This is a genomic window from Novosphingobium sp. PY1 (assembly GCF_017312445.1).
Lineage (GTDB): Bacteria > Pseudomonadota > Alphaproteobacteria > Sphingomonadales > Sphingomonadaceae > Novosphingobium.
Window position 1 is genome coordinate 627,171 of the sequence record NZ_BLTI01000008.1, and the last position, 112,017, is coordinate 739,187.

Below are 112,017 nucleotides of genomic sequence, written 5' to 3' on the forward strand. Positions count from 1 at the left end.
CTCCTGCTGGCAATCTTTATCCTGCCCGCCCTGTTCCTGGGCGCCAGCCTCGTGCAGGAGGCGACGTCGCTCTATGACCGGATCAGCAGTGGCCAGATCGACCTTGGCGCCATGCTGCAACGGCTCCGCACCGCCCTGCCTGACCAGATCGGCGACACGGTGGCACGTTACACATCCACCGATTTCGAGACGCTACGGCGCGAATTCGGCTCGGGCATCGCCAGCGGCCTGCAGGACATCGCCTCGCGCCTCCTCATCGTCGGCCAGGGGGCACTCAGCTTCATCGCCGCGCTGGGCGTGATGCTCTACCTCACCTTCTTCCTGCTGCGCGACGGCGAACGCTACGGCGAACTCGTGCGCACCGCGATCCCGCTGCGGCCGCACCTGCGCGATGCGCTGCTCGATCATTTCATGCTGGTCGTGCGCGCCACCATGAAGGGCACCGTTGTCGTGGCAGTGATGCAGGGTCTCGTCGGCGGCCTGATCTTCTCGGCCATCGGCATCGAAGGTGCGCTCCTGTGGGGCGTGCTGATGGGGTTCTTCTCGCTGCTGCCCGCCGTAGGCACCGGCATCGTGTGGGTTCCCGTCGCGGGCTACCTGTTGGCGACCGGCAACTATGTCGAAGGCGGCGTGATGATCTTCTGCGGCGTGTTCATCATCGGCATGATCGACAACCTGCTGCGCCCGATCCTCGTCGGCCGCGATACCCGCATGCCCGACTTCGTGGTCCTGATTGCCACCCTGTCCGGCCTCGAACTGTTCGGTCTCAACGGCTTCATCGTCGGCCCGGTCATCGCCGCGCTGTTCATTGCTGTGTGGAACCTCGTTTCCGAGGCGAAGGGAGCAGGCAGCCTGACCAATATCAAGGGCACCGAGGCGGCCAGGCGCGCCCAGGCCGCGCAAGCCGAGGGCGAGGCGGACGCGGCCGCCGAATCGGAAGCAGAGGCGCACCCCGGCTAAGCCAGCCGAATGCGCCTGCCGCTCCCGCGGGCCTCGGTCAGTCTTTCTTGAAGGGGTTCTTCGGGCTGCGCAGCGTCATGCGGATCGGCACGGCCTCGAAACCGAGTTCACGCCGCAGGCCGTTGATCAGATAACGCCGATAGCTCTCGGGCAGCATGTCGAGACGCGTGCCGAACAGCACGAAGCCCGGCGGGCGCGTCTTGGCCTGGGTGATGTAGCGCAGCTTGATTCGCTTGCCGCCCGGCGCCGGGGGCGGATTCGCCGAAAGCGCATCGTCGAACCAGCGGTTGAGCGCGGCGGTCGGCACGCGGCGGCTCCAAGCCTCGCGGATAGAGAAGGCCGCAGCGATCATCTCGTCAAGGCCCTTGCCCGTGCGCGCAGAGACCGCGAGCAGCGGCACGCCGCGTACTTGCGCAAGACCGTCATCGAGCGCGGCGCGAATGCCATTGAACAGCTTCGAGGCGTCTTCGGCCACGTCCCACTTGTTGATCGCGATCATCAGCGCGCGGCCTTCCTCGAGGACTTTCGAGGCGATCTTGAGGTCCTGGTGCTCCAGCCCCTTGGTCGCATCGAGCAGGAGGACGACGACTTCGGCAAAGTCGATTGCGTGGCGCGCATCGGCCACCGCCATGCGTTCCAGCTTTTCGACCACGCGGGCCTTCTTGCGCATGCCTGCGGTGTCGATCAGACGCACCTCGCGCGCGTCGCCGGTCTTGGGATCGGTCCAGAGCCAGTCGATCGCGATCGAATCGCGGGTGATCCCTGCCTCCGGCCCGGTCAGCAGCCGGTCTTCCCCCAGGAAGCGATTGATCAGCGTCGATTTTCCGGCGTTCGGGCGGCCGACGATAGCCAGCTTCAGCGGCGCCTTGAGCAGCGCCTCCTCATCGTATTCCTGGTCTTCTTCCTCGACCGGCTGCAGCGGTTCGAGGTGCGGCAACAGGACCTCGAACAGGTCGCCCATGCCTTCGCCATGCTCTGCCGAGATCGCCACCGGATCGCCTAGGCCGAGCGAGTAGGCCTCGAGCAGACCGCCCTCGCCCGCGCGCCCTTCGGCCTTGTTGGCCAGCACGATGACCGGCACCGGAGAGGCCCGCAGCCAGTTTCCGATTTCCTCGTCCAGGGGTGTCAGTCCGGCGCGCGCGTCCACAACGAAGAGCGCAACGTCGGCAGTCGCCAGCGAAGCCTCGGTCTGCTTGCGCATGCGCCCGGGCAGGGTTTCCGCCTCGTCGTCTTCCCAACCGGCAGTATCGACGATCTGGAATTTCAGCCCGAGCAGTTCGGCATCGCCGAAGCGCCGGTCGCGCGTGACGCCGGGCTGATCGTCGACAAGCGCGAGCTTCTTGCCGACCAGACGGTTGAACAGGGTGGATTTGCCGACGTTGGGCCGGCCGATGATGATGACTTGCGGGAGCATGATGGCGACTCGCTTGGGGATTTCCGAAGGCTTTGGCAAGCACCCGGCAAACATCCGGCAAATTCTTGCCGGTCCGTTAACCCAATTTTGCAGGCAAACGATAACCGTGCCTAGGTGATCGTGCAGGCATGAAGGGTTACTGCACAGCAATCATTTTCGCTCTGAGCGCGGCCGTAATCTCTCCGGCCAGTGCCCGCAGCGCCATCGACGCGATCGTGTCCAACGACGATTCCGGCAGCGCGGGCAGCCGCCCTCTTTCATCGGGCTCGTCCGGCGCAGCGGGCAATTCCGACTACCTGGAATGCGTGCCCTTTGCGCGGCAACTTTCCGGCCTGCAGATCTATGGCGATGCCCATACCTGGTGGAATCAAGCCAAGGGCCGCTACGCCCGGGGGTTCGAACCGCGCGTCGGCGCCGTCCTGGCGATCAAGCCGCATGGCAATTCCACGCTCGGCCATGTCGCAACCGTCACGCAGATCGTCGATTCCCGCACGATCCTGGTAAGCCACGCCAACTGGTCGATCCCCGGCAAGATCGAGCGCAACGTCAGCGTGCTCGACGTCTCGCCGGAAAACGACTGGAGCGAAGTGCGCGTCTGGTACGGCCCGGCCCACAACCTGGGCGCATCGCACTGGCCGGTCGCGGGCTTCATCTACAACGCGCAGCCCGGATCGCTCCCGGACGCCGGATCGAGCCGCATTGCCTCACAGGCCGAATCTGCGCCGCCCCTGAGTGAGGGCAAGAAAAAGGGCCGCCACAGCGACCCCATCGGCGCCATCATCGCCGGAAACTACTGAGTTTACCCGAAAGGGGCCGGTCCTGTGCGGGATCGCGGGACCGGCCCCGAAACTCTGCCTAGCGAAGAGCGCCTACTTGGCGACCGGCGCGTCTTCGCCGAGATCCTCGTACCATGCTTCGACCGGGCCATTCAGCTTGATCGTCAGCGGATTGCCGCGACGGTCGAGCGTCCTGCCTGCCTGCACGCGCACCCAGCCTTCGGAAATGCAGTATTCCTCGACATTGTTGCGCACGGTGCCCTTGAAGCGGATGCCGATGCCGCGGCGCAGCTTTTCGGCATCGAAGAACTCGCTCTTCGGGTTGATGGCAATGTGATCGGGCGGCACGTCAGGGCCGGAATTGGTCTCTTCGGTCATGCTCCGCGCTTTAGTCGGCAATGGACGCTTGTCAATTCGCGCGGAGTTGTCTAGGGGCGCGCTTCCGCAACTGGAAGCGGGCGCGTAGCTCAGCGGTAGAGCACACCCTTCACACGGGTGGGGTCACAGGTTCAATCCCTGTCGCGCCCACCATCCTCTGGATGGTTTCTCGGACAGATCCCGAAATTCCGCGATTGATCGCAATCAATGCGCCGCATGCACGAACCGGCGCATGGCTCCTTCATCGAAGGAGGGAATTGCCATGTTCAAGACAAACGTCGGTACGCTGGACCGATTGGGACGTATCGTTCTGGGAATCGTCCTCATTGCCCTCGTCTTCGTCGGACCGAAGACGCCGTGGGGCTGGATCGGCCTCGTCCCGTTGATGACGGGGCTGCTGCGCACCTGCCCGCTTTATTCACTGCTGGGAATTCGCACCTGCAAGGCTGAGTGACGCAGGCCATCTCGCGCTTGCGCCGGACTCGCCGAGACGGCATAGCCCGGCGCCATGCATGATATCCGCCTGATCCGTGACAACCCGGCCGCTTTCGACGCCGGTCTCGCCCGCCGCGGGGTCGAACCCGCTTCCGCCCAGATCCTCGCGCTCGACGAGCAGCGCCGCGCGGTCGCGACGCGCATGCAGGAAGGCCAGAACCGCCGCAACGAGGCGTCCAAGGCGATCGGCAAGGCGATGGGCCAGGGCGACAAGGAAACCGCCGAGGCGCTGAAGGCCGAAGTCGCGCAGCTCAAGGAATCCCTCCCCGCGCTCGAGGCGCAGGAGAAGGAACTGAGCGCCAGGCTGCAGGACGAACTGGCGCGCCTGCCCAACATCCCGGTCGACGAGGTTCCCGATGGCGAGGACGAGACGCAGAACGTCGAAGTCGCGAAGTGGGGCACCCCGCGCGAATTCGCCTTCACGCCCAAGGAACACGCGGATCTCGGCCCGGCCCTCGGCCTCGACTTCGAGACCGGCGCCCTGCTATCGGGCGCGCGCTTCACGTTCCTGAAGGGCCAGATGGCGCGTCTGCACCGTGCCCTTGCCCAGTTCATGCTCGACACGCAGACCGCCGACAACGGCTACATGGAATGCAATGTCCCGCTGCTGGTCAAGGACGATGCAGCCTTCGGCACCGGTCAGCTTCCCAAGTTCTCCGAGGATCTGTTCCAGACAACCGATGGGCGCTGGCTGATCCCTACCGCCGAAGTCAGCCTGACCAACGCGGTGCGCGAACAGATCGTCGATGCCGAGGCCCTGCCCCTGCGCATGACCGCGCTGACCCCCTGCTTCCGTTCCGAAGCGGGGGCGGCGGGCCGCGACACGCGCGGCTTCATCCGCCAGCACCAGTTCGAGAAGGTCGAACTCGTCACCGTCTGCAAGCCGGAAGAGAGCGAGGCAGAGCACGAGCGCATGGTCGCGGCGGCCGAAGGCATCCTGCAGGCGCTGGAGCTTCCCTATCGCAAGGTCCTGCTCTGCGCCGGCGACATGGGCGCCACCGCGCGCAAGGCCTTCGACCTCGAAGTCTGGCTACCCGGGCAGAGCGCCTACCGCGAGATCAGCTCGATCTCCAACTGTGGCGACTTCCAGGCGCGGCGCATGAACGCACGCTACAAGCCCGAAGGCTCCAAGAAGACCGAGTTCCTGCACACGCTGAACGGCTCGGGCCTTGCGGTCGGCCGCACTCTCGTGGCCGTACTGGAGAACTACCAGCAGGAAGACGGTTCGGTCGTGGTGCCCGAAAGGCTCAAGCCCTGGATGGGCGGGATCGAGAAGCTGGAACCGCTCGCCTGAACGACGCGCCGGCGGGCAATCGCCGGCAAACAGCCCGACAATCGGCTCCGCAGGCAATTCGGGGCCACGAAGGAATTTGATCGATGCGCATTCTTCTCACCAACGACGACGGCATCAACGCGCCGGGCCTCTACGTTCTCGAGAAGATCGCGGCGCAGCTCTCGGACGACATCTGGATCTGTGCGCCGAGCGAGGAGCAATCGGGCGCCGGTCACTCGTTGACGCTGACGCGCCCGGTGCGCCTGCGCGAACACGCGCCGCGGCGCTTCTCGGTCTCGGGAACGCCGACCGATTCAGTGACGATGGCGCTGCGCAAGGTGCTGCCCGGCGCGCCCGACCTGATCCTGTCGGGCGTGAACCGCGGCGCGAACCTGGGCGATGACATCACCTATTCGGGTACGGTCTCGGCCGCCATGGAGGGCGCGCTGGCCGGCATACCCTCGATCGCGCTGAGCCAGGTCTATTCCAAGGAAGGCGTGGGCAACAACGTCGACTTCTCCGCTGCCGAGGCATGGGGCGCCAAGGCGCTGCGGCCGCTGATCGACGCCCCCTTCGCACCGCGCACGCTGATCAACGTCAACTTTCCGGCGCTACCTGCAGACAAGGTTAACGGCATCCGCGTCGTGAGGCAGGGATTCCATGACTACGCCCGCGGATCGGTTGTAGAAGGCATTGATCCTAGAGGTTTTCCTTATTTCTGGTTTGGTTTACACGGTATTGAGCATACCCCCGGTCACAACACCGACCTGGAAGCCATCGCGGAAGGATTTGTCTCGGTGACGCCATTGCAGCTCGACCTGACGCACGATGCGTCAATGTCCAACCTGATGGATCGCTACAAGGCATGAAGCCGCCTCTCCTGCTTGCCGCCGCAGCCGTGCTGCCGGGACTGGTGCCAACGCCCTCCCACGCTAGCGCCGCCAATGCCGCTCAGGAAACCGTCCATGTGGTGGAGCCGGGCGAAACCCTGAACGGGATCGCCAACCGGGCCGGCGTGGATGCAGCCGCCATTGTCCGGGCGAATAACCTGGAAGCGCCGTTCATCGTTCGCGCCGGTCAGGAACTGGAGATCCCGCGCGGCGGCGCAGGCGTCAGTGCAGGCACAGGCGTCAGCACACGCAGCGGCACCTACGAGGTCACCTTCGGCGAAACCCTGTTCGGCGTTGCCTATCGCACCGGCACATCTGCCAGCGCGATAGCCAGCGCCAACGGTCTCGAGCCGCCTTATGTGCTGCGTATCGGCCAGAAGCTGACCATTCCCGGCAAGTCGCAGGACGCCGCTGCCGTCAGGACCGCATCGCGGGTGATCCCCGCGCGCGGCGATACGGCCTCAGCAACCGCTCCCGAGGAAGAGACAGTCCATCTCGTCACTCCCGGGGAGACGCTCGGCGGGATAGCCCAGCGCGCCAAGGTCGCCCGTATCCTGATCGCCGAAGCCAATGGGCTGGAGCCGCCCTACGTGGTCAAGGTCGGCCAGAAGCTGCAGATCCCGCGAACCCGGCGCCACACCGTGCAGACTGGCGATACCGGCTTTGCGATTTCCTACAAGTACGCGGTTCCCTGGGACCAGATCGCCACCGCCAACGGCCTCGATCCGGACGCACCGGTCAAACCGGGGCAGAACCTGCTGATCCCGACCCTGCTCAATCCGCAGAAAGGCGCGGTCCCGCAACCAGCCACACCGGCGGCCGCGACCCCCGCCACGCCTGCAGCGAGCAAGTCGCGCTTCCTCTGGCCGGTCTCCGGACCGATCCGGCGCGATTTCAGCAGCGGCGCGAACTACCACGACGGCCTCGACATTACGGCGGCCAAGGGCACCATGGTGCGGGCAGCGGCAGCGGGCACGGTGAAGTTCGCGGGCAAGGAGAAAGAGCAGTTCGGCAATCTCGTCGTGATCGACCACGGCGATGGCTGGTTCACCGCCTACGGCTTCCTCAGCCGCATCACGGTGAAGGACGGCGCCAGGGTCGCCGCGGGCGAGCGAATCGGCCTCGTGGGGGACACCGGTTTAGCCAAGGGCGACGAGCTGCACTTCGAAGTACGCCGCGACGGCAAGCCGGTAGACCCGCTGGACGAACTGCCCAAGTCACCCTAAGCCTCGGTTATGTCGAAGAAGCGGCCCAACCCGGCACTGTTCAAGCCGCTGCGTCGCGCTATCGGCGTCCCGGTCTGGGCCGATGTCGCCATTCGCCTCGGCCTTGCACTCGGGCTGATCTTCCTTGTCGTCATGGTCCACTGGCTGGACCGCGATGGCCTGAAGGATACGCACGACGGCACGGTCAGCTTCCTCGACGTCGTCTATTTCACGATGATCTCGATCACCACGACCGGCTTTGGCGACATTGCCCCGGTCAGCGACAAGTCGCGCCTGATCGAAGCGGTCATCGTCACGCCGATCCGCCTGGCAGTGATCTACATCTTCGTCGGCACGGCCTATAATTTCATCATCAAGCGCAGCTGGGAGACTTGGCGCATGAAGCGCATCCAGGAACGGCTCGAAGACCACATCGTCGTACTCGGCTACGGCGTCAGCGGGTCCGAAGCAGTGCAGGAGCTGATCGCGCGCGGCACCGATCCCTCGTGCATCGTCGTGATCGACCCCAGTTCGGCAAGGCTGGCGCTGGCGGAAAGCGCGGGCTGCAACGTCATGGAGGGCGACGCCACCCGCGACGAGACGCTGGAGGCCGTGCGCATCGGCAAGGCCCGCTCGATCCTCGTGTCGGCAGGCCGCGACGATACCACGATCCTGATCATCCTGACCGCCCGCCACGTCGCCCCCAAGGTGCCGATCACGGCGGTGGTTCGCGCCGATGACAACGAGCTGCTTGCCCGCCAGGCTGGTGCCGACAACGTGATCAACCCGGTGCGCTTCACCGGCCTGCTGCTTGCCGGCTCGGCGGAAGGCCAGCATATCTCGGAATACCTGTCGGACCTTGCCTCGGTCACGGGCCGCGTCCAGCTTGTCGAACGCAAGGTCAAGCCTGACGAGATCGGCAAGCCGCTGGAAAAGATCGCGACCGGCAAGGGACTGCGGATCTACCGCGGATCGCGCGTGATCGGTTTCTGGGAACCGGACGCCCACGTGCTGGAAGCGGACGACCTGATCGTCGAGATTTCCTACGCCAGTTGCGACCCGGCCTGAAGGCGCCGGATCAACCCAGCACCCAGAACACCAGGCCCATGGCAAGGTAGGCCACGAGCCAGAACGCGCAATCGATCACCCGGCGCATCGGCTCGGTGCGATTGCGCAATTCGACCAGCCATACTGCGGGAATGACGAAGGCAATGGCGATCCCGCCGGTCTGCATGAAGTATAGCCAGGGTTTCGCCTGCAGCGTTTCAGCGCCGATGCGGGCAAAGTTGTGCCCGAACATCGCCGCGCTCACCAGCATCAGCACGCCGACGAGGATGTAGTTGCTGCGCGTTTCCGTCTTGGCGGGAATCAGTTGGCCGCTTTTGCGGGTAAAGGTACCGAACCACGCAATGCTGATGCCAAGGGCCAGTGCCGCGGCGATCACCACCGCCACCCAGTTTACCGGACCCATGACGTAACTCCTTCCCGTTTACGGCCATATCCCATTGAAAAAGCCGTGTTAGCGCCAGTCTCGCAGCCTTCGGTAACGGGTGCAAGGGCGCGATTGCGCAGCATGTCAAAAGCCGCACGTCATTCAATTCGTGACTCATCGGCTCAATCGGCGTATCGGGCGCGCCATCCCATGGCCATAGAACTCCCCTCCCCGCCGAAGGTCGGCATGGTCAGCCTTGGCTGCCCCAAGGCGCTTGTCGACTCCGAACGTATCCTCACCCGCCTGCGTGCAGACGGCTACACGATGAGCCCGGACTACGCCGGCGCCGACGTCGTGCTGGTCAACACCTGCGGCTTCCTCGATTCCGCTAAGGAAGAGAGCCTGGCAGCGATCGGTGAAGCCATTGCCGAGAACGGCCGTGTCATCGTGACAGGCTGCATGGGCAATGAAGCCGAGACGATCCGCGCCCGCTTCCCGGACGTGCTCGCCGTGACCGGTGCGCACCAGTACGAAGCCGTCGTCGAAGCCGTTCACGAAGCCGCGCCGCCGGATCTCAGCCCCTACCTCGACCTGATCCCGCAGGCTTACGACGAGGCCGGGGTCAAGCTGACGCCGCGCCACTACAGCTATCTGAAGATTTCGGAAGGCTGCAACCACGCTTGCGCGTTCTGCATCATCCCGCAGCTGCGCGGAAAGCTCGCCAGTCGCCGCATCGACGCAGTGCTGCGCGAAGCGGAAAAGCTGGTTCAGGCCGGCACCCGCGAACTGCTGGTGATCAGCCAGGATACGTCGGCCTATGGCGTCGATGTGCGCCACGAGGAGCGTTCGTGGAAGGACCATGCAGTCCGGACCCACATGACCGACCTCGCCCGCGAACTGGGCCAGCTCAAGGACGCACAGGGCCGCGCGCCGTGGGTGCGCCTGCACTACGTCTATCCCTATCCGCATGTCGACGCGGTGATCCCGCTGATGGCGGAAGGGTTGCTGACGCCCTACCTCGACATTCCCTTCCAGCACGCAGCGCCTTCGGTGCTCAAGGCGATGAAGCGTCCGGCCAATGAAGCCAAGGTGCTCGAACGCCTGCGCTCCTGGCGTGAAATCTGCCCGGACATCGCGATCCGTTCCAGCTTCGTCGTCGGCTTCCCCGGCGAGACGGAAGCCGATTTCGAGTATCTGCTCGACTGGCTCGAGGAAGCGCAGCTCGACCGCGTCGGCGCCTTCCGTTTCGAACCGGTTGCAGGCGCTGCAGCCAACGACTTGCCCGGCGCCGTGCCCGAAGAGGTCAAGGAAGAGCGCTACGCCCGAATCATGGAAAAGACCGCGGCGATCAGCGCGGCCAAGCTTCAGTCCAAAATCGGTCGAATCCTGCCCGTCATCATCGACGAAATCGGTGAACCGGATGAAGATGGCGACATTGGCGCAACCGGACGCTCGCAGGCCGATGCCCCGGAAATCGACGGCAATGTCTTCCTTCGCAATGTAGGGAATGACCTGCAAGTCGGTGATATCGTTGACGTTCTCGTCGAAGACGCAGATGAGCACGACTTGTTCGGAGCACGCAGCGACAGCTGAGGCCTATCGTCAGCACGATACCTGTGTTGCAAAATACGCAATACTAAGGAAGGTTTTCGCATTTGCGGCATGGCCCGATCACGAGCATATAGGGAGGGCCTTTCAGGCATCCTCTCCCAAAAAACTTCCAAGGGCTGGTCTTCGGACCGGCCCATTTTTTTTGGCCGCTTTCCATGCGCTTGCGCCTCAGCGAGATCATGCGCCGAGAGTCATGGTTGCAAAATGTGCAGCACCGGAAAATCTTTTCGCATTTGCGGCGAATCGGCTCCGACGGCATATGGAACAGGCCTTTCAGGCATCCTCTCCCAAAAAACTTTCATGGGCCGGTCTTCGGATCGGCCCTTTTTTTGTCCGATTCGGGCTTTTCCCGTGATTCGAGGCATCACGGCGGTATGAGGATGTGGTGAGCACCGAAAGCGACCCCCTCGACATCCTCATCGTCGGTGCCGGCATTTCCGGGATCGGCATGGCTGCACACCTGCGGCGCAACCTGCCTGGCAAGCGCATGGCCATCCTCGACAGGCGCAAGGATTTCGGCGGAACCTGGGACCTGTTCCGCTATCCCGGCATACGCTCGGACAGCGACATGTACACGTTGGGTTTCGCTTTCGCGCCCTGGTCGGGAGATAGGTCGGTGGCGCGCGGGGAGGAAATCCTGTCCTATCTGGGCAAAGTGGCAGCCCAGCACGACCTCAACCGCCACATGCATTTCTCGCACCAAGTCACCCACGCCGACTGGGACAGCGACCACGCGCTCTGGCGCGTGCACGCTAAGACGGGCCAGGGCTCCGCCGATTTCATGACGCGGTTCCTGATCCTCGGCTCAGGGTACTACGACTACGACATGCCCCACGATCCGCAGATCGATGGCCTGAAGGACTTTGCAGGACCGGTCCTGCATCCGCAATTCTGGCCGCAAGGCTTCGATCCTGCAGGAAAGCGCATTGCCGTGATCGGTTCGGGCGCGACTGCGGTAACGCTGGTTCCCGCCCTTGCCGATGCCGGCGCCCGCGTGACGATGGTCCAGCGCACGCCAAGCTGGTTCCTCGCCCAGCCTGCCCGCGACCTGTTTGCGAACGCCGCCGAAAAAGTCCTGCCGCGCCGCTGGGCTTACGGCCTTACCCGGCTGCGCAACAATGCCCTGCAATACTGGTTCTTCAACAAGTCGCGCCGCGAACCCGAGCAGGTGGGCGCCTGGCTCAAGCAACGCATCCGCGATCAGCTGGCCGAGCACTATGATGAAAGGGCCTTTTCCCCGCCCTATGGCCCCTGGATGCAGCGCATGTGCTTCGTGCCTGACGGGGATTTCTTCAAGGCGATCCGCGAAGGCCACGCCGCTCTCGCCACTGGCGCTATCCGGCGCGTCGCGGGCGATGCCATAGAGCTGGAAGGCGGGGAACGGGTCGAAGCCGATGCCATTGTCACGGCAACCGGCCTGCGACTGGCTACCCTGGGCAAGATCGCGGTTACCCTCGACGGCAAACCCGTGAACTTCGGAGAGCATTGGTACTATCGCAATTGCATGTTTTCGAACGTGCCCAATCTCGCCGCCGTTTTCGGTTATCTAAATGCGTCATGGACGAACAGGGTCGACATGGTGGGCGAATGGCTCTGCCGGCTCCTTGGCCAGATGGATGCCTGGAGAGCCGACACGGCCGTGCCGTTCCTGCCTGCAAACCATGACCTCGAAGCGGACGATCCGTTGGCCGGCTATTCCTCCGGCTATCTCCAGCGAGGCCGCCACCTTGTTCCCAAGAGCGCAAAGTCCGGCCCGTGGCGGCTCAGCCACGACCTCATGCGCGACCGCCGCGAATTGCGGGAATTGCCGATCGATGACGGGCACTTGCAGTTCAGTCGCGCAGGTCGGCATTTATAGCTCACCCCGGCTAGCGGTGCGCGCGCATTTGTCCTAGCCATGCGGCCATGGCCGAATCCTCGCGAATCTACACCGCCGCCCTCGTCGTCATCGGCGACGAGATTCTCTCCGGACGCACCCACGACAAGAACATCGCCCAGGTGGCGAGCTGGCTGCAGATCCAGGGGATCCGCCTCGCCGAAGTGCGCGTGGTGGCGGATGACACGCCGGCCATCGTCGAGGCGGTCAACACCCTGCGGGCCCGCAACGACTATCTCTTCACCACCGGTGGCATCGGCCCGACGCATGACGACATCACTGTCGATGCGATCTCCGAGGCTCTCGGCGTTGACGTGATCGTCCACCCGGAGGCCCGCGCGATCCTCGAGAAATACTACGAGACGCGCGGCGGCCTGACCGATGCGCGCCTGCGCATGGCCCGCACGCCCGACGGGGCCGACCTGATCCCCAATCGCTACACCGGCGCCCCCGGCATTCGGCACGGCAACATCTTCATCATGGCCGGCGTGCCCAGCATCACAGCCGGCATGCTCGATGCCCTTTCCGGCCAGCTCGAAGGCGGCGCGCCACTGCTATCGGAAACGATCGGCTGCTGGGTCGGCGAAAGCGACGTCGCGGACCTGCTGCGCGAAACGGAGAAGACGTTCGAGACCTGCCAGATCGGCTCCTACCCGTTCTGGCGCGAAGGCCGCACCGGCGCCAATTTCGTTATCCGGTCGATCAGCGCCGATGACCTGGCGGCCTGTACCCGCGCACTCATCCGGGGCCTGGAAGCCATGGACCGCCCCGCCGTTGCCGGTGGAATCTAGGGCCGCCATAGCGGCCCTGCTGGTCTCGCTTCTCCTCGACGGCTGCGCCGACACCTCACTTGATCGATTCGAGCGGACGCTGGCTGCGCGGGACAGCGCAACCCTGGCACTGAAGGACTGGTGCACGGCAAAGGGAATCGGCGATCCTGCGCACATCAGTGCAAACCCGGTCCGCAATGATGATGCGCCCCTGCCTTCGGACGCACTCGATCTGCTGCGCGTGGATGACGCGGCGAATCTGAATTACCGCCATGTCCGGCTCGACTGCGGCGGGGTAACGCTTTCGCAGGCACACAACTGGTTCGTGCCGGCGAGACTGACGCCGCAAATGAATACGGCCCTGCACCAGACCGACACGCCCTTCGGCAAGGTTGTCGCCCCGCTTCGCTTCACCCGCCAGCGTCTCGCCGCATTGCGCGGCCGGGCGGAAGGTTGCCCGCAAGGGACGATCCTGTCCCACCGCGCCATCCTTTACCTGCCTGACGGCAGCCCCATCAGTCTCGTCGTCGAATGTTATCAGGCCGCTGCGCTGGACATTCCGACCGACGCAGGTCGCAGGTAAACGAAGCGGAAGTCCCCTCGCTCAACGTCTGCGAGGGTGTGCTGAGAAAAATGCAAGAGCCCGTCCAGGCCATGCTGAAAGACGCGCGTTCCACCTTCGCGCGCCAGCACGCTCTGGTCTTCCCATCCGTCAAGGAACAACTGACTGTTCGCCTTCAGCCAATCGACCAGTTGCTGCACGCGTGGGTCGCCGACCGACTTCGCAAAATCCCGGCGAAACTCCGCAAGAATGCGCCGCGCGCGCATGTCATGATCGGGCAGGAGATCGCGCGCCGCCGGGTGGGTGAAGACATAGACGAGGAGGTTTGGGGCCACGTCACCTTCGTCGAAAAGCCCGGTAAAGAGGCGCCGCGCTGCGCCATTGGCCGCGCAGACGGTCCAGGCAGGGTCTAACGCATAGGCAGGCCAAGGCAGGGCATCCACGAGATGAGCCAGTGCATCGGGGGCGGAGGACATCGCCTGCGCCGACGGTGGCCGCGACGGATCGTGGCGCTGGGCCAGTTCGAACAGATAGCTGCGCTCGGCCGCCGACAGATTCAGCCCACCGGCGAGGCGCGACAGTGTCTCTGCCGAAGGCCTGACGTCCCGGCCCTGCTCGATCCACGCGATCCAGGTCGTACCGATGGCAGCGCGCGCTGCAAGTTCCTCGCGCCTCAAACCCGGGGTACGGCGGCGGCGACCATGACCTTCAGGAGCAAGGCTTTGCCTTCTGGCACGGACGAAGGCTCCGAGCAGCGCGCGTTGGTCAGAGGATGGCATGATGCTATTTATAACAGGATAATGATGTCCATTGTAACAGGCTAATGAAGCGATGAAGGCGGTCTGACAAGGAGACTTTCCATGCCAACCGACCATTTCGACCTGATCGACCGCCAATTTGGCTTAAATGCGCAATCATACGTCACCAGTATGGTTCACGCTCAGGGCAAGGACCTCGCTCGAATTGCCGCAATCGCCCAGACTTACAGGCCCACTCGCGCGCTGGACCTGGGGGCGGGAGGCGGCCATGTGAGTTACGCCGTTGCACCCCACGCGCGGGAAGTCGTCGCCTGCGACCTGTCCGCGCAAATGATCGAGCAGATCACCCGCGAGGCGGAGCAACGGAACCTGCCAACGATCCGTACGCAAGTGGCAGCGGCCGAAGACCTGCCCTTCGCCGATGACTCATTCGATTTTCTGGCCTGCCGCTTTTCAACCCATCATTGGCACGACGCCGTGCAGGGCATTCGCGAAGCCCGGCGCGTCCTTTCCCCGGGCGCGGCAGCGGTTTTCAGTGATGTCGTCGCCCCTGCCCTGCCCCTCGCCGACACCTTCCTGCAAGCCGTGGAACTGCTTCGCGACCTGTCGCACGTGCGCGACTACACGGCCCTGCAGTGGACTGCGATGCTGGAAGGCGCCGGATTTCGGGTCCGCACCGTGACGACGGGGCGCTTGCGGATGGACTTTGCCGACTGGACGGGCCGCATGCGCACGCCCCCGCAGCGATGCGCCGCGATCCGCACCCTGCAGGCCGCTGCCTGCCGCGAAGTTGCGCAGCACTTCAAGATCGAGGCGGACGGCTCGTTCACCATCGACACCTTGCTGATCGAAGCGGACTGAGGCCGGAAGGCTTCAGGCAAAGAAAAGGGCCGGCAAGGTTTCCCTCGCCGGCCCGTTCCTAACCGTTTGTCCGGTCCTGAAGGAATCAGGCGCCGGCAACCTCGGTCGTGTCGATCTTGAGGCCGGGGCCCATCGACGAGGACAGCGAGATCTTGCGAACGTACTTGCCCTTGGCGCCCGAGGGCTTGGCCTTGACGATCGCGTCGACGAACGCGTCGAAGTTCTTCTGCAGGTCGGCGTCCGAGAACGACATCTTGCCGATGCCGGCGTGGATGATGCCCTGCTTCTCGACGCGGAACTCGATCTGGCCGCCCTTGGCGTCCTTCACGGCCTGCTCCACGTTCGGGGTGACGGTGCCCAGCTTCGGGTTCGGCATCAGGCCCTTGGGGCCCAGCAGCTTACCCAGACGACCGACGACGCCCATCATGTCCGGGGTGGCAATGACGCGGTCGTAGTCGAGGTTGCCGGCCTGCATGTCTTCCATGAGGTCCTCGGCACCCACCTTGTCGGCGCCGGCAGCCAGAGCGGCCTCGGCCTTGTCGCCCTTGGCGAACACGGCGACCTTGACGGTCTTGCCGGTACCGGCCGGGAGCGAAACCATGCCACGGACCATCTGGTCGGCGTGGCGCGGGTCGACGCCCAGGTTCATCGCGACTTCGACGGTCTCGTCGAACTTGGTGGTCTTGAGTTCGCGCAGCAGCGTCAGAGCCTCACCGACGGGGTAGTGCTTCTGGTTGTCGCCCAGCTTTTCGGTGAGCGTCTTCTGCTTCTTGTTCAGCTTTGCCATGGAATCAGCCCTCCACCACTTCGAGGCCCATCGCGCGGGCCGAGCCTTCGATGATGCGGGTAGCCGCTTCGATATCGTTGGCGTTGAGGTCCTTCATCTTGATCTCGGCGATCTCGGACAGCTTCGAGCGCGCGATCTTTCCGGCCGAAACCTTGCCGGGCTCCTTCGAGCCGGACTTGAGGTTGGCGGCCTTCTTGATGAGGAAGGTGGCAGGCGGGGTCTTCGTGACGAACGTGAAGCTGCGATCCGCATAGACCGTGATGATGGTCGGGATCGGCATGCCCTTTTCCATCTCCTGCGTGGCGGCATTGAACGCCTTGCAGAATTCCATGATGTTCACGCCGCGCTGACCCAGGGCAGGGCCGATCGGCGGAGAGGGATTTGCGGCGCCGGCAGGCACCTGCAGCTTGATGTAACCTTCGATCTTCTTGGCCATGAGGCCGCTCCTTTCACACTTTCGCGCCAGACCCCGCGCAAATCCGCGAGATCGGGCACTCATGTTTAGCGGTATGACGGATGCGCCAAGCATCCTCCCGCCGGGAATCGCACCGGCAAGGCCGATCCGAAGGGCGCGCCCCTAAACGATATCGGGAGAAAAGGAAAGCATCAGTTGCATGGTCCGACGGCGCTCGCCGGACCGCCCGATCAGACAGGACTGGCCATACCTGCGCCGATGTTCCGCCTGCGGCGCAGCCAAGCGAGCCGGATCGCGCGGCGGCTCGGCTGCTCGACCATGCGATAGCACAGGTCCGCGAGGATGAGGACCGTGCCTGCAAATGCGGCGATCACGACGAGTTGCGTCGTTCCTTTTCCAGGCAATTCACCGAGCCGTGACTGGAACAGTTGCAGGACCGGCATGTGGATCAGATAGATCCCGTAGCTGCGGTCTCCCAACCACTGCATGGGTGCACTGCCCATGAAAGGCGCGCGCAAGCTCAGCAGCAGGACGGCGGGCCAGGCATAAAGCGTAAGCGGCAGCAGCGAACTGCGCGCACCCATGTCGAGAGCAAGCCCGAAGGCCAGCATGCAGACCAGCAATGCGCCGGAAGTCTGCGACAGTCGCGCGCGGCAATGCCACATGACTTGCCCAAGAAAGAAGCCGAGGAGCCCGCGCGGCAGACCGTCACCGACCCACGGACCGCCAGCCCGCCCCTGCAGCACGAAATGCGCGAGGGCTCCTACGATAGCAAACGCCGTCACCAGTCGTAATGTCCTGCGGCCACCCGCCGCGCCCAGGGCGAAGAGCACGTAGCAAATCACCTCAACCGAAATCGACCAACTCGGCCCGTTGAAAGTATGGGCAACGGGCTGAACGAAAGCCTGCAGCATCATCAGATGCGCCCCGAAGGCGATTGCGGTATTGCCCGGCGCCGTGAAGAACAGGGCAGCGCAGACCAGCAGCGTCAGCAGATGCAGGGGATAGAGCCGGGCAAAGCGTGCGACGGCGAAATCCAGCAACCCGCCGCGGGTCAGGGGTTGACCGCCCTCTTCCGCGTTCTCTCCCAGATAGACATGCGCGAAGATATAGCCGGAAATGAGGAAGAACAGATCGACGAGAGTCCAGCCCCAGTCGTGAAACCAGTCATAGAGACGCGGCTCGTTTCCATGCATCCCCGGGAGGAACAGCTGCTGCGCGTGGTAGAGAAATGCGACACCGCAGGCGGCCAGCCCGCGCAATCCGTCGAGACGTATCAGCCTCCCGACATCGCGCCCTGGCCCATCTGCCGCCCGATCCATTTCAACTCCTCATTGACTGGCGGCTCTTAGCCCCTGCTCGGTAACGCCCGGGTTAAGCCGACATCGCGCATATCGATGCGGCCGCGCACAAGTCGCCGGGTCGGCACCTCGGCAAGCAGATAGAGAAGTTCGGACGCGATCAGGACGGCCAGCCCGTAAAGCAGGGTCGCGCCGAGCATGAACCAGCCGCTGCCTTCCTGCCTGCCGATGATCCGCACGATCAAATCGAGCAGGGGCACATGGACCAGAAAAATCGCGTAGCTGCGATCGCCCAGCCAGAGCAGGACGCGGCTTTCCAGCAGCGGAATGCGCAGGGCCAGCAGCAGCAGGGACGGCCAGGCAAGGAGACTGAGCGGCAGGAGCGGGCTGACGTTGCCCATATCCAGCGCAATCGCGAGCACGAAGATGACCGAAAGCACGAGCGGGGAGGACTTGCGAAGCTCAACCCGTCGCCGCCACAGGATCTGGCCGATGAAGAAGCCAAGAATGCCGCGCATCAGCAGGTCCTGGTTCCACGGCCCTCCCGGCAGACCGAAAGCGAGGACGAAGACCGTACCTACGAAAATGGCAGCGACCGAAAACTTGAGCAGCGTCGGTCGTCCGGCATGAAGCGCCAGCCCGAAGAAGCCGCAGCAGATCGCCTCGACCGATAGGAGCCACGCGGCAGGGTTGAAGGACTGCACTGCCGGCTGCACCAGTCCCTGCAACATAAGCAGGTGGGTCAACAGCGCGGCCTCGCCATTCTGCGGAGCGCCCCAATAGAGCGCGGCGCACAATATCAGCAGTAAGAGATGCAGGGGATAGAGCCGCGCCACGCGGCCGAAGGTGAACGACACCAGTTCATCGCGACTGCCGAGCCCTCGCCCCCCGACGTAGATGTGCGCGAAGATGAAGCCGGAGATGACGAAGAACAGGTCGACGATGCTCCAGCCCCAGGCATGAAGCCAGCCGATCACCGGTCCCGCATGGTCGAACGAGCCTGCCGCGAAGAGAGCCTGCGCCTGGTAGCCAAGGACAATGACCAGAACGGCAATGCCGCGAAGGCCGTCGAGTTGCCCCAATCGGACCACGCCCCCTCCAAACGCGTCGTGCGTTTGTCGCATCTTCGATTCCCCCGAATGTTCCGAACAGGGTAGCGATCGATTAGTTAATATCGCGCTAAGCGATATATAAATCTATGATAAATGTAGAATTTTTCTGTCATTGCCTGCGTTATTCAATGCAAAGAGGGCAATTGCGGATCATTGCATACCGAGATATATAGCATGGTATGAAAAGTGATGATGCCAAGGCTGAAGACTTGATTGCCGAGCTTGGGTTCCTGTGTCTGGGAAGCCGATTTCGCCGACTTGGCGAACGTTTGCAGACAGGCGTGTCCGAACTGGCAGGGCTGGAAGGCATCACCCTGCAACCCGCCCAGTTTCCCATCATTGTCGCCCTGGAACACGGACCGATGACTGTCGGCGCGCTGGCCCGGCGCCTTGACCTGAGCCAGCCCGGCATCACCCGCGGCATCGGCAAGCTGCTGGCCGAGGGGCTGATCGAGCCGGTATTGAACGATGGCGACCAGCGCCTGCGTGCCTTTGCCCTGAGCGAAGCCGGGCGCACACTTCTCTCCCGCGTTCAGCTCCATGTATTCCCGCTTGTGCAGCGCGCCGTGGCCGACTTGTGCGAAGGCCCTCCGGACGACCTGCTGGGCCACCTCGCTCGCCTCGACCAAGCCCTGGAAAGGAGCCCGTTCGAACAGCGCCTGCGCGCCATGCGCAATCAAGGGATCGGAGCATGAGCGAGCATGTCCTCGACCGTCTCATCTGGAATGCCCTGACCGGCGAGCAGGCAGGATATGCCATCGGATCGGGCAAGGCCCGGCGCTACCGTCCGGACATCGGTCCGCTCGCGGCAACGCAGGACCGTTCGCCAGAAAGCCAGGCGGATCTTTCCGCTCTCATCCGGAAGCACGGCGCCCTATTCATCGTCGAAATGGAACAAGAGGCCGGGCAAGCGATGGAGCCCGAAGGAACGCGCGTGACCAAGCGCCGCCAGGGAATCCAGCTCGTCTTAACGGGGAACCGCCCTGCCCTCGACGATACCGCCATGGTAAAGCTGACCCGCAGCCACTACCCGCAGATGCTGGCATTGGCACGGCTGACCGAACCCGGCCCGTTTGCAGACAGTACCGCAGACCTCGGACAGTTCTGGGGAATATTCGAAGACGGCAGGCTCGTCGCCATGGCCGGGCAACGCATGCGGGTTCCCGGCTTCGTCGAAGTCAGCGGCGTCTGCGCCCTGCCTCAAGTGCGCGGCCGCGGCATTGCCTCGCGGCTGATGCGCAAGGTTATCGCCGATATCCTGGAAGAAGACCGCGTGCCGTTCCTGCACAGCTATGCGGACAATGAAAGCGCGCTGGCGCTTTATGGGCACCTCGGCTTTGCCGAACGCGCCCGCGTCTGGATGACGCTGTATGACGCCGCACCCTGACAGGCGCGGCGCCGGAACAGATTACTTGCTGAGTTCGACGTGCTCGAAGTCGAGCTCGACCGGCGTGGCGCGGCCGAAGATCGACACCGAAACCTTGACGCGGTTCTTGTCGAAATCGAGTTCTTCGACGATACCGTTGAAGCTGGCAAACGGACCGTCGAGGACCTTCACCGAATCGCCGATCTCGTAATCGATGTTGATCTGCTTGCGCGGCTCTGCAGCAGCGGCCTCGGCGGCACCGAAGTAGCGCGCGGCCTCGCTCTCGCTGATTGCCTGCGGCTTGCCGCTGGATCCCAGGAAGCCGGTGACCTTCGGGGTGTTCTTCACGAGGTGATAGACGTCATCGTTGAGCGTCAGCTTGGCGAGGACGTAGCCGGGCATGGTCTTGCGCTCGACCTGCACCTTCTTGCCACGCTTCACTTCGGTGACGTTCTCGTGCGGGACCTGCACTTCCTCGACGAGCTGCGACAGCCCCATCCGCTCCGCCTCGGCCAGGATCGCTTCCTTAACCTTGTTCTCGAAGCCGGAGTAGGCGTGGATGATATACCAACGGGCCATGGTTCTCTCTTCTTCCGGTTTTCAGGCGATCACAGCAGCGACAGAAGCGAGCTGACGACCCAGCCGAACAGCGCGTCGATTCCAAGAAAGAACGTGGCGAGCAGCACCGTCATGATGCCGACGAAGATCGCCGTCGTCACAGTTTCCTGGCGCGAGGGCCAGTGAATCTTGGAGGCTTCTGCGCGCACCTGCCGGATGAATTCGCCGGGAGTGGTCTTGGCCATGTCAGTTGCTCTCGTGTCTCTTGCCTGATGCCTGAGAAAAAACTCTCATCTCTTCCGGCTAGGGGACATCGCCGCCCCGGCCGGGGCCGGGAGGGGCAAATGTTATCCGCTTGTCGGAAGGAAGATGCGACTTAGCTTCCGTCCACCGGATTTGCAAGGTCTGCCGGTATGGCAAGTCGTGCAAGGAACGAGTTGGACGTGCTGTAGAGGATCCGGGCCCCGTCCGGCAGCGCCACCGGCTTAGCCCTGCCGATGTACCACAGGTACTCGGCATGGAGCGCGGGACGGAACTTGCGCAGGTCTATCCGCTGGTTCGAGGAGTAGAGGATGCGCTGCGTCGGATCGGCAAAGCGGAAAGCGGTCTCGCGCATTGTCAGCATGTGCACGTCGGGCAAGGCGAAGTTGGAATTTTCCATCGCGCTGCGCCGGACGACGGCATAGCTGCCGAAATGCTCGAAGGGACCGAACAGCCACTGGCTGCGCGGGATCGCCACGGCCGTCGCCACTTTCGCGCCCTCGGGCATGTAGTCGAGCGCGGCGATCATCTGGCGCGCCGTCTGCGCGTCCTGGTACCAGACCACCGACGTGATCGCGAGGCGGCTCGTGAACAGGAGGCCTGAAAGCGCCAGTCCCCAGCGCGGCGCAGGCCAGTTGATGGCAAGGCACGCGACGAGCAGCGCCGTCGTGCTAAGGCGATAGTCGGCATAGTCGCCGCCGAAGATCTGCCGCGGCACCACCAGCGTCAGGCCGAAGAGGATAAGCGCCGCCCAACCCATGCGCCCGTCGATCCGGCGGGTAACGAAGGCCACGAACAGGACCAGCGCCAGCACGGCCACGCTGGTCACGTCCAGCAGGTAGTCGTAGCTGCGCATCGCCTTGTAGAGGATGCCCCATTTGTAATCGAGCACACCGCCGCCGTAGGACACCTTGGAATTGGCGCCCATGCCAAGGAGCATCGGGACAAGCGGGAAGATCAGCGGCCAGGGCTTCAGGAACGGGCGCCAGTCCAGCCAACCGCGCCGCTTGGTCCATTCATAGCCGAAGACCATGACGCCCAGCACGCCCCAACCCGAAACATGGCAGAGCCACACGACGAAGCCCACCGGGATGAACAGCAGGCGCCGCGTCCAGGGACGCTCGTCAAGCTGCGCCCAGACCGCAAACGCGAACAGCGCAAGCGCGACCGAGAGCGAGTAGTTGAGGAACCCCATCAAGAGCGAGGGCGACCAGATCGTCGCGAAGGCCAGGATGGCGCCTACGCCGACGCGGCGGCGAAGCGTCCAACTGACCGAAATGATCGAAAGCCCGGTGAGAATCGGGATCAGCGCGACGATGATGCGACCCGCCAGTTCGATCCCGAACAGCGGCGCCATCGGCACCATCAGCAGTTCCACACCGAGGTTGCCGGTCCATTCCCACTTGAACTGGAAATACTTGGTCAGGAACGGGTCGCGCCCGTGATCGACCATGATCTGGTAGCCGGCGAGATGCGAAGGATAGTCGGTCATCTGCGGCGTCCACGCCAGCAGGGCCGGCAGGGCTGCAAGGAATGACAGGAAAATGCCAAGCCAGAGCGCTTCGTCGCGTTTCAGTCCACCTGACGCGCTTGTCTCGACCGTATTGTGCCGCGCGGTTCCGTGCATCTGCGACTGAATCTTCCCCGATACGCCACCAAGAACGTGAGCCCCGGATGGACCATACGGTCCGAGTCGCAGGACGCGGCCCTCCTAATCGTCACAAGGCGATTGGCAAGCCTGCCAGCGATACAGCCGATTTCCGCTCGCCGCAAATTCCCATCGCATGAGCGCGTGGCGAATCATCGCCCCATGACGGGAAAGCTTCGAACTCAACGATTTTCGGGAAATTTGGCAGGAGTGGCAGGATTCGAACCCGCGGCCCTCGGTTTTGGAGACCGATGCTCTACCAACTGAGCTACACTCCTGCGGGCGCCGTGGCCTCTAGATGGAGCCGCGACGGATTACAAGAGTGTCCTTACAAGATATTCGACGCCACAACGATTTGCTAAGATCCCGCAAGGCAATACCGCCAGGAACAAGGCCTCGGAAACCACCGTGCACGCACCGCGAACCGCGAACATGATCGAGCCCGAATTGCTCATGCTCGCTTACCGCAGCGGGATTTTCCCGATGGCGGACAGCCGCGACGATCCGGAAATTTTCTGGATCGAACCGCGCCAGCGGGCGATTCTGCCCCTCGACGGCTTCCACCTGTCGAAGTCGCTGGCACGCACGCTGCGGCGCGGCCGCTTCACCGTGACCTGCAACGAGGCGTTCTCGGACGTGATGGAAGCCTGCGCCGCCCCGCGCGCCGTGCGGGAGGATGACGACGAAGGCGGCAGCTGGATCAGCCACCGGATCCAGGACAGCTACGAGAACCTGCACTTCCTGGGCCATGCCCATTCGATCGAATGCTGGCAGGAATCGGCAGACGGCAGCGGGCGGCAACTTGTCGGGGGGCTCTACGGCGTCGGGTTCGACCGGGTGTTCTGCGGCGAATCGATGTTTTCGCGCGTGCCCGATTCGTCGAAGGTCGCCCTCGCCTGGCTAGTTGCGGCACTGCGCCGCGCAAGTGCCATCCTGCTCGATTGCCAGTTCATCACGGCGCACCTCGCCTCCCTCGGCGCGGTGGAAATGCCGCAGAAGCGCTATCTGACGTTGCTAAAAGCCGCTCAGTTCGCGCTGGAATCCGATGCGGAAGCAGTCGGGCTCGGGGACGGCGCAGGGGCCGGAGTCGGCGCGGGGCTGGGCGCAGGATTGGGCTCAGGCGTGCTTTCGCTGCCGGAAGGCTTCGCCGCATTGCTGGAGGATGCAGCCGAAGCGGGACTGGCGTCCTGCCCCGGGAAGCTCATCGCGCAGGACTTGACCCAGACATCGTAAACCGGGTGCTCGACCACGTTGAGGCCCGGCGAATTCTTGAACAGCCAGCCTGAGAACACCTTTTGCCAGACAAGCTTTTCCTTCGAGGTCCTGCGGTCTTCCACGAAGACCTGGACGAAGGCGCCCTCTTCTTGCGGCTTTTCCCAGGGCAGCGTCTTTTCGCAGGTCGCGACCTTGACCACGAGGTTACCGATGCGCCGGGTTTCGCCCGGCTTCATATCGAGATCCTGGGTCAGGTTATTGCGCTTGTTGAGCACGCCGAGAGTGACGACACGATCCTTGTTGGGCGTACCGATCCGCTGGCCCTGAACGGCCTGGGCAGGTCCTGCCTGCATGCCGGCCAGCGCCTCGGGGACGCTGGTGTCTTCGGCTTCGGGTTCAGGTTCGCCCCCGCACCCGGCAAGAGCCAGAAAGCAGGCAGTCAACGCCAGCGCGGAGATTCGTGAGCCGCGGGCCCGCATCACTAGGCTTCAGGCGTCCGGCGACCAGGCTTCATAATCGCCGGTGGCAGCCGCACGCCTGCCGCCACGCTCCAGCGCGCCCTGCGGCAGGTAGGCCTGCGCCGTGCCGGTGGCGTTCGGCGTATAGTCGACTTCCCAGATCCGCGGCGGCGGCAGGTGGCTTTCGGGGACACCGTCATAGGAGTGATGCAGCCAGCCATGCCATTCGGCCGGCACGCGGCTTGCATCGTTGGCGCCGGCGTAGATGACCCAGCGGCGCTCATAGCCTTCGGTGGTCTTCGTCTTGTCGCCCTTCGAGCGATAGTACTTGTTGCCCTGCGCGTCGGTTCCGACGTGCTCGCCGTGACGCGAGCTCCAGAGCGAGGTTCCGATGGTCGCACCATCCCACCAGGTGAAGATCTTCGACAGGATTCCCATGAGCCGCGCGTTAGCGCCCTTCGCCCGCGATGCCAAGCACGTTGAAGCGCTTTGCCCACCGGGCAGCGAGAAAATTCGCGGCCAGGCGAGGGCATAAGAGCCGGATCGACGGACCCGGCGCCCTGCATGGCTGCGCCCTGACCCCGCTTCACCGCAGCGCGACCACCACTCGCCGCTGATTTTCCGTCATTTGCAGCCGTTCATCTGGCGTTGTGGATCGTGACACGATGGAGCGCGTTCCATTCGCGAAACACGCAGAGCAACGGAGGTGATCCACCATGCGTAAAGCCATCATCGCCGCCACCATGGCGGCTCTCACTGTCCCCACCGCCGTCGTGACCGCGACCCCGGCCCTCGCGAAGCAGCGGCATTATCACAGGACCGACAACGGCATCCGCTACTGGCGGGGCGATAATGGCCGCTACTATTGCAAGAAGTCGGACGGAACGACCGGACTGCTCATTGGCGGCGTTGCCGGTGCCCTCATCGGACGCGCCGTCGATGGCGGCCGCGACAAGACGGTCGGCACGATCATCGGCGCCGGCGCCGGTGCCCTCCTCGGCCGCGAGATCGACCGCAATTCGAGCCGCCCGGCCCGCTGCCGCTAAGACCTGATCCGCAAGGAAGTCATCCGACGGACAAACAAAAGGCGCCCTGGCCGAAACCCCGGGGCGCCATTTTGTGATCCTTGCCTGATCTCCGACACCTAAAGATGCATGCCGCCACTGGCCTCGATCACCTGACCGCTGACCCAACCTCCTGCCGGTCCGCACAGGAAGGAAATGACGCGGGCGATGTCCTCGGGCTGTCCCACCCGCTTGAGCGCCGCGGCTTCTGCAAGGACCTGGACGGTATCCGGGTCATTGAACAGGCCCGGTGCGAAGTCGGTCATCGTCGCGCCCGGAGCAACGGCATTCACGGTAATGCCGCGCGCACCCAACTCCTGCGCCAGCGAACGGGTGAAGTGGTCCACCGCCGCCTTGCTCATCGCGTAGGCAATGCATGAGGCATAGGCCGTGCGCGCCACCATCGATGACAGGTTCACGATCCGCCCCCCGTTCCGCATGCGCCTGAGCGCTTCCTGCGTCACGAAGAACGGCCCCTTGGCGTTGACCCGCATGGTCAGGTCGAACAGCGACTCCCCCGTCTCTTCGATCGAGGCCATTTCCCCGATCCCCGCGTTGTTGACCAGAATGTCGAGGCCATCGGCCATACCGTCGAATTGTGCGAACATCGCATGGATCGCGTCGAGCGAACCGACGTCACCCTGGACGGCAAAGGCTTGCCCGCCCCTATCCGCGATCGTGGCAACGACTTCATCGGCGGCAGCGGCGTTGCTACGGTAATTGATGCAGACCTCGGCGCCCTCGGCCGCCAGGGCGAGAGCGACTTCCCGGCCGATGCCGCGCGATCCACCCGTAACCAGGGCGATCCTGCCCGCCAGCTTGCTCATTCGATTCTCCCGAAAGTTTGACACGCCAGACATTGGCGCGCATTCGGGATCGCATGCTAGGTTGCAGGCACGAGCCTGACACCTCGCCTATTGCGCAGAAGATGCGGGGCCGCGGCGCTTCACCACTCGACCTTGTCGCCCGGCTCGATCCCCAACTCGGCCGCCCGGCCGCCATTCAGCTCGAGCACGCCGCTTGCCATGCCGACAGCCGGCAGCGGCGTTTCGTCGTAGGGCACGGCGTTGGCCGCGATGTTCAGAATGCGGTGATCGGTGCCGATGAAGATGATGTCGAGGGGGATGACCGTGTTGCGCATCCAGAAGGCCGGCCGGCGTGGCGGATCTTCGGGGAAGATCATCCCTTCATCCGGCCCCATCTCGGTTCGGAACATGAGACCCTTGGCCTGCTCTTCCTCGGTCTTCGCCACTTCAACGCTGAACTTGTGGACCTTGCCGTGCGACTTGACGATCAGCGGCACGACTTCGAGCCCCGATATGGGATGAACCGCAGGCGCGGCCGACTTGGCGACGGCCTCCTGCCCGCCCTGGGAACACCCCCCGACGATCATCAGGAACGTGGCGGCAGCGGCAGTGAAAGCTTTGTTCAGGCGCAAGAATCTTCTCCGGAAACCGACTCGACCCAGTCCTCGACCGCGTCGGGATCGTCGGCATCAACGATCTGCCGGGCGATGTCGAGCCTGTGTCCGGCCCGCATCATCGCGGCAATCTGCTTTTCCCGCTTCGCCATGTCCGGAACCTGAATGGCAAACGGCCCGAAACGCCTGCGCCGTGCCAGTACCAGCGCGGCCCGGCGCTGTTCCAGCTCACCCGGCCGGAAGTCCCCGGCGATATCGTCATCCACTCCGGCGACCTGCAGCGCCTCGCCCACGCGGCGCGCGCCGTAGCCCCGGCGCAGCAGACTGCCCGCCTTCATGCGCGCCCAGCTTGCATCGTCGACATAGCCTCGCTGCGCGTATCGACCGACCAGGTCATCGAGTTCGGGAGCGCCATCGTCTTCCCATCCACGCTCGCGCAGCTTGCGCTGAAGATAACTGCGCAGTTTTGCTTGCGTCGTTGCAAAGCGCGCGACATAGGCCAGCGCCAATTCCTCGAGGCGGGCTTTCGTCAACGGTTGTGGATTGCGACGCTTGGAAGACATGTTGCCCTATTCGTGCCACAGTCGGCTCAGAATGGGGAGAGCGCGCGGAATTTGGTCGTTGAAGGCAGCTATCTAAGGTTCAGGTTAAACCGGCTAGAAGCTCCCAGTTCCGCAAGGAAAACGGTATAACAACAACGGGTTATGAAGATATGAGCGACACCATCTCCGTGGTGCCGAATGCGGCTAAGGACCTTGTCCGCACTCCCAATGAGGACGCGCTCCCCCGTCGATTTGCCGACTTCGACACCTTTTGTGATGCATTGGATTATGCCGCGCAAGGTTCGCGCGGCTTCAATTTCCACGATCCGCGCGGCACGCTGACGCGCGTCTATCCTTTCAGCGAACTGCGCGAAGATGCACGGGCAGTGGCCTATGCGCTGGTGGCGCGCGGCGTGAAGCCGGGTGACCGCATTGCCCTGATTGCCGAGACCGGCACCGATTTCGCGGCCCTGTTCTGCGCCACCGTCTATGCCGGTGCGTGGCCGGTGCCGCTGCCCCTGCCCACCAGCTTCGGCGGCAAGGACAACTACATCGAGCAACTTGCCGTCCAGCTTTCCAGTTCGGACCCGGCCATGCTGATCGGTCCGGACGAAATCGCGCACCTGACCTCTGCCGCGGCAGAGCGGCAGGGCTGCGGCCATGCAACGTGGTCCGAATTCGCGGCGAAGGACGCGCCCGAAGTCGAACTGCCAAGGGCACTGCCCGACGATATCTGCTACCTGCAGTACTCCAGCGGCTCGACCCGTTTCCCGCACGGCGTTGCCGTCACCCACCGTTCGCTGATGTCGAACCTCGCCGCGCACAGTCACGGCATGCAGCTTACCGAGACCGACCGCTGCATTTCCTGGCTGCCCTGGTACCATGACATGGGCCTCGTCGGCTGCTTCCTCTCGCTGATCGCGAATCAGGTCTCGGGCGATTACCTCAAGACCGAGGACTTCGCCCGCCGCCCGCTGGCATGGCTGGACCTCATCACCCGCAACCGGGGCACCTCGATCTCGTACTCGCCGACGTTCGGCTACGACATCTGCGCGCGCCGCATTTCCAGTCAGAGCCCGGTCTCGGACCGCTTCGACCTGTCGCGCTGGCGCCTTGCCGGCAACGGCGCGGACATGATCCGTCCCGACGTCATGCAGAACTTCGTCAACGCCTTCGCCGATGCAGGCTTCAAGGCTTCCGCGTTCCTGCCCAGCTATGGCCTTGCCGAGGCGACGCTGGCCGTCACCATCATGCCCCCGGGCGAAGGCATCCGCGTCGAGCTGGTCGAGGAAGAACGCCTTTCAGGCTCCCCGCGCGACCTCAGCCGCCCGGCCCGCTACCGCGCCATCGTCAATTGCGGCAAGCCCGTGCTCGACATGGAAGTCGTGATCCGCGGCGAAAACGGCCAGACCCTGGGCGATCACAAGATCGGCAAGGTCTGGTGCCGCGGTACCAGCGTGATGCATTCCTACTTCCGCGATCCGGAAGCGACCGAGGCCTGCCTCGTCGACGGATGGCTGGACACCGGCGACATGGGCTACATGACCGAGGGCTACCTCTTCATCGTCGGCCGCGCCAAGGACATGATCATCATCAACGGCAAGAACCACTGGCCGCAGGACATCGAGTGGGCCGTCGAACAGTTGCCCGGCTTCAACCACGGCGACATCGCCGCCTTCTCTGTCGAGATGGAGAACGGCGAGGAAGCCCCGGCCGTGCTGGTCCACTGCCGCGTGTCCGATCCGGTCAAGCGGCTTGAGCTGCACGAGATGATCCGCGACAAGGTTCGCTCTATCACCGGCATGAACTGCGTGGTGGAACTGGTTCCGCCCAAGAGCCTGCCGCGTACCAGCTCGGGCAAGCTCAGCCGCGCCAAGGCCAAGAAGCTTTACCTGTCGGGCGAGATCGAGCCGTTCAGGCTGGCGGCCTGATCCGCCGCGCCGACAGGCCATCCAGGATCCAGCAGCCCGGAGCCGCGTCAAGCCGCTCCGGGCTGTTTCCGTTTCAGGGCCATTACGCCTGTTCCGGAGGGCTCAACCAACAATCTGATAATCCACGGTCAGCCCGGTGACGGCAAGCAGTCACCTTGCCCGTAGCTGTCCGTCGAGCCGCTCCGCCAGCCTGAGCGCCAGCGCCACAAGGGTGAAGGTCGGATTGGCCCAGCCCGCCGTTGCGAAGACCGAGCTGCCCGCAAGGTGCAGGTTCGCCACGCCGTGAACCTTGCAGTGGGCATCGACGACGCCGCTCGCCGGATCGTCGCTCATGCGCGTGCCGCCCATGTGATGATAGCCGGCGATGGGGTGGTTGCCGACGGTGGGATCGACCGGCCAGTCATTGCCTGCCTCGCTGATCCACTCGCTCGGCGTCACCGAGCCCCGGCCCATGCGCTCAAGCTCCTCACCGAAAACACGGGCGAACACGCGCGCCGTGTGCTTGTCGAGCGGATCGAGCTGCCAGTTGAGGTCGGCCTGCCGTTCCCCCAGGGCATTGCGGGTCTGCGACAGGACGATGCGGCTGTCCGGATTGGGCGCCTGCTCGCCGCGAACGATCATGTAGAGACCGGTCATGCCGGTATTGGCCATGGCCGCCTCCACCCGTTCGCGCACGACGCGGTGGAACCATGCCCGCAGCCCCCGGTAGATATGATCGAGCTTGCGCCCGGTTCGGTCCGGATTGAGCGAGTGCTTGATCGTGCCGTAGAGCTTGTTGCCCAGCGCCACGCCCTTTTCCGGCGGGCGCTGCAACTTGAAGGTGACGATCGAGTTCATCGCACCTTCGGCTTCCTGCAGGCCGTCGGCCAGACGCAGTACCGGGGCCAGCGGCGGTCCGGACTTCATGAAGCGCTTCTGGTAGGCGGCCCAGAGATCGAAGGGCCTGTCGGTCTCGACCTTCCCGATGCGCCCCGTCGGATGCTCCATGAAGAAGCGGCCGAGCTGGTCGCGGCCATTGCCGATACCGCCGGCGCAGACGTCGTCCGAGGCCAGCATGAGCCGCACGTTCTCGATCGCACCGCAGGCCAGCACATAGTGCTTCGCCTTGAGCCTGGCCGACTGACCGCCCAATGTGCGCACTTCGACATGCTCGATCTCGGCCCCGTTCGCGCTGGCCTGCAGGTTCACGACATTGGCGTGGAGCAGGATCGTCAGGTTGGGCGCGTCGATCAGGTCCCTTGCGCGGCCCTGTGCAAAGCGTTCGGTCGCCTCGTCGAAGCGCCACAGGTCAGTCGCCAGCGTCTCGGGGCTGAAACCCTGATCAGGAATGCCGCAGAGCCGGTACGCGTCGTCCCATTCGAACGGTCCGATCTCGAAGATGTCCTGCGCCTGGCGGTAATACGGCATGACGTCATCGCGGCTGATCGGCCAGCCCGAGTGCGGAACCCACGCACGCTTGGCAAAGTCAATTTCGTCGAGCAACGCGCATCGGCCGCCCCAGATCGATACCGTCCCGCCGAAGAAACGCAGGCGCGATTCTTCCAGGTCGTAGTACTCGTGGCCAATGTTCTCGCCCTTGTAGAGGGCCTGCGTCTTCTCCTCGAAGTCCATGCCGCCGCTTTCGGCCAGGCACACCTGATGACCCGCCCGCATCAGTTCGCGCGCGATGGTCACGCCGGCGGCGCCGGCGCCGATCACGCAGACGTCGAACTGGCGGTCGGCAGCTTCGGGGTTCTTGGCAAGGTCAACGAGCATCGAAAGTCTGGTCCCACCAGCAGGAGAACATGGCGATCGCGTAGAGGATGCGACCGTGATTGGCGAGGCCCGCGGCATGCTCGGCAAACAGCTTCTCGACCGCGTCCTGCCGCAAGTAGCCGCTGCGCGAGGCCCCGCTCGACATCCAGGCCTCCTGCGCGAAGCTGGCGAAGCCGCCGCTGAACCACTCGGCGAAGGGCAGTTGGAAACCCAGCTTGCGTTCATCGAGCGCACCCGGGAACAGCCAGGGTTCCGCTGCTTTTCTAAGGGCATACTTGCCGACCTTGCCGCGCAGCTTCATGTGGCGCGGCATCGTCAGCGCCCAGTCGACCAGCTTGTGGCTGAGGAACGGCACGCGCGCCTCGAGCGAATGGGCCATCGATCCGCGATCCGTGCGGTTGAGCAGCGAGGACGGCATGTGGACGGTCAGGTCCGCCAGCATGAACTGCGCCAGAGGATCGAGATCGCGCGCGCCGGGCCAGCCGAAATACTCTCGCTCAAGGTCGGCAAAGGGATGATCGCTTTCCTGCCGCGCGTGAAAGCCCTCTTCGTAAAGGTCCTCGCGCACCCACGGGGTAGAAATCTGCGTGCCCTGGAAGAAGCGCTGGTAATTGCTTTCCAGCATGGCCGACTGCCGGAACCGGCGCGCGTTCTGCCGCAGGTAGTTGAGCCGCTTGCCTCCCATGCCAGGCACATGGTCCACCGCCGCCAGGACCGGCTCGAGCATGCGCAGGAAAGGTGCCGTGCGCGCGGCGGCAAGGGCAGTGCGCTGACGCTTGTAACCAGCGAAGATCTCATCCGATCCTTCCCCGCACAGCACGACCTTCACATGTTCGGCCGCCAGTTTCGAAAGGTGCCAAACCGGAACCGCCGCCGTCGCCGCGCAGGGTTCGTCATGGCTGCGCTGCACTTGCGGCAGCATGACACCGGCATCCTGCGGTTCGAGCGGCAAGGTGATGTGCTCGCAGCCCAGGTGCCCGGCGATGCGTCCTGCCGCCTCGGTCTCGTCGATCGAGGTGCCGGGAAAGCCCATGGTGAAGGCCTTGACCGGCGCCGTCGCATGGCGGGCCATCGCCGCGACGATTGCGCTGGAGTCGACCCCTCCGGACAGAAATGCCCCGACCGTGACGTCGGCTAGCATGTGCCGCTTCGTGGTCTCGGAGACCCAGCGCTGCGTCTCCTCAATCCAATCCGCTTCGGAAAGCCCGGCGCGCTCGCTGAACTGCGGGCGCCAGAACTGGCGAATCTCGGGATCGCCCTCCGGGGCGATGTGCAGGACATGGCCGGGCGGCAGCGTCTTGACCTCGCGCCAGATCGAGCGCGGCTTCTGGACGTGCCCGAACATGAAGAAGTCATGGACGCCGCGCTCATCGATCGAGAAATCGAGCGAGCCGCCGTCAGGGGAGGTCATCGCCCGCAGCGTGCGGATCTCCGAACCGAAGGCAATGCCCCCCTGTTGCAGGGTGTAGTAAACCGGCTTGATACCCAGGGGATCGCGGGCAAGGACGAGGCGGCGTTCCTTGGCGTCCCAGATGGCCAGACCGAACATGCCTTCCAGCATCGGCCAGACATCGTCGCCCCAACGCACGTAGGCGGCCAGCACCGTCTCGGTGTCGCTATGCGTCGAGAAGGTCCAGCCCCAGGCCTCCAGCTCGTCGCGCAACTCCGGGAAGTTGTAGACCTCGCCGTTGAAGACGATGGCCCAGCGCCCGTCTGCCGAATAGATCGGCTGATGCCCGCCTTCGAGATCGACGATGGAAAGGCGGCGGTGTCCGAGGCCGATATCGCCGTCGAGGTGGATGCCCCAGTCGTCAGGGCCGCGATGGACGATCGTATTGCAGGCCCGCACGATCGCATCGCGCGGCACCGGCCTGCCGCCGCGCCTGTACCAGCCGGTAATACCGCACATTTTCGCCCTGCCTATGCCGCCAAGCCTGTGACAGCCGCGTTACAGCGGGTGGCCCCTCAGGGAAAGGCCCCCGCGCATCGCAGGCTTTCGGATCGTGGAAAAGGCCCTGCCCCCGCTGACCGGAAATGCAGGCTCAGATCTCGCGGTCGAGTTCCAGGTAATCGCGCGGGATGCGCAGCGCCTCGGCTGCAACCTGCGTCTCGCGCAGGAACAGGATCAGCGCGTAGAGCAGAAGCACCACCGAGACCAGAAAGGTCGCTGCGGCAAGGACATGCAGGTCGAAGCTCGCAAGTCCTTCGAGAAGCAGGACGGCGACCGTCGAACCGATGGCAAGGCCCGAGAGCACCATGATGCGGATGGCCTGGGTGATGATCGTGATGCGCTTGTCGATGATGCGGATTTCCCGGACCACCAAGTCGTGGTCGGTGCCCTCGGTCTTCTCGTGCATCGTCTGCAGGATGCGCGCCCGGTCGACGACCCGGCCGAGCCGGGTCGAGAGGATGTTGAGGATATTGCCGATGGCAACGAGGACGAAGACCGGCGTCAATGCCAACTGGATGGTTTGGACGATCATGCCCGTACTTATTGCATCGAGACGTCAGTCTGCACAGCCGCGTGCAAGAAGACAGACGCTATCCTGTGCAAATCCGATAGCATCGAAAGTGGGCGCAAGCGCGCATTCGCCCGGCGATACGGGCTGGCCCGAAACCGTGACCGTGCCTTCACGCGGGATGACCAGCAAGGCGCCGGAATAGCGATCCGCCATGGCGTCATCGGGCCGGCCTGCGACCTGATCGAGCAGGAACAGCGGCCCGTCGACAAGCACCTGCGACCTGTCGGGAGCGACCTTGCGGCTCCACTTCATCGCGTAGGGTTCGCCGCGCGCAACGGCCATGCCCTCTTCCAGGTGAAGTTCGCGCGGCCGGCCGTAATCGAACAGACGATAGGTGATGTCGCTGTTCTGCTGCACCTCGATCAGGCTGACCCCCGCGCCTATGGCGTGGACCGTATTCGCGGGAATGTAGAAGAAATCGCCCGGCGCAACCTCATGCCAGACCATCAGGTCCTCGATAGAGCCGTCCAGCGCGGCTGTGCGCAGTTCGTCCTCGCTCAGGTCTTCATGAAAGCCGATGCCAAGGGTCGCACCCGGCTCCGTGGCCAGGATCAGCCAGCACTCTTCCTTACCCTGCCGACCGATCCCTTTCGCGAGAGTCTGCGCATCGCTCGGGTGGACCTGCACGGAGAGCTTCTCGCTGGTGAAGATGTACTTGACCAGAAGTGCGGGCAATTCGGCGGGCGGCTCGAACCAGATTTCGCCGATGCGCTGGCCGTCCGGCGCAATGAACGGTGCGGGAAGTTCGTCCCGACCCCAGGGCTTTTCCACCTGACGGATCGGCAAGGTCCCGCTCATGCCTGCGCTCCACGGTTCGGGGTAGCAAAGCTGCCTCCGCACACGCGCAAACCGCTTTCGAGGATCGAGATAACTCCTGCGGACATGAAATTGAACCTAGGCCATTTTTGTGGAAAAGAACGTGGAAATTCAGGAGGTACGCCCGAATTCCCGCGGGGTTACACCAGAGTCGCGATAAAACCAACGCTGCCTCCAGCCATAGACGGACTCGACCGGACGCCCGGAGGCATCCTGTGCCGGGCGAAAGCGAAAGCGCTCGGCCGCTAGGCGGCAGGTAATTTGGCCTGCGCTCGGGTCCGGACTCTGCTTGACCACACGGCAGCCCTTCACCCGGCCGTCGGTGCCGACCGTCAGGGCAACGATGACTTCGCTTCCGATGCGCAGATCGCGGCTGCCGCGCGGGTAATCTTTGGCTGAGTTGATATCGCCCCTGATCTTGACCGGCGGGGTGACGGCGCCGCCCCCCTGACCCGCCCCGCCGTTACCCGAGCCGGTCCCGTGCCCTTCGCCCGACGCGCCCGTGCCCTCGCCTTCGTCGCGGGCGCCCGAGGCGTTTTCGTCGCCTTTGCCCGCCACGGGCGGCGCCTGTGTCGGCTTGATCGCAATGGGGGCCTTGGGGGCCGCCGTTTCGCGCGGCCTGGCTTTCTTGCCCGGCGGCGCAGCAGCGCCTTCCTCTTCGGGCGGAACAGGTTCGAGAGGCGGCGTCTCGATCGGCTCAGGCGCCGGCGCCGGCTTGACCGTCACCGTGAATGCCTGGGTCATGCCGTCCAGCACGCTGGCCGCGAACTGCGGCGTGAAGGCGCGAACGAGCGCGGCAATCACCACGAGGTGCAGGAGGGCGACGATGGCGACAACGCCCAGCCGCGTCTTGCGCTCCGGCTTGAGATCGGCCTTGCTCATCCTTGCCCTTGTAGCCTCAGCTTTCGGCGAAGGAATAGGGCTGCGCCGCGCGGCGATAATCGTCGGCCAGGATGTCCCTGCCAATGGGCGGAACCGCCCGCGCCACGCATTCGGCGCGGTGGCACAGGCGGCAGGTCACCCCGATGGGCGTTCCCGGCGCCTCATTCGGGTCGACGCCGGCAGCATAAACGAGCCGTCCAGCCTCTTCCGCAGCGCACGCCAGCGCAACCGCGCGCATGACCTGCGGACGGCCGTAGCGCCCCCTTCCCGATGTGACCGTGCGCGCGATCGAGAAGAAGCGCTGGCCGTCGGGTAGCTCCAGCCACTGGGTCTGGATCTCGCCCGGACGCCGGAAAACCTGGTGCACGTTCCACAAGGGGCACCCGCCCCCGTGCGCTGCGAAGGGAAAGCCCGCTCCATCGAGCCGCTTGGAGACATTGCCCGCTTCATCGACGCGAATGAAGAAGAACGGCACCCGTTCCTCTCCGGGCCGGTGCATGGTGGTGAGGCGGTGCGCCACCTGCTCGAAGCTGGCGCCGAACAGGCCGCCGAGCGCCGCAATGTCGTACTTGCGTGCTTCCACCGCCCGCGCGAACTTGCGGTAGGGCATGACCATCGCCGCCGCGCCATATCCCGCCAGCGCCCGGCGCACGAGCGTCGCGGTCGTGTTGCTGGCGAATTCCTGCTCTCGCACGAGCTGCATGATCGTGCTGCGCATGGCCGTATGCGCGATGTGGGTGGCCAGCTGGAAGGTCCGGCTCGCCGCGTCGAGCGAATCGTCGATCAGCAATTGCTGGTTGTGGCGGTCGAAGCGGCGCATCGCATCCATCAGCACGTCGGACGGCATGAAACGCACGCGTACACCCTTGGTGCCGAGCCACTTTTCCATCCCGCCTGCCTTGTCGATCTCCGCGGCAAGCTCTTCGGCCTGGGTGTCGAGCCCATGATAGTAGTTGCGCGAATGGGCGAAGAAGCGCTGCGCCTCGCGCACCGGATCGCTGTCCTGCCGGCCCGGCCCTGCATCGCGCTGTTCGGCCAGGGCCTGCTGCTCGCGCGTGTAGGCGCTGTGAAGCCGCAGAAGGGCTTCGGCCACGCCCGGAAAGCTCATCGCCAGGTCCGACACCTCGAGCGACGGCAAGTCTATGTCGTCGAACACCGGATCGCGCAGCACATCGCCCAGCCGCCGGGCATAGTCGGCGCCGTCCTCGCTTGCGAGATCGCCGATCTCCAGCCGATATGTACGAGCCAGGCGCAGCAGCATGTCCGCCGTGACCGGTCGCTGGCTGCGCTCAAGCAGCGCGACATAGCTGGGCGAGATCTCCAGATCGTCGGCCATCGCCTGCTGTGTCAAACCCAGCTCGCGGCGCAGGCGGCGCAGCCTTGGCCCAAGGTATAAGGGACGGTTTTCAGCCATATCCGAAAGTATTGTCAGACCTGCACAACTTTACAATGAAAATCTGTAAAGTTTGACAACGACACTTCGCGGGCCATTTCCCGCGGCGCAATTCCTGCCTAGCTCAGACCCATCGAACGGCAACACCAGTGCTTACGGGAAAAGCGAATCATGACCTACCAGCAGAAGATCATCGAGGCGGGCCGCACCATCGGCACCGAACCCAACTGGACCGGGATCGAGCCCGAATCGGTTGCGCGCATGCGCCTGCAGAACCGCTTCAACACCGGCCTCGACATCGCCCGCTACACCGCGCGCATCATGCGTGAGGACATGGCCGCCTATGACGCAGATCCCGCGAACTACACCCAGTCGCTGGGCTGCTGGCACGGCTTCATCGGTCAGCAGAAGATGATTTCCATCAAGAAGCACTTCGGCTCGACCAAGCGCCGCTACCTCTATCTCTCGGGCTGGATGGTTGCCGCCCTGCGCAGCGAGTTCGGCCCGCTGCCCGACCAGTCGATGCACGAGAAGACTTCCGTCCCGGCCCTCATCGAGGAACTCTACACCTTCCTCAAGCAGGCCGACGCACGCGAACTGGGCATGATGTTCCGCGAACTCGACAAGGCCCGCGACGCCGGCGACGAAATGGAAGCCAGGCGCCTCGAAGCCGCGATCGACAACTACGAAACGCACGTCGTTCCGATCATCGCCGACATCGATGCCGGCTTCGGCAATGCTGAGGCCACGTACCTCCTCGCCAAGAAGTTCATCGAGGCGGGCGCCTGCTGCATCCAGATCGAAAACCAGGTCTCGGACGAAAAGCAGTGCGGCCACCAGGACGGCAAGGTCACGGTTCCGCACGAGGACTTCATCGCGAAGATCCGCGCGGTTCGCTACGCCTTCATGGAACTGGGCGTTGACGACGGCGTCATCGTTGCCCGCACCGACTCGCTCGGCGCCGGACTGACCAAGCAGATCGCCTTCGTTCGTGAAGCCGGCGATATCGGCGACCAGTACAACGCTTTCCTCGATTGCGACGAAGTCGATGCCGCGAAGCTCGGCCACGGCGATGTCCTGATCAGCCGCGACGGCAAGCTGATGCGCCCCAAGCGCCTGGCGAGCAACCTCTATCAGTTCCGCCCCGGAACCGGCGAGGACCGTTGCGTGCTGGACTGCATCCAGTCGCTGCAGAACGGTGCCGACCTGCTCTGGATCGAGACCGAGAAGCCCCACATCGGCCAGATCGGCGGCATGGTCTCGCGCATCCGCGAAGTCATTCCGAATGCCAAGCTGGTCTACAACAATTCGCCGAGCTTCAACTGGACTCTGAACTTCCGCCAGCAGGTCTTCGACGCCTGGAGTGCGGCAGGACGCGACGTCTCGGCCTATGACCGGGCGAAGCTGATGAGCGTCGACTACGACGGCACCGATCTGGCGGCAGAGGCCGACGAGCGCATCCGCACCTTCCAGAAGGACGCAGCGCGCGAGGCGGGCATCTTCCACCACCTGATCACCCTGCCGACGTACCACACCGCGGCCCTGTCGACCGACAACCTGGCCAAGGAATACTTCGGCGAGGCGGGCATGCTCGGTTACGTCAAGGGCGTGCAGCGCCAGGAAATCCGCCAGGGCATCGCCTGCGTCAAGCACCAGAACATGGCCGGCTCGGACATCGGCGACGACCACAAGGAATACTTCGCCGGTGAGGCGGCCCTCAAGGCCGGCGGCGAGCACAACACGATGAATCAGTTCGCCGCCTGAGGCGAACGCCCCGATCTCCCTTGTGGCCGGAGAAGCCTCCTCTCCGGTCACAAGGGACCCAGGTTCGCTGCACAGGGCAGTGAAGCAACGAGTTCGCGGGCCCATCCGCACCCACGAGCGACATGAAAGGAGTACAGTGATGACTACTACCACCACTTGCGAACCGGCTCGCTCGCGCGCCGTGCTTTCGACCCAGGACTTCCAGCTGCTTCAGGAAGCGGTCCTGTTCTACCTTCGGGCGCATGAGGACGATCCGATCTCCTCGAAGTACTCGAACCTCTATCACCGTCTGAGCAGCGCAGCCCGCCGCTGAGACGCAGCAAAGGTGCGGCGCGCACAAGTGCCGGCCGAATCACCGTTTTGTTTTCCTGGGGAGGAAAGCTTGGCCCGTCGCCTCTTGCGCGACGGGCCATTTCTTTTGTCTTGAGGGACTTGCGCACAAATGACGTGGCAATTCCTCAAGTCCGGCACAATTGCGCTGCAAGACTGCGGACCGGGCCGACGAAATCCTGCCTTCCTCTTGTTATGATGAGAAAATTAACCTCTGCCAGATAGCATTCCCGGCACTGGGGTCGTGCAAGGGACTGTGGGGGTTTACCAAGTGCAAAGCGGCGCGCCTGCCAATGAGCAGGCACAGTCTTCGCTGGAGCATGCGCTGCAGGCGGCTTCGCTTGCGGAACGACGGCTGCGTGAAGCGATCGAGGTCTTGCCGGAGGGGATCGTCTTCCTCGACGCGGAAGGCCGTTACGTCCTGTGGAATCGCCAGTACGCCGAGATCTATTCGCGCTCTGCGGATCTGCTCGAGCCTGGCGTGAAGCTGGAGGACACCTTGCGCATCGGCGTCGAGCGCGGGGACTATCCCGAGGCTGCCGGGCGCGAGGAGGAATGGCTCGCACATCGCCTTTCGCTGATGCACAAGCCCGGCATTCGTCACGAACAGCGTCTCTCCAACGGCCGCTGCATCATGATCGAGGAGCGCAAGACCGGCGATGGCGGAACCATCGGCATCCGCGTCGACATCACCGATCTCAAGCAGAAGGAAGAAACCTTCCGCCTGCTTTTCGAACGCAACCCCATCGCCACCCTGGTTTGCGACGTGAACCGGGGCGAGATCCGCTCGGCGAACGAAGCCGCCTGCGCCTTCTTCGGCTATGAAACCAGCGAAATGGCAGGAATGCCGATAGCCGCCCTGTTTCCGCCCGCCACGCGCTCCGAGGCCGAGGCCATGTTGGCCGCCGAATGCCCGGACACCAACGAGTGCTGGCAGATGGTCCGCCGCGACGGCGACGCCGTGGAAGCGGTCATTTCGACCCGCCTTTCGCAGATGGAAGGCTATGCAGCCACGATCGTCTCGATCTTCGACGTCACCGAACGACGCCGCATCGAACAGCGCATGGCGCACATGGCCCGTCACGACGAGTTGACCGGACTTGCCAACCGCGCCCACTGCCGTGAGCACTTGCGCGACGCCCTCCACCGCGCGCGCCGCGGCGAAACGGTAACGATCGCGCTCGTCGACCTCGATCACTTCAAGGCCGTAAACGATACCTATGGCCACCAGTTTGGCGACCTGCTGCTGACCGAGGCGGCGATGCGCATGCGCGAACTGATCCCTCCCGATGCACTGCTGTGCCGAATCGGAGGGGACGAATTCGCGGTAATCTTCCGCCGCTCCAGCCAGACGCAGACAGAACTGGTCGGCCGCGCGATCATCACCGCCCTGTCCGAACCCTTCTACGTGAAGGGCAACATGATCCACATCGGCGCCACTGTCGGCTTCGCGAGTTCGCCAAACGACAGCAGCGATCCTGAAACGCTACTGCGCTTTGCCGACCTGGCGCTCTACGCGGCCAAGGGAGACAGACGCGGGAGCTGCCGCAGCTTCGAAGCGCGGATGGACCATGCCGCGCAGGAAAAGAACAAGCTGGAGAAGGACTTCCGCAAAGCCGTGCGCAACGGCGAACTGGACGTCTTCTACCAGCCGCTGGTCAATCTCGAAAGCGGCGCGATCGAATGCTACGAAGCGCTGGCCCGCTGGAACCACGCCGAGCGCGGCTGCGTTTCTCCCGAGATCTTCGTTCCGCTGGCCGAGGAAATGGGCCTGATCGATCAGGTTGGGCGCTTCGTGCTGCAGACCGCCTGTACCGAGGCGATGCGCTGGCCCCATGACGTCAAGCTCTCGGTCAACGTCTCGCCACTGCAGTTCCGCAACGGCAACCTGCTCAGCACGGTCATCAACGCCCTGTCGGCTTCCGGCTTGCCCGCCGAACGGCTAGAACTGGAGATCACCGAGGCCGTGCTGATGGAAAAAGGCCCGCGCCCGGCCGCCATCATCCGCAACTTGCGCGCCTTCGGCATCGGCATTTCGCTGGACGATTTCGGGACCGGCTATTCGTCGCTCAGCTACCTGCTCAATTATCCGTTCACCAAGATCAAGATCGACAAGTCCTTCGTGCTCAGCCTGCACGAAGAAACCAATTCGCGGGCAGTCATCCGCGCCGTGATCGGTCTTGGCCGCAGCCTCGGGCTGACGGTTGCCGCTGAAGGCATCGAGCGGGAAATCGAACGCGACTACTTGCGCAGCGAAGGCTGCGTGCAGGGACAGGGATTTCTCTTCGGCCGCGCCGAACCGGCCTACGCGCTCGCGGTCACCCAACAACGCGACGCGGCCTGATTGCTTCCCTGCGCCGGGCCGGCGCAGGGGCATGCGCCCTTGATTGCCTTGCCGATTTGACGGAACGCATGGAACCCGAAGGGTAGCCGCGCGAGTTTGTCTGTCAGGCAAGGCAAGGAGGCCGCGAGATGAAAAGCATCGCCACGCTGACGATGAATCCCACCATCGACGTATCCTATGACGTCGGCCAGATGCGCCATACGCACAAGATGCGCACCGACAACGAACGGTACGCCCCGGGCGGCGGCGGCATCAACGTGGCCCGGGTCTTCGTCAGGCTCGGCGGGAACGCGCGCTGCTATTACCTGTCCGGCGGTGCCACCGGGCCGGCGCTCGACGGCCTGATCGACCGGCATCAGCTGGTGCGCACCCGGATTCCGATTGCCGGGCCGACGCGCATCGCCTCGGCCGTGTTCGAGCACGAAACGGGAAAGGAATATCGATTCGTGCCCAAGGGCCCGCAGATCGCCGAGAGCGAATGGCGCGCCTGCCTCGAACAGGTGGGCGAAGCGCAATGCGATTACATGGTCTTGAGCGGATCGCTCCCACCGGGCGTGCCGGACGATTTCTATGCCAGGATCTCGGAGTTGCTACGCCCGCGTGGAATAAAGATCGTCCTCGACAGCTCCGGCAGAGCGCTCGCTGCAGGGATCGAGGCAGGCGGCCTCGCCTTGCTCAAGCCCAGCCTTGGGGAATTGCAATCCTACATCGGGCGCACGCTTGAGGGCGCAGACGCCATCGGCGAAGCGGCCATGGGCATCGTCGAGGCCCGCAAGGCCCATCTCGTCGCAGTGACGATGGGGCATGAAGGCGCGATCCTTGCGCGCAAGGAAGGACCCGTTTCCCTACCGGCCATTACCATCGAGGCGGCCAGCGCCGTCGGTGCCGGAGACAGCTTCGTCGCGGGCATGATCTTCGCCCTGGCGAGCGGACAGAGCGAAACCGAAGCATTCCGCCTTGGTCTCGCCTCGGGTTCGGCTGCCGTGCTGCGGGCCGGTGCGGATCTTGCCCATCCCAGAGAAATCGAAAGCCTGCTTCAAAGGGTCGCTGCCATCTGAATACTGTCGCGGATCGCACCGGGCCACGCGCCATGCCCGATGTGCGATCCGAAAGGCTCGCCGCGTCAGGTCCGGCCCGATCCGCGAAAAAGCGACATGCGCTTGCCTAAATCGTGCCGCATTGCCCGCACAGTTGCATTTCGAGCCGATAAAGGGTGCGTCCGGACCTGGCCTGCATAATAAGCGTACTGCGCAAACCCTGCACTTGCAGTTGGTGAGCCGTCCGCATTGCGCCTGCCTTGCAAGACTGCATGCTGACTTCCGGCCCGATCCTCTCCGCCATTTACTTCTCCGCCGCCGATTCGTTCGCTGGTCCCTACCGCCGGGAGATTTCCACCTGGGCGGCGCAAGGGAAAGCGAATGGTCATCCGATCCCGAGCAAAATGATTAACGCCAGACGACCTTGAGCCAAGTTGCAAGGACCGGGTCGAACGATATCGGAAGGAAATGAAAGGAACGGTGTGCCGTTTCGTCATAAAGCAGAGCGGGGACTGCGGCGAAGATGCAGCGCAGCAATTTGTGTAATTCAACCTTTGCGCGGCATATAAATTTCTGCAATATGAACGCGAAAGGTCCTCACCGACCTTACCGGCGTTGGGAGAGAGCGCGCCGGGGAGAGTTTATTCACTCTCCGGCGCGCCGATTTCTCGCAGTTGCAGTAAAACGCCAATTATCAAAAAGCACAAGAGAATCATGCGCCTTCGGGCGCATTTTTCTTGTCCTGTCGCCACAACACGAATCGCCTATTGTGCAACTGCAGCATAAAATGCCTGAAATCCCCTGCATTTGCGAACATTGTTTCGAGACTTATGACACCGTTGTCTGATTCGGCACGCAGGGGGTGCTAGACTCAGCTCACGATTACGCCAGCATGGGCAGAAGGACTTGGAAGGCCTAGCGTGACGACGAAAATTGCAGCGCCCTCCGTCGCACCTGAAGCAGACACGACGCGTCTGCTCTGGACCATCGCCCTGCCGGCGATGCTGACCAACATCGCAACAGCGCTCTTCGGACTGGCCGACATGTGGGCGATCGGGCGTCTTGGCGACGCTCCGGCGCAGGGAGCGGTAGAGCTCGGCGCGAAGTACATGATGGCGCTGCTCAACGTCTTCAATTTCCTGCGCACCAGCACTGTCGCGCTGACGGCGCAGAGCGCGGGCCGGCGCGACAGCGGCGAACAGGCAGAGACGCTCGTACGCGCACTCGCCGTTTCACTTGGCATCGGTGCCGTACTTCTGGCATCCATGCACGTGGCGATCCCGCTGGGCCTGGATCTTCTCGAGGCTTCAGGACAGGTGCGCGAAGGCGCCCGCGACTATATCGAAATCCGCTATTGGGCCGGTCCGATCTGGCTGGCCAATTGCGTGTTGGTGGGCTGGCTGATCGGGCAACGCCTTGTCCGGCATGTCCTCGTCGTCGAGATAACCGCCAACGCTGTCCACATCGCGCTCGATCTGCTGCTCGTACTTGTCGCAGAGTGGGGCGTGGCCGGTGTCGCGACGGCCACGCTGAGTTCGGAAGCACTCAAGTTCGTGCTTCTGCTGGCCATCGTCCTGCGTCAGCCCGCCTCGCGCGAAGCCTGGGGCGCCTTCGCACGCCGGATAACATGGCGGCGGGAAGCGCTGCTTCGCCTCTTCGCGCTCAACCGCGACCTGTTCGTTCGCACCCTGCTGCTCAACGCGGCAATCCTCATCTTCGCGCGCAGCGGCGCCCAGCAAGGGGCTGTCACGCTGGCCGGCAACGGCATCCTATTTCAACTCTTCATGCTCTCCGCCCTGTTGCTCGACGGATTCGAGAATGCAGCGCAGGTCCTCTGCGGCGAGGCTCTTGGGGCACGCGATCGCAGCCGTTTCTCCGCCACCGTTCGCAAGGCCCTGATCTGGGGCGGAGTGACCGGATTGTTTCTGAGCCTGGCTTACATGCTGGGGGGGCCATGGCTGGCAGCCCGCTTCAGCACCGACAGCGCGGTAATCGCCGAAACCGGAACCTATGTCTTCTGGGTAGCGCTGCTGCCGCTACTGGGCGTCGCCTCGTTCGTCCTTGACGGTGTGTTCGTCGGCGCAGGATGGACGCGTGCGATGCTGGGAACGATGGCCGTGGCCATGGCGGTCTACGGCGTCCTGATCTGGCTGCTCCACCCATTGGGCAACCATGGCCTGTGGCTGGCCTTCACGCTGTTCTTCGTCGTTCGCGCGATCGGCCAGATTATCGTCATGCCGCGCCTGACGCGCCGCAGTTTCAGCTGCGACGGTAAATAACGCAAAGGTTGTTGGCCGGCATTTCCACGAAACGCTCAAAGGCTAGGCCCTCGCCACGGGCGACCCCACTGACGTCCTCGAGTTGGCGCAGTCCCCAGCGCGGATCGCGGGCCTTCAGGCTCAGGTCGAATTCTGCATTGCTGGGCTCGAGCGGATACCCTTCGCGGCGGAACGGTCCGTAGAGGATGAGCGGTGCACCGCAAGGCAGTGCGCGCCCTGCCCCCGCCAGCAGTCCGAGGGTCGAACCCCAGGGACTGATATGGATCATGTTGATGCACACGATCGCATCCACGCGCTCGACCGGCCATGTCTCGGCGGCGGCATCCAGCTCCAGCGGCGCGCGAAGGTTGAACGAGCCTTCCGCCTCGCGCCACGAGGCAATCGAGGCGCGTGCGTCGGCATCGGGATCGCTCGGCTGCCAGGTAATGTCGGGCAATGCCCGGGCGAAGTGCACGGCGTGCTCTCCCGTCCCGCTGGCGATCTCGAGCACAAGCCCCCTGCCCGGCAACGCTTCGCGCAGGATGGCGAGGATCGGATCGCGATTGCGGGCGGTAGCAGGCGCGTGGCGACGGTCGTCGGTCATGGCCATGGACTAGGGCCCGCGCCGATGCCCTGCAAGTCCCCACCCGGACGATTGCGCCGGCCGCCTGCGACCGGGCAAGCCTCAATCCCAGAGGCTCGCCTCGCCGGTATTGCCAGTGTCGGCCGCCGCTTCACCTGCGCCGGTTTCATCCTCGAGGAAACCGCAGAAGCGGGAGCGCAGCGCATCGAGACTGATGCGCCGCATTTCCTGTTCGCTGAACCCTGCCGCCAGAATCGCGGCCAGCACGCGCTGCTTCTGGGCGATCAGGTCGATCGCCTGAAGTTCGCGCATGTGCCGGCCTGCGAAGCCTGCATCCCGGCAGAAGACTTCACCGAGCGCCTCCACTTCGCTGCCGAGTTCGTTGAGAACCTCGGCCATGGCCAAGAACTTGGGTTCGTGGTGCATCGTGCCTCTCAGGCCGCCATCAGGCCGTCTTCGGCGGAGCTGAGTGCCTGGAGATCGAGCACCATGACCATGTTGTCGTCGATCGCGGCAAGTCCTTCGAGGAAAGGCACGACGCTGTCGTTGCCGGTCGAGGGCGGTGCCTGCAGCGTTTCACTGTCGAATGTGACGATGTCGCTGACCGATTCGACGATCAGGCCCTGCGCCTGCCCATTGACCTGGCACACGATGATCGCGTGGCGCGGCGTCGCTTCGGTGGCGGGCCAGCCGAGGCGAGCGGCCAGGTCGACGACCGGCAGAACGGTACCGCGCAAGTTGACGACGCCCGCGACGTAGCTGGGCACGCGCGGCATCGGCGTGACCGGGCTCCAGGCGCGGATTTCGCGGATCTGCATGATGTCCAGCGCAAATACCTGGCCGGAAACTTGGAAAGTGATCAGTTCGCGTTGCATGAACTCATCCTCGCTTTGAACGATGACCCTGCCGGGCCGTATCAGTGGGCGACGCGGCGCACGGCCGCGACGAGCTTGTCGGTATCGAAAGGCTTGACGATCCAGCCGGTCGCACCGGCGGCGCGGGCACGCGCCTTCTTCTCGTCAGAACTTTCGGTGGTCAGCACCAGGATCGGGCGATCCCGGTGGCGGGTGCCGCCGCGCACCTGCTCGATCAGGCCAAAGCCGTCGAGGCGCGGCATGTTGATGTCGGTAATCACGACATCGACTTCGTTTACCGCCAGCCATTCCAGCGCGGATACGCCGTCGTCGGCCTGCGAAACCTCGAAGCCATTGGTGGACAGGGCGTGATTGAGCAGTGCGCGCATCGAGGCACTGTCATCAACGGTTAGAACTCTGGTTGTCCTGGACATCAAATGCCTCACTTCTTCAGAACAGTTCGACTTCGCCACGCGGTGCCTGGCGGATCATGGGTGGTGCCTGGACCTCGGGTGCATCCGAGGAGGCGACGGTACGGCAGCGGACCTTTCCGGATGCCGGGCGAAAATCGACGCGGCGCGCATTGGCACCGCCCAGGTCCTCGCGCACCAGTTCGATGCGTTCGCTCCTGAGAAAACTGCGGGCAAATTCGGCATTGGCAGTGCCGATCTGCTGCATGCCGGCGCGAATGTTCGCGCCGCCATAGAGATGCGCCCGCAGACGGTTCTTGTGTGCGCCGTAGGACAGCATTTCGTTGATCAGCATTTCCATCAGGTAAACGCCGTAATGGACGTCCACCTCGCCCGGACTTCGGCCAGACGGCGGCTCGGGCAGGAGGAAATGGTTCATGCCGCCCAGTTCGATTTCCGGATCGTAAAGGCAGGTGGCGACGCAGCTGCCCAGCACCGTGCTGAGTTCGACGCGCGGCCCGGAACTGACCTTGAACTGCCCCTGCAGAACGGTCAGTCGGACAGTGGCCCCGCTCGTGATGATCGCGTTCATGATCCGTCAGGCCGCCATGCTGAGCGCGTGGTGCGCGATACGGTTTATCGGGGCGACGACGCGCGCCGCTCCCAGCGAGATGGCCGCTCGAGGCATGCCGAAGACGATGCAGGTGCTTTCGTCCTGAACGATGGTGTGTGCGCCCGCCTCGCTCATCGCGAGCAGGCCCTTGGCGCCGTCCTGGCCCATTCCTGTAAGCAGGATGCCCACCGCTCCGGCGCCGACATATTGGGCTACCGAATGAAACAGGGCATCGACGCTGGGTACGTGGCCGGAGATCGGCTCACCCTTGCGCAGCTTGGCGTAGAGTACGTCACCGCCCTTCACCAGCAGATGATGGTCAGCCTCGGCGGCGAGGTATACGTGCCCCGGCCGCAGCGGCATGTCATGCACCGCAACGCCGACCTTTGCAGGGCAGACCTGGTCGAGCGTACGCGCAATTGCCGGTGCAAAGCGCGGGTTGACATGCTGGACGATGACCGTGGGCGGGCAATCCTGCGGGAAGTCGCGCAGGAGGACCTGCAACGCCTCGACCCCGCCGGTGGAGGAGCCGACCGCGATCAGCCGGGCATCGCGACGGATCGCCTTGCTGCCGGCACTTGGCGCGGCCGAAGGAGACTTGCCCGGCTTTTCATAGGATATTTGTGCGGCCTGACGGATCATCCCGGCCAGCCGGCCGCCGTCCTCGAATGCGAGTTTGCCGGTGGGATCGTACTTCGAATAGCAATCGACCGCACCCAGCGCGAGCGCGCGCGCCGTGACTTCGTTGCCTTCGCGTGTGGCGCCCGAGACGATGATCACCGGGGTCGGGCGCAAGGTCATGATCTTCTCGAGGAAGTCGAGACCGTTCATACCCGGCATCTCGATGTCGAGCGTCACCACGTCGGGATCGAGGCTCTTGATCATGGCCCGCCCTTCGGCGGCATCGGAAGCGGCGCCAACCACTTCGATGTCAGGCTGCTGGCGCAGGCGCGACATCAGGATGGCACGCATGGTCGCGGAGTCATCGACGATGAGAACCCGGATCGTCATGCAGCGCTCCTCTGGTAGATGGTGGGCCCGACAAGGTCGAGCTGGCGCTGGGCGGGTCCGGTCACGCGTTCGGAGTGACCGATGTAGAGAAAACCGCCGGGGACGAGGGCATCGACGAAGCGCTGCACGAGACGCTCCTTGGTAGGATTATCGAAATAGATCATGACGTTCCGGCAGAAGATGACGTCGAACTGCCCCTTCATCGGCCAGTCGCCCAGCAGGTTGAGCAGGCGAAATCGCACTATCGAACGGATCGCATCGGACATCGAAACATTGCCGCCCTCGATGCGCGCCCAGGCCTTGCGCAAGTCCTCGGGCACCGGCTGCACTTCCTTTTCCGCATAGACCCCCGCTTCTGCCTTCGCGATGGCGTGGGGCGCGACGTCGCTGGCCAGAACGCGCAAGTCACTGCGCATCAGGTTGACGCCGACCTGCCGTTCGGGGCCGAGCAGGGTCATGACCATCGACCATGTCTCTTCCCCGCTGGAGCAACCGGCCGACCACAGCCGAACCGGCTGCCGATCGCCCAGCTTGGCAAGCAGGCGCGGACGCGCCTCGCGCCGCAAGTGTTCGAAATGATGTGCTTCGCGGTAGAAGAAGGTATGGTTGGTCGTCAGTGAGGCCACGGCGCGGTTCAGTTCATCGGCATCAGAGCGGATCATCTCGATGTAGCGCGAGAACGTGACGCACCCGGCCTGGCGCACGAGCGGAGCGAGGCGCGAATAGACGAGCATCGCCTTGCCTTGCTGGAGCACGATGCCGACGGCCCGATAGACGATCTCGGATACGGCCTGGAAATCGGCCGCACTGTAGATGTCCGGGCTGACGCCGGGAATCGGCTCAGTCGTGGCGGGCGAAGCGCTCATGCAGCCTGGCGCTCCTGTCCGGGAGCGGCATTGGAGACGAGACCGTCGACATCGACGATCAGCGCCACGCGCCCGTCGCCAAGGATCGTAGCGCCGGCAACGCCATCGACCGGGCGGAAGTTGGTGGCCAGGCTCTTGATGACGAACTGGCGCTGGTCCTGAATTTCATCGACAAGCAGCGCGGCCTGACCGGTGCTTTCGGTATCGACGACGATCAGGACGCCTTCGTCGGGCGTCAACGCGCCGCTCGATGCGCCCAGCGCCGAACGCAGCGACACGATGGGAATGAAGCGGCCCCGCACGTTGAGCATGTTGCGGTTGGAGCCCAGCCCCTGCACTTCGCCGTCGCCCGGACGCAGGCTTTCGACCACGCTGGCGAGCGGAACGACCAGTGTCTGGTCGCCGACGTTGACGATCATGCCGTCCGAAATCGCGAGAGTGAGCGGCAGGGTCAGGATGAAGGTCGTGCCCTTGCCCGGCGTGCTGTCGATTGTGATGCGACCGCCAAGGTCCTTCACGTTCTGGCGCACGACGTCCATGCCGACACCGCGACCGGAGATGTTCGAAACCGTCTGCGCGGTCGAGAAGCCGGGCGCGAAGATCAGGTTGTCGATCTCCTCGGCGGACAGCTGCGCTTCGGCGCTGACGATGCCCTTCTCCACGGCCTTGGCCAGCACGCGCTCGCGATTGATGCCGGCGCCGTCGTCGGCGATCGAGATGAGTATGCGGCCCGAACGATGCTCGGCCGAAAGCGTGAGCGTGCCTTCCGGCGCCTTGCCGGCGGCAATGCGGTCCTCGGCACTTTCGATGCCGTGGTCGACGGCATTGCGGATGAGGTGCGTGAGCGGTTCGCCCAAGCGCTCGATCACCGTCTTGTCGAGTTCGGTGGTCTCGCCGATGACGTCGAGCTTCACATGCTTGCCGGTCGACGATGCCAGTTCGCGCAGGATGCGCGGCACGCGGCTGAAGACGCTCGAGATCGGCTGCGCGCGAATCGACATCGCGCTTTCCTGGATGTCGCGGGTCAGCGTCTCGAGCAGCGAAAGCTCCTCGTTCGCGGTAATGCCATTGGCGCCGAGACGCTGGACAAGCATGGCCTGCGCGATCACGAGTTCGCCCACGAGGTCGATCAGGCGATCGAGCTTGAACAGGTCGATGCGAATCGACTGGCCACCTGCCGGGGGAGCCGGCGGCGCGGCCTGGGCAGCCTTTGCGGCCGCATCGGCAGGTGCATCCTGAACCGGAGCCGGTTCGGGCTGCGCAGCAGCGGCCACAGGTGCTGCCGGCTGCGGGGCAGCGACCTTCGCTTCCTTCACAGGTGCGGACGCAACCGGTGCAGGCGCAGGCTTGGGAGCCGCCGCAACGATCTTCACTTCGGGAATGTCCGCGTCCTCGCCGAGTGCGAGCGCGCAGTCGTCTCCGATGAAGTCGAAGATTTCGCGAACCGAATCCTCGCTGGCCGTCTCGGGCATCGAGAAGGTCCAGCCCAGGTAACCCTGCGCCGGATCGAAGGCATCGAGCGGCGGCACCTGCGAGACGTCGCAGTGCACGCATTCGCCGCCCAGGCTGGCAATTTCACGCACCATCAGCAGCGGTTCGCTGCCATTGCGCATGGCGCCCGAATGCGGACGAAGATGAACCTTCCAGCGCTTCTCCGCTGCGCCTTCGGCGGCCTTGGCCGGGGCCGGATCGAAGCCTGCCGTCAGATCGTCGAGCAGTGCATCGAGATCGAGTTCGTAGTCGGCGCTGCCTTCCGCATCCGAGCGGGTCGTATCCGGCTCGCTGACCTCCGGCTCGGCTGCGGGCTCAACCGCCGCTTCGGGAGCGCCGCCGGCATTGGCCGCCATCGACGCTTCCATTTCGCTGATCAGGGCCGCGTCGGCCGGCGCATCGCCCCCTTCGCGCGCGGCCTCGACATGGTCCGAAAGCGTATCGAGCGCCCTGAGCAGCAGGTCGACGAGTTTGCTCTCGATCGCCACGAGCCCCTCGCGGACATCGGAGAGCAGCGTTTCGAAAGTATGGGTATAGGCCTGAAGCGCAACATAACCGAAAGCACCGGCGCCGCCCTTGATCGAGTGCACCGCGCGGAAAACCGCATTGACCGTATCGGCGTCCTGCGTTCCTGCCTGGCAGGCGGCAAGACCGCTTTCAGCCGCCGCCAGCGATTCCTCGCATTCGGCAAAGAATATCTGCTGGATTTCCTCAGGGCTCATAGTTCGCTCTCTTCGAAGAGTTCCGCGGTGAGGCCGGTCAGTTGGGCCGCATCGAGAAGTGCCGGGGACGGCGCGATAGTAGCGCCGCCATCGCTGCGGCGTGCGGATACGAGGAGCTGGAGCACCGCCTGGCCGACGTGCTCCACACCCGATCCGTCAATCGCGGTCGGACTGCCGCCCATCGCCGCAACCAGCTCCGGCCATATCGCTTCGGCAGCGGCGCGGTCACAGCGCGCCGGCAAGATAATACTGTTCATTTTGCCCCCAGCAGTTTGCCACTGAATACGACCGCAGCCTTTCCGTCACTATGTCACCGGTCCTACGCAGTTATCCTTAGGGAAACGGTCAGAAGCCGGTCATCCAGGCACTCGGCCTGCCGAATTCCGGGCAGCCTGATCGTTAACTCAAGGCAACGGGATGACCCTCCGATCGAGCCGGGAAATCGTCCGCGAACCACTGACAAGGGTCACGCTACACGGCGGCTTGCCAAAACCTCGTTTGCTATCAACTCAGGCGATGTCCGTAGATTGGTTAAGGAATTTGATCGCTCAATTAGTGGTATCCAGCGCAGCCAATCGATATCCATTTTTCAGCGAGAAGGTTTCTCCCTCATGCATGACGCCCGCGTACTGGTAGTCGACGATTCAGCGGCTATGCGCGCCCTGTTTTGCGATGTTCTTGAGCAGACAAAGAACATTCGCGTCGTCGGCACGGCCGCCAATGCCGCCGAGGCCCGCGACCAGATCGCGGAACTGATGCCGAACGTAGTCACGCTCGACGTCGAGATGCCCGGGATGAGCGGCATCGAGTTTCTCGAAGAGATCATGACCACCAACCCGCTGCCCGTCGTCATGCTGTCCAGCCTTACCCAGAGCGGCACCGAAACATCGCTCAAGGCCTTCGAACTGGGCGCGGTCGAATGCTTTCCGAAGCCGCTCAAGGCAACGCCGGAACAGTTCGCCAAGACAGTGGGCAAACTGGGCAAGATCGTGCTGGCCGCGGCCAACTCCAACGTGCGCGACAAGCCGCGCAACCGCGGCCCCAAGGCCGAAGCGGAAGCCGGCGGCTATGCCAGCAACGGCAAGATCGCGGCCTTCAGCGCCTCCATGGGCGGCGTCGACGCGCTGACCGAAGTGCTCTCGCATTATCCCAAGAACTGCCCGCCGACCGTGATCATCCTGCAGACCGAACCGGCACTGGCGCAGATGTTCATCGACCGTGCCAACAAGGACTTCCCGTGCGCGGTAAAGGCCGCCACCGATGGCGCGGAGCTGAACTCGGGCACGGTCTACATCGCTTCTGATCCCGGCAAACACGTGATCGTCGAACCCGGCGCGCCGGCCAGGCTGCGCCTTGTCGAGCGCGATCCGGTCGAAGGCTTCCGCCCTTCGGCAACGCTGCTGTTCGGCTCGATCGCTCGCGCCTCGATGCCCGCCATCGGCGCGGTGCTGACGGGCATGGGCGAAGACGGCGCGAAGGGCCTGAAACTGCTGCAAGCCGCAGGCTGCCGCACGCTTGCCCAGGACCGCAACACCGCCACCGTCCCGCAGGCTCCGGCAGCGGCGGTTGAGGCTGGCGCGGTCGACAGCGAACTGCGCCTCGAGGATCTTGCGGCCGACATCCTCGCGAATTGCGGGTCGGAGGGCTGATCCACTCATCCTGAAAGCAAAGCGAGCGGGCGACACCGGCCAAGGTGTCGCCCGCTCGCTTCTTTTTGAGCGTCCGGTGGAGGGGTAACCGAACGCTCTAGGGGTCAGTGCGCCGCTTGGGGTTTGGCGTCCTTGGGAGGCCGCGGGGCGATCCAGATCGTCGAGGCGGCGATGACCAGAACAACTGCAGCGATGGCGAACAGGTGCGTCGTGCCCAGCGCCGTGCCCTGCAGCCCCACGATCTGCGAAATCGCGGCCGCTGCCTGCTCGGCGCTGAAGCCCTGATGCTGCAGCGTATTGGATACCTGCTCGACCCCGTTGAGTGTCCCGACCATTTCGGCCGTGTCCATACGCGAGGCATCGTTCCAGTAAGTCGTGACCAGAGCGGTAGCCACAGCGCCCGCGAGCGTTCGCGCGAAGTTGGCGATACCCGAGGCCGTCGCAGTTTCCTCAAGCTCGACCGCGCTCAGGCTGATCGTGGTGAGCGGAACGATGAACAGCGAAACCCCTGCTCCCTGCAGAAGCTGGGGCATCGATATCATCCAGAATGTCGAATCCGTCGACCAGTACGATCTCATCATCGAGCAGAAGCCGATCCAGGATATGCCGATGAACACAAGCAGACGCGGGTCGAATTTCTGCATCAGCCGCGGCACCATGGGCGACACGGCCACGGCAAGGATGCCGCTGAACGCCATGGCAAAGCCCGCATCGGTAGCAGTGTAGCCCATCGATGTCTGAAGCCATTGCGGTATGACCACGACCGACGAAAAATAGGTCCCGAAAGCGATCATCAAGGAAATCGTTGCCGCCGTGAAGCCTGAGTGCCTGAAGACCTTCAGATCCACGATCGGGTGTTTCTCGGTCAGTTCCCAGATCACGAAAGCAGCGAAGAACACGGCAGCCACGCAGGCCATGATCACGATCTTGGTGGAACTGAACCAGTCTTCTTCACGCCCAAGGTCGAGCATCATCTGGAAAGCGCCCACCCAGATCACCAGCAGCACCAGCCCAATCCTGTCGATCGGCAGCTTTCTGGTTGGTGTCTCCGCCCCGCGCAGCAGGGTCGCGATGCCGAAGAAGATCGGAACGGCAAGCGGCACATTGATGAAGAAAATCCATTCCCACGACCAGTTGTCGCTGATCCAGCCGCCGAGGATCGGTCCCGCAATCGGCGCGGTGACGACGGTCATCGCCCACATTGCCATGGCGCGCGAGTGCATTTCCTTGGGAAAGATACGCAACAGCAGCGTCTGGGTGAGCGGCATGAGCGGGCCGCCGCAGAAGCCTTGGCCGATGCGGAACAGCACCAGCATGCCCAGCGTACTGGACAGGCCGCAAAGCGCGGAGAAGACCGCAAAGCCCGCAAGCGAGAAGAGGAAGACCCGCAGGGTGCCGAAGCGCCCGGCCAGCCAGCCCGTCAACGGCACGCAAATCGCCTCGGCGACCGCGTAGGAGGTAATCACCCAGGTACCGCTCGATACCGAGACGGCCAGCCCGCCTGCGATGTGCGGCACCGAGACGTTGGCGATCGTCAGGTCGAGCACGACGATGAAGTTCGCCATGGCCAGCACAAAACCGGCCACGATCAGCCGTATTCCAGTCAGGGGGCGAGGTGCCGCCTCGCCCGGGTTCGTTCCGGCAGATGCTGTTGCCGCGCCCGCCATTACTTCGAATCCGTGAGATCGATTTCAGCTTCCATCGACAGACCGATGCGCAGCGGGTGCTCCTGCAGTTCCTTGGGATCGAGTTCGATGCGCACCGGCAGGCGCTGCACAACCTTGATCCAGTTGCCGGTCGCGTTCTGCGCCGGGATAAGCGAGAATGCCGCGCCGGTGCCGCCAGAGAAGCCGACGACCTTGCCGTGATAGGTAACATCGCTACCGTAGAAGTCGGAAGTCACTGTCGCCCGCTGACCCGAGCGGACCTTGCCGAGCTGGTCTTCCTTGAAGTTGGCGTTGACGTAGAGGCGGTTGACCGGGACCACGATCATCGCGACCGAACCGGTCTCGATTTTCTGGCCGACCTGGATCGAACGCTTCGCGATCACACCATCCACCGGTGCGCGCACGACCGTGCGCTGGAGGTCGAGCCTGGCCTGGGCCAAACGCGCCTTGGCCAGGCGGATTTCTGGCGCGGTTTCATTCGTAGTGCCGGAAGTGAGGGCCACAGAGGCCTGCTCCTTCTTGCGCGCACTGACCGCGTTCGATTGCGCTTCGTCGAGCGCGGCCCGGGCCTGGCTTGCCGCCGCCTGCGCCGAAGTCAGCGCTTCACGCGCTGCGGCAAGCTCTTCGGCGGAAACCGCACCGCTGTCCGCCAGTGCTGCGCGGCGCTTGTAGTCGGCCTGCGCCTTGGCAAGCGAGGCATTCGCCGAGGCGACGCGAGCCTTGGTCGATGCGATCTGCTGCGCACTGGCATCGGCCGCAGCGCCAAGGGCGCTGTTATTGGCGATCGATTGGGCATAACGCCGCTGCGAAAATGCCAATGCGGCTTCGGCCTGGGCGAGTGCGATCTTCTGGTCGGTATCGTCGAGCCGGAAGAGGAGCTGCCCCTTCTTGACCGGCTGCGTGTCGGTCACCAGCACCTCGGCGACCTGCCCGCTGGTCAGCGGGGTCACTTGCGCGGAATCACCGGCAACATAGGCATTATCGGTCGATACCGAGCGGCTGCCGATGAACACATCATAAAGGAAGTAGAGAGCACCGACCGCAAGCACGGCCACGGCCAGACCGATCAGCAGCGGCTTGCGCCGCTTCTGATCAACAACGCTGGCCTCGCCGGCTCCGTTCTCGTCTTCCGCAGGCAGGTCCTGCACATCGTCACTCATTGTCGGGAGCCTTCTCACTGGAATTGTCGTCGAACCCACCGCCCAAAGCGCGCTTGAGCGCGACTTCGAGGGCAAGGGTCCGGAAATGGGCATCGATCGCCGAGGTGCGCGCCTGCAAGGCCGCAGTCTCGGTGGTCAGGGCTTCGAGATAGTTCGACAGACCGCCGCGATACCGCTTGAGCGCGATATCGTAGGCTGCCGCGGACTGCTCTCGTGCCTGAAGGGCATCCTTCTCCTGCTCGGCCGCCGCATTGCGGCTTGCCAGCGAATCGGCCACGTCGCGAAGCGCGCCGACGACCGTGTCGTTATAGTTGGCGACTGCCGCATCGTAACCGCCGCGCGCCTGCGTAAACTGGCCCTTGAGGCGTCCGCCCTGGAAGATCGGCAGGCTCAGCGCGCCCCCTACGTTGCCGTAAGTCGACCCGCTGTCGATCAGGTTCGACAGACCGAGCGAAGTCAGGCCGATCAAACCACTGATCGAAATGTCGGGCATGTATGCGGCCTTGGCCGCGTCGATCCGGGATGCCGCCGCTTCAGCGCGCAAGCGCGCGGCCACGATGTCCGGACGCCGGCCTGCAAGGGCGATACCGGCATCAGCAGGAACGGGCGTTTCCGGCAGGCTGTCGATCGCGGGAGCCGTGATCGCAAGCCCGCGGTCCGGCCCGGCGCCCAGCAGAGCCGCAAGCGCATGGCGGCGCAGCAGTTCCTCTTCCTGGTTGGCCGAAAGCGCAACGCGCGCCTGCGCCGCGGCGGCCTGCGCCTGGCGCAAAGGAGACTCGTTATCGAGGCCCTGCTCCACGCGCTGGCCGGTCAGGTCCACCATCGACTGGCGCGCCTTGACCGCTTCAGCGAGCGCCTTGCCCCGTGCGACAAGACGCCCCAGGTCGAAGTAGGACGACACGACATTGGACGAAAGCATCAGCTCCGCCTGCCGGGCGTCCGCCTGCGCGGCCATTTCTTCCGACGTGGCAGCAGCGAGTTCCTTGCGCGCCCTCCCCCACAGGTCGAGGTCGAAATCGCCGGTCAGCGCAAGCGTGCCGGTGCTGTTCCAGCCCTTGGGCACGAAACCCGAGGGCACGCCGTTGTTGTAGCTCTGCTTCGTCAGCCCGGCCGAGCCACGCCCGCCGAGCTGAGGCTGGGTTTGCGCGCCTGAGACCTGCGCAGCACCGCGCGCCTGACGAATGCGCGCTTCAGCCATGGCCACACTGGGCGAATTGGCCAGCGCCTCATCCACCAGCGCGTCGAGCTGGGGATCGCCGTAGGCTTTCCACCACTGCTCACGCGGCCAAGCGGCATCGGTCGCCGAAGTCTGCAGGGACCGCCCACTGTCGAGATTCGCGGGTGCGCGCATCTGGGGCCGCGGCCCGAGATCGGGCGCAGCGCAGGCGGAAAGCGAAAGGGTCACAGCCAGCATGGAAGCCACCGCGACTCGAGAGGATAATGTCGTACTCATGCGTACACTTTTTATTGTGCCCCTCCTTGTCAGTGTCAACTGGAAAGTGTACTAGACAGTACAGACATGACAGAGAAACTTGGCAAACGGGAACTCAACAAGGCGAGAAAGCGCGCGGAGATCGTAGCGATCGCCACGCATTCTTTCCTGGAGCACGGTTACGCGGCAACCAGCATGTCAGCTGTAGCCGATGAGCTTGGCGGATCTAAGACGACGCTGTGGTCTCACTTCGCATCGAAAGAGGACCTTTTCATCGCGGTCATCGACCATCGCGTCGATTGCTTCGGCCGAGAAATGGAAGAAGCCCTGAAGGACAACCGCTTCAGCACCGCCAACTTGAGCAAGCTCTGCGTCACGCTGCTCGAAAAGCTCATGGACGAGAATTCGCGTCGCCTCTTCGGCCTGATCCTGACCGAAGGCGGACGCTTTCCCGAAATCGTCGAGGCATTCTATGCGCGCGGCCCAGCCCGTCTGCTCGCACACATGAAGGAGTACTTCGCTACCCGCTTCGATGAAGACGATGCGCGCGATCTTTCGCGACTGGTTCACACTGCCGTCGTCGGCTTCCGTTCGGATGCGATCATCAGACCCAAACCTCCAACCAGGGCAGAGATACAGGCATTTGTCGACGTACTCCTGTTCCGCCTTGGCCTGGACGGAATTTCGCCGATCAACAGCTAAGCCGCCAGTTGCCTATCCCTTGCCGGTACCTTTGATTGGCAGCGCCGTTTCGTACTTCACCGTGCGGAGCGCAAAATGGGACGATGCCGCGCCCACGGCAGGGTGCTTGAGCAGCGTGTGCGCCAGGAACTTCTCGTATTCCTCCACGTCCTCGGCAACGACGTGGAGCAGATAGTCCCAATCCCCCGACATCGAATAGCATTCCGTGACCTGCGGATGTTCGCGCATCAGCGCTTCGAACTCGGCGACGTTTTCGTTCGTGTGGCTGTGCATGCGAACCTGGCAGATCACCTTGACCGTCTGCCCGAGCAGCTTGGGATCGGCGAGCCGGACCACGCCGCGCAGGACGCCAGCCTCCTCAAGCTGCTTGACCCGTCGCCAGCATGACGGTGCCGTACTGCCGACTTTCTGCGCCAGATCGGGATGGCTGAGTGCACCATCTTTCTGCAAAGCCGCTACGATCTTTCGGTCCAACCCATCCATCTTGGAACAATCTCTCAATTTTTCCTTTAATTGTGAATGTACGTCTCAAACACTACTCCTGCAACGGCAAGTTTGAACGGCAAATTCGCAGCCCATCTGAGACAATGCTAGGAAAGGACCGCCCGGTTTGTCGGAACGACGGCGCCGGGTCCGCGTTCGAATGGCATGGGCGGCACAAGTCGTTCGCCCGCAAACTGGGATAAGCGAGACATGACCTTCTGGCAGACCGACGCGACGCACGATCCGGCACTCACAAGCTGGGTCGAAAGCGCCAAGGGACACCGCGACTTCCCGATCCAGAACCTTCCGCTCGGCGTATTCTCTCCGGCCGGCGAGACTCCGCGCATCGGCGCAGCGATCGGCGACATGATCCTCGACCTTTCTGCCTGCGCCAAGGCGGGACTGCTGCCCGATGCAGCGTCCTCTGCCGCAGGCTCGGACAGCCTGAATGCGTTCATGGCGCTGCCCGAGGGTGACCGGAAGGCCCTGCGCGCCATCCTGAGCCAGATGCTTGTCGAGGACGACCAGCGCAGTGCCGTCGAACCGCACCTTCACCGCGCCGGGGCCTGCACCCTGCACCTGCCCGCGCGGATCGGCGACTACACCGATTTCTACGTCGGCATCCATCACGCCAACAATGTCGGACGCCAGTTCCGGCCGGACAATCCACTGCTGCCCAACTACAAGTACGTGCCCATCGGATACCATGGCCGCGCCTCCTCGATCCGCGCATCGGGCGTGCCGCTCGTGCGCCCGACCGGCCAGCGCAAGCCACCCGAAGCCGACGCGCCGGTGGTCGGACCGAGCGTGCGGCTCGATTATGAGCTGGAACTGGGCGTGTGGATCGGTCAGGGCAATGAACTGGGTACACCGATCCCGATGTCAGAAGCCGCGAACCATATTGCCGGGTTCTGCCTGCTGAACGACTGGTCGGCTCGCGATTTCCAGGCGTGGGAATACCAGCCGCTCGGCCCCTTCCTTGCCAAGAACTTCCACTCGACGATCTCGCCCTGGGTCGTCACGCCCGAGGCCATGGCCCCCTTCCGCATGGCCCAGCCGTCGCGGCCAGAGGGTGACCCTGCCCCGCTCGGCTATCTCTCGGACGACGAAGACCGCTCGCACGGCGCGCTTGCCGTAACTCTGGAGGTTTTCCTGAGCAGCGCAAAGATGCGCGAGGGCGGCATGGAGCCCTTCCGCCTGAGCCGCGGTCCGGCGAGCAACATGTACTGGACCGTGCAGCAGATCGTCACCCACCACGCATCGAACGGTTGCAACCTGCAAGCCGGCGACCTGCTTGGAACCGGCACTATCTCCGCACCGACCCGCGACGGCTTCGGCAGCTTGCTGGAGCTGACGAGCGGCGGCAAAGAGCCGATCTCCCTGCCCTCCGGCGAGACCCGCACTTTCCTGGAAGATGGCGACGAAGTCACCTTGCGCGCAACGGCTCATGCCGAGGGCTACGTCTCCATCGGGTTCGGCGAATGCCGCGCGGCGGTCTTGCCGGCACGCTGATCGTCACCCCAGGTCAGGCAGCCGCCAACGCATCGCGCAGCGGCTGCAGCCACGCTTCGCAAGGCTTCCAGGCATCGACGCCGTAGCGCGATATCGGGCGGCGCACCTGCTCGCGGCAGGCCGACGATGACGATGGAATCGGGCGGACCAAGCCTGACCGAGACGCTTGACTCTGACATTGTGTCAGGGTCCATTACATGCTGCGTCACTTCTGGAGACGAGCAATGACGCAGCCTGGGCAATGCCACCATCACCATCGCGACGGCGCAGCGCCGCAAGACGCAGCGGCACGCGATCCGGTTTGCGGCATGACTGTCGATCCCGCCACGGCGAAGCATCGCAGTGAACTTGGCGGGCACAGCCATTACTTCTGCAGCGCGCGTTGCCTCGAGAAGCTCGAAGCCGATCCGGATCGCTACCTGAACCCGTCCGATGCATCGCCAGAGGACATCCCCGAAGGCGCCCAGTGGATCTGCCCGATGCACCCGGAAGTCCGGCAGGACCATCCCGGTTCATGCCCGATCTGCGGGATGGCGCTGGAACCCGAGACGGTCTCGCTCGACAGCGGCCCTAACCACGAACTGATCGAAATGACGCGGCGGTTCTGGATCGGCCTCGCCCTGGCCCTGCCGGTCTTCCTGCTGGAGATGGGCGGGCATCTTTTTCCGGCAATCCACCACCTCGTGCCGATGCGCACCTCGATCTGGATCCAGCTGATCTTGGCGACGCCGGTCGTCCTCTGGGCCGGGGCGCCCTTCTTCGAGCGAGGCTGGGCCTCGGTGAAATCGCGCAACCTCAACATGTTCACGCTGATCGCGATGGGCACCGGCGTCGCGTGGATCTACAGCATGATCGCCGCGCTCGTCCCTTCGGCATTCCCGCCGCCCCCGCGCAGCGCCGACGGCACCGTCCCTGTCTATTTCGAAGCTGCGGCCGTCATCACCGTCCTCGTACTGCTGGGACAGGTCCTCGAGCTTCGCGCGCGTGAACGCACTTCGGGCGCGATCAAGGCATTGCTCGAACTGGCGCCGCGGACCGCGCGCCGGATTGCGGACGATGGCAGCGAGGCGGAAGTCGCAATCAAGGACATCGCCACCGGCGACCGGCTGCGCGTGCGTCCTGGCGAGAAGGTTCCGGTCGACGCGGTGGTAGAGGAAGGACGTTCGGCGCTCGACGAGGCGATGATTACCGGGGAATCGATGCCGGTGACCAAGACCGTGGGCGATACCGTGATCGGCGGCACCATCAACCAGAGCGGCGCGCTGATCGTGCGCGCGCAGAAGGTCGGGCGCGACACGATGCTTGCGCGCATCGTCCAGATGGTTACGGAAGCGCAGCGTTCGCGCGCGCCGATACAGGGCCTGGCAGACCGGGTGGCCGGCCTCTTCGTGCCCACCGTTCTCGCCGTCGCCGTGGCAGCCTTCGCGATCTGGGCGATTTGGGGCCCGGACCCGCGCTTTTCCCATGCCCTGATCGCCGCCGTGTCGGTGCTGATCATCGCCTGCCCCTGCGCGCTGGGACTGGCAACGCCGATGTCGATCATGGTCGGCATCGGGCGCGGCGCCGGGATGGGCGTACTGATCCGCAATGCCGAGGCGCTCGAACAGTTCGAGAAAGTCGACACGCTCGTCGTCGACAAGACCGGTACCCTGACCGAAGGCAGGCCCTCGGTCGTAGAGGTGATCTCTGCCGCAGGCGCCGACGAAGACGAGCTGCTGCGGCTCTCCGCCGCAGTCGAGCGCGCATCGGAACACCCCCTGGCCGCGGCCATCGTCCGCGCTGCCGAAGACCGGTCGATCGCCCTTCCCGACGTCCGCGAATTCGACTCGCCGACCGGCAAGGGTGCGCTCGGTACCGTCGAAAACCGCAAGGTCATACTTGGAAACGCCCGCTTCATGGAAGAACAAGGCATTGCCACCGGGGTGCTACAGGTCGAGGCCGAGAACCTGCGGGGCGACGGCGCGACGGCGATCTTCGTCGGCATCGACGGCAAGGCCGCCGGGATAGTCGCGATTGCCGATGCCGTGAAGGTCACCACGCCCGAAGCGCTCAAGTCGCTGCGCGAGGACGGCATTCGCGTCGTCATGCTCACCGGAGACAATCGCACGACAGCAAGGGCCGTGGCGCGCAAGCTCGGGATCGAGGAGGTCGAGGCGGAAGTCCTGCCCGACCAGAAGAGCGAGGTCGTCGCCAGGCTCAAGGCCGAAGGGCGGATCGTCGCCATGGCGGGAGACGGGGTGAACGACGCCCCCGCGCTCGCTGCGGCAGACGTGGGCATTGCAATGGGATCGGGCACCGATGTCGCCATCGAAAGCGCCGGGGTCACACTCTTGCGCGGGGACCTGAAGGGCATCGTCCATGCCCGGCACCTGAGCCGTGCGACGATGGCGAACATTCGCCAGAACCTGTTCTTCGCCTTCGTCTACAACGCCGCAGGAGTACCGATTGCCGCGGGGCTGCTCTATCCCTTTTTCGGCATCCTGCTCTCACCGATCATCGCCGCAGCGGCGATGTCGCTCTCCTCGGTCAGCGTGATCAGCAATGCGCTGCGCCTCAACCGGGTCTCCCTGTGAACATCGGCGAGGCCTCGCGCAGGAGCGGCGTATCGCAGCGCATGATCCGCCATTACGAGAAGATCGGCCTGATCCCCCCACCCCTGCGGCGCGACAGCGGCTATCGCGACTACGACGCACGGGACGTCCACCGCCTGCACTTCATCGCCAATGCCCGGGATCTGGGTTTCTCGGTCAGCGAAATCGAAGCGCTGCTGGACCTGTGGGACAACCGCGAGCGGGCGAGCAGCGAAGTGAAGGACATGGCCCTGCGTCACATCGAAGAGCTGGGCGAGAAGATAGCGGCACTCGAAGCCATGAGAGCGACCCTGCGGGACCTGTCCGAACAGTGCCACGGCGACGACCGCCCCGACTGCCCGATCCTGCGCGGCCTCGCCGGAGACGACACCAACCGGGATTGAACCCGCCTCTCGCAATGACGAAAAAAGGCCGGGACACGCAGGGCGCATCCCGGCCTTCATGAGATCCGTCTGGCAGATGCTTCAGTTGCGGCTTGCCAGCTCCGAGTTCGACCAGAGCGCCAGAAGCGTACCAAGCGCACCCGATAGCAGGTAGGCACCCGAGGCGATCAGCCCGAAATTGACCGAGAGCAGCAGCGCGGCCAGCGGCGCGAAACCGGCACCGAAGAGCCAGGAAAGGTCGCTGGTCAGCGCCGATCCGGTGTAGCGGTGCTCGCTTGCGAAGCCCGAGGCGACCACGCCCGAGGACTGCCCGAAGGCCAGGCCCAGCAGGATGAAACCGATCACCATGAACACGATCTCACCGGCCGTGCCTGCGTCGAGCAGCTGCGGCGCGAAGCCGGAGAACACGGCGATGCCCACGGCGCAGGCGCCCAGCAGGCGGCGACGGCCGTACTTGTCGGCCAGGCGGCCGGAGGCGATGACCGCGACGACGCCGAAGGCTGCCGCCATCGCCTCGATCAGCAGAAAGCTCGTCGGCGCTTCACGGGTGAAGAGGAACACCCAGGACAGCGGGAAGACCGAGACCATGTGGAACAGCGCGAAGCTGGCAAGCGGTGCGAAGGCGCCGATCACGATGGTGCGCCACTCGCTGCGGATAGTGCCGAGCACGCTGACCGGCTGCAGGTCGCGGCTGTTGAACAAGTGCTCGAACTCGGAAGTTACGACGATGCGCAGACGCGCGAAGAGCGCCACGACGTTGATCGCGAAAGCCACGAAGAACGGGTAGCGCCAGCCCCAGTCAAGGAAGTCGGCAGCAGGCAGCGAAGCGATCATGTAGGCGAACAGCATGCTTGCCACGATCAGGCCGAACGGCGCGCCCAGCTGCGGGATCATCGCGTACCAGCCGCGGCGGTTCTCCGGCGCGTTGAGCGCGAGCAGCGAGGCGAGACCGTCCCAGGTACCGCCGAGCGCAAAGCCCTGGCCAAGGCGCAGCAGCGCCAGCAGCCAGATCGAGGTGGTCCCGGCATCGGCATAGGAAGGCAGGAAGGCGATCGATGCGGTCGAGCCGCCAAGCATGAACAGCGCGATCGTCAGCTTGGTGCCGCGGCCATAAGCCCGGTCGACGGCCATGAAGACGAGCGAACCGACCGGGCGTGCGATGAACGCCAGCGCAAAGATCGCGAAGGAATAGAGCGTGCCGGTCAGCGCATCGACGAACGGGAAGAACAGCTTCGGGAACACCAGCACCGAAGCGATGGCGTAGACGAAGAAGTCGAAGAATTCCGAGGTGCGGCCAATGATCACGCCAATGGCGATCTCGCCCGGCGAGGGCTCGTGATGTTCCTTGAAGATGGGCAGGCCCAGGGCTTCGCGGACTCCTTCGCCGGTCTGGGGGGTGCTGGTCATCTGGATCTCGCGGCCTTTGTTTCTGGTCCGTGCCCGGTGCTGCAATCCTGCGCCTGTCACGGACGAATCACTTGCGGGACGCACGCGGCGCCCGACGTCACATCTGCGCCCTATCGTCATTGATCGCCATCAAGGGGATTGGACAAAATGTCCTATGTTCGCATTCGCAGCATCGGCCTAGGCGCTGCGCCATGCGCTCTCCCGAGTCTCCCCCTTCGCCGCGCCTTCTGTCCGCGCTGGCCCGAGTCCCCGTCGCCCGCACTGCCGCCGCCCTGGCGCTGACGGGCGCCCTTTCCGCCTGCAATACGGTCGTGCTCGACCCGGCCGGCGATGTCGCGCAACAGCAAGGTGACCTCGTCGTCATCTCGACCGTGCTGATGCTGCTGATCATCGTTCCGGTCATGGCGCTCACGATCTTCTTCGCGTGGCGTTACCGCGCGTCGAACAAGGAAGCGACCTACGAGCCGGACTGGGATCACTCGACCCAGCTGGAACTGGTAATCTGGGCGGCGCCGCTGCTCATCATCATCTGCCTGGGCGCGCTGACCTGGGTGGGCACCCACCTGCTCGACCCCTATCGCACGATCGGCCGCATCGACAAGCAGACCGCGGTCGCGCACGATGCCGAGCCGCTCGAGGTCGACGTCGTCGCGCTCGACTGGAAGTGGCTGTTCATCTACCCCGAGCAGGGCATCGCCACCGTCAACGAGCTGGTCGTGCCGACCAACCGCCCGCTGCAGTTCAAGATCACCGCATCGAGCGTGATGAACTCGTTCTATGTGCCCGCCATGGCCGGCCAGATCTACGCGATGCCGGGCATGGAAACGCGCCTGCATGCAGTGATGAACGAGACCGGCAACTTCATCGGCTTTTCGGCCAACTATTCGGGCGCAGGCTTCTCGCACATGCGCTTTGCCACGCATTCGGTTTCCGACGCGGACTTCGCCAAGTGGGTCGATGGCGTGAAGACCGGAGGCAAGGACAGCGCCGGCACGCTCGACCGCGCGACTTACCTGAAGCTTGAGAAGCCGAGCGAGAAGAACCCGGTCGCCCGCTATGCCTCGGTCGATGCAGACCTTTACGGCGCCATCCTCGACATGTGCGTGGAGCCGGGCAAGATGTGCATGAGCGAGATGATGGCGATCGACGCGCGCGGCGGCCTGGGCAAGGCCGGCATCCGCAACGTCGAGATGCTCGCCTACGACAAGTACGGCCGCCAGGCTTCGGCAGCGGCGAACGCCAATCCCGACGCCGCCACCAAGCGCGAACTGGCCTGGGTCCGCGCCCTGTGCAAGCAGGAGCCCGGCAAGGCCCCAGACAATACCGTGAAGGCCCCCGCCAGCATGCGCTCGCTGACCGGCGCCGGCCTTTCCGCCCCGCATTCCGTCGCTCTGGAACAGAACGACGAAGCGCCGGCGCGCCCCCTCCTGATTTCCCGGAACTGACGACATGGAAGCCGTAGATCACTCGCACTGGAGCCTGTTGCTGGGCCGCCTGTGGTGGGATGCCATTCCCACCGAACCGATCGTCCTGGCGACTTTCGTCGTCGTCGCCCTCGGCGGCGCGGCGCTGCTTGCCGGGCTGACCTATTTCAAGCTCTGGGGCTATCTCTGGAAGGAGTGGTTCACCAGCGTGGACCACAAGAAGATCGGCATCATGTACATGGTGCTGGGCCTCGTCATGTTCCTGCGCGGCTTTGCCGACGCGGTGATGATGCGCATCCAGCAGTCGATCGCCTTCAACGGCAACGAGGGTTACCTCAACGCCCATCACTACGACCAGATCTTCACCGCCCACGGCGTGATCATGATCTTCTTCGTGGCAATGCCCTTCGTCACCGGCCTGATGAACTACATCGTGCCGCTGCAGATCGGCGCGCGCGACGTATCCTTTCCGTTCCTCAATAACTTCAGCTTCTGGATGACGACGGCCGGCGCGGTTCTCGTGATGATGAGCCTGTTCGTCGGCGAGTTCGCGCAGACCGGTTGGCTGGCCTACCCGCCGCTGTCCAACTTCGCGTACAGCCCGTGGGTCGGCGTCGACTACTACATCTGGGCCCTGCAGATAGCCGGTGTCGGCACGCTGTTATCCGGCGTCAACCTGATCGCGACCATCGTCAAGATGCGGGCGCCGGGCATGACCATGATGCGCATGCCGATCTTCACCTGGACCGCGCTGTGCACCAACATCCTGATCGTTGCCGCCTTCCCGGTGCTGACGGCCGTGATGACGATGCTGACCGCAGACCGCTATCTCGGCTTCAACTTCTTCACGAACGACTTCGGCGGCAACGCCATGATGTACGTGAACCTGATCTGGATCTGGGGCCACCCAGAGGTCTACATCCTCATCCTGCCGCTCTTCGGCGTCTTCTCGGAAGTCACCTCCACCTTCTGCGGCAAGCGCCTCTTCGGCTACTCCTCGATGGTCTACGCCACGCTGGTCATCACCATCCTGTCGTACGTCGTGTGGTTGCACCACTTCTTCACGATGGGTTCGGGGGCAAGCGTCAACTCGTTCTTCGGGATCACCACCATGGTCATCTCGATCCCGACGGGCGCGAAGCTCTTCAACTGGCTGTTCACGATGTACCGCGGACGCATCCGCTATGAGCTGCCGATGATGTGGACGGTCGCCTTCATGCTGACTTTCGTGGTCGGCGGCATGACCGGCGTGCTGCTCGCAGTGCCACCTGCCGACTTCGTGCTGCACAACTCACTGTTCCTGATCGCCCACTTCCACAACGTGATCATCGGCGGCGTGCTGTTCGGCATCTTCGCGGCAATCAACTACTGGTGGCCCAAGGCCTTCGGCTTCAAGCTCAACGAGTTCTGGGGCAAGGTCAGCTTCTGGCTGTGGATCCCCGGCTTCTGGTTCGCCTTCATGCCGCTCTACATCCTGGGCCTGATGGGCGTTACCCGCCGGATGCGCGTGTTCGACGATCCCTCGCTCCAGCCCTTCTTCATCGTTGCGGCCTTCGGCGCCTTCCTGATCGCGCTCGGCATTGCCGCGATGCTGGTCCAGTTCGCCGTCTCGATCTGGAAGCGCGAGGAACTGAAGGACGAGACCGGCGATCCGTGGGACGGCCGCACCCTTGAGTGGTCGACCAGCTCGCCCCCGCCGGAATACAACTTCGCTTTCACGCCTATCGTCCACGACATCGACGCCTGGGACGACATGAAGCGCTGCGGCGTGGAGCGTCCGACCAGCGGCTTCCGCCCGATCCACATGCCCAAGGGCACGGGCGCGGGCGCGATCCTGGCCGGTCTCTCGCTGGTCTTCGGCTTCGCGATGATCTGGTACATCTGGTGGCTGGCGGCGCTCTCCTTCGCCGGCATCCTCGGCTACGCCATCGCCCATACCTTCAACTACAAGCGCGACTACCACATCCCGGTCGAGACGGTCATCGAGACCGAGGCCGCGCGCGACCGCCAGCTTGCGGCGGCGGGAGCCTGAGACATGAACGCCACCACCATGCAATCCTCGCCCAAGGCGAGCCCGGCCGAGATCACCGCCGCGTTCTACGACCTGAACGAGCACGACCATCCCGAAGGCGGCAGCACCATGCTCGGCTTCTGGCTCTACCTGATGAGCGACTGCCTCATCTTCGCGATGCTGTTCGCGGCCTACGGTGTCCTGGGCGGTAACTTCGCCGCGGGCCCGGGACCCAAGGACCTGTTCGAGCTGCCGCTCGTCGCGCTCAACACCGCGATGCTGCTGTTCTCCTCGATCACCTACGGCTTTGCCATGCTCGCGATGGAGAAGAACCGCGTCGGCCAGACCCAGTTCTGGCTGCTCGTCACTGCCGTGTTCGGCGCCGCGTTCCTCTCGATCGAGCTCTACGAGTTCGCGCACCTCATCCACGAAGGCGCGACGCCGATGCGTTCGGGCTTCCTAACCGCGTTCTTCTCGCTGGTGGGCACCCACGGCCTGCACGTCACCTTCGGTCTCGTCTGGCTTTTCACGCTGGTAAGCCAGATCGCGAAGAAGGGCCTCATCCCGGCCAACAAGCGCCGCCTGATGTGCCTCTCGCTGTTCTGGCACTTCCTCGACGTCATCTGGATCGGCGTCTTCACTTTCGTCTATCTCATGGGAATGCTGTGATGAGCGCTGCCGACCACCACATCCACCCGCACCCGCACGCCGACGATCGCCATGCCGGTGGCCACCATGACGGAGATCACGGCAGCCACGGCTCCATGCGCGACTACCTGATCGGGTTCTTCCTCTCGGTCATCCTGACCGCGATCCCGTTCTGGCTGGTGATGACCGGCGCCATCGCCGACAAGCAGGCGACGGCCCTCGTCATCATGGCCTTCGCCATCGTGCAGATCGTGGTCCACATGATCTACTTCCTGCACATGAACACGAAGGCCGAGAATGGCTGGACGGTCATGGCGCTGATCTTCACGATCATCATAGTCGTGATCGCGCTTTCCGGTTCGCTCTGGGTCATGTACCACCTCAATCACAACATGATGCCGATGAGCCACGATATGGGGCAGTTGCCCTGACCGGGACCCGCTCAGCAGGGCCGGAGATCAAGCAAGCGCGGCGGCCCCTCGGGTTCGCCGCGCTTCTGCTTTTGCTGACGGTCGGTTTTGCCGCACTTGGCCTGTGGCAGATCCAGCGCATGCACTGGAAGCACGCGCTGATCGCGCGGGTCGACGCGCGCGTCCATGCCGTGCCCGCCGCCCTGCCCGGCAATGCCGAGCTGATAGCGAAAGGCAGCGACGGCACCGAATATCTTCGCGTGCGCGCAAGCGGCACCTATATCGGCCGGGCCTCCGCACTGGTGCGGGCGGCCACCGAACTGGGAACCGGGTACTGGACGATGACGCCGATGCGCTTGGACGACGGCAGGCTGGTCTGGATCAACCGCGGCTTCCTTCCCGAAGGGAGCAAGCTGGCGCAAGTCCGCAAGGGCGTGCCGCAGGGCCGGGTCTCGGTGATCGGGCTCGTGCGCGAGGACGAACCGGGCGGCAGCCTGCTGCAGTCGAACCGCCCCGGGGACGAGCGCTGGTACTCGCGTGATATCGCCGCCCTGTCCCGGTCGCGCCAGCTTGGGCCGGCGGCGCCGGTCTTCATCGATGCGCAAAGCGAGAGCGCCGCAGGCAAGGTACCGGGCGGCCTCGCCCCGAAGCCGGGCCTCACCGTTATCCACTTCCCCGACAACCACCTCGGCTATGTCCTGACCTGGTTCGCCATGGCATTCATGTCGATTGCCGCGACGGTCTTCGTCTGGACGCGCAAGGGCGGCAGGCAGGCGTGCTGAGACTGGCCGCCTTTCCGACGTCCGGCAGCGAGACCTGGCGCAGCGTCATCCTGCTGATGCAGCTGCGCTGGATCGCGGTGATCGGCCAGCTCATCACCATCGTCTCGGTCAAGCAGTTCCTGCACGTTCACCTGCCGCTCGCCGCGCTGCTGATCGCTCCGCTGCTGCTGATCCTGGTGAACCTCGGCTCGGCAAGCGTCATCCGTCGCCGCCGTGCCTTTTCCCAGGCCGAGCTGTTCGTGGCGCTGATGATCGACGTCGTCGCACTGTGCTGGCAGCTCTACCACAGCGGCGGCGCGACCAACCCCTTCACGTTCCTGTTCCTGCTGCAGATCGTGATCGGCGCCGTCATCCTCGAGCCGCGCTGGAGCTGGCTGGTCGCGCTCAACACCTGCCTGTGCATGGTGCTGCTCACCTTCCAGTACGTGCCGCTCGAACTGCCCGCGCCGCATTCCGACAACCCGTTCCGGCTCTACATTTTCGGCAGCCTGTTCTGCTTTCTGCTTGCTGCAGTCCTGCTCGTCTTCTTCGTCGTGCGGCTCGACCGCAACCGGCGCGAGAGCGACAAGGCGCTTGCCGCGCTGCGCCAGCAGGCTGCCGAGGAAGACCACATCATCCGCATGGGCCTGCTCGCATCGGGCGCGGCGCACGAACTGGGCACACCCCTCTCCTCCATGTCGGTGATCCTCGGGGACTGGGCCCACCTGCCCGAGATCAAGGCCAACGGCGAACTCGGCGAGGACCTGTCCGACATGCGCGTCGAGCTGGAACGCTGCAAGACGATCGTCACCGGGATCCTGATGTCGGCCGGCGAAATGCGCGGCGAAAACCCCAGCATCTCGACGGTCCACACCCTGTTCGGGGAAATCGTCGAGGAATGGCAGAGCCGCATGGACGGCGAACTGCGCTTCGTGAATCGCTTCGGTGAGGATGCGACGATTGTCGCCGACCCCGGCCTGCGCCAGGTCATCGGCAATGTAATAGACAATGCGCAGGAAGTCTCGCCCGACCTTGTCATCTTCGAGATTGCGCGCGAAAGCGACAATATCGTCATCGCGGTCAGCGATATCGGCCCGGGCTTCTCGAAAGAGATGCTCGCTCGCGTCGGCCAGCCCTATTCCTCGACCAAGGGACGAGACGGCGGCGGCCTTGGCCTGTTTCTGGTGGTCAATGTGGTGCGCAAGCTGGGCGGCCGTGTCATCGTCGAGAACCGCGAAATGGGCGGCGCAACCGTGCGGCTGATCCTGCCGCTTGCAGCGCTCGCCTATGACAAGGACAACCAGGCATGACCACGAGCGAGCGCAGCGAAGACAAGCCCACCCTACTGATCGTCGAGGACGATCCCGCCTTCGGGCGCACCCTGCGCCGCTCCTTCGAGCGACGCGGCTACATCGTCGCCTCGGCGTCGTCGGCGGCAGAGGCCGACGAACTCGCCCGTGCAGATGACTTCGACTATGCCGTGGTCGACCTAAAGCTGGGCAACGATTCCGGGCTCACGGTGGTCCAGTCGCTCCACGCCCTGCGGCCCGATACGCATATCGTCGTCCTCACCGGCTATGCCAGCATCGCCACGGCCGTCGAGGCGATCAAGCTGGGCGCGGCGCATTACCTGGCCAAGCCATCGAATACCGACGACATCGAGGCCGCCTTCTCCAGCGCGCAGGGCGATCCCAACGTCCCGGTCGACGGGCGCAAGAGCTCGATCAAGACGCTGGAGTGGGAATATATCCACCAGACCCTGGTCGAGTGCGACTTCAACATTTCCGAGGCCGCCCGCCGCCTGGGACTGCATCGCCGCACGCTGGCACGCAAGCTGGAAAAGCGCCGGATTTGAGGCCACTATCGCGCCATGTCCGAAACGCCCCGCCTCAAGCTCCACGCACGCCTCTATTGCGGAGACGAAATCGCCATGGGGCCGGGCAAGGCAGACCTGCTCGACGCGATCGGACGCGAAGGCTCGATCTCGGCAGCGGCGCGCGCGATGGGCATGAGCTATCGCCGGGCATGGCTGCTGGTCGATGCGATGAACCGCTGCTGGACCGAACCGCTGGTGGAAACGGTCGCCGGCGGGAGCCACGAACGCGGGGCCCGGCTTTCCACGCTGGGCGAAACGGTCCTTCAAAGATACCGCGCCCTGCAGGACCTTCTCGCCAAGGCCGAGTCTTCCGAGGAATACGCCTTTCTCAAGGACGGAGTGCGTCCCGAGCCCCTGCCCAGCCAGAGCGAGTAACGACGGACAACGGCGCCGTATGGCGCCAAGCTTCCTTATCTGTGCATTTTTCTATATAGCTCTTCGGGTTGGTTAAATCCGACCCGGCGAGTCGAAACTTGCCACTGAAACGGCAAAGGCTCGCCCGGTAATAGGGGGAGAGGCCTATGCGCGTTGCGATCGCCATAGTGGCGCTCGTGCTCGGCTCGATCGTATTCCACCTGCTCAGTCCGTGGTGGCAGACGCCGCTTGCGTCCAACTGGGACTCGATCGATTCCGCCCTGCACATCACCCTGCTGATCTGCGCGATCGCCTTCGTGTCGCTCAATCTGTTCCTGGCGCTTGCGATAGTGCGCTTCCGCCACCGCCCCGGCAGCCGCGCCCATTATGCGCCGGAGAGCCCCCGGCTCGAAAAGACGCTGACCTTCTGGACCGGCCTTGGCATCGTCGGGATGCTCGCCCCCGGCCTCGTCGCCTGGGGCAAATATGTCGACGTGCCCAAGGATGCCGCCGTCGTCGAGGCGATCGGCCAGCAGTGGCAGTGGACCTTCCGCTACCCCGGGCCTGACGGCGTGCTCGGAACCGCCGGCGTGCAGTACATGACGCCGGACAATCCCTTCGGCGTCAATCCGCTCGACCCCTTCGGCCGCGACGACATTCTCGTGCAGGGCAACGAACTGCACCTGCCCAAGGGCAAGTCGGTCAAGCTGGTGCTGCGCTCCAAGGACGTGCTGCACGACTTCTACGTGCCGGAATTCCGGGCCAAGATGGATCTCGTCCCCGGCCTCGTCACCTATTTCTGGATGACGCCAACGACCATCGGAACCTTTGACATTCTCTGCGCCGAACTGTGCGGCGTGGGTCACCATGAAATGCGCGGCAAGGTGGTGGTAGAGCCACGCGAAAGCTTCGAGGCATGGCTGGGACAGCAGGAGACCTTCAACCAGCTCCTGGCGATGTCCAGCCCGGATGCCGTCACGGAAATGTTCCGCAAAGCCAATTCCTGTTCGACGCCGGCAACCTGGGGGGTGCGCTGATGGCTACGACGATTGCCGACGACCTGAGGCCGATGCATCATCCCAAGACCTGGGTCGGCAAATACGTCTGGAGCCAGGACCACAAGGTCATCGCGATCCAGTATGGCGTCACGGCCATCGCCATCGGGCTGGTTGCGCTCGTCCTCTCGGTGCTGATGCGCCTGCAGCTTGGCTTTCCCGGCCTGTTCCCGTGGATCCAGCCGGAAAACTACCTGCAATACGTATCGATGCACGGGATGATCATGGTGGTCTACCTGCTGACCGCATTGCTGCTGGGCGGTTTCGGCAATTACATGATCCCGCTGATGATCGGCGCGCGGGACATGGTGTTCCCCTTCGTCAACATGCTCAGCTACTGGATCTATCTGCTCTCCGTCCTGGTGCTCGTCTCCGGCTTCTTCGTGCCCGGCGGACCGACCGGCGCGGGCTGGACGCTCTATCCCCCGCAGGCGATCAGCGAAGGCACGCCCGGCAACCAGTGGGGCATCGTCACCATGCTGGGCAGCCTGGCGATCTTCATCATCGCCTTCACCATGGGCGGCCTCAACTACGTGACGACCGTGCTGCAGGCCCGTACCAGCGGCATGACGCTGATGCGCATGCCACTGACCGTGTGGGGCATCTTCATCGCCTCGATCATGGGCCTGCTGGCCTTTCCCGCGCTGTTCGTGGCGGCGATCATGATGCTGCTCGACCATTTGCTGGGAAGCAGTTTCTTCATGCCGGCGATGATGACGATGGGGCAGGAGAGCAGCACGCAGGGCGGCAGTCCGCTCCTGTTCCAGCACCTGTTCTGGTTCTTCGGCCACCCCGAAGTCTACATTGTCGCCCTGCCCGCCTTCGGCATCGTGTCCGACCTGATCAGCGTGCACGCGCGCAAGAACATCTTCGGCTACCGCATGATGGTCTGGGCCATCGTGGTCATCGGCGGGCTGAGCTTCCTGGTCTGGGCGCACCACATGTACGTCTCGGGCATGAATCCGTACTTCGGGTTCTTCTTCGCGACCTCGACCCTGATCATCGCGATCCCGACCGCGATCAAGGTTTACAACTGGCTGCTGACCCTGTGGCGCGGGGACATTCACCTGCGCGTGCCGATGCTGTTCGCCATCGCCTTCCTGTTCACCTTCATCCACGGCGGGTTGACCGGCCTGTTCCTCGGCAATGTCAGCGTCGACGTCCCCTTGAGCGACACGTTCTTCGTCGTCGGCCACTTCCACATGGTCATGGGCGTATCGCCGATCCTCGTGATCTTCGGTGCAATCTACCACTGGTATCCCAAGATCACCGGGAGGATGTGGAACGAGACGCTGGGCCAGATCCATTTCTGGGTCACGTTCCTTGGCGTCTATGCGGTGTACCTGCCGATGCACTACCTCGGCATCCTGGGCGTACCGCGCCGCTACTATGCGCTGGGCGAGACAAGCTTCATTCCCGAATCCGCGCACCTCGCCAACGAGGCGATATCGGTAGCAGCGATCGTCGTCTTCGCCGCGCAGTTCCTGTTTTTCTACAACATGATCTGGAGCTATTTCCGGGGACCCAAGGCCGATCCCAACCCCTGGGGCGCGGCCAGCCTCGAATGGCAGACGCCTGAGACCCCGCCGGGTCATGGCAACTGGGGGCCACGCCTTCCCACCGTCTTCCGCTGGGCCTATGACTACAGCGTCCCCCACGCCGCGCGCGACTTCATCGCCCAGAACGAGCCGCCATCTGCCGATGCGCCTTCCGAGGAGGTGCTGCCATGAGCCTGATTTCGCGGCTTGCCGAGAAGAGTTGGGAGACCCCCGGCATCGACCGTTACCGCGAGCCGGACAGCTATCGCCCAGCGGCCGCGACGGTGGGCGTCTATGTCTATTTCGGCGTCGCTACCGTCATTTTCACGCTGCTCGCGGCGGCCTACCTGGTGCGCATGGGCGTCCCCGGTGCGGTCGATCACGGAACGGGCGACGACTGGCGCCCGATGCCCGAGCCGCCGCTGCTCTGGATCAACACCGCGATACTGCTGCTCAGCAGCCTTGCCTGGGAAGCCGCCGCCCGTGCCTCGCGCCGGGACGACGTGCCCCGCATGCGAACGATGGTGCTGGCGGGCAATGCACTGGGACTGCTGTTCCTTGTCGGGCAGGTGCTGCTCTGGTGGCACTACCAGACCGCGGGCTATTACCTCTCGGCCAATCCCGCCAATGCCTTCTTCTATCTGCTGACGGCGATCCATGGCCTGCACCTGGCGGGCGGTATCTTCGCGGGCGGACGCACGCTCGGCCAGATGGCGATCCGCGCCGACGGGCAGCGGATCTGCCGCAATGTCCGGCTCTGCACGAACTACTGGCACTACCTGCTGGCCGTCTGGCTGCTGCTGGCGGCGCTGCTGGTTGCGACCTGAAAAGAGGCGGGACGATGGGAACATGGACCACGTAACGACAAGCCAGTTGGAACCGCGCGACGCCGCGCAGGGCATCCAGTCGATCGCCGCGGACTGGTCTGCGGATCAGGAAGTCTTTCGCCACACCCATTGGGGCAAGGCGATGATGTGGATCTTCCTGCTCAGCGATACCTTCATCTTCTCCTGCTTCCTTACCGCCTACATGACGATGCGCGCATCGGCGAGCCTGCCCTGGCCCAATACCGCCGAAGTCTTCGCGCTCAGCATCGGCGGCGAGCCGATACCGCTGATCCTGATCGCGATCATGACTTTCGTGCTGATCAGTTCCAGCGGCACGATGGCGCTGGCGGTGAACTACGGATACCGCGGCGATCGCCGCAAGACTGCCGCGCTGATGTTCGCCACTGCCCTGTTCGGGGCGACCTTCGTGGGCATGCAGGCATTCGAGTGGACCAAGCTGATCGTCGAGGAAGGCGTGCGGCCCTGGGCCAACCCGATGGGCGCGCCGCAGTTCGGCGCCAGCTTCTTCATGATCACCGGATTCCACGGCCTGCACGTGACCTGCGGCGTGATCATGCTGCTGATCGTCGCAACGCTGGTCCTGCGCGGTCACTATGACCGCAAGTGCGACTATTCCGCCGTCGAGATCGCAGGCCTCTACTGGCACTTCGTCGACCTCGTGTGGGTCTTCATCTTCGCCTTCTTCTACCTGTGGTGACGCGAAAGGAAGCACGGCATGGACCATGACACCGCGACCGCCCAAGAGGCCCCGAGCGCATCCGCGCATGAGGACGGGCATCAGCAGCATCCGCTGGGGCTTTACCTCAAGGTCTGGGGTTATCTCTTCGTCCTGTCCACGCTGTCCTACCTGGTCGACTACTTCCACGTTCAGGGGATCGTGCGCTGGACGCTGATCATCGTGTTCATGCTGCTCAAGGCCGGGCTGATCGTGTCGATCTTCATGCACATGGCGTGGGAGCGGCTGTCGCTGATCTACGCGATCCTGGTCCCGCCGCTGGTGCTGCTGGTGCTGGTGCGGATCATGCTGTTCGAGTCCGACTACACGTTCTGGACGCGGGCGATCTTCTTCGGCGGAGGAGGCTGAACCATGATCCGGTCGAGATGGACGGCGGCGGGACTGTGCATTGCGGCAACGGTCGGCGTAGCTTGGGGGCTGGGATTCTTCTTCGATCACCTCATGAGCAAACCCCCGGGCGGCCAGCTCGGCTACGATCCGATGGAAAACAACGCAGCGCCGATGGACATGGGCGCGGTGCAGCGGGGCTGGCCCAACGCCATGCACGACCCGAGCGAGCGGGCGCGCATGATGGCCTACATGCACGGCATGGGCAGCCGCGAGCCGATGCCGATTGCCGCGCCTGCCCCGCAGCCGCAGGCCGCACCTGTGGACCTGGGCACCCTGCTAGCAGGTGCCGAGCCGCAAGTCGGCCAGGCCAAGTCACAGGTCTGCGCCAGTTGCCACGATTTCACCCAAGGCGGCCCGAACAGGATCGGTCCGAACCTGTGGGGCGTGGTTGGCCGCGACATCGGCTCTCATGCCGGTTTCGCCTATTCCGATGCCATGAAATCGGAGCCCGGAAACTGGTCCTACGAAAAGCTGTTCGACTACCTCGCCTCGCCCGCACGGGACATTCCGGGAAACAGGATGGGCTTTGCCGGTTTGCGCAAGCCCGAGGACCGGGCCGCGGTCATTCGCTATCTCGCCACGCTGGGCGGCAGTGCGCCCCCGCTTCCCCGGCCCAAGGAGCCGGCCGGGGAAACGGCGGCGCAGTAGCGGCGCTCAGCGCACCACAGCCCGTGTGTAGAGGTGCCAGGTAGCGTAACCGAGTACTGGCAGCACCACTGCCAGGCCGATCAGCGCCGGAAGCGCTCCCAGCACCAGCATTCCGACCACCATCACACCCCAGATCGCAGTCGTGCCGGGGCTTTTCATCGCCACGCGGACGGATGTGCGCATTGCGGTTCCCCAGTCGACGCGATCGTCGACCATCATCGGGAAGGAGATGAAGCTCATGGCAAGAACGACGACGGCAAAGCCGAAGCCGACCAGGTTGCCGATGACGATCATCCGCCAGCCTTCCGAAGTCGACAGCACGGTCTGGAAGAAAGTCCCCACGTTGCGGGCCGCATCCGGATAGGCCGCGCCGAAGGTCGTCGCATAGATATACCAGGCCGCGATCAGCCAGACCACGAAGAGCAGCGCCACAACCGCGGCGAGGCTGATGACCGACAGGGCCGCAGGGCCGTGGAAGACATCGAGGAAATGCCGCCAGCGGGCATCGAGGCCAAGTTCCCGGCGCCGGGCCAGTTCATAAAATCCGCTCGCAACGGCAGGCCCAAGCAGGACCGCACCGGCCACGATCGGGAAGACCAGGGGCAGCACCGACTCCTGATAGGCATAGATGCCCGCAAGCATCACCGCCGCAGGATAGATCAGCCCGACGAAAACGAGATCCCCCCGTTTGTCGAGGAAATCGTCCCATCCCTGGGCAAGGGCCGTCATCAGGTCATGCAGGCCGATCTTGCGGATGTGGATCTCATCGCCGGCATGAAGTGAACCGGCAGGACGCGCTATTGCCATGGACATCTCTCCCACGCTCTCAGCCGAGGGGAAATGTTCTGCCTGCAACTCCCAGCCGGGATCATGGCCAAGGGCGTCGATCGATTACCGCATTGCCGATAAGCGAAAGCGCGGTCAGTCAAAATCTCAGCTCGGAGTTGCCCCCACGGCTTCGATTGATGCCCGACAATACGCCCCCGGCGCGCATCATGGCAAGCATTCCGAACACTTTCGCACAGTTATATAACCGATAAACACAAGTGACGGCGCCGCTTTCAACTGCATCGGGATATATCATTAACGCCTTCGGTTCGTCGACAACCGATCCTTGCGCGGCCCAAAACTCGTGGACATTACAAGCTCTTGCCCTAGATATTTGCACCCATTCCGGAGCATGAACCGGGATGCGGCCAAGGCAGACGGGGCAATCGTGAGCGCAGACTTCTACTTTTCGAAGTTCGAGAACCGGCGACCGCCCGCACCCCTGCCCCGATCACGCAGTGTCGAGCTGATCTGGCAGGTCCTCGCGGTCTGCTCCTTGATCGCCGGCGCGTTCTACATTGCCTGGCGCTGGACCAGTTCGCTCAACATGGATGCGCTGTGGTTCGCCATCCCGATGGCGCTTGCAGAGACCTGCGCCTATTTCGGCCTGTTCCTGTTCACCGCCAACCTGTGGAAGACGCGCGACTATCCGCGACGGGAGCCGCCCGCCTCGATCACTGATTGCGTGCGCGAAGGCGAGGCCGTGAAGCGCCCGGTATCGGTCGACCTGTTCATTGCCACCTACAACGAGGACGTCGAACTCGTCCGCCTCTCGATCCGCGATGCGAGGCAGGTCACCTACCCCCATCCCATCGATTTTCGCATCCACGTACTCGACGACGGCCGGCGCGACGAAATGCGACAGGTCTGCGAGGAGGAAGGCGTCGGCTACATCACACGAGACAGCAATGCGGGCTACAAGGCCGGCAACCTGCGCAATGCCATGGAGCGCACCAGCGGCGACTTCATCGTGATCTGCGATGCCGACACCCGGCCATTCCCGACGATGCTCGAACACACGCTGGGCTACTTTCGCGATCCCGACGTTGCCATCGTCCAGACTCCGCAATGGTTCTACGACATTCCCGAAGGCGAACGGCTGCAGGATGCATGGGGCCGCCGCGCCGGGTCCGCGGGACGGATGCTGGGCAAGGCGATCGAGACCGTCTTCGGCGAAATCCGCCTCGGCGAAGATCCTTTCGCCAATGATCCCGCGATGTTCTACGACATCATCCAGCGGCGCCGTAATCCCTGGAATGCGGCGTTCTGCTGCGGGGCCGGGTCGATCCATCGTCGCGAGGCGGTCATGTTCGTTGCCCTGCGCGCCTATGCCGATGCCATCGCCCACGATCCCGCCGATGCGCGATCCCGCATTGCGCGCCTGCTGCGCCCGCGCAATGCCGAGGAAGACGCGCTCGCCCGCTGGCAGGCCGCGCAGGAGCAGGAACTGACGCCCTACAAGTTCCACGTTTCGGAAGACATCTATTCGACCATCGTCCTCCATCAGGACAAGGAGCGCACCTCGAAAACGGTGCTGCACCCACAGGTGGAATCGAAGATGCTGTCGCCGCAGGACCTGCTCGCCTGGACGGTGCAGCGCTTCAAGTACGCGGGCGGCAGCCTCGACATCTTCTTCCACGACAACCCGGTGACCCGCCCCGGCATGTCGCTGGCGCAGCGCGTAATGTATCTCACGACTTTCTGGTCGTACCTCGGGGCGCTGTGGAACCTCGTCTTCCTGCTGGCGCCGATCGTCTACATGACCACCGCGATCCCGCCCGTCAGCGCCTACACGGGCGAGTTCTTCATGCGCGCGATGCCGTTCCTCGTCCTTAACGAACTGGCCTTCATGATGGGCACCTGGGGGCTTTCCGGCTTCAAGGGCAAGGTGTCCTACCTTGCCAGTTTCCCGATCTCGCTACGCGCCCTGTGGGCAGTGGTCCGGCGCAGGAAGATCTCCTTCCCGGTTACCCCCAAGCAGCGGCAGTCGGGCACGCACCTGCGTCTCGTGTGGCCGCAGATCGCGATCATGGCAGCAACCGTTCTCAGCTTCGCCTGGTGTGCTTTCCGCCTGTTTGCCGTAGGCGGCGGCTACAGCCTGGGCGGCCTGATCGCCAACGGGCTGTGGGGCCTCAACAATATCCTCGCCATGTCGATCATGGTGCGCGCCGCCTTCTGGAAGCCCGAGGAAGAACGCTCGCCGCCGGAGAACCTGCCATGAGCATTCGCGAGAACCTGCGCCGCGGCCGCAGCCACATCATCACGGCCATAGTGCTGATCGTCGCCGGAGCCCTGGTCGTGCACATCGAGGACCGCAACCTCCAGCGCGAATCGGGCGAGCCGGTGCCCGATCATGCCGCTGCGGTCCAGGATGCGGCAACCACGCCCGGCGGGGCTCAGGACTGAAGTCGCTTAACCAGCGTAAGGCGGTTGATGCCGTCCGCACTGACGTAGTCGATCTCGTCGACGCAGGCCTGGATGATGTTGCAGCCGCGGCCATGGGTCGCTTCGGGATCGACCACCCGGCATTGGGTGAAGTATCCTTCCGGCACCGGCGCCCCGCCATCGCTCAGCACCAGGCGCAGGACGTCTGCCTCCGCGATGACTTCGAGCGTCATTTCGCCCTGCCCGCTGTTGGCGTAGCCGTGCTCGACGACATTGTTCGCCGCTTCGACCAGGGCCAGTTCAACATCGAACGCCGCCAGATCGTCAACACCTTCGCGGGCGCAGAATTCCTTGAGAAAAGCTGCCGCCGCATCGAGCCTCGGATGCTGGATCAGGATTCTCAAGATCTGCGTGTTGCCCGTCATGCCGATTGTATCTCCAGAATCTTGTTCTCGATCACGAGGAGCGAAATGTCATCCTCGAAGCCGGCGCTCGACCGCCGGGCCAGCAAGCCCAGTTCCAGTGCGCCAACGAAGTCCCGTATCCGCTTGCCGGCATTGCTTGCGAGCGTCCTCACCAACCTTTCCACTCCGAACTGCTCACCGGCACTGTTGCTGCATTCGGTCACGCCGTCAGAATATAGCACCAGTCTTGCGCCGGGAGGGAAGGCAAAGCGCGTCGGTTTCCAGGATGCATTGTCGAACCAGCCCACCGCCATGCCGTACTCGACTTCGGGAGTCAGGACCTCGTTTCCTACTGCGATCAGCGGGCGCGGGTGGCCGGCGCAGACCATCCAGCACTCCTCGCGCTCGGGCCGGACGATGCCGCATGCAATCGTGGCATAGCTGTCGTCCCCGCGGTCAAGGATCTCGCGGTTGATCGATTCGAGCGACTGCACGAGATCGCCGGGCGACTTCGGACGGAGCTGCTTGATGCGATGGTGCAGGTGGAACGAGTCGAGCGCTGCAGGCACGCCGTGGCCGCGCACGTCGATCAGGAAGAACAGCGCCCCGCCCTCGCGCAAGGGCGATACGCCGATCGAGTCGCCGCCGAGCATTGCCGCAGGACGATAGAGGTGGCGGAAATTCAAAGCGCCCACGAGCCCTTCGGCCGGCAGCAACCGCGCATGCAGGGCCGTGGCCGCATCAAGGTCGGCGCGCACCCGGTCGAGCGCTTCACGCGTGCGGCGGTGGGCCACTTCCAGCAGGCTGTTGCGGCGCTGCAGGCGGCGATGGAGCAGGCGGTTGCGCTGCGCGCTTTGGACCGCCAGTTCGAGCTGGACCTGTTCAAAGGGCTTGAAGAAGAAATCGTCGACGCCCGCTTCCATGGCCCGGCGGATCACGACTTCATCGTTGCGCGCAGTCATCATCACGACGTGAAGATAGCTGTCCTCGCTACGCCCGGCGCGGACATGGCGGACCAGTTCGATCCCGTCCATCCCCGGCATCTGCCAGTCGGTGACCAGCAGGTCGACCGGCTTGCGCGCGAGCAGCGCAAGCGCTTCCTCCGCGCTCGCCGCACAAGCGACATTGCAGCCCAGCGCCTCGAGATGGACCGTGAGGACATCGCTCATCAGGTCATCGTCATCGACGACCAGCACTTCGAGATGATAGCGCACGGGGCTGGATTGGAAGGTCTGCATCGGATCCGACAACTGCGAAGGCGTTCCGAAATTATCTTCGGAAATGGTTACCTTTTGGCAAACAACTCTCGATAGGTTGCGGAATGAGCCAGTGTTTTCCGAATGCCGGGAGCACCGTCGACCAGGATCCAATGCCGAATGAACATGACTAACAAGTTCCTGACTGCCGGCCTTATCATGGCTGGCGCGCTCGCATGTGCCGTGCCTGCCCTCGCGCAGGATTCCGGCGTTGCCTATGCCGGAGGATCGGCGGGTGACGGCGTCAACGGCTATGCCGGCGCAGTCGTGGCCCTGCCCGGTGCGCGCCTTGGCGAAGGACTTGCCCTGCGCGCCGGCGTCGGCGGCGGCGAATACCGCTACGAAGCGGGCGGCCAGCGCATCGATGCCACTTACGTGAATGCCGCAGTCGCGCTCGTCTATCAAACATCGGGCAACTGGGGATGGGCCAACTTCTCGGCCGGTCCGCGCCTGACCGACACCAGCCTCAAGCCAGACGATCCGGGCAACCGCCTGCGCGGCACGCGGATCGATGCCGCGGTTCAGACCGATGGCGCGCTTGGCACCGCCTGGCGCCTCACGTGGTTCGGATCGCTGGGCATCAACGACCGCGCCTATATCGCGCAGGCCCGCTTCGGCCCGCTGGTCGATGGCGACAGCGACACCCGTCTTGGCGTCGAGGGCGGCATCCAGGGCGACCGCAGCTATACCCGGCGCAGCATCGGCGGCTTCGCATCGACCCGCCTGACCGGCCAGTGGCAGGGCCTTGTCTCTGGCGGCGTGACCGACCAGGCGGGCCGCAACGTCAAGCCCTACGTGGCGCTCGGTGTCAGCCGCGTATTCTGACCCACCTGCCGCGCCGGTGCCGCAGCCAGCGCCGGAGCGCATCGGAGCGCAATACGTCCACGCCTTCCGGAGGAACGCCGCCAGATGAAGACATCTCTCGCCGCTTCGGTATCCGCACGGCGCGAGACCTGGCGCCAGCGTATCGCCAAGATCATCGCCCTGATCGTGCCTCTGCTGATCGGCGGTGTCGCGCTGCTGCTGCAGGAACAGGTGCAGACCACCGACAGGCTGGCTGCAGCCGAGGCCGAAACCCAGGAGAAGCGCAACCTCATCCTCTCGGTGTTTTCCGCCCATCAGGACATCGAGACCGGTGGCCGCGGCTATGTCCTGACCGGCGATCCCGAGTTTCTCCAGCCTTTCGACAAGGGTACCCGCGAACTCGCCCGCATCGAACCGGCGCTGCGCCGAGCCTTCGCCGGGCAACCTGACGACCTCACCGAACTGGCTGCGATTTCGGAGCTTTCGCACCACAAGCGCGATTTCACCGAGCGAGTCATTTCCCTGCAGAAGTCAGGAGAAAATCGCGACGCGGTTGCCCTGATCCGCAACAAGGACGGCAAGCGGCTGATGGACAGCATCCGGGTCCATATCACCAGCCTGCTCGAGCGCGAGAACGACCGGCTGACCGAAGTCTCCGCGCGCTCGCAGCAGGCGATCTCGGCTCTGCGCCGGGTGACTTTCGGCCTGCTGTTCCTGCTTCTGGCCCTGCTGCTCGTTGCCGGATTTGCCATCCTGCGCACCCTGCGTGCCCGCGAACAGGCCCTGATCCAGCTCGAGGACGTATCGCTGCGCCGCCAGGCAGTGCTGGAAAACGCCATGGATGGTATCCTCACGCTCAACCCCAGCGGTTCGATCGAGAGTTCCAACGCCGCAACGACACGCCTGTTTGGTTTCCGCGAGGCCGAACTGGACCGCCGCGACGTGGCAATGCTGTTCGCCGGTCAGCCTGCGATCGGCGCGTTCGCCCGCGAACTGCGCGAAATACACCTGTCGCGCGACAACCAGGGCACGGCGCGCGAGCTCACCGGCAAACGCAAGGACGGAACCGAATTCCCCATAGAGATCGCGCTTTCTGCGATGGTCCTGAACGAAGGCCTGCGCTACGTGGCGGTCATTCGCGACATCACCGAACGAAAGCGCGTCGAGCAGCTGAAGTCCGAATTCGTCTCGACAGTCAGCCATGAACTGCGCACACCGCTCACCTCGATCGCCGGATCGCTGGGCCTGCTCAGCGGCGGCGCAGCAGGAGAATTGAGTGAGCGCGCCGGGAGGCTGATCTCGATCGCGCAGAACAATGCCAACCGCCTCGTGCGCCTGATCAACGACATACTCGACATCGAGAAGATCGAATCGGGGAGCATGCCGTTCCACAATCGCGAGATCGACCTGACCGCGGCGCTGGCGGAATCCATCGAGGCAAACCGCAGTTTCGCCGATGGCTACGGAGTTCGGCTGGCACTGAAGGCTCCGCAGGGAACGCTGCTCATCAATGCCGACCCGGACCGCCTCGCCCAGGTGTTCGCCAACCTGATGTCGAATGCGATCAAGTTCTCGCCCAAAGGGGGGACCGTCACGGTAACGGTCACGCCCGGGACCAGGTCTCATCGCGTGTCTTTCGCCGATGAGGGGCTGGGCATCCCCGAGGAATTCCGCAGCCGGATCTTCGGCAAGTTCGCGCAGGCGGACTCGTCCGACACCCGGCAGAAGGGCGGGACAGGCCTCGGCCTGTCGATCGTGCGCGAGATCGTCCAGCGCCTTGGCGGCGAAGTGAGCTTCGAAAGCCAGCTCAACGAGGGCACGAGTTTCCATGTCGACCTGCCCGCCATGATTGCAAGGCCCCGGATCACAGAGCAGGGGCACGAGGCGAGCCTGCTCCTGTGCGGTAACATTGCGGCCAGCGCTTTCGCAGAGGCCCTGCGACGCTCCGGGAACACGGTCAAACTGGTCGGCAACATGGAACAAGTCCGAGACGCACTGGCCGAGAGCGTTTATGACGGCATCGTGGTCGACATGGGGCTGCCGGACGGCGCCGGGATCGAAATCATCCGCACGGTGCGCGAGACCGCCGAACACGCGCAAACCCCGGTTCTCGCGCTGGGTGGCAGGCCCGGTCCCGATGAAATGGAGGGCGATGCCGCGCTCGTTCTGGACTGGCTGTCCAAGCCGGTCGAGGTCACGCGCCTGATCGACAGCGTCGATGCCGCCGCCCGAGTCCTCGACGGCACGCGCCCTCGCGTCCTCCACCTTGAGGATGACCCCGATATCGCCCGTATCGTCGCCGAGGCCCTCGAAGGGCGTGCCGACGTCGTGACCGTAGATGGCCTGGCAGCGGCGCGGCGCGAACTGGCCCAGCGCAGCTTCGACCTGGCGATCCTGGACCTTACCCTGACCGACGGCGACGGCAGCGCCCTGCTTCCCGACCTGCACCGCAACGGCGAACCGTTGCTGCCGGTCGTGATCTTCTCCGCGCAGGACGCCGATCCCGAAACCGCCGGTTCGGTCGATGCCTACCTGACCAAGGCCCGGACTCCGATCGGCGCGCTGGTTGGCATCGTCGAAAGCCTCACCTCTCCGACGGACACCCGGGAAACCGTCGCATGACCATCGAAATCCTCTACGTGGACGACGAGCCTGACCTGCGCGAGGTCGCAACCATCGCGCTCGAGATCGATCCCGAGCTTCATGTGCGCGCCTGTGGCTCGGGCGCCGAAGCACTGGCGATCCTCGAAACATGGACGCCCGACCTTGTCCTGCTCGACATGATGATGCCCGACATGGACGGGCCGACCACCCATTCGGAAATCAGGAGGCGCTTCGGCAGCCGCGTCCCGATCGTTTACATCACCGCCCGCGCGCAGGAGCATGAACGCCAGCACCTGATGTCGCTCGGAGCGCTGGGCGTGATCGCCAAGCCATTCGACGCGATGACCCTGGCCACACAGGTACATGAGTTGGTCGACCGTGTCTGACCTCGAAGACAAGCTGGCTCCGCTGCGCCAGCGATTCTTGGAACGCCTGCGCGGAAATCTGCCCGCCCTGCTGGCATTGCGCGAGGATCTTGAAGACGAGATCGCGCGCATGGAACTGATCGCTGCCGCGCACAAGATCGCAGGCATGGCCGGTACCATGGGCTATCCGGAGTTGGGAGCGGCTGCGCGAATGCTGGAGGAAGGCCTTGTCTACCGGCCCGGCGAAACCACCATGTCGCGCGCCGATATCGACAAGCTGACCGACTGCATCAGGGCGCTTATCGGCAAGGACTGAGCCGAAGACCAGCACGATCAAACCGACCCTGGCGCATGCGAAGCCTTTCCGGTTCATTTCCGAAAATAGCGCCACGGAAACAATTCGTCACGGAGACGAAGGAACCAGGACACGAAGAACTCCCAATCAGGAGCCATCGAGATTCCACATGGGAGCACAGAATGTTTTCGGCAGCGCTTTTCGCCATTTCCACCCTCGCAAACCCGGGCGTTTCCTGCACTGCGACAACCCTTGCCTGCATGGAAACGGCTCCGGCAGCCCAGGCCTATCCGCATCGCCCCTTCCTCAAGGCCAAGGGCGTGATCGGCATGAGCCGCATCAATTCCTCGGAAACAAAAGGCAACGAACAGGCAAAGCTTTCCTGCGCCGCGCACCCCACCAAGAACCCTTCCTGCCGCCACCGCCTGGTGAAGGCACAAGGCGAAGCATCACGCTCCGACTTCGCACTTGAGACGGCACGCGAAGAGAGCGCGCAATGATCCTCGCGCGTTCGCTGCTGCCCTTGGCGCTGGCGATCGCGCCCTTCGCCGGGGCCGGCTCCGCATTCGCCTACGACCGGCTTCCCGCCGCCTTGGCGCAGCTCACTCCCGATGAGGTTCGCGAGCAGGTCAAGGTCCACGACGATCCGGCCACCCCCCATGTCGTCGTGTCCACCCGCGAAGCATGGGATCGCGGTCGCTCGATCGGCGGCGCCCACGCTCGCGACGTCCACCTGCGCGCGCTGGTCGATCGACAGTCCGGCGCGGTCCGCTGGCAGGTTTGGCACGAGCTGGTGCATCCGGGCCCGACCCCGCGCGTGGTCGGCGTCAATTACGAAGCCGGCGGGCAGACCGCCCAGGCCGACCTGCTGTTCGCCGAGCAATGGAAGGAGGACTGCCCCTCCGTCGACGCCATCCACCGGGCGTGCAACCGGCACACACGGCTCGTCTTCGAACTGCCGGAGCAGGTCGTGAGCGAGATCGCGGAAAGCTACACGCCTGAAAGCCGCAGGCCATGGCAGCTCAAGTTCAGGGCCGAGAACGGCAAGTCGATCAGTGGCGGCCTCGCCCCGGCAGAAGCCGCAGGTCTGCTCGACGCTGTCGAGACAGTGCGCCAGGCCTTGCCTCGCACGCTGGGCTGATCGAAAAATCCCGCTATTCGCGTCGTTGCGGTTTGCCTGACCGCACCGGCCTTCCTATTTACCTGGCAACATGCAAGAGACGATGACGTTCGCACACAGAATCAGATCCCCCCACGACATGATCACTACGCCCCCCACCATTCTTCTCGTCGAAGACGATGGTGCGCTCCGTACGTTAACCGCCCGGGCCCTGCGCCAGAGCGGTTTCAACGTGTTGACGGCGGCAACGGGGGCGGAGATGTGGGTCACCCTGCGCGAATCCCCGGTCCAGCTGATCGTGCTGGACATCATGCTTCCGGGCACCAGCGGCTTCGACCTGTTCCGCAGCCTGCGCCGGGAAAGCGACATTCCGATCATCTTCATCTCCGCAAAGGGCAGCGAGGAAGATCGCGTGCTCGGGCTTGAGCTGGGCGCCGACGATTATCTTCCCAAGCCGTTCAGTACGCGCGAACTGGCGGCCCGAGTCAGTGCAGTCCTGCGCCGCGGCGGCTACGAAGGTACCATAGAAAGCCCCGCCGACGGCCGCGCGCCCGAACTGATCTACTTCGATGGATGGCAGGTTTCGCTCGCGCGGCGCGAACTGCGCTCTCCGAACGGCGCCATGGTCGACCTGACCGGTGCGGAATTCGACCTGCTCTCCACCTTCCTGGGCTATCCCCAGCGGGTGCTCGGGCGTGAGCGCCTGATGGAACTGTCGCGCTCGCGTATCGGCGACAGCTCGGATCGCAGCATCGACGTCCTTGTCAGCCGACTGCGTCGCAAGCTCCAGACCGAAGACAAGGAGTCGCCGATCGTCACGGTGCGCGGCGTCGGCTACATGTTCAGGGCGGAAGTGACCCGTACCTGATGCTCTCGCGCGGCATGGGACTGTTCCGGCGCCTCGGCCTGCCAGAGCGCCTGCTTGCCGTTCTCCTGCTCGTCCTCGTCGTCGACATCATCGCCAACACGGTGCTGTTCGAACGTGTCAACTCGTTCGAACTGCGCCGTGACGATGCCGAGCGGATTGCCGAAAACCTCGTGCTGGCGACCCGCGCCATAGAGCGTGCGCCGGGCGTGGAGCGCGACGCCATCGCCGATGCCCTGAGCACGGATCGCTTTTCGCTCGAGTGGTCGCCCCCCTCTGACCGCAAGCGCGGATCGCTGGGCCTCGCCAACTTGCGCGCGCAAGTCGTGGAGATCGAACCCACCCTTGCCACGGGCGACATCGAACTGCACCTTGAGGAGCTTCCGGGCAAAGGCAATATCGGCGGCTCGATCCTGCTGTCGGACCGCAGCATTCTCAAGTTCCACACCCACGCCAATGCCGCCTGGAAGCTGACCGCCGGGCGGCTCGTGAGCATGATCCTGCCCACTCTGCTGCTGATCGCCTTCGCCTGGGTGCTGTTGCGCGCGATGCTCAAGCCGTTGCGCTCGTTGATCGGTGCGACCCGGGAACTGGGCTCCGGACCGCCCCAGCCCGTGCCCGAACGCGGCCCGGACGAGATGCGCCAGCTGATCCGCGCGCTCAACGACATGCAGGAACGCATCCACCAGTCTCTGGTCGACCGCACGCAGACGATGCTGGCGATCGGGCATGACCTCAAGACACCGCTATCGCGCATGCGCCTGCGCCTCGACGACGGCAGCATCGGGCAGGAGGTGCGCGAAGGCATTTCCCATGACATCGACGAGATGCGCATGCTGATCGAATCGATCCAGGCCTATATCGACAACGGCGGCGAAACGATTCCTTCCGAGCGCATCAACCTCTCGATCATGGCCGAAACGCTCGTCGATACCGCTGCAGACCATGGCGCCGACGCCCGGTTCGAGGGCACACCCGGCGTCATCATCAAGGCCCGGCCGGTGGCCATACGGCGCGCGCTTTCCAACCTCATCGAGAACGCCATTCACTATGGCGGCAACGTCCGGGTCACCGTGCGCCGCGACGGCGACGGCGCGGAAGTCGTCGTCGAGGACGATGGTCCCGGCATCCCGGAAGACCGCATCGCCGATGCGCTCCAGCCCTTCGTGCGTCTCGATACGGCGCGCAGCCGCGACACCGCAGGCATGGGGCTTGGCCTGCCGATCGTCCAGAAGGCCGTGCGCGCGGAGAACGGAACGCTCGACTTGCGCAATCGGCGCGACGGCGGCCTTCGCGCGACCGTCCGCCTGCCACTTGCGCCCGAATGACGAATCGCCGCACCGCAGCAAAACTTCGTAACGTTCGCGAACAATGACGGACAAGCACGCCACCTAGCTCTTGGAGAAGAACCTGAGGGGAAATCCCGCAGGACGATTCTACCCAAGGAAAGGTAATCAACGTGAACGAGTTGATCGGTCGCGTCTTCAGCTTCGAGAAGACGATCTTCCCCGCCAGCAGCGACTTGTTCGGCAAGCTGGCAACCCAGGGCCAGGAGCCCAAGGCGCTGATGATTTCCTGCGCGGATTCGCGCATCGTCCCCGAGCAGATCATGCAGGCCCAGCCCGGCGACCTGTTCGTCTGCCGCAATGCCGGCAACATCGTCCCGCCCTTCGCAACGATGAACGGCGGCGTATCCTCCACGGTCGAATATGCCGTCGCTGCCCTCGGCGTGCGCGACATCATCGTGTGCGGCCACTCGGATTGCGGCGCGATGAAGGCACTGAGCAACCCGGTCGGCCTCGACAAGATGCCCAATGTCGCAGCATGGCTGCGCCACGGTTCGGCGGCCGAGCATATCGTGACCACCTGCCACCCCGAACTGGGCGAGCGTGAGCGCGTGCGCGCCATCAGCCTCGAGAACGTGATCGCGCAGATCGCCCACTTGCGCACCCATCCATCGGTCGCGGCAGCTATCGCGCGCGGCGAAATGTCGCTCCATGGCTGGTTTGTCGACATCCACGCCGGCCAGGTCCTCGGCCTCGACGGCGATTCCGGCGAATTCGTGGCCCTGCGCGAGGATCGCGAACTGCCCGTCGCGCTCAAGGCCCGCACCCGCATCGCCACCGAATTGGCCGAGGCCGCGGAATGAGCAGCGCTGCCGCCGAAACGCGCAATGGGCCTTTTGCCTTCTTCGCGCGCGACTTCACGGCCTCGATCGTGGTTTTCCTGGTTGCCATGCCGCTGTGCATGGGCATTGCCATCGCTTCGGGCGTGCCGCCTGAAAAGGGCCTCGTCACCGGTATCATCGGCGGCATCATCGTGGGCCTCTTCGCCGGTTCACCGCTGCAGGTCAGCGGCCCTGCAGCAGGCCTTGCCGTCATCGTCTTCGAGTTCGTCCGCGAAAACGGCCTCGAAGCGCTCGGCCCGGTCCTGCTGCTGGCCGGCGTGATCCAGCTGGTGGCCGGCGCGCTCAAGATGGGCGGCCTGTTCCGCGCGATCAGCCCGGCCGTCGTCCACGGCATGCTCGCCGGTATCGGCGCGCTGATCGTCATCGGCCAGTTCCACATCCTGTTCGACGCCAAGCCGATGTCGAGCGGGCTGGAGAACATCGCGATGATGCCCGCCCGGGTTCTGGGTCTCGATCTCTCCAGCGTGTCCGCCACCGAGCTGGCTCTGGGCCTTGGCCTGCTGACCATCGTCATCATGCTCGGTTGGGAAAAGCTGCGCCCCAAGTCGATGGCTCTCGTTCCGGGCGCCCTGCTCGGCGTGGTCGCTGCCACCGCCGTGGCATGGATGCTGGGCCTGGGCGTGGCGCGGATCGAGGTACCTGCTTCGATCGGTGCGGCCTTCGCGCTGCCCACCAGCGCGGAATGGTTCGCCCCGCTTGCCAATCCTGGCCTGATCGTCGCCGCCGTGGCGATCGCCTTCATCGCCAGCGCCGAAACGCTGCTCTCGGCCGCCGCGGTCGACCGCATGCATGATGGCGTGCGTACCGAGTACAACAAGGAATTGCGGGCGCAGGGCATCGGCAACTTCCTGTGCGGCATGGTCGGCGCGCTGCCGATGACCGGTGTGATCGTGCGAAGCTCTGCCAACGTGCAGGCCGGCGCCAAGACCCGCCTGTCGACGGTCCTGCACGGTGTCTGGATCCTCGGCTTCGTCGCGTTGCTGCCCTGGCTGCTGCGCGAAGTGCCGATGGCTGCGCTGGGCGGCGTGCTCGTCGTTACCGGTTGGCGCCTCGTCAGCCTGAAGCATGTCCAGCACCTGCTCAAGGCCCACGGCTACCTGCCGGCAGCGATCTGGGCAGTGACGTTCATCCTGGTGGTAAGCACCGACCTCCTGACCGGCGTGCTTGTCGGCCTTGGCCTGTCGCTGGTCGAACTCCTGCCCCACGGCCGTAACCTCGGCCTCAAGGTCCATGAGCACGAGGACGAGGCCGGACCGCGTCTCGAGCTGCACGGCGCGGCCACCTTCCTCGGCCTGACACGGCTCAATGCGGTGCTGGAGCGCCAGCCCGCTGACCGGCCCGTCCACCTCGATCTCGATCGGGTGCGCGCCATGGACCACACAACGGCGGAAACGCTCAGCGAGTGGATCTCCCGCCGGCGACAGCGCGGCCACAAGGACAAGGTAACCGGCCCGGCCTCGATCCTGAAGCCGTTGCCGCTGGCGACCTGATAGAACTGACCCTGAGCAGTCGGACACCTCCACGTCCGGCTGCCATCTGCGGGCGGGTACACGCAAGTGTGTCCGCCCGCTTCTTTGTTCGGGCAAGCCCCACAGACAGGCAAGGGACCCCGGCGCCCGAATCTCCATGCTGCAGATGCGAAACACTTTGTCACGGAAAGGCAAGGCTGCGGACAACTTGCGCAAATAATGTCGACACGGTCATCGCGATACGCCTGCGCCACGCAGCGACAGGCGACGAGGTGACCGCAGGATGGAACACGAAGACACAAGTCAACATGAGGGTGTTCCAAATATGACGTTTCGTCTGCTTTCCGGCGTTGCCGGTCTCGCCGCCGCCAGCCTGCTCGGCACGGCGTCCCCTGCCCTTGCGCAGGAAGTTCCCGGCCCGATCACCGTTTCGGGCGAAGTCGCTCTCGTTTCCGACTACCGTTTCCGCGGCGTTTCGCAGACCGACGAGGAAATGGCAGTACAGGGCGGCATCAACGTCGAACATGAGAGCGGCTTGTACGCTGGCACCTGGGCGTCCAATCTCTCGGGCTGGGGCACTTTCGGCGGCTCGAACATGGAGCTCGACCTCTACGCCGGTTATGCCACCGAAATCGCCAGCGGCCTCAACGTCGACGTCGGCATGACCTGGTTCATGTATCCGGGCGGCGCCTCCGATACCGACTTCGCCGAAGTCTACGTCAAGGGTTCGACCACGTTCGGCCCGGCCGACTTCCTCGTCGGCGTCGCCTACGCGCCCAAGCAGCAGGCGCTCGGCAAGGTCTACAACAACGCCGCCAGCTACAACGCCGGCATCCCCGACAATCCGGGTGCCAAGTCGGACAACGTCTACATCTGGTCCGATGCCAGCGTCGGTGTGCCCAATACGCCGCTCACGCTCAGCGCGCACCTGGGCTATTCCAACGGCAACTCGGGCCTTGGCCCGAATGGCACGAGCATCGCGCCGACCGGTGAATTCCTCGACTGGTCGCTCGGCGCCGATCTCGCGCTCGGCCCGGTGACGCTGGGCGTCGCCTATGTCGACACCGACATCTCCAGCTCGGATGCCGCCTACCTGCAGCCGAACTTCGCCTCGTCGAAGGACGGCTCGAAGATCGCCGACTCGACGATCCTGTTCTCGATCTCGGCAGGCTTCTGACCTTGATGTCCCGCCCGGATGCGATGCGCGTCCGGGCGGGCATCTCCCTCTAGCTTCGCCGCGCGCCCGTCTGGCCGAAGCGCGCGACCAGATCGTAGAGATCTCCGCGAAAGTGCTGGCGCACGAAAGTGATGCTGTCCTTGCCGCGCCATGTCCTGCGCTCGACCAGCAAGGTTGCCGTACCGGGCACAACCTCCATCCAGCTTGCCACTTCAGCATCCGCACCTTCCGCTGCAATGCGCGTCTCGGCTTCGTCCCAGGGCACGTGCCGCAGCAGCCATGACCCCGGCGCCTGCTCGGCAAAATCGACGAATTCGATATCCGGCACTGCCGTCAGGTCGACCTGGCGATGCTCGACAGCAAAAGCCGCATCGTTGGCGTAGTGAACCCCTGCCAGAGACAGCACCCGCCCTCGCTCCGGCCCGAAAGGACTGTCGGGCCCTTCGGTGATCTCGCGCTTGCGCAAGCGATACTGGTGCACTTGTCCCCGCGCCGCGATCTCCTCGGCCAGATCGGGAATGTCCAGCACCATCGAATGCACCCGAGGCCGGGACACGAACGAGCCGGCACGCTTGCGCCGCTCGATCAGTCCGGCGGCAGCGAGCGCGGACAGCGCCTTGTTCACCGTCATGCGCGAACAGCCGTAGTGTGCCATCAGGTCCGCCTCGGTCGGCAGCCGCTCTCCCGGAGACAGCTCGCCCGAAACGATGCGCGCCTCCACTTCGGCGCGAATGCGTTCGCCCAGCGGCAGTGTCATTGCGTCAGCCGCTTGAGGGTTAGCGCGAAGTGATCGACGATCGCACCGCGCCGGACATGGCGGCCATCCCGTACGATCCGGCAACCACGCCGCCACACGCTTTCGATAGCGCCCTGTCCGGCGGAAAATACGAAGGCATCGAGCAGCGCATCGTCGCTGCGCCCGATCAGCGACGGCGCATCGGCGCGCAGGCTCACCAGATCGGCCGGCGATCCCGGGGCAAGCGGCGCTGGAGCGGCCAGTGCCTGCGAACCGCCAGCCACCCCACCATGATACAGGAACCGACCGGTCGATCCTCCGCCCGGTTCTGTCAGGCAGTTGCGGCCATGGTGCGAGAGGCGCTGGCCATATTCGAGCAGGCGGAGTTCTTCGGTCATGTCGATCCGGATGTTGGAATCGGAGCCTATGCCAAAGCCCAGCCCACCTGCCAACGCTGCGGCAGCGGGAAAGATGCCGTCGCCCAAGTTCGCCTCGGTCATGGGGCAAAGCCCCGCAATCGCGCCGCTGCCGATCATGCCCCTCCACTCCGCCTCGTTCACGTGGGTTGCGTGGACGAGGCACCAGTCGGGTCCGACCTCGGCATTGTCGAGCAGCCACTGCACCGGCCGCGCACCGCTCCAGGCAAGGCAATCGTCCACTTCGCGCTGCTGTTCGGCGATATGAATGTGCACCGGGCCATCATGCCCCAGCGCGGTCACCTCGGCCAATGCGGCGGGCGTGACCGCACGCAGCGAATGCGGGGCGATACCGAGGCGCGCATCGTGCAATCCCGCCAGCGCGTGCCGCGAGGCATCAAGCAGCCGCGCGTAACTCTCTGGATCGGTAACGAAGCGCCGTTGCCGAGGTGAGGCAGGCAACCCGCCGAAGCCTGCCTGCGCATAGAAAACCGGCAACAACGTAAGCGCTATCCCGGTCTCGGCGGCGGCTTCTGCAAGCGCTGCCGCCATGCGCGCCGGTTCTTCGTAAGAATGGCCGGAAGGATCGTGATGCAAATAATGGAACTCGCCAACGCGGGTGAAGCCCGCCTCCAGCATCTCCATGTAGGCGAGCGCGGCGATAGCCAGCATCGCTTCGGGATCGAGCCGATCGACGAAGCGGTACATCGCCTCGCGCCAGGTCCAGAAGCTGTCCTCACCCTCGCCGCGATACTCCGCAGCGCCTGCCATGCCGCGCTGGAAGGCGTGGCTGTGCAGGTTGGGCATGCCGGGCAGTCCGATGGCGTGGCGCCTGTCGCCGGGCCGCGGCGCGGCATCGGGCGTGATCGACACGATCAACCCGTCCTCGAGCACCAGACGCACGGCGCGCTGCCAGCCGCCGGGCAGGAGCAGGCGTTCGAAATGCAGCACCGTTTCCGTGTTCATGGCGCGACTCCATCGGCTCGATTTAATGTCTATACATTATTGCACGTCCATGCCAAGATTTCACTCTCGAAATGGAGGCCGCGATTCTCGTGAAGTGCGACAGGGTCTGGATGAATGCGCGTCTGGCGACGATGGCCGGACCCGGTCTCGGCGTGGTCGAAGACGGCATCGTAGCGGTGCGCGGCGGCAATATCGCCTATGCGGGACCGCGCAGGCAGGCTCCGGACTTCGCAGCTGTCGAGACGGTCGATTGCGCGGGTCGCTGGATCACCCCGGGCCTGATCGATTGCCACACGCACCTTGTCTACGCGGGCAACCGCGCGCAGGAATTCGAACTGCGGCTCGCCGGTGCGAGTTACGAGGAGATCGCCCGCGCCGGTGGCGGCATCGTCTCGACCGTGGCGGCGACGCGCGCCGCCAGCGAGGACGAACTGGTCGCAAGTGCCCTGCCCCGCCTCGACGCGCTGATCGCCGAAGGCGTCACCACCATCGAAATCAAGTCGGGCTACGGGCTCTCGCTCGATGCCGAACGGCGCATGCTGCGCGCTGCCCGCCGACTTGCCGACGAACGCGCCGTCGGCGTGACGACAACCTTTCTTGGCGCCCACGCCCTGCCTCCGGAATTCGCCGGTAATGCCGATGGCTACATCGATACCGTGGTGCGCGAAATGATCCCTGCGCTTGCCGCCGAAGGGCTGGCCGATGCCGTCGATGCCTTCTGCGAAAGCATCGGCTTCACGCCCGCGCAGACCCGGCGCATCTTCGAGGCGGCGCGCCGGGCCGGCCTGCCGGTCAAGCTCCATGCCGAGCAGCTGTCGAACCGGCACGGTGCAGCCCTTGCTGCAGGTTTCGGAGCACTCTCGGCCGACCATCTCGAATGGCTCGACGATGCCGGCGTCGCCGCGATGGCCGGTTCAGGCACTGTCGCCACCCTGCTGCCCGGAGCCTTCTATTGTACCCGCGAGAGCCGCGTTCCGCCGATCGAAGCCTTGCGCGGCGCGGGCGTACCCATGGCGCTTGCTACGGACAGCAACCCCGGCACATCGCCGATGACGTCGCTCCTGCTGGCGATGAACATGGGGGCGACGCTGTTTCGCATGACTGTCGAGGAATGCCTGCTCGGCGTTACCCGTCATGCGGCCCTCGCACTCGGGCTGGGCGACAGGATCGGCACGCTGGAGGCAGGCAAGGCCTGCGACCTGGCAATCTGGGACATCGAGACCCCGGCCGAGCTTGTCTACCGCATCGGCTTCAATCCCCTTCACGCCCGCATTCGGAGAGGCCAGTGAATATCGTTACCCTGAAGCCCGGCAGCGTTCCGCTGGCCGACTGGCGCGCCATCTACCGGGGGGCGCGTGTCCGCCTCGATGCCGGGGCGAACGAGGCCATTGCCCGCGGCGCGCAGGCCGTGGCCCGCATCGTCGCGCGCGGGGAGCCGGTCTACGGCATCAACACCGGCTTCGGAAAGCTGGCCAGCATCCGCATCGAGGATGCCGACCTTGCCAAGCTGCAGCGCAATATCGTCCTGAGCCATGCCGCCGGTACGGGCGAGCCGACGCCCGTCGAAGTCGTCCGGCTGATGCTCGCTCTCAAGCTCGCCAGCCTGACCCAGGGCGCATCGGGCATCTCGGCACGCACGGCGGGTCTGCTCGAAGCGATGCTCGAAAGGGACATCACACCGGTCGTGCCTTGTCAGGGGTCGGTCGGCGCGAGCGGAGACCTCGCGCCGCTTGCCCACATGGCGGCAACGATGCTGGGCGTGGGCGATGTCTTCGCGCGCGGTGAACGCATGGCAGCCGCAAAGGCGCTGGCCGATGCCGGACTGGAACCTGCCGAGCTTGGCCCCAAGGAGGGTCTCGCCCTGCTCAATGGCACGCAGTTCTCCTGCGCCTGGGCACTTGCGGGGCTGTTCGAGGCCGAACGCCTGCTGCAATCCGCACTGGTCGCAGGCGCCCTATCGACCGAGGCGGCCAAGGGATCGGACGCGCCCTTCGATCATCGCATCCACACGTTGCGCGGCCATGCCGGCCAGATCGCCGCCGCCGATGTCCTGCGCTGCCTCATGTCCGGTTCGGCGATCCGCGCCTCCCATGTCGAGAACGACATACGCGTGCAGGACCCCTACTGCCTGCGCTGCCAGCCGCAAGTCATGGGTGCCGCGCTGGATGTGCTGCGGCAGGCGGCCGGGACCCTTGCCATCGAGGCCAACGGCGTCTCGGACAATCCGCTGATCTTCCCTGAAACCGACGAGGCGCTGTCGGGCGGCAATTTCCATGCGGAGCCGGTCGCTTTCGCCGCCGACATGATCGCGCTGGCCATCTGCGAGATCGGCTCTCTTTCCGAACGCCGCACTGCCATGCTGGTCGATCCCGCGCTGTCCGGCCTGCCCGCCTTCCTGACGCCCGAGCCCGGGCTCAACTCCGGCTTCATGATCCCGCAAGTGACCGCCGCCGCGCTCGTTTCCGAGAACAAGCAGCGCGCCTATCCCGCCAGCGTCGATTCCATCCCGACTTCCGCCAACCAGGAAGACCATGTCTCGATGGCTGCGCACGGGAGTCGTCGCCTCGTGGCCATGGCCCGCAATGCCACCGCTGTCGTCGGCATCGAACTGCTGGCCGCCGCGCAAGGATGCGACTTCCATGCCCCGCTACAATCGAGCGAGGCGTTGGAGGCAGTCAGGCACGCCGTGCGCGCAAAGGTCCCTGCGCTTGGCCCGGACCGCCATTTCCATCCCGACCTGGAAGCGGCCAATGCGCTGATCCGTTCGGGCGCCATCATCGCGGCGGCAGGCGTCGAGCTGCCGGGCGTGGCATGAGCGACTGGCTCGACATAGACCGCGGCGATGCACCGCTGATCGTCTGCTTTCCGCATGGCGGCACTGCGATCCCGGAAGCCATCGAGGCGGGCCTGAGCTCGCCCTGGCTGGCGCGCAAGGATGCCGACTGGCGCATCGCGCAGCTCTACGCCTTCGTGCGCGACATGGGCGCGACGACGATCCGCACCGCCATGTCGCGCACGGTGATTGACTGCAATCGCGATCCTTCCGGCCTCTCACTCTATCCTGGCCAGGCGACTACCGGCCTGTGCCCGACCGAAACCTTCGACGGTGAGCCTCTCTATTCGGCCACCCGGCCCGACAAAGCCGAAATCGCACGGCGCCGGGCGAACTGGTTCGATCCCTACCACGCGGCCCTGCGCGACGAGATCTATCGCCTGCGCACCCGCCACGATGACATCGTCGTCTACGACGCCCACTCCATCCGCAGCCGCGTGCCGCGCCTGTTCGAAGGCGAGCTGCCGCAATTCAACGTGGGCACCAATGGCGGTGCGACCTGCTCTCCGGCGCTACGCGAGGCCGTCGCCTCGATCTGCGCTGCCAGCGGGCACAGCCATGTTGTCGACGGGCGTTTTCGCGGTGGCTGGACCACCCGCCACTACGGCGCGCCCGACATCGGCATTCACGCGATCCAGATGGAACTCGCGATGCGCGGCTACCTTACCGAGCCCGAGGCGCCCTCGCCCGACAACTGGCCCGCCCCGCTTGGCACGCAGCCCGCCGTCCTGCCCGTGCTGCACCGGATCATCCAAGCCTGCCTAGACTTCGCGAAAGGAAGATCATGACCCGCCTCGACAATTCGCGCCGGATCGTCCCTGCGACCGGAACCGAACGCACTGCGCAAAGCTGGCTCACCGAAGCGCCCTTGCGCATGCTCATGAACAACCTGCACCCCGACGTGGCCGAGCGTCCCGAAGAACTGGTTGTCTATGGCGGCATCGGCCGCGCCGCACGTGACTGGGAAAGCTACGACCGCATTGTCGAGACGCTGCGCCGCCTCAAGGACGACGAGACGCTGTTGATCCAGTCGGGCAAGCCGGTCGGCGTGTTCCGCACCCATGCCGATGCGCCGCGCGTGCTGCTTGCCAATTCGAACCTCGTACCGAAGTGGGCGAGCTGGGAGCACTTCAACGAACTCGATCGCAAGGGACTGGCGATGTACGGCCAGATGACCGCAGGTTCGTGGATCTACATCGGTAGCCAGGGCATCGTTCAGGGCACTTACGAGACTTTCGTCGAAATGGGCCGCCAGCACTATGGCGGCGACCTCACCGGGCGCTGGCTGCTTACCGCCGGTCTTGGCGGCATGGGCGGCGCGCAGCCGCTCGCAGCGGTCATGGCTGGGGCTTCCTGCCTTGCCATCGAATGCCAGGAAAGCCGCATCGATATGCGTCTGCGCACAGGTTATCTCGACCATCGCGCCGCAACCATCGAGGATGCCATGGCGATTCTCGAAAGGGCCCGCGCCGAAGGCAAGGCCGTCTCGGTCGGCCTGCTCGGCAATGCCGCCGAGGTGCTGCCCGACATGTTCGCGCGCGACATCCGCCCCGACTTGCTCACCGACCAGACGTCCGCCCACGATCCGGTGAATGGCTACCTGCCCCTGGGCTGGACCGTCGCCGAATGGGTCGAGCGCCGGGAACGCGAACCCGAAGCGGTGGCCAAGGCCGCCAAGGCCTCCATGGCGGCCCACGTTCGCGCGATGCTCGACTTCCATGAAGCGGGCGTGCCCACGGTCGATTACGGCAACAACATCCGCCAGATGGCCAAGGACGAAGGCGTCGAGAACGCCTTTGACTTCCCCGGCTTCGTCCCCGCCTATATCCGCCCGCTGTTCTGCCGCGGGGTCGGCCCGTTCCGCTGGGCCGCGCTTTCGGGCGATCCGGAGGACATCTACAAGACCGACGCCAAAGTGAAGGAACTGCTGCCCGACGATACCCACCTGCACCGCTGGCTCGACATGGCGCGCGAGCGCATCCACTTCCAGGGCCTGCCAGCGCGCATCTGCTGGGTCGGCCTGGGCGATCGGCACCGGCTCGGACTTGCCTTCAACGAGATGGTGGCGAGCGGCGAACTCAAGGCCCCGGTCGTGATCGGCCGCGACCACCTCGATTCCGGTTCGGTCGCCAGCCCCAATCGCGAGACCGAGGCCATGCGCGACGGCTCGGACGCGGTTTCGGACTGGCCCCTGCTCAACGCCCTGCTCAATACCGCCAGCGGTGCAACCTGGGTCTCGCTACATCACGGCGGCGGCGTCGGCATGGGTTATTCGCAGCATGCCGGCATGGTCATCGTCGCCGACGGCAGCGACGCGGCAGCGAGGCGTCTGGAGCGCGTCTTGTGGAACGATCCGGCCAGCGGCGTTATGCGCCATGCCGATGCAGGCTACGAGATCGCGCTGGACTGCGCGCGCGAAAAGGGACTGGACCTGCCCGGTATTCTCGGCTGACGATTGCCTATCCCGCTCATCCCCGGCTAAAGGCTCCGCCATGGACAGGTCACCCATTCTCGTCGTCACCACCGGCGGCACCATCGACAAGCAGTATTTCGACGCGCTGAGCGAGTACCAGATCACCGAAAGCGTGATCGAGAAGCTGCTGAAGATCGCGCGCGTGACGCATCCGTTCCGGATCGTCGAACTGATGCGCAAGGACAGCCTCGAGCTGACTGACGAGGATCGCGCACTGATCGCCGCGACGATTGCCAATGCGCCGGAGAAGCGCGTCGTCGTTACCCACGGCACCGACACGATGGCTGTAACGGCGCAGGCGTTGGCGCACCTCACCGACAAGACTGTCGTGCTGGCTGGCGCGCTGGCCCCGGCAAGGTTTTCGGAGAGCGATGCCGCGTTCAACCTTGGCATGGCCTTCGCTTGCTGTCAGGCGGCCAGCCCCGGGGTTTGGATCACGATGAACGGGTCGGTCTTCGATGGCCTGAAGGTCCGCAAGGATCGTGAGGCAGGCACTTTCGTCGAGGTCTGATTGACACCTTAGGTCCGCCGCGGAACCGAAACGGACCCATCTTCCCTCAGAATACGCAGAGATCCGGAGCGACCCGTTCGCGCCTCTCCAATAAGTAGGCCCTTAGCCTGCAGATAGGAGGCGCAGGCCGTGGCCGCTCACGACTTTCGCCTTCTCCCCCGCTGTCGGCAACGGCAGATACGTCGCCCCGCACCCTCCCGTGCCCCGGTCGACATGGTGAAGGGAGCGTCGATGACTCTCGTGACACGGCTCGATACAGGCTTGGAGACAGCGCTGGCCCGCGCACCGATCGGTGCCATGTGCGTTGACGATACCGGCGTCGTCTCCTGGGCCAATGCCGCCCTCGCCGCGATCCTCGGGGAAAGCGATCCTGCCTCGCTGCACCAAGGACTGATCTATGCCCGGATGGCCGACGACGACGCGGACACGCTGCGCCAGATGCTGGACATGTCGGTCGAGGCCAGCAGCGGCCGCACATGGCAGTCCGCGCTTCTTGACATCGACGGCAACAACCATCCGGTCGACCTGACGCTGGGAGACGGTCCCGGCTCTGCCGGTCAGCACACCATCGTCTACGTCCGGAGCCTCATGCGACAAGTCGCCGCGGAACGCCGTTTCAGCCAGATCTTCGAGAATCTGCCGCTCGGACTTCTGCTTGTCGACGACCGGCAGCGCATCGTCCAGGTCAACCGGACGCTGGCAGACGAGTTCGGCTACAGTCCGGAGAGCCTCGTCGGCCAGCCGCTCGATTTGCTGGTGCCGGACCGCTATCGCCATGGTCACGCTAGCCACGTTGATGGCTACATCGCCGCGCCCAGCTCGCGCATGATGGGTTCGGGGCGCGATCTGACCGGCCTGCACAGCTGCGGTGAGGAACTGCCGGTCGAAATCGCCCTCACCCGGCTCGAACAGCCCGACCGGCCGCTGACCATGGCGATCGTCAGCAACATCTCGCAGCGCAAGAGCGCTGAAAGCGCACTGCAGCAGACCAATGCCCAGCTGGAGGAATTCACTTATGTGGCCAGCCACGATCTGCGTGCCCCCCTGCGCGGTATTGGCGACCTGGTGAGCTGGATCCGCGAGGATCTGGGCGAAGACAAGCTCCCGCATGACGTGCGCCACAACTTCGATCGCATCGCCACGCGCATCGCTCGCGCCGAGCAGATGATCGATGACCTGCTGGACTATGCCCGGGCCGGCACCCCAGATACGATGATCGAAGTGATCGATCCGCACGAACTGGTCGCGGAGGCGCTCGCTCATGCGATGGTGCCGGAAAGCTTCAGCGTCGAGTTGGACATCGCCGGCGGCCCCATAACGGCCCCGCGCGCCCCCCTTGCCACCTCCTTGCGCAATCTGATCGGCAATGCCGTGAAACACCACGGCCAGCGCTGCGGTAATCTGCGCATTACCTTGCGCGAAGAAGGCCGCTTCGCCGTCTTCACCGTTGAAGACGACGGTCGCGGCATAACCGAGGGCAACGAGGAACGCATCTTCAAGCTGTTCCACCGCGCTTCTCCCGGCACGGACGGTGACGGCGTCGGGCTCGCCTTCACCCGGCGTATGATCAACGCGCATGGCGGAATGATCACCGTCGTGCGCGGCAAGGGCAAACTGGCCGGTGCCTGCTTCGAAGTACACTGGCCCCGAATCCTGCTGCGGGAGAGGGACAATGGCTGAAACCGGCGAAATGGCCGAGGCCGATGACCGTGCTGCACTGGCCGATTGCACGGTCCTCATCGTCGATGACGACGATGTCGCCATCGAAGGCGTGCTACGAAGTTTTCGCAAGCATCACGTCCCCTGCAAGACGCTGACGGCCGGAGACGGGAGCGAAGCATTGGCAGTACTCTCGGGCGATCACCCCGACAAGAAGCTGACGACGCCTGTGATCGTCCTGCTCGACCTCAACATGCCGCGCATGGACGGCTTCCAGTTCCTCGAAGCCGTACGCGCGGACACGCGATTGCGGCGCACGGTGATCTTCGTCCTTAGCACCTCCTCGCGCGATCAGGACCGCTGCCGCGCCTACAACGAGCAGGTGGCCGGATACATGGTCAAGTCCGAGGTCGGGCCGCAGTTCGCCCGCCTTGCGGAGTTCATGACCAAGTACACTTTGACCCAGGAACTCCCGTAAGAGCAGGCTTTCAAGGACCCCCACGATGAAAGGCTTTTCCAAGACCGGCAACGGCCTGTCCGCCCTGATCGTCGATGACGACGACGTCGATCGTGAACGGCTGATCCGCATGCTCAGGCGCTGCCCACGCGACATATCCATCACCGAAGCCACATCGCATGCCGAAGCGATGACGCTTATCCGCAAGCCGGCCAGCCACTTCGACATCGTCTTCCTGGACTTCGGCCTGCAGGATGGTGACGGACGCGATCTCATTCCCGCGATCCGTGACGAAATCGATCCCGACTGTCCGATCGTCGCCGTGACCGGAAACAGCAACGAACAGATCGCGGTGGATTCGATCAAGTCCGGCATGACCGAATTCCTCGCCAAGCGTCAGCTCTCGCAGGAACAGGTTCTTGCCTCGATCGAGGAAGGGATTGCCTGGCGCAAGTACCGGCAGGAGCTGCGCCGAGCGGAAGAGGAACTGACCCACCGCAGCCTGCACGATCCGCTGACGGACCTGCCCAATCGCACCCTTTTCTTCGACCGGCTCGGCCAGTGCTGCGCCCGCGCCCGGCGCCATGGCGATTCCTTTGCCGTACTGATGGTCGATCTCGACCGGTTCAAGGAGATCAACGACAGCCTCGGCCATGCCGCCGGCGACCTGACCCTGACCGTGATCGCCCAGCGCCTGCGCAGTCATTTGCGCGAAGTGGACACGGTCGCGCGACTTGGGGGTGACGAATTTGCCGTCATCCTGCAGGCCATCGATTCCACCGAACTGGCCCTGAAGATGGGCAGGAAGCTCACCGACCTGATCGAACAGCCGGTCGCCTGCGGCAACCACATGCTCAACGTGGGGGGATCGATCGGCATCGCCCTTTGCCCCGAGATGGGCACTGCCGCGCAGACCCTGCTCTCGGCGGCCGACGATGCGATGTACCTGGCCAAGCGCGGCATCGACAAGGTCGTGAAAGCCACCGACAGCCAGACACGACCGGGCCCTTCGCTGGATCGCAAGGGTATGCTGGAGGAACTGGAAAACGCGATGTCATGCGACGCCGTCGATTGGCACTGGCAGCCCAAGGTCGAATTGCGATCGGGACGAGTCCTCGGTTTCGAGGTCCTCGTGCGCTGGCGCCATCCTACCGGGGCGCCGGTGCCTGCCGACCAGCTGATCCACACCGTCGAGCAATCGCCATTGCTCGAATCCTTCACCAACCATTGCCTCAACAAGGTGCTGGGTCAGTTCGCGCAGATCCAGGACCGGATCGACGAGGCGACCATCGCGATCAACATATCGGCACGGATGCTCGAAAGGGCCAAATTCATCGAGAACCTGCCCCAGCTGATCGCCCGCCATGGCGTCAATCCACGGCGTCTGATTTTCGAACTCACCGAGACCGCACTGATCGCCAATCCGGCTCAGGCACAGCGCGTGATCGAAAGGCTGCGCGAAAACGGAATTGGCCTGTCCATCGACGACTTCGGATCGGGCTTCACCTCGTTCGGCTACTTGCGCGAATTTTCCATCAGCGAAATCAAGATAGACCGCTCATTCATCTCGCGCTTCACCGAAAGCCGGTTCGACCAGTCTCTGGTCAACAGCCTTGTCGTGCTTTGCGAGAACCTCGGCATCTCGCTTGTGGCCGAAGGCGTCGAAACACCCGAAACACAGCAGTTGCTCACCACCCTGGGCTGCAACGCCGGACAGGGATACGGGATCTGCCGCCCCATGCCTTACGAAGATGTCCTGCCCTGGATGACCCAGCGCGGCGACGCAACGCCGCAACACCGGCTGCGCGCATGAATCAAGCCGCAACCGGTACGATCAGAAACTCAGGGCCGCGCCTTGGGCTACCGTTTCCACGCGCCCGGCCACCCAGATCGAGCCGTCCGCTTCCTGCGAGCAGTGGACATGGCCGTCGGCACCGGTCCTCTGCCCCTGTCCGGCAAGGTAGCTGCCACTCGCCAGGCCTTGCCCGAACAGGTACTGCGCCACCGCGGCATTGAGGCTTCCCGTCACCGGGTCCTCCACCATCGCCTCGGTCGGATTGGCGAAGAAGGCCCGCACTTCGAATTGCTTGTCGTGCCCCGGCCCCCAGGCGCCAAGCAGGCCGACATCGGTGGGCATCGGCGCACGCGGCACCGGGTTTGCGGCCACCACCTGCTCGGCTGACTTGAGGTGAAGGAGCTTCCAGCCCGGTCCGTTATCGGCATGCACGGCTGCGATCACCTGGTCTTCCGCCACACCGGTAAGGCGGATGGCTTCGGCCCGGTCCTCGTCCGACAGCGGTCCGGTGCGCAGCAGGTCCGGTGCGCGAAATGCCAGCCGGTCGGCATCCTGCCGCACTTCGACAAGGCCTATGCCGCATTCCTGCATGATCCTGCCCGCATGTTTGGGAACACCGCCCGAGGCAAGCCAAACATGGGCCGTGCCCAGCGTCGGATGCCCGGCGAAAGGCAGCTCACCCGCCGGATAGAAGATACGTAGGCGGTAATCGGCGGCGGTGTCGGTCGGCGGCAGGATGAAGGTCGTTTCCGAATAGCCGAGCCATCGCGTCAACTTCAACATCGCGTCGGCTTCGAGATCCTCAGCTCCGCGCACTACGGCCAGGGGATTGCCGCTCAGCGGTCCGGACCCAAAGACATCGACGAGATCGATTTGCACCTAATGAACCTTTCATCATTGCAGTTCACTTCATCGCAGGATTACATCGGTCTGTCTCCAGTCCCGGCGACCCAACGAACCGTTCATCCGGCGTTGGGTTCAGGTGAACCAAAAAGCAATTCAAAGGTTCAAGACAGGCACTTGCAGGAGGACGCAATGTTCAAGAAATCCATTCTGGCTTTCACGGCCGCCGCCTTGGCGATCCCGGCCGTGCCGGCCGCTGCCGATCCGCCGCCGTGGGCACCCGCGCACGGCTATCGCGAAAAGGAACGCCATCACCGCATGTACGATTCGCGCGGCCGTTATTACGAACCGCGTCGCATCACGCGCCGCGACCGCGTCTGGCGAGGACGCGATGGCCGCTATTACTGCCGCCGTGACAACGGTACGACCGGTCTGATCATCGGTGCCGGCGTCGGCGCTCTCGCCGGGCACGAACTGGCGGGTAACGGCGACAAGACGCTTGGAGCGATCCTTGGCGGCGTTGCCGGCGGCCTGCTCGGCCGCACCATCGACCGCGGCGATCTCAAGTGCCGTTGACCTGAGCGGCATTGCCTCAAGACGCATGGGGCGTCCCGTCGAAACCGACGGGGCGCCCTTTCGCTTTGCGTCCATCTGGCGCAGCGATAGTTGCGAAGGACTGGAATTCCAGCGCTATCCCCGGCCGGCTGTATATGCTCCAATAAGGCCGATGACCCAAAACGACATTCCTGAAGCCACATGACCATGCGACCGACGATGATGGTGACGGGCGGCGCGAAACGGATCGGCGCGGCCATTGCGCGTGCCTTCGGAGCCGCCGGTTGGCACGTCGTAATTCACTACGGCCAGTCGACGGCGCAGGCCGAGGCGCTGGAGGGACAGCTTCCTTCCGCCGAAATCGTCAGCTGCGACCTGGGCGATGGACAGGCCGCCGTTGCACTGGTGGAAAGCCTTGCCGCCCGGCTCCAGGACTGGCGGGTGCTGATCAACTGCGCAGGTGTGTTCGATCTCGATACGGCAGAGGCGCTCGACACGTCCACCTTCGCCAAGGCGATGCAGGTCAATGCGTGCACCCCGGCGCTGCTTGCCCAGGCTTATCTGCGCCATGCGCAGGCAGAGGGCGGGCGACGGGTGATCCATGTCACCGACCAGAAGCTGCTCAACCCCAATCCGGACTTCTTTTCCTATACGATGAGCAAGCATGCGTTGGCCGCAACCATTCCGATGCTGTCGATGGCCCGCACCCATGCCGAGGATCGCATCTATGGCATTGCCCCCGGGGCCATCCTGGCCAGTCATGACCAGACCGAAGCCGAAACCGAAGTGTCCCACCGCATGAACCTGCTGGGTAGCAAGACCACGCCGCAGGACATTGCCGAAACGGCCCTGTTCCTGGCGCAGGGCTGGCTTGCGAGCGGAGAAACCGTGTTCGTCGATTCCGGCCAGCACCTTCTCGCCCAGGAGCGCGATGTTCTGTTCCTCGCCCGGCAATAGCGTAGCTGGTTCCGGATAAGTCCTTGCCAATGGCCAATTGCCGGCTACGCTGCCCTCATGGCCCGGAACCATTCGCACTGCGACAGGTTCAGGCTCCGTAGGTAAAAGAATTATCCAACGGGATCATAAGCATATGTCGAAGATGTTGCTCGAACGATTTCTCGGCAAGGCGGTTCGCAAGGGCATTCTCGAAATCACCTATTCGGACGGCACCCGGACGCGCAAAGGCTCGCCGGAACCCGGTTTTCCCGAAGTCGCCGTGCGCTTCACCGATCCCATAGCCGAGCGCAAGATCATCCTCGACCCGCGACTGGGCGCTGCCGAGGCTTTCATGGACGGTCAGCTGTTGGTTGAGCGCGGCGACATCATGGAACTGGTCCAGCTCCTGCGCGCCAATCGACCGTGGGATCGCGGCGGCAGTTTCGGCGAAGGATCGAGACTCAAGAAGATCGGAACGCGCGCGCTCACCGTAATCGACGGCATCAACAAGGCCGCCCGCGCCAAGGCCAACGTCGCCCACCACTACGACATCGGCAACGACCTTTACACGCTGTTCCTCGATCGGGACCACATGCAATACAGCTGCGCCTACTGGCCGAATGCGGACGGAAGCGACAGCATGTCGCTGGAACAGGCACAGGAGGTCAAGCTCGCGCATATCGCCGCCAAGCTCGCGCTTGCTCCCGGCCAGCGGGTGCTGGACATTGGCTGCGGTTGGGGCGGCATGGCGATCTACCTGGCAAGGCATGCCGACGTTCAGGTTCTTGGCATCACCTTGAGCGAAGAACAGCTTGCCCTCGCGCGCAAGCGGGCCGAGGCCGCGGGCGTGGCGGACCGAACCCGCTTCGAACTGGTCGACTACCGCGATCTTGCGGCCCAGGGGGAGAAGTTCGACCGCATCGTCTCGGTCGGCATGTTCGAGCATGTCGGGCAGGCGCAGTTCAACCGCTTCTTCCAGGACTGCGCGAAGCTGCTCGTCGACGACGGTATCATGCTGCTGCACACCATCGGGCGCATGGGCGGCCCGGGCTCCACCGACGCCTTCACCCGCAAGTACATCTTCCCGGGCGGCTACATCCCCGCGCTGAGCGAAACCGTCTCGGCCAGCGAACGCTATCGCCTGATCGCCGCCGACGTCGAGAACCTGCGCCTGCACTACGCACTGACCCTGCGCGAATGGTACAAGCGCTGCGTCGCCCACAAGGACGAGATCGTCGGCCTCTACGGAGAGCGCTTCTACCGCATGTGGATCTTCTACCTCGCCGGCGCCACCGCCGCGTTCGAGAGCGGGAGCATGTGCAACTACCAGATCCAGTACACCCGCAGCCGGCGGGCCCTGCCCCTCACCCGCGACTACATGGCCGCGCGCGAAAGGGACCTGCTTCGCGCCGGGTGATTGCGGGCGCTTTTTAACACTGGCATTGCGCCGAACCGCCCCCGCTGTTAGGCGCGCGTCGCAATTCCAGCGTCGATTCCAGCGGAGCTCGCAAGCGTCATGTCCGATATCAAGAAGGTCGTCCTCGCCTATTCCGGTGGGCTTGATACCAGCGTCATCCTCAAGTGGCTGCAGGTCACCTACAATTGCGAGGTCGTGACCTTCACGGCCGACCTCGGCCAGGGCGAGGAGCTTGAACCCGCTCGCGCCAAGGCCAAGCTCATGGGCATTCCCGACGAGCACATCTACATCGACGACCTGCGCGAAGAATTCGTGCGCGATTTCGTCTTCCCGATGTTCCGTGCCAATGCCCGCTACGAGGGCGACTACCTGCTCGGCACCTCGATCGCGCGTCCGCTGATCTCCAAGCGCCTCATCGAAATCGCCCACGAGACCGGCGCCGACGCCGTCGCCCACGGCGCAACCGGCAAGGGCAACGACCAGGTCCGCTTCGAGCTGTCGGCCTACGCGCTCGATCCGAACATCAAGGTCATCGCTCCCTGGCGCGAGTGGGACCTCAATTCGCGCACCGCGCTGATCGCCTGGGCCGAGGCCCACCAGATCCCGGTGCCGAAGGACAAGCGCGGCGAAAGCCCGTTCTCGACCGACGCCAACCTCCTGCACACCTCGTCGGAGGGCAAGGTGCTCGAGGATCCGTGGGAAGAGACCCCCGACTACGTCTATTCGCGCACCGTCAATCCCGAGGATGCGCCGGACCAGCCGGAATACATCACCGTCGACTTCGACAAGGGTGACGGCGTCGCGCTCAACGGCGTGGCGATGAGCCCGGCCACCCTGCTCACCCAGCTCAACGAGCTGGGCCGCAAGCACGGCATCGGCCGCCTCGACCTCGTCGAGAACCGCTTCGTCGGCATGAAGTCGCGCGGCATGTACGAGACGCCGGGTGGCACGATCTACGCCGCTGCCCACCGCGGGATCGAGCAGATCACGCTCGACCGCGGCGCCGCGCACCTCAAGGACGAGCTGATGCCGAAGTACGCGGAACTGCTGTACAACGGCTTCTGGTTCGCTCCGGAGCGCGAGATGCTGCAGGCCGCGATCGACCACAGCCAGCTGCGCGTCAACGGCACCGTCCGGCTCAAGCTCTACAAGGGCATGGCCTCGGTGGTCGGCCGCAAGTCGCCCGATTCGCTGTACTCCGAACGCCATGTCACGTTCGAGGACGATGCGGGCGCCTACGACCAGAAGGACGCCGCCGGATTCATCAAGCTCAACGCCCTGCGTTTGCGGTTGCTGGCCCAGCGCGACGCTTCCTGAATCCTCTCAAACGGTTAACACATTCCGGCGGTCCGTTGCCAAAGCGCGACGGGCCGCTTTTGCATGAGTCCCCTTTTTGCGTTGCGGCATGTAGGAGTCCCCCACACCTGAAACGGGACGGAGTGGGGAATCTTGGCAGTTCGACCGGGCAACCGGAAAGCAAACCTGCTTGTCGCGCTTGCGGCACTGGTCACGCTTCCGCTTGCAGGCCCCATCCACGCCGCCGACGTTGCCGTGCCCGAGCTGGCCCCGCAGCAGGCCGCACCGGCGCTGACCGCGCCCGCCGCTTCCACCGTCACGACCGGTGATGTCGCCCCCGCCGCCGCCGAAATCGACGCGCCCGAGTTCGATCCGATCGGTTCGGGCATGGCGAGCTACTACGGCCGCCAGTTCGCCGGCAACCGCACCGCCAGCGGCGACCTGTTCGACCCGCAGGCGCTGACCGCGGCGCACCGCACCCTGCCCTTCGGCAGCAAGGTGCGCGTGACCAACGAGGCGACCGGCGATTCAGTGATCGTCACCATCAACGACCGCGGGCCGTTCCACGGCAACCGCGTGATCGACCTCAGCCGCGCCGCCGCGGACGAGATCGGCCTGACCCGCGCCGGCAAGGGCCGCGTGGAACTGGCGCTCCTGGCCAACTGAGCCTTCTTCTTTCGGTTTTCCGCTGGGCTTTTGCATCGGGGGGCTTCGACAGGCTCTGCCTGAGCGGGTCCTGCGCCTGAACGCGCATCACGCCCTAACCGGCCCTGCCCCGCATCCCTGTGAAAAGCCTGCGCGCTTTCGGCAGATCCCTCACCGCGAAAAGTCGGCCAGCGCGGTGGTGGGAGGGGGGTGGGAGCATCACCGCGCCGGCCTTCACTTGCGATAACATCGGCCCCGGCAATCCGTTCCCGGCGCCTGCGGATTTTTCGAAAGACGCCGCAAGGCCCTGCAGGTTTACACGGTTTACACTGTCCAGAGAGGTACGGCGCGGGCCCGTCCAGCGACTTGTACTCCATCGGCGGCGCGTCATCCGCATCGCCGCCACAGTCCTGCCCGCCCGCATCGGGAGAGGCGAATTCGGCTGGCAGATCGTCCAGCCCCGGCCCGATCCAGCCGTCCCAGGCGACCACGCCCTGCCCTTCGCGCACGTCCGCTTCGCGCTCCTGCCGGGCCTGCCGCAGCACTGCGTCGACATGGTCGCAGGCGCGGGCCTGCCATGCGTCCCAGTCCTGTCCGGCCCCTTCCGGGTCCGCCGGGGCGCAATCGACATAGTCGCGGCGCGAGAGCGGCAGGACCCGATCGGGCGCGGCCTCGTCCAGCATGGGATCGAACGCCGGATCGAGCGCCGGATCGAGAGGAGGCTGGAAAAAGTCCGCGTCCGGCGCCTCGCCCGAGAGCAGCGCCAGCACTTCATCGAAGCGACCGGCCTGCTCGCTTACGTGGTGCTGCTCGGCCAGCCGGTCCAGCCGCGCGAGGTGGGCCAGCAGCAGGCGGGAATCGTAGCGCCGCCGCCGCCCGACCAGCTCTCCGCGAAACCACACCGCCTCGTCCACCCCGTCGATCGCGCGGGTCGCCAGCACTTCCTCGGCATGGGTGCGCGCGAGAAGCAGCGCGGCGGACCAGCCTTGCGCAAAGACCGCATCGCGCCGCCGCAGGAGATAGGCGGAAGTCCGGCTCATCCCCACTTGCGCACAGGCCGCGCGCACATCGCCCCGGTCGGCAAGGTGGTGGAGGAAGGCAACCTTGCGCGCATCGCTCCAGCCGTTGTGGGGCACGCCGTCCCCCTCCCGCTTGGCGGAGGGGGCAGGGGTGGGCATTCCATCCCCCTGCCCGTCCCGTTCCCCCTGCACGCAGCCCCGGGCCTGCCCGAAGGACGAGGCCGACAACAGCGAGGCCGCCCCGGCGCCGCAATCCCGGTCGAAATGGTCAGGGCAAGCGGAGGCGGGCCAATCGTCGGACGGCAGGCCGATATCGCGCGAAGCCGGTATCCACCCCCGCCCGAAGCGCGTGGGCGGCGCAGTGTCGCCTGCCATTGCCGCAGAGGGACCGGATGACGGGCCGGAACCCGGAGCCGCGCCATGCGGCGCGCCGGGCGTGGCTGGACTGGAACTGTCGGACATGGTTCACCCCCTCGAACTGGAGCATCAGGACCGGCGCGAATGGCCCGCGCCGGGGTGAACCGGGGTATTTATGGCATGTGGGGGTGTGTAGGAAAGTGATTACAATTTAGAAACACCTGACTTGGTCATGCGGACTCTGCTTGGCATTCCATTCTGTGGGTAACAGAGCCTAAAGTATTTTAAGCAAATACAGATTCCCACACAGTGACAATATTCCAGAGTGATGCACGGCTTGGGCTATGAGAAAAATTGAGAATCTAGTTCGATCTATTTCTATTAAGTATTACCGATCCATAAATAATGAACGACTGCGCGACCTAAAACAGGTGAACGTCATAACTGGCGGAAACGATATTGGAAAATCCAATGTAATAAGAGCTTTGAAGCTTTTCTTCCATGAAACCAATGATCGCGATAGAAAAATAGATTTCTACGATGAGTTTTCACACTCCCGACTCAATGTCGTTCGTCAGGAATCCGTTAAAGGCAGGCAGTTTATACAGATAGAAATTGAATTTAATTGTGTTGGCGCTTTTGAAAAGACTCTACCTGATCGATTTAAA

Annotated in this window: 112 protein-coding genes, 2 tRNA genes and 1 pseudogene (2 of these 115 running past the window's edge); 72 read left to right on the top strand and 43 right to left on the bottom strand. The window is 64.3% G+C overall.

The window, feature by feature from the left end; all coding sequences use genetic code 11:
* Positions 1-960: the 3' portion of an AI-2E family transporter gene (locus J3474_RS14320; protein WP_013833056.1), read on the top strand. Its footprint begins 216 nt before the window's first position; only the last 960 of its 1,176 coding nucleotides appear in the window; the start codon falls outside the window, past its left edge; the stop codon is at positions 958-960.
* 37 nt (positions 961-997) lie between these two features.
* On the opposite strand, the gene der is transcribed toward J3474_RS14320, so the two are convergent.
* A complete protein-coding gene (gene der / locus J3474_RS14325; protein ID WP_013833055.1) occupies positions 998-2,374 on the bottom strand; it encodes a ribosome biogenesis GTPase Der in 1,377 nt (458 codons plus the stop codon).
* A gap of 128 nt (positions 2,375-2,502) precedes the next feature.
* Here der and J3474_RS14330 point away from each other — a divergent pair, with 128 nt between their 5' ends.
* Positions 2,503-3,171 carry a CHAP domain-containing protein gene (locus tag J3474_RS14330; protein ID WP_207094617.1) on the top strand — a complete coding sequence of 223 codons (669 nt, stop codon included), beginning with the start codon at positions 2,503-2,505 and terminating at the stop codon, positions 3,169-3,171.
* Positions 3,172-3,243: 72 nt separating this feature from the next.
* On the opposite strand, the gene J3474_RS14335 is transcribed toward J3474_RS14330, so the two are convergent.
* The gene (locus J3474_RS14335; RefSeq protein WP_013833053.1) at positions 3,244-3,528 is read right to left on the bottom strand and encodes a DUF3297 family protein; all 285 of its coding nucleotides are present in this window, start codon (positions 3,526-3,528) and stop codon (positions 3,244-3,246) included.
* A gap of 78 nt (positions 3,529-3,606) precedes the next feature.
* Between J3474_RS14335 and J3474_RS14340 the strand changes: the two genes are divergently transcribed.
* The 6 genes from J3474_RS14340 to J3474_RS14365 all read left to right on the top strand — a co-directional run bounded on the left by J3474_RS14340 (position 3,607) and on the right by J3474_RS14365 (position 8,459).
* Positions 3,607-3,681: transfer RNA gene (locus J3474_RS14340), tRNA-Val, on the top strand.
* A 109-nt stretch (positions 3,682-3,790) separates the two neighbouring features.
* Complete coding sequence (locus J3474_RS14345) at positions 3,791-3,982, top strand: DUF2892 domain-containing protein (RefSeq protein ID WP_038576314.1); 192 nt, start codon at positions 3,791-3,793, stop codon at positions 3,980-3,982.
* Between the two features lie 54 nt (positions 3,983-4,036).
* Positions 4,037-5,317: a serine--tRNA ligase gene (gene serS, locus J3474_RS14350; protein ID WP_207094618.1), complete on the top strand. Its 1,281-nt coding sequence runs from the start codon at positions 4,037-4,039 to the stop codon at positions 5,315-5,317.
* A gap of 83 nt (positions 5,318-5,400) precedes the next feature.
* Positions 5,401-6,165 (top strand): 5'/3'-nucleotidase SurE, encoded by a 765-nt coding sequence (gene surE / locus J3474_RS14355; RefSeq protein WP_207094619.1) that lies wholly within the window; start codon positions 5,401-5,403, stop codon positions 6,163-6,165.
* Positions 6,162-7,412, top strand: a complete 1,251-nt coding sequence (locus J3474_RS14360) for a LysM peptidoglycan-binding domain-containing protein (RefSeq protein ID WP_207094620.1) — start codon at positions 6,162-6,164, stop codon at positions 7,410-7,412. Before surE ends, J3474_RS14360 begins: the two co-directional genes overlap by 4 nt.
* 9 nt (positions 7,413-7,421) lie before the next feature.
* Positions 7,422-8,459, top strand: a complete 1,038-nt coding sequence (locus J3474_RS14365; RefSeq protein ID WP_007011707.1) for a TrkA family potassium uptake protein — start codon at positions 7,422-7,424, stop codon at positions 8,457-8,459.
* Positions 8,460-8,469: 10 nt separating this feature from the next.
* On the opposite strand, the gene J3474_RS14370 is transcribed toward J3474_RS14365, so the two are convergent.
* Positions 8,470-8,862: a DUF1761 domain-containing protein gene (locus J3474_RS14370; RefSeq protein WP_013833048.1), complete on the bottom strand. Its 393-nt coding sequence runs from the start codon at positions 8,860-8,862 to the stop codon at positions 8,470-8,472.
* Positions 8,863-9,033: 171 nt separating this feature from the next.
* Between J3474_RS14370 and rimO the strand changes: the two genes are divergently transcribed.
* The 4 genes from rimO (at position 9,034) to J3474_RS14390 (ending at position 13,663) form a co-directional block, all read left to right on the top strand.
* Positions 9,034-10,416: a 30S ribosomal protein S12 methylthiotransferase RimO gene (rimO, locus tag J3474_RS14375; protein ID WP_007011709.1), complete on the top strand. Its 1,383-nt coding sequence runs from the start codon at positions 9,034-9,036 to the stop codon at positions 10,414-10,416.
* 403 nt (positions 10,417-10,819) lie between these two features.
* Positions 10,820-12,292, top strand: a complete 1,473-nt coding sequence (locus J3474_RS14380) for an NAD(P)/FAD-dependent oxidoreductase (RefSeq protein ID WP_207094621.1) — start codon at positions 10,820-10,822, stop codon at positions 12,290-12,292.
* 47 nt (positions 12,293-12,339) lie between these two features.
* A complete protein-coding gene (locus J3474_RS14385; protein ID WP_207094622.1) occupies positions 12,340-13,101 on the top strand; it encodes a molybdopterin-binding protein in 762 nt (253 codons plus the stop codon).
* Positions 13,091-13,663 (top strand): hypothetical protein, encoded by a 573-nt coding sequence (locus tag J3474_RS14390; RefSeq protein WP_207094623.1) that lies wholly within the window; start codon positions 13,091-13,093, stop codon positions 13,661-13,663. The genes J3474_RS14385 and J3474_RS14390 overlap by 11 nt, the downstream gene beginning before the upstream one ends.
* Here the strand turns inward: J3474_RS14390 and J3474_RS14395 are convergent.
* A complete protein-coding gene (locus J3474_RS14395) occupies positions 13,618-14,421 on the bottom strand; it encodes a helix-turn-helix domain-containing protein (protein ID WP_207094624.1) in 804 nt (267 codons plus the stop codon). The genes J3474_RS14390 and J3474_RS14395 overlap by 46 nt on opposite strands.
* 81 nt (positions 14,422-14,502) lie before the next feature.
* Between J3474_RS14395 and J3474_RS14400 the strand changes: the two genes are divergently transcribed.
* Positions 14,503-15,261: a class I SAM-dependent methyltransferase gene (locus tag J3474_RS14400; protein WP_242528415.1), complete on the top strand. Its 759-nt coding sequence runs from the start codon at positions 14,503-14,505 to the stop codon at positions 15,259-15,261.
* 85 nt (positions 15,262-15,346) lie between these two features.
* Here J3474_RS14400 and rplA read toward each other — a convergent pair whose 3' ends face one another.
* The 4 genes from rplA to J3474_RS14420 form a co-directional block, all read right to left on the bottom strand.
* Complete coding sequence (gene rplA / locus J3474_RS14405; protein ID WP_007011714.1) at positions 15,347-16,048, bottom strand: 50S ribosomal protein L1; 702 nt, start codon at positions 16,046-16,048, stop codon at positions 15,347-15,349.
* A gap of 4 nt (positions 16,049-16,052) precedes the next feature.
* Entirely contained in the window at positions 16,053-16,484 is a 432-nt protein-coding gene (gene rplK / locus J3474_RS14410) for a 50S ribosomal protein L11 (protein ID WP_013833043.1), read from the bottom strand.
* Positions 16,485-16,693: 209 nt separating this feature from the next.
* Positions 16,694-17,785, bottom strand: a complete 1,092-nt coding sequence (locus J3474_RS14415) for an acyltransferase (protein ID WP_207094625.1) — start codon at positions 17,783-17,785, stop codon at positions 16,694-16,696.
* A 26-nt stretch (positions 17,786-17,811) separates the two neighbouring features.
* On the bottom strand, positions 17,812-18,888 hold the full coding sequence (locus J3474_RS14420; protein ID WP_207094626.1) for an acyltransferase: 1,077 nt from the start codon (positions 18,886-18,888) through the stop codon (positions 17,812-17,814).
* Between the two features lie 167 nt (positions 18,889-19,055).
* Between J3474_RS14420 and J3474_RS14425 the strand changes: the two genes are divergently transcribed.
* Positions 19,056-19,571, top strand: a complete 516-nt coding sequence (locus J3474_RS14425) for a MarR family winged helix-turn-helix transcriptional regulator (RefSeq protein WP_207094627.1) — start codon at positions 19,056-19,058, stop codon at positions 19,569-19,571.
* Positions 19,568-20,263 carry a GNAT family N-acetyltransferase gene (locus J3474_RS14430; RefSeq protein ID WP_207094628.1) on the top strand — a complete coding sequence of 232 codons (696 nt, stop codon included), beginning with the start codon at positions 19,568-19,570 and terminating at the stop codon, positions 20,261-20,263. The genes J3474_RS14425 and J3474_RS14430 overlap by 4 nt, the downstream gene beginning before the upstream one ends.
* 21 nt (positions 20,264-20,284) lie before the next feature.
* Here J3474_RS14430 and nusG read toward each other — a convergent pair whose 3' ends face one another.
* The 4 genes from nusG to J3474_RS14450 all read right to left on the bottom strand — a co-directional run bounded on the left by nusG (position 20,285) and on the right by J3474_RS14450 (position 22,987).
* The gene (gene nusG, locus J3474_RS14435) at positions 20,285-20,821 is read right to left on the bottom strand and encodes a transcription termination/antitermination protein NusG (RefSeq protein ID WP_013833038.1); all 537 of its coding nucleotides are present in this window, start codon (positions 20,819-20,821) and stop codon (positions 20,285-20,287) included.
* Between the two features lie 29 nt (positions 20,822-20,850).
* Positions 20,851-21,045: a preprotein translocase subunit SecE gene (secE, locus tag J3474_RS14440; RefSeq protein WP_007011721.1), complete on the bottom strand. Its 195-nt coding sequence runs from the start codon at positions 21,043-21,045 to the stop codon at positions 20,851-20,853.
* Between the two features lie 131 nt (positions 21,046-21,176).
* Positions 21,177-22,688 carry a hypothetical protein gene (locus tag J3474_RS14445; RefSeq protein WP_207094629.1) on the bottom strand — a complete coding sequence of 504 codons (1,512 nt, stop codon included), beginning with the start codon at positions 22,686-22,688 and terminating at the stop codon, positions 21,177-21,179.
* A gap of 223 nt (positions 22,689-22,911) precedes the next feature.
* Positions 22,912-22,987, bottom strand: a tRNA-Trp gene (locus tag J3474_RS14450).
* 154 nt (positions 22,988-23,141) lie between these two features.
* Between J3474_RS14450 and aat the strand changes: the two genes are divergently transcribed.
* Positions 23,142-23,942 carry a leucyl/phenylalanyl-tRNA--protein transferase gene (gene aat, locus J3474_RS14455; protein ID WP_013833036.1) on the top strand — a complete coding sequence of 267 codons (801 nt, stop codon included), beginning with the start codon at positions 23,142-23,144 and terminating at the stop codon, positions 23,940-23,942.
* 35 nt (positions 23,943-23,977) lie between these two features.
* Here aat and J3474_RS22735 read toward each other — a convergent pair.
* Positions 23,978-24,160 (bottom strand): annotated as a pseudogene (locus tag J3474_RS22735) (DUF2155 domain-containing protein); the annotation flags it as partial.
* Between J3474_RS22735 and J3474_RS22740 the strand changes: the two are divergent.
* Positions 24,074-24,388, top strand: coding sequence for a hypothetical protein (locus J3474_RS22740; RefSeq protein WP_242528434.1), 315 nt, complete (start codon positions 24,074-24,076; stop codon positions 24,386-24,388). The pseudogene J3474_RS22735 and the gene J3474_RS22740 overlap by 87 nt on opposite strands.
* Before the next feature lie 24 nt (positions 24,389-24,412).
* Here the strand turns inward: J3474_RS22740 and J3474_RS14465 are convergent, their stop codons facing one another.
* The gene (locus tag J3474_RS14465; RefSeq protein ID WP_007011724.1) at positions 24,413-24,820 is read right to left on the bottom strand and encodes an NADH:ubiquinone oxidoreductase subunit NDUFA12; all 408 of its coding nucleotides are present in this window, start codon (positions 24,818-24,820) and stop codon (positions 24,413-24,415) included.
* A gap of 278 nt (positions 24,821-25,098) precedes the next feature.
* Here J3474_RS14465 and J3474_RS14470 point away from each other — a divergent pair, with 278 nt between their 5' ends.
* A complete protein-coding gene (locus J3474_RS14470; protein ID WP_041558901.1) occupies positions 25,099-25,428 on the top strand; it encodes a glycine zipper 2TM domain-containing protein in 330 nt (109 codons plus the stop codon).
* A gap of 98 nt (positions 25,429-25,526) precedes the next feature.
* Here the strand turns inward: J3474_RS14470 and J3474_RS14475 are convergent, their stop codons facing one another.
* The 3 genes from J3474_RS14475 to J3474_RS14485 form a co-directional block, all read right to left on the bottom strand.
* On the bottom strand, positions 25,527-26,273 hold the full coding sequence (locus J3474_RS14475; protein ID WP_242528416.1) for an SDR family oxidoreductase: 747 nt from the start codon (positions 26,271-26,273) through the stop codon (positions 25,527-25,529).
* A gap of 119 nt (positions 26,274-26,392) precedes the next feature.
* Positions 26,393-26,839, bottom strand: coding sequence for a DUF192 domain-containing protein (locus J3474_RS14480; RefSeq protein ID WP_013833033.1), 447 nt, complete (start codon positions 26,837-26,839; stop codon positions 26,393-26,395).
* 35 nt (positions 26,840-26,874) lie between these two features.
* Positions 26,875-27,429 (bottom strand): regulatory protein RecX, encoded by a 555-nt coding sequence (locus J3474_RS14485; RefSeq protein WP_207094632.1) that lies wholly within the window; start codon positions 27,427-27,429, stop codon positions 26,875-26,877.
* Positions 27,430-27,578: 149 nt separating this feature from the next.
* Between J3474_RS14485 and J3474_RS14490 the strand changes: the two genes are divergently transcribed.
* Entirely contained in the window at positions 27,579-29,339 is a 1,761-nt protein-coding gene (locus J3474_RS14490; RefSeq protein ID WP_013833031.1) for a fatty acyl-AMP ligase, read from the top strand.
* Positions 29,340-29,489: 150 nt separating this feature from the next.
* Here J3474_RS14490 and J3474_RS14495 read toward each other — a convergent pair whose 3' ends face one another.
* The 6 genes from J3474_RS14495 to J3474_RS14520 all read right to left on the bottom strand — a co-directional run bounded on the left by J3474_RS14495 (position 29,490) and on the right by J3474_RS14520 (position 36,728).
* Entirely contained in the window at positions 29,490-31,094 is a 1,605-nt protein-coding gene (locus tag J3474_RS14495) for an FAD-dependent oxidoreductase (protein ID WP_207094633.1), read from the bottom strand.
* Complete coding sequence (gene asnB, locus J3474_RS14500; RefSeq protein WP_207094634.1) at positions 31,084-33,003, bottom strand: asparagine synthase (glutamine-hydrolyzing); 1,920 nt, start codon at positions 33,001-33,003, stop codon at positions 31,084-31,086. Before asnB ends, J3474_RS14495 begins: the two co-directional genes overlap by 11 nt.
* A gap of 133 nt (positions 33,004-33,136) precedes the next feature.
* Positions 33,137-33,577 (bottom strand): DUF2721 domain-containing protein, encoded by a 441-nt coding sequence (locus J3474_RS14505; RefSeq protein ID WP_207094635.1) that lies wholly within the window; start codon positions 33,575-33,577, stop codon positions 33,137-33,139.
* 24 nt (positions 33,578-33,601) lie between these two features.
* Positions 33,602-34,414, bottom strand: coding sequence for a class I mannose-6-phosphate isomerase (locus tag J3474_RS14510; RefSeq protein WP_207094636.1), 813 nt, complete (start codon positions 34,412-34,414; stop codon positions 33,602-33,604).
* A gap of 129 nt (positions 34,415-34,543) precedes the next feature.
* Positions 34,544-35,314 carry a TonB family protein gene (locus J3474_RS14515; RefSeq protein WP_207094637.1) on the bottom strand — a complete coding sequence of 257 codons (771 nt, stop codon included), beginning with the start codon at positions 35,312-35,314 and terminating at the stop codon, positions 34,544-34,546.
* A 16-nt stretch (positions 35,315-35,330) separates the two neighbouring features.
* Positions 35,331-36,728, bottom strand: coding sequence for a short-chain fatty acyl-CoA regulator family protein (locus J3474_RS14520; RefSeq protein WP_207094638.1), 1,398 nt, complete (start codon positions 36,726-36,728; stop codon positions 35,331-35,333).
* A gap of 150 nt (positions 36,729-36,878) precedes the next feature.
* Here J3474_RS14520 and J3474_RS14525 point away from each other — a divergent pair, with 150 nt between their 5' ends.
* From J3474_RS14525 to J3474_RS14550, 6 genes are all read left to right on the top strand, one after another.
* The gene (locus J3474_RS14525) at positions 36,879-38,471 is read left to right on the top strand and encodes an isocitrate lyase (RefSeq protein WP_207094639.1); all 1,593 of its coding nucleotides are present in this window, start codon (positions 36,879-36,881) and stop codon (positions 38,469-38,471) included.
* Positions 38,472-38,610: 139 nt separating this feature from the next.
* Entirely contained in the window at positions 38,611-38,784 is a 174-nt protein-coding gene (locus tag J3474_RS14530; protein WP_173364728.1) for a hypothetical protein, read from the top strand.
* A gap of 288 nt (positions 38,785-39,072) precedes the next feature.
* A complete protein-coding gene (locus J3474_RS14535) occupies positions 39,073-41,145 on the top strand; it encodes a bifunctional diguanylate cyclase/phosphodiesterase (RefSeq protein ID WP_207094640.1) in 2,073 nt (690 codons plus the stop codon).
* A gap of 128 nt (positions 41,146-41,273) precedes the next feature.
* Positions 41,274-42,203: a 1-phosphofructokinase family hexose kinase gene (locus tag J3474_RS14540; RefSeq protein WP_207094641.1), complete on the top strand. Its 930-nt coding sequence runs from the start codon at positions 41,274-41,276 to the stop codon at positions 42,201-42,203.
* A gap of 251 nt (positions 42,204-42,454) precedes the next feature.
* Positions 42,455-42,610, top strand: a complete 156-nt coding sequence (locus J3474_RS14545; RefSeq protein ID WP_207094642.1) for a hypothetical protein — start codon at positions 42,455-42,457, stop codon at positions 42,608-42,610.
* A 492-nt stretch (positions 42,611-43,102) separates the two neighbouring features.
* Complete coding sequence (locus J3474_RS14550) at positions 43,103-44,461, top strand: MATE family efflux transporter (protein WP_207094643.1); 1,359 nt, start codon at positions 43,103-43,105, stop codon at positions 44,459-44,461.
* Here the strand turns inward: J3474_RS14550 and J3474_RS14555 are convergent.
* The 9 genes from J3474_RS14555 to J3474_RS14595 form a co-directional block, all read right to left on the bottom strand.
* Positions 44,442-45,044, bottom strand: coding sequence for a DUF938 domain-containing protein (locus J3474_RS14555; protein WP_207094644.1), 603 nt, complete (start codon positions 45,042-45,044; stop codon positions 44,442-44,444). The two genes, J3474_RS14550 and J3474_RS14555, sit on opposite strands and share 20 nt — an antisense overlap.
* Positions 45,045-45,125: 81 nt before the next feature.
* Positions 45,126-45,449, bottom strand: a complete 324-nt coding sequence (locus tag J3474_RS14560) for a hypothetical protein (protein WP_207094645.1) — start codon at positions 45,447-45,449, stop codon at positions 45,126-45,128.
* Positions 45,450-45,457: 8 nt separating this feature from the next.
* Complete coding sequence (locus J3474_RS14565; protein ID WP_007011745.1) at positions 45,458-45,898, bottom strand: chemotaxis protein CheW; 441 nt, start codon at positions 45,896-45,898, stop codon at positions 45,458-45,460.
* Between the two features lie 41 nt (positions 45,899-45,939).
* Positions 45,940-46,311, bottom strand: a complete 372-nt coding sequence (locus J3474_RS14570) for a response regulator (RefSeq protein ID WP_013833019.1) — start codon at positions 46,309-46,311, stop codon at positions 45,940-45,942.
* A gap of 16 nt (positions 46,312-46,327) precedes the next feature.
* Positions 46,328-46,879 (bottom strand): chemotaxis protein CheD, encoded by a 552-nt coding sequence (locus J3474_RS14575; protein WP_013833018.1) that lies wholly within the window; start codon positions 46,877-46,879, stop codon positions 46,328-46,330.
* A 6-nt stretch (positions 46,880-46,885) separates the two neighbouring features.
* A complete protein-coding gene (locus J3474_RS14580; protein ID WP_207094646.1) occupies positions 46,886-47,911 on the bottom strand; it encodes a chemotaxis response regulator protein-glutamate methylesterase in 1,026 nt (341 codons plus the stop codon).
* Complete coding sequence (locus tag J3474_RS14585; protein ID WP_013833017.1) at positions 47,908-48,777, bottom strand: protein-glutamate O-methyltransferase CheR; 870 nt, start codon at positions 48,775-48,777, stop codon at positions 47,908-47,910. The genes J3474_RS14580 and J3474_RS14585 overlap by 4 nt, the downstream gene beginning before the upstream one ends.
* A complete protein-coding gene (locus tag J3474_RS14590) occupies positions 48,774-50,990 on the bottom strand; it encodes a chemotaxis protein CheA (RefSeq protein WP_207094647.1) in 2,217 nt (738 codons plus the stop codon). The genes J3474_RS14585 and J3474_RS14590 overlap by 4 nt, the downstream gene beginning before the upstream one ends.
* Entirely contained in the window at positions 50,987-51,247 is a 261-nt protein-coding gene (locus J3474_RS14595; RefSeq protein WP_051010041.1) for an STAS domain-containing protein, read from the bottom strand. The genes J3474_RS14590 and J3474_RS14595 overlap by 4 nt, the downstream gene beginning before the upstream one ends.
* A gap of 354 nt (positions 51,248-51,601) precedes the next feature.
* Here J3474_RS14595 and cheB point away from each other — a divergent pair, with 354 nt between their 5' ends.
* The gene (gene cheB / locus J3474_RS14600; RefSeq protein WP_207094648.1) at positions 51,602-52,639 is read left to right on the top strand and encodes a chemotaxis-specific protein-glutamate methyltransferase CheB; all 1,038 of its coding nucleotides are present in this window, start codon (positions 51,602-51,604) and stop codon (positions 52,637-52,639) included.
* 104 nt (positions 52,640-52,743) lie between these two features.
* Here cheB and J3474_RS14605 read toward each other — a convergent pair whose 3' ends face one another.
* The 3 genes from J3474_RS14605 to J3474_RS14615 are packed head-to-tail and all read right to left on the bottom strand — an operon-like array spanning position 52,744 to position 56,880.
* On the bottom strand, positions 52,744-54,306 hold the full coding sequence (locus J3474_RS14605) for a DHA2 family efflux MFS transporter permease subunit (RefSeq protein WP_207094649.1): 1,563 nt from the start codon (positions 54,304-54,306) through the stop codon (positions 52,744-52,746).
* Positions 54,306-55,466, bottom strand: coding sequence for an HlyD family secretion protein (locus J3474_RS14610; protein ID WP_013833013.1), 1,161 nt, complete (start codon positions 55,464-55,466; stop codon positions 54,306-54,308). The genes J3474_RS14605 and J3474_RS14610 overlap by 1 nt, the downstream gene beginning before the upstream one ends.
* A complete protein-coding gene (locus J3474_RS14615) occupies positions 55,459-56,880 on the bottom strand; it encodes an efflux transporter outer membrane subunit (protein ID WP_308632890.1) in 1,422 nt (473 codons plus the stop codon). Before J3474_RS14615 ends, J3474_RS14610 begins: the two co-directional genes overlap by 8 nt.
* Before the next feature lie 105 nt (positions 56,881-56,985).
* Here J3474_RS14615 and J3474_RS14620 point away from each other — a divergent pair, with 105 nt between their 5' ends.
* Positions 56,986-57,600, top strand: a complete 615-nt coding sequence (locus J3474_RS14620; RefSeq protein WP_207094651.1) for a TetR/AcrR family transcriptional regulator — start codon at positions 56,986-56,988, stop codon at positions 57,598-57,600.
* A 12-nt stretch (positions 57,601-57,612) separates the two neighbouring features.
* Here the strand turns inward: J3474_RS14620 and J3474_RS14625 are convergent, their stop codons facing one another.
* Entirely contained in the window at positions 57,613-58,083 is a 471-nt protein-coding gene (locus J3474_RS14625; RefSeq protein WP_207094652.1) for an Lrp/AsnC family transcriptional regulator, read from the bottom strand.
* 210 nt (positions 58,084-58,293) lie between these two features.
* Between J3474_RS14625 and fahA the strand changes: the two genes are divergently transcribed.
* The 3 genes from fahA (at position 58,294) to cueR (ending at position 62,569) form a co-directional block, all read left to right on the top strand.
* Positions 58,294-59,595, top strand: coding sequence for a fumarylacetoacetase (gene fahA / locus J3474_RS14630; protein WP_207094653.1), 1,302 nt, complete (start codon positions 58,294-58,296; stop codon positions 59,593-59,595).
* A gap of 224 nt (positions 59,596-59,819) precedes the next feature.
* Positions 59,820-62,168 carry a heavy metal translocating P-type ATPase gene (locus J3474_RS14635; protein ID WP_207094654.1) on the top strand — a complete coding sequence of 783 codons (2,349 nt, stop codon included), beginning with the start codon at positions 59,820-59,822 and terminating at the stop codon, positions 62,166-62,168.
* Complete coding sequence (gene cueR / locus J3474_RS14640) at positions 62,165-62,569, top strand: Cu(I)-responsive transcriptional regulator (RefSeq protein WP_207094655.1); 405 nt, start codon at positions 62,165-62,167, stop codon at positions 62,567-62,569. Before J3474_RS14635 ends, cueR begins: the two co-directional genes overlap by 4 nt.
* A gap of 81 nt (positions 62,570-62,650) precedes the next feature.
* Here the strand turns inward: cueR and J3474_RS14645 are convergent, their stop codons facing one another.
* Entirely contained in the window at positions 62,651-63,976 is a 1,326-nt protein-coding gene (locus tag J3474_RS14645; protein ID WP_207094656.1) for an MFS transporter, read from the bottom strand.
* Positions 63,977-64,167: 191 nt separating this feature from the next.
* Here J3474_RS14645 and cyoA point away from each other — a divergent pair, with 191 nt between their 5' ends.
* From cyoA to J3474_RS14715, 14 genes are all read left to right on the top strand, one after another.
* Positions 64,168-65,421, top strand: coding sequence for a ubiquinol oxidase subunit II (cyoA, locus tag J3474_RS14650; RefSeq protein ID WP_207094657.1), 1,254 nt, complete (start codon positions 64,168-64,170; stop codon positions 65,419-65,421).
* Positions 65,422-65,425: 4 nt separating this feature from the next.
* A complete protein-coding gene (cyoB, locus tag J3474_RS14655) occupies positions 65,426-67,432 on the top strand; it encodes a cytochrome o ubiquinol oxidase subunit I (RefSeq protein ID WP_013833005.1) in 2,007 nt (668 codons plus the stop codon).
* Positions 67,433-67,435: 3 nt separating this feature from the next.
* Complete coding sequence (gene cyoC, locus J3474_RS14660; RefSeq protein WP_207094658.1) at positions 67,436-68,080, top strand: cytochrome o ubiquinol oxidase subunit III; 645 nt, start codon at positions 67,436-67,438, stop codon at positions 68,078-68,080.
* Positions 68,080-68,490: a cytochrome o ubiquinol oxidase subunit IV gene (gene cyoD / locus J3474_RS14665; RefSeq protein ID WP_041558897.1), complete on the top strand. Its 411-nt coding sequence runs from the start codon at positions 68,080-68,082 to the stop codon at positions 68,488-68,490. The genes cyoC and cyoD overlap by 1 nt, the downstream gene beginning before the upstream one ends.
* A gap of 71 nt (positions 68,491-68,561) precedes the next feature.
* Positions 68,562-69,251, top strand: coding sequence for an SURF1 family protein (locus tag J3474_RS14670; RefSeq protein WP_207094659.1), 690 nt, complete (start codon positions 68,562-68,564; stop codon positions 69,249-69,251).
* A complete protein-coding gene (locus J3474_RS14675) occupies positions 69,245-70,540 on the top strand; it encodes an ATP-binding protein (protein ID WP_013833002.1) in 1,296 nt (431 codons plus the stop codon). Before J3474_RS14670 ends, J3474_RS14675 begins: the two co-directional genes overlap by 7 nt.
* Positions 70,537-71,085: a response regulator transcription factor gene (locus J3474_RS14680; protein WP_007011772.1), complete on the top strand. Its 549-nt coding sequence runs from the start codon at positions 70,537-70,539 to the stop codon at positions 71,083-71,085. Before J3474_RS14675 ends, J3474_RS14680 begins: the two co-directional genes overlap by 4 nt.
* A 15-nt stretch (positions 71,086-71,100) precedes the next feature.
* Positions 71,101-71,481 carry a winged helix-turn-helix domain-containing protein gene (locus tag J3474_RS14685; RefSeq protein WP_007011773.1) on the top strand — a complete coding sequence of 127 codons (381 nt, stop codon included), beginning with the start codon at positions 71,101-71,103 and terminating at the stop codon, positions 71,479-71,481.
* A 146-nt stretch (positions 71,482-71,627) separates the two neighbouring features.
* Positions 71,628-72,497: a cytochrome c oxidase subunit II gene (locus J3474_RS14690; RefSeq protein WP_207094660.1), complete on the top strand. Its 870-nt coding sequence runs from the start codon at positions 71,628-71,630 to the stop codon at positions 72,495-72,497.
* Positions 72,497-74,245 (top strand): cbb3-type cytochrome c oxidase subunit I, encoded by a 1,749-nt coding sequence (locus tag J3474_RS14695; protein WP_207094661.1) that lies wholly within the window; start codon positions 72,497-72,499, stop codon positions 74,243-74,245. The genes J3474_RS14690 and J3474_RS14695 overlap by 1 nt, the downstream gene beginning before the upstream one ends.
* A complete protein-coding gene (locus J3474_RS14700) occupies positions 74,242-74,880 on the top strand; it encodes a heme-copper oxidase subunit III (protein WP_207094662.1) in 639 nt (212 codons plus the stop codon). The genes J3474_RS14695 and J3474_RS14700 overlap by 4 nt, the downstream gene beginning before the upstream one ends.
* Positions 74,881-74,902: 22 nt before the next feature.
* Positions 74,903-75,598, top strand: coding sequence for a heme-copper oxidase subunit III family protein (locus J3474_RS14705; protein ID WP_207094663.1), 696 nt, complete (start codon positions 74,903-74,905; stop codon positions 75,596-75,598).
* Positions 75,599-75,616: 18 nt separating this feature from the next.
* Positions 75,617-75,985: a cytochrome C oxidase subunit IV family protein gene (locus J3474_RS14710; RefSeq protein ID WP_007011778.1), complete on the top strand. Its 369-nt coding sequence runs from the start codon at positions 75,617-75,619 to the stop codon at positions 75,983-75,985.
* Positions 75,986-75,988: 3 nt separating this feature from the next.
* On the top strand, positions 75,989-76,675 hold the full coding sequence (locus J3474_RS14715) for a cytochrome c family protein (RefSeq protein ID WP_207094664.1): 687 nt from the start codon (positions 75,989-75,991) through the stop codon (positions 76,673-76,675).
* 6 nt (positions 76,676-76,681) lie between these two features.
* Here the strand turns inward: J3474_RS14715 and J3474_RS14720 are convergent, their stop codons facing one another.
* The gene (locus tag J3474_RS14720; RefSeq protein ID WP_207094665.1) at positions 76,682-77,482 is read right to left on the bottom strand and encodes a DUF2189 domain-containing protein; all 801 of its coding nucleotides are present in this window, start codon (positions 77,480-77,482) and stop codon (positions 76,682-76,684) included.
* Between the two features lie 373 nt (positions 77,483-77,855).
* Between J3474_RS14720 and J3474_RS14725 the strand changes: the two genes are divergently transcribed.
* Positions 77,856-79,724 (top strand): glycosyltransferase, encoded by a 1,869-nt coding sequence (locus J3474_RS14725; protein ID WP_207094666.1) that lies wholly within the window; start codon positions 77,856-77,858, stop codon positions 79,722-79,724.
* Positions 79,721-79,909, top strand: coding sequence for a hypothetical protein (locus J3474_RS14730; protein WP_041558894.1), 189 nt, complete (start codon positions 79,721-79,723; stop codon positions 79,907-79,909). The genes J3474_RS14725 and J3474_RS14730 overlap by 4 nt, the downstream gene beginning before the upstream one ends.
* Here J3474_RS14730 and J3474_RS14735 read toward each other — a convergent pair.
* Positions 79,900-80,313, bottom strand: coding sequence for an ATP-binding protein (locus J3474_RS14735; RefSeq protein ID WP_242528418.1), 414 nt, complete (start codon positions 80,311-80,313; stop codon positions 79,900-79,902). The genes J3474_RS14730 and J3474_RS14735 overlap by 10 nt on opposite strands.
* Positions 80,310-81,530, bottom strand: coding sequence for a PP2C family protein-serine/threonine phosphatase (locus J3474_RS14745; RefSeq protein WP_207094667.1), 1,221 nt, complete (start codon positions 81,528-81,530; stop codon positions 80,310-80,312). The genes J3474_RS14735 and J3474_RS14745 overlap by 4 nt, the downstream gene beginning before the upstream one ends.
* Positions 81,531-81,668: 138 nt before the next feature.
* Between J3474_RS14745 and bcsS the strand changes: the two genes are divergently transcribed.
* From bcsS to J3474_RS14800, 11 genes are all read left to right on the top strand, one after another.
* Entirely contained in the window at positions 81,669-82,373 is a 705-nt protein-coding gene (gene bcsS, locus J3474_RS14750; protein WP_207094668.1) for a cellulose biosynthesis protein BcsS, read from the top strand.
* An 84-nt stretch (positions 82,374-82,457) separates the two neighbouring features.
* The gene (locus J3474_RS14755) at positions 82,458-84,974 is read left to right on the top strand and encodes an ATP-binding protein (RefSeq protein ID WP_207094669.1); all 2,517 of its coding nucleotides are present in this window, start codon (positions 82,458-82,460) and stop codon (positions 84,972-84,974) included.
* The gene (locus tag J3474_RS14760; RefSeq protein WP_013832990.1) at positions 84,971-85,342 is read left to right on the top strand and encodes a response regulator; all 372 of its coding nucleotides are present in this window, start codon (positions 84,971-84,973) and stop codon (positions 85,340-85,342) included. Before J3474_RS14755 ends, J3474_RS14760 begins: the two co-directional genes overlap by 4 nt.
* A complete protein-coding gene (locus J3474_RS14765) occupies positions 85,335-85,637 on the top strand; it encodes an Hpt domain-containing protein (protein ID WP_158511860.1) in 303 nt (100 codons plus the stop codon). Before J3474_RS14760 ends, J3474_RS14765 begins: the two co-directional genes overlap by 8 nt.
* A gap of 161 nt (positions 85,638-85,798) precedes the next feature.
* Positions 85,799-86,116: a hypothetical protein gene (locus J3474_RS14770; protein WP_207094670.1), complete on the top strand. Its 318-nt coding sequence runs from the start codon at positions 85,799-85,801 to the stop codon at positions 86,114-86,116.
* A complete protein-coding gene (locus tag J3474_RS14775) occupies positions 86,113-86,757 on the top strand; it encodes a hypothetical protein (RefSeq protein WP_013832988.1) in 645 nt (214 codons plus the stop codon). Before J3474_RS14770 ends, J3474_RS14775 begins: the two co-directional genes overlap by 4 nt.
* A 118-nt stretch (positions 86,758-86,875) precedes the next feature.
* Positions 86,876-87,604, top strand: coding sequence for a response regulator (locus J3474_RS14780; RefSeq protein WP_013832987.1), 729 nt, complete (start codon positions 86,876-86,878; stop codon positions 87,602-87,604).
* On the top strand, positions 87,604-88,929 hold the full coding sequence (locus J3474_RS14785; RefSeq protein WP_041558891.1) for an ATP-binding protein: 1,326 nt from the start codon (positions 87,604-87,606) through the stop codon (positions 88,927-88,929). The genes J3474_RS14780 and J3474_RS14785 overlap by 1 nt, the downstream gene beginning before the upstream one ends.
* 131 nt (positions 88,930-89,060) lie before the next feature.
* A complete protein-coding gene (locus J3474_RS14790; RefSeq protein ID WP_207094671.1) occupies positions 89,061-89,750 on the top strand; it encodes a carbonic anhydrase in 690 nt (229 codons plus the stop codon).
* On the top strand, positions 89,747-91,279 hold the full coding sequence (locus J3474_RS14795) for a SulP family inorganic anion transporter (protein WP_207094672.1): 1,533 nt from the start codon (positions 89,747-89,749) through the stop codon (positions 91,277-91,279). The genes J3474_RS14790 and J3474_RS14795 overlap by 4 nt, the downstream gene beginning before the upstream one ends.
* 304 nt (positions 91,280-91,583) lie before the next feature.
* Positions 91,584-92,435 carry a TorF family putative porin gene (locus tag J3474_RS14800; protein WP_207094673.1) on the top strand — a complete coding sequence of 284 codons (852 nt, stop codon included), beginning with the start codon at positions 91,584-91,586 and terminating at the stop codon, positions 92,433-92,435.
* A gap of 49 nt (positions 92,436-92,484) precedes the next feature.
* Here the strand turns inward: J3474_RS14800 and J3474_RS14805 are convergent, their stop codons facing one another.
* On the bottom strand, positions 92,485-93,192 hold the full coding sequence (locus J3474_RS14805; RefSeq protein ID WP_207094674.1) for a GntR family transcriptional regulator: 708 nt from the start codon (positions 93,190-93,192) through the stop codon (positions 92,485-92,487).
* Positions 93,189-94,553 (bottom strand): formimidoylglutamate deiminase, encoded by a 1,365-nt coding sequence (locus J3474_RS14810; protein ID WP_207094675.1) that lies wholly within the window; start codon positions 94,551-94,553, stop codon positions 93,189-93,191. Before J3474_RS14810 ends, J3474_RS14805 begins: the two co-directional genes overlap by 4 nt.
* Before the next feature lie 89 nt (positions 94,554-94,642).
* Here J3474_RS14810 and hutI point away from each other — a divergent pair, with 89 nt between their 5' ends.
* The 8 genes from hutI to J3474_RS14850 all read left to right on the top strand — a co-directional run bounded on the left by hutI (position 94,643) and on the right by J3474_RS14850 (position 104,299).
* Complete coding sequence (hutI, locus tag J3474_RS14815) at positions 94,643-95,842, top strand: imidazolonepropionase (protein ID WP_207094805.1); 1,200 nt, start codon at positions 94,643-94,645, stop codon at positions 95,840-95,842.
* Entirely contained in the window at positions 95,839-97,368 is a 1,530-nt protein-coding gene (gene hutH / locus J3474_RS14820; protein ID WP_207094676.1) for a histidine ammonia-lyase, read from the top strand. The genes hutI and hutH overlap by 4 nt, the downstream gene beginning before the upstream one ends.
* Entirely contained in the window at positions 97,365-98,174 is an 810-nt protein-coding gene (gene hutG, locus J3474_RS14825; protein ID WP_207094677.1) for an N-formylglutamate deformylase, read from the top strand. Before hutH ends, hutG begins: the two co-directional genes overlap by 4 nt.
* Positions 98,171-99,838 carry a urocanate hydratase gene (gene hutU, locus J3474_RS14830; protein ID WP_207094678.1) on the top strand — a complete coding sequence of 556 codons (1,668 nt, stop codon included), beginning with the start codon at positions 98,171-98,173 and terminating at the stop codon, positions 99,836-99,838. The genes hutG and hutU overlap by 4 nt, the downstream gene beginning before the upstream one ends.
* A 40-nt stretch (positions 99,839-99,878) precedes the next feature.
* Complete coding sequence (locus tag J3474_RS14835) at positions 99,879-100,370, top strand: asparaginase domain-containing protein (protein ID WP_007011799.1); 492 nt, start codon at positions 99,879-99,881, stop codon at positions 100,368-100,370.
* Between the two features lie 231 nt (positions 100,371-100,601).
* Positions 100,602-102,050, top strand: a complete 1,449-nt coding sequence (locus tag J3474_RS14840; RefSeq protein ID WP_242528419.1) for a PAS domain S-box protein — start codon at positions 100,602-100,604, stop codon at positions 102,048-102,050.
* Positions 102,043-102,507, top strand: coding sequence for a response regulator (locus J3474_RS14845; protein ID WP_242528420.1), 465 nt, complete (start codon positions 102,043-102,045; stop codon positions 102,505-102,507). The genes J3474_RS14840 and J3474_RS14845 overlap by 8 nt, the downstream gene beginning before the upstream one ends.
* A gap of 25 nt (positions 102,508-102,532) precedes the next feature.
* Positions 102,533-104,299, top strand: coding sequence for a bifunctional diguanylate cyclase/phosphodiesterase (locus J3474_RS14850; protein ID WP_207094679.1), 1,767 nt, complete (start codon positions 102,533-102,535; stop codon positions 104,297-104,299).
* A gap of 21 nt (positions 104,300-104,320) precedes the next feature.
* Here J3474_RS14850 and J3474_RS14855 read toward each other — a convergent pair whose 3' ends face one another.
* Positions 104,321-105,160, bottom strand: coding sequence for a PhzF family phenazine biosynthesis protein (locus tag J3474_RS14855; RefSeq protein WP_207094680.1), 840 nt, complete (start codon positions 105,158-105,160; stop codon positions 104,321-104,323).
* Between the two features lie 156 nt (positions 105,161-105,316).
* Between J3474_RS14855 and J3474_RS14860 the strand changes: the two genes are divergently transcribed.
* From J3474_RS14860 to J3474_RS14890, 7 genes are all read left to right on the top strand, one after another.
* A complete protein-coding gene (locus tag J3474_RS14860; RefSeq protein ID WP_041558887.1) occupies positions 105,317-105,700 on the top strand; it encodes a glycine zipper 2TM domain-containing protein in 384 nt (127 codons plus the stop codon).
* 180 nt (positions 105,701-105,880) lie between these two features.
* Complete coding sequence (locus J3474_RS14865; RefSeq protein WP_207094681.1) at positions 105,881-106,636, top strand: SDR family oxidoreductase; 756 nt, start codon at positions 105,881-105,883, stop codon at positions 106,634-106,636.
* A 133-nt stretch (positions 106,637-106,769) separates the two neighbouring features.
* Positions 106,770-108,032: a cyclopropane-fatty-acyl-phospholipid synthase family protein gene (locus J3474_RS14870; protein WP_207094682.1), complete on the top strand. Its 1,263-nt coding sequence runs from the start codon at positions 106,770-106,772 to the stop codon at positions 108,030-108,032.
* Between the two features lie 99 nt (positions 108,033-108,131).
* Positions 108,132-109,349: an argininosuccinate synthase gene (locus J3474_RS14875; protein WP_013832970.1), complete on the top strand. Its 1,218-nt coding sequence runs from the start codon at positions 108,132-108,134 to the stop codon at positions 109,347-109,349.
* A 132-nt stretch (positions 109,350-109,481) separates the two neighbouring features.
* Positions 109,482-109,994 carry a septal ring lytic transglycosylase RlpA family protein gene (locus tag J3474_RS14880; RefSeq protein WP_207094683.1) on the top strand — a complete coding sequence of 171 codons (513 nt, stop codon included), beginning with the start codon at positions 109,482-109,484 and terminating at the stop codon, positions 109,992-109,994.
* A gap of 533 nt (positions 109,995-110,527) precedes the next feature.
* Positions 110,528-111,388 (top strand): hypothetical protein, encoded by an 861-nt coding sequence (locus tag J3474_RS14885; RefSeq protein WP_207094684.1) that lies wholly within the window; start codon positions 110,528-110,530, stop codon positions 111,386-111,388.
* 305 nt (positions 111,389-111,693) lie between these two features.
* Positions 111,694-112,017, top strand: partial view of an ATP-dependent endonuclease gene (locus tag J3474_RS14890; RefSeq protein WP_242528421.1) — the beginning only. 1,521 nt of this gene lie beyond the right edge of the window; 324 of the gene's 1,845 nt are visible here — the first part of the coding sequence; the start codon lies at positions 111,694-111,696; its stop codon lies off the right edge, out of view.

Excerpts from the sequence above, each read along its gene's own strand:
- der (WP_013833055.1), bottom strand. The coding sequence starts at position 2,374 with ATGCTCCCGCAAGTCATCATCATCGGCCGGCCCAACGTCGGCAAATCC.
- J3474_RS14330 (WP_207094617.1), top strand. The coding sequence starts at position 2,503 with ATGAAGGGTTACTGCACAGCAATCATTTTCGCTCTGAGCGCGGCCGTA.
- J3474_RS14335 (WP_013833053.1), bottom strand. The coding sequence starts at position 3,528 with ATGACCGAAGAGACCAATTCCGGCCCTGACGTGCCGCCCGATCACATT.
- J3474_RS14345 (WP_038576314.1), top strand. The coding sequence starts at position 3,791 with ATGTTCAAGACAAACGTCGGTACGCTGGACCGATTGGGACGTATCGTT.
- serS (WP_207094618.1), top strand. The coding sequence starts at position 4,037 with ATGCATGATATCCGCCTGATCCGTGACAACCCGGCCGCTTTCGACGCC.
- surE (WP_207094619.1), top strand. The coding sequence starts at position 5,401 with ATGCGCATTCTTCTCACCAACGACGACGGCATCAACGCGCCGGGCCTC.
- J3474_RS14360 (WP_207094620.1), top strand. The coding sequence starts at position 6,162 with ATGAAGCCGCCTCTCCTGCTTGCCGCCGCAGCCGTGCTGCCGGGACTG.
- J3474_RS14365 (WP_007011707.1), top strand. The coding sequence starts at position 7,422 with ATGTCGAAGAAGCGGCCCAACCCGGCACTGTTCAAGCCGCTGCGTCGC.
- J3474_RS14370 (WP_013833048.1), bottom strand. The coding sequence starts at position 8,862 with ATGGGTCCGGTAAACTGGGTGGCGGTGGTGATCGCCGCGGCACTGGCC.
- rimO (WP_007011709.1), top strand. The coding sequence starts at position 9,034 with ATGGCCATAGAACTCCCCTCCCCGCCGAAGGTCGGCATGGTCAGCCTT.
- J3474_RS14385 (WP_207094622.1), top strand. The coding sequence starts at position 12,340 with ATGGCCGAATCCTCGCGAATCTACACCGCCGCCCTCGTCGTCATCGGC.
- J3474_RS14395 (WP_207094624.1), bottom strand. The coding sequence starts at position 14,421 with ATGCCATCCTCTGACCAACGCGCGCTGCTCGGAGCCTTCGTCCGTGCC.
- J3474_RS14400 (WP_242528415.1), top strand. The coding sequence starts at position 14,503 with ATGCCAACCGACCATTTCGACCTGATCGACCGCCAATTTGGCTTAAAT.
- rplA (WP_007011714.1), bottom strand. The coding sequence starts at position 16,048 with ATGGCAAAGCTGAACAAGAAGCAGAAGACGCTCACCGAAAAGCTGGGC.
- rplK (WP_013833043.1), bottom strand. The coding sequence starts at position 16,484 with ATGGCCAAGAAGATCGAAGGTTACATCAAGCTGCAGGTGCCTGCCGGC.
- J3474_RS14415 (WP_207094625.1), bottom strand. The coding sequence starts at position 17,785 with ATGGATCGGGCGGCAGATGGGCCAGGGCGCGATGTCGGGAGGCTGATA.
- J3474_RS14420 (WP_207094626.1), bottom strand. The coding sequence starts at position 18,888 with ATGCGACAAACGCACGACGCGTTTGGAGGGGGCGTGGTCCGATTGGGG.
- J3474_RS14425 (WP_207094627.1), top strand. The coding sequence starts at position 19,056 with ATGAAAAGTGATGATGCCAAGGCTGAAGACTTGATTGCCGAGCTTGGG.
- J3474_RS14430 (WP_207094628.1), top strand. The coding sequence starts at position 19,568 with ATGAGCGAGCATGTCCTCGACCGTCTCATCTGGAATGCCCTGACCGGC.
- nusG (WP_013833038.1), bottom strand. The coding sequence starts at position 20,821 with ATGGCCCGTTGGTATATCATCCACGCCTACTCCGGCTTCGAGAACAAG.
- secE (WP_007011721.1), bottom strand. The coding sequence starts at position 21,045 with ATGGCCAAGACCACTCCCGGCGAATTCATCCGGCAGGTGCGCGCAGAA.
- J3474_RS14445 (WP_207094629.1), bottom strand. The coding sequence starts at position 22,688 with ATGCACGGAACCGCGCGGCACAATACGGTCGAGACAAGCGCGTCAGGT.
- aat (WP_013833036.1), top strand. The coding sequence starts at position 23,142 with ATGATCGAGCCCGAATTGCTCATGCTCGCTTACCGCAGCGGGATTTTC.
- J3474_RS14465 (WP_007011724.1), bottom strand. The coding sequence starts at position 24,820 with ATGGGAATCCTGTCGAAGATCTTCACCTGGTGGGATGGTGCGACCATC.
- J3474_RS14470 (WP_041558901.1), top strand. The coding sequence starts at position 25,099 with ATGCGTAAAGCCATCATCGCCGCCACCATGGCGGCTCTCACTGTCCCC.
- J3474_RS14475 (WP_242528416.1), bottom strand. The coding sequence starts at position 26,273 with ATGAGCAAGCTGGCGGGCAGGATCGCCCTGGTTACGGGTGGATCGCGC.
- J3474_RS14480 (WP_013833033.1), bottom strand. The coding sequence starts at position 26,839 with ATGATCGTCGGGGGGTGTTCCCAGGGCGGGCAGGAGGCCGTCGCCAAG.
- J3474_RS14485 (WP_207094632.1), bottom strand. The coding sequence starts at position 27,429 with ATGTCTTCCAAGCGTCGCAATCCACAACCGTTGACGAAAGCCCGCCTC.
- J3474_RS14490 (WP_013833031.1), top strand. The coding sequence starts at position 27,579 with ATGAGCGACACCATCTCCGTGGTGCCGAATGCGGCTAAGGACCTTGTC.
- J3474_RS14495 (WP_207094633.1), bottom strand. The coding sequence starts at position 31,094 with ATGCTCGTTGACCTTGCCAAGAACCCCGAAGCTGCCGACCGCCAGTTC.
- asnB (WP_207094634.1), bottom strand. The coding sequence starts at position 33,003 with ATGTGCGGTATTACCGGCTGGTACAGGCGCGGCGGCAGGCCGGTGCCG.
- J3474_RS14505 (WP_207094635.1), bottom strand. The coding sequence starts at position 33,577 with ATGATCGTCCAAACCATCCAGTTGGCATTGACGCCGGTCTTCGTCCTC.
- J3474_RS14510 (WP_207094636.1), bottom strand. The coding sequence starts at position 34,414 with ATGAGCGGGACCTTGCCGATCCGTCAGGTGGAAAAGCCCTGGGGTCGG.
- J3474_RS14515 (WP_207094637.1), bottom strand. The coding sequence starts at position 35,314 with ATGAGCAAGGCCGATCTCAAGCCGGAGCGCAAGACGCGGCTGGGCGTT.
- J3474_RS14520 (WP_207094638.1), bottom strand. The coding sequence starts at position 36,728 with ATGGCTGAAAACCGTCCCTTATACCTTGGGCCAAGGCTGCGCCGCCTG.
- J3474_RS14525 (WP_207094639.1), top strand. The coding sequence starts at position 36,879 with ATGACCTACCAGCAGAAGATCATCGAGGCGGGCCGCACCATCGGCACC.
- J3474_RS14530 (WP_173364728.1), top strand. The coding sequence starts at position 38,611 with ATGACTACTACCACCACTTGCGAACCGGCTCGCTCGCGCGCCGTGCTT.
- J3474_RS14540 (WP_207094641.1), top strand. The coding sequence starts at position 41,274 with ATGAAAAGCATCGCCACGCTGACGATGAATCCCACCATCGACGTATCC.
- J3474_RS14545 (WP_207094642.1), top strand. The coding sequence starts at position 42,455 with ATGCTGACTTCCGGCCCGATCCTCTCCGCCATTTACTTCTCCGCCGCC.
- J3474_RS14555 (WP_207094644.1), bottom strand. The coding sequence starts at position 45,044 with ATGACCGACGACCGTCGCCACGCGCCTGCTACCGCCCGCAATCGCGAT.
- J3474_RS14560 (WP_207094645.1), bottom strand. The coding sequence starts at position 45,449 with ATGCACCACGAACCCAAGTTCTTGGCCATGGCCGAGGTTCTCAACGAA.
- J3474_RS14565 (WP_007011745.1), bottom strand. The coding sequence starts at position 45,898 with ATGCAACGCGAACTGATCACTTTCCAAGTTTCCGGCCAGGTATTTGCG.
- J3474_RS14570 (WP_013833019.1), bottom strand. The coding sequence starts at position 46,311 with ATGTCCAGGACAACCAGAGTTCTAACCGTTGATGACAGTGCCTCGATG.
- J3474_RS14575 (WP_013833018.1), bottom strand. The coding sequence starts at position 46,879 with ATGAACGCGATCATCACGAGCGGGGCCACTGTCCGACTGACCGTTCTG.
- J3474_RS14580 (WP_207094646.1), bottom strand. The coding sequence starts at position 47,911 with ATGACGATCCGGGTTCTCATCGTCGATGACTCCGCGACCATGCGTGCC.
- J3474_RS14585 (WP_013833017.1), bottom strand. The coding sequence starts at position 48,777 with ATGAGCGCTTCGCCCGCCACGACTGAGCCGATTCCCGGCGTCAGCCCG.
- J3474_RS14590 (WP_207094647.1), bottom strand. The coding sequence starts at position 50,990 with ATGAGCCCTGAGGAAATCCAGCAGATATTCTTTGCCGAATGCGAGGAA.
- J3474_RS14595 (WP_051010041.1), bottom strand. The coding sequence starts at position 51,247 with ATGAACAGTATTATCTTGCCGGCGCGCTGTGACCGCGCCGCTGCCGAA.
- cheB (WP_207094648.1), top strand. The coding sequence starts at position 51,602 with ATGCATGACGCCCGCGTACTGGTAGTCGACGATTCAGCGGCTATGCGC.
- J3474_RS14605 (WP_207094649.1), bottom strand. The coding sequence starts at position 54,306 with ATGGCGGGCGCGGCAACAGCATCTGCCGGAACGAACCCGGGCGAGGCG.
- J3474_RS14610 (WP_013833013.1), bottom strand. The coding sequence starts at position 55,466 with ATGAGTGACGATGTGCAGGACCTGCCTGCGGAAGACGAGAACGGAGCC.
- J3474_RS14615 (WP_308632890.1), bottom strand. The coding sequence starts at position 56,880 with ATGCTGGCTGTGACCCTTTCGCTTTCCGCCTGCGCTGCGCCCGATCTC.
- J3474_RS14620 (WP_207094651.1), top strand. The coding sequence starts at position 56,986 with ATGACAGAGAAACTTGGCAAACGGGAACTCAACAAGGCGAGAAAGCGC.
- J3474_RS14625 (WP_207094652.1), bottom strand. The coding sequence starts at position 58,083 with ATGGATGGGTTGGACCGAAAGATCGTAGCGGCTTTGCAGAAAGATGGT.
- fahA (WP_207094653.1), top strand. The coding sequence starts at position 58,294 with ATGACCTTCTGGCAGACCGACGCGACGCACGATCCGGCACTCACAAGC.
- J3474_RS14635 (WP_207094654.1), top strand. The coding sequence starts at position 59,820 with ATGACGCAGCCTGGGCAATGCCACCATCACCATCGCGACGGCGCAGCG.
- J3474_RS14645 (WP_207094656.1), bottom strand. The coding sequence starts at position 63,976 with ATGACCAGCACCCCCCAGACCGGCGAAGGAGTCCGCGAAGCCCTGGGC.
- cyoA (WP_207094657.1), top strand. The coding sequence starts at position 64,168 with ATGCGCTCTCCCGAGTCTCCCCCTTCGCCGCGCCTTCTGTCCGCGCTG.
- cyoB (WP_013833005.1), top strand. The coding sequence starts at position 65,426 with ATGGAAGCCGTAGATCACTCGCACTGGAGCCTGTTGCTGGGCCGCCTG.
- cyoC (WP_207094658.1), top strand. The coding sequence starts at position 67,436 with ATGAACGCCACCACCATGCAATCCTCGCCCAAGGCGAGCCCGGCCGAG.
- cyoD (WP_041558897.1), top strand. The coding sequence starts at position 68,080 with ATGAGCGCTGCCGACCACCACATCCACCCGCACCCGCACGCCGACGAT.
- J3474_RS14680 (WP_007011772.1), top strand. The coding sequence starts at position 70,537 with ATGACCACGAGCGAGCGCAGCGAAGACAAGCCCACCCTACTGATCGTC.
- J3474_RS14685 (WP_007011773.1), top strand. The coding sequence starts at position 71,101 with ATGTCCGAAACGCCCCGCCTCAAGCTCCACGCACGCCTCTATTGCGGA.
- J3474_RS14690 (WP_207094660.1), top strand. The coding sequence starts at position 71,628 with ATGCGCGTTGCGATCGCCATAGTGGCGCTCGTGCTCGGCTCGATCGTA.
- J3474_RS14695 (WP_207094661.1), top strand. The coding sequence starts at position 72,497 with ATGGCTACGACGATTGCCGACGACCTGAGGCCGATGCATCATCCCAAG.
- J3474_RS14700 (WP_207094662.1), top strand. The coding sequence starts at position 74,242 with ATGAGCCTGATTTCGCGGCTTGCCGAGAAGAGTTGGGAGACCCCCGGC.
- J3474_RS14705 (WP_207094663.1), top strand. The coding sequence starts at position 74,903 with ATGGACCACGTAACGACAAGCCAGTTGGAACCGCGCGACGCCGCGCAG.
- J3474_RS14710 (WP_007011778.1), top strand. The coding sequence starts at position 75,617 with ATGGACCATGACACCGCGACCGCCCAAGAGGCCCCGAGCGCATCCGCG.
- J3474_RS14715 (WP_207094664.1), top strand. The coding sequence starts at position 75,989 with ATGATCCGGTCGAGATGGACGGCGGCGGGACTGTGCATTGCGGCAACG.
- J3474_RS14720 (WP_207094665.1), bottom strand. The coding sequence starts at position 77,482 with ATGGCAATAGCGCGTCCTGCCGGTTCACTTCATGCCGGCGATGAGATC.
- J3474_RS14725 (WP_207094666.1), top strand. The coding sequence starts at position 77,856 with ATGAACCGGGATGCGGCCAAGGCAGACGGGGCAATCGTGAGCGCAGAC.
- J3474_RS14730 (WP_041558894.1), top strand. The coding sequence starts at position 79,721 with ATGAGCATTCGCGAGAACCTGCGCCGCGGCCGCAGCCACATCATCACG.
- J3474_RS14735 (WP_242528418.1), bottom strand. The coding sequence starts at position 80,313 with ATGACGGGCAACACGCAGATCTTGAGAATCCTGATCCAGCATCCGAGG.
- J3474_RS14745 (WP_207094667.1), bottom strand. The coding sequence starts at position 81,530 with ATGCAGACCTTCCAATCCAGCCCCGTGCGCTATCATCTCGAAGTGCTG.
- bcsS (WP_207094668.1), top strand. The coding sequence starts at position 81,669 with ATGAACATGACTAACAAGTTCCTGACTGCCGGCCTTATCATGGCTGGC.
- J3474_RS14755 (WP_207094669.1), top strand. The coding sequence starts at position 82,458 with ATGAAGACATCTCTCGCCGCTTCGGTATCCGCACGGCGCGAGACCTGG.
- J3474_RS14760 (WP_013832990.1), top strand. The coding sequence starts at position 84,971 with ATGACCATCGAAATCCTCTACGTGGACGACGAGCCTGACCTGCGCGAG.
- J3474_RS14770 (WP_207094670.1), top strand. The coding sequence starts at position 85,799 with ATGTTTTCGGCAGCGCTTTTCGCCATTTCCACCCTCGCAAACCCGGGC.
- J3474_RS14775 (WP_013832988.1), top strand. The coding sequence starts at position 86,113 with ATGATCCTCGCGCGTTCGCTGCTGCCCTTGGCGCTGGCGATCGCGCCC.
- J3474_RS14780 (WP_013832987.1), top strand. The coding sequence starts at position 86,876 with ATGATCACTACGCCCCCCACCATTCTTCTCGTCGAAGACGATGGTGCG.
- J3474_RS14785 (WP_041558891.1), top strand. The coding sequence starts at position 87,604 with ATGCTCTCGCGCGGCATGGGACTGTTCCGGCGCCTCGGCCTGCCAGAG.
- J3474_RS14795 (WP_207094672.1), top strand. The coding sequence starts at position 89,747 with ATGAGCAGCGCTGCCGCCGAAACGCGCAATGGGCCTTTTGCCTTCTTC.
- J3474_RS14800 (WP_207094673.1), top strand. The coding sequence starts at position 91,584 with ATGACGTTTCGTCTGCTTTCCGGCGTTGCCGGTCTCGCCGCCGCCAGC.
- J3474_RS14805 (WP_207094674.1), bottom strand. The coding sequence starts at position 93,192 with ATGACACTGCCGCTGGGCGAACGCATTCGCGCCGAAGTGGAGGCGCGC.
- J3474_RS14810 (WP_207094675.1), bottom strand. The coding sequence starts at position 94,553 with ATGAACACGGAAACGGTGCTGCATTTCGAACGCCTGCTCCTGCCCGGC.
- hutG (WP_207094677.1), top strand. The coding sequence starts at position 97,365 with ATGAGCGACTGGCTCGACATAGACCGCGGCGATGCACCGCTGATCGTC.
- hutU (WP_207094678.1), top strand. The coding sequence starts at position 98,171 with ATGACCCGCCTCGACAATTCGCGCCGGATCGTCCCTGCGACCGGAACC.
- J3474_RS14835 (WP_007011799.1), top strand. The coding sequence starts at position 99,879 with ATGGACAGGTCACCCATTCTCGTCGTCACCACCGGCGGCACCATCGAC.
- J3474_RS14840 (WP_242528419.1), top strand. The coding sequence starts at position 100,602 with ATGACTCTCGTGACACGGCTCGATACAGGCTTGGAGACAGCGCTGGCC.
- J3474_RS14845 (WP_242528420.1), top strand. The coding sequence starts at position 102,043 with ATGGCTGAAACCGGCGAAATGGCCGAGGCCGATGACCGTGCTGCACTG.
- J3474_RS14850 (WP_207094679.1), top strand. The coding sequence starts at position 102,533 with ATGAAAGGCTTTTCCAAGACCGGCAACGGCCTGTCCGCCCTGATCGTC.
- J3474_RS14860 (WP_041558887.1), top strand. The coding sequence starts at position 105,317 with ATGTTCAAGAAATCCATTCTGGCTTTCACGGCCGCCGCCTTGGCGATC.
- J3474_RS14865 (WP_207094681.1), top strand. The coding sequence starts at position 105,881 with ATGACCATGCGACCGACGATGATGGTGACGGGCGGCGCGAAACGGATC.
- J3474_RS14870 (WP_207094682.1), top strand. The coding sequence starts at position 106,770 with ATGTCGAAGATGTTGCTCGAACGATTTCTCGGCAAGGCGGTTCGCAAG.
- J3474_RS14875 (WP_013832970.1), top strand. The coding sequence starts at position 108,132 with ATGTCCGATATCAAGAAGGTCGTCCTCGCCTATTCCGGTGGGCTTGAT.
- J3474_RS14885 (WP_207094684.1), top strand. The coding sequence starts at position 110,528 with ATGGTCGCAGGCGCGGGCCTGCCATGCGTCCCAGTCCTGTCCGGCCCC.